The sequence below is a fragment of the Rhizobium sp. IBUN genome (assembly GCF_000510625.1).
Taxonomy (GTDB): Bacteria; Pseudomonadota; Alphaproteobacteria; order Rhizobiales; family Rhizobiaceae; genus Rhizobium; species Rhizobium altiplani.
This window is the reverse complement of record NZ_AZNV01000008.1, coordinates 55,709-167,527: the sequence shown is the minus strand read 5'-3', so window position 1 is coordinate 167,527 and position 111,819 is coordinate 55,709. Positions and strand designations below refer to the sequence as shown.

Genomic DNA, 111,819 nt, shown 5'->3' with positions numbered 1-111,819 from the left:
ACGTGAACATCATGGACTACGCCTCCAATTCGATCGGATGGCTCGAGCAGTATCGAAGCGATGCGACGACTGCGTCCGAGAATACGGCGGCGGCGCTCTCGCGTTCGACGGAAGCTTACTCCAACGAGACCGGCGTCAATCTCGACGAAGAACTGACCCTGCTCCTCGACATCGAGCAGTCCTACAAGGCGGCCACCAAGATCCTAAACGCTGTCGATGAAATGTTGAAGTCATTGCTAGACATAGCGAGTTAAGCCATGAAAAGTTCATTTATTTCTAGTTCGGCCATTCAGAACGCAATGCGATTGACGATCCGCCAGTCGCAGAAGCAATTGGTAACCGCGTCTCTCGAGGCGACGACGGGCGTTTACGCCGACATCGGCGCCTCCCTGGGCTCTGGTGCAGCCAAGAGCGTGAATTTCACAGCTGAGGTCAGCCGCATCAAGGCCCTCAAGGGCAGCAATTCCATCGTATCGGCGCGTCTCGAAGCTTCGCAGCTCGGCCTCAACAGTATGAAGACGGCCGGTGACGCACTGGTCTCCAAGCTGACCGCGCTTCAGGGAAGCCAGGACAAGACCAGCATCGCGGTGGCCATGCAATCTGCCGGCGACGCGCTTTCGCAGCTGATGGACACGGGCAATTCGATGCTCAACGGCGAGTACCTGTTCTCGGGTATCAACACCGATGTGCAGCCGCTCACCAACCAACAGAATGCCGCAACGACCGCCATTCAGACGAACCTCGAAGCCTACGCGAGCGGCCTGGGCAAGCCGGTAAGCTCTTTGACCGGCGCCGAGATGGGCACCTTCATCACGAACTTCGTTGAGCCGATGTTCTCCCAGGACACGTTCAACGGCACCTCCACACCGGTTGCATTCCCGCCGCCCGGCGCACCGACCCCGGTTGCACCCGCGGCCTACGTCACGCCGCCGGCCTGGAGCGATTGGTCGGCTGCTTCGAACCAGAACATGACGAGCCGCATCAGCAACTCTGAAGTCGTCACGTCGTCGACCAATTCCAACTCGGACGGCATGCGCTACTTCGCGCTGGCTTCGATCACAGTGTCGGCGCTGGCCAGCCAAAATCTGGGCGCCGACGCACTGAGCAAGGTCACCTCCACGGCGATCGGCTATGCCGCGCAGGCCACGACCGGCATCGTGACCCAGGCGAGCCAACTCGGCCTTTCGCAGGAGCGCGTCGAGAAGGCCAATGACGCTCTCGATGCACAGTCGAGCATTCTTCAGAACAAGCTCGTCGATCTTCAGGGCGTGGATACGTCGGAAGCGTCGACGCTGGTCAATACCCTCCAGACTCAGCTGGAGACCGCCTACACCATCGTATCGAAAATCCAGCAGTTGAGTCTCGTGAATTACCTTTGATGATCAAAGGTACGAAAGACAAAGAAGGATGCATGAATGTATCAGTTCTCTTACTCCGAGATCATGGAGGACTCGGTGGCCGATGCGAAGGAGCGGGAGCGTCAAGTTCTCGACCGGTCCATAGAGCTGCTGTCGATTGCGCGAGACAAAGAGAAATACAGCCGGGAAGCCATTGATGCATTGTTCTACACCCGGCGCGTTTGGGTAAGTTTTATCGAGGATCTCAAGCATCCGGACAACCAGCTTGAAATCCAATTGCGGGCCAACCTCATCTCCATCGCGATCTGGATCTTGAAGGAGTGCGATCGGATCAGGCGCCGGCAATCGACAAACTACCAAGGCATTATCGACGTTACCACCATCATCAGGGATGGACTAAAATGAAAAGCACACTTCGTATCTCGCTAAAAGCCGGGGAAAAGATCTTCATCAACGGTGCGGTCCTGCGCGTCGATCGCAAGGTCGCGCTGGAATTCCTGAATGATGTAACATTCCTTCTCGAAAACCACGTCCTCCAGCCGGAAGACGCGACGACGCCTCTGCGCCAACTCTATTTCATCGCGCAGATGATCCTCATCAATCCGGAAGGCAAGGATCAGTCGACCGCGATGTTCCGCAAGTCGATCACGATGCTGCTGACCTGCTTCAAGAACGAGGAAGTCCTCGCCGAACTGAAGCGCGTTGACGGTCTCGTTTCGACCGGCCGCGCCTTCGACGCCCTGAAGGCGATCCGCGGTCTCTATCCGATCGAGGATAGCATTCTCAACAACCAAGAAATGCACCCGGCGATGGTCGAGCAGATTCGCAAGGAGATCGCACCATGGCGGTAGACGGCGTCTCAAACGTCAATAGTTCTTCGTCGTCGAGCACCTCGAGCGCGCAACAGAAGGCGACGCTCAACTACGACAACTTCCTGCAGCTCCTCATCGCGCAGATGAAAAACCAGGATCCGACGGATCCGGTGGACGCGAGCGAACAGATGTCGCAGCTGGCGAGCTTCTCGCAGGTCGAGCAGACGATCCAGACGAACAGCAAGCTGGACACGCTGCTGGCGAGCTCCAGCCTGACGCAGGCTGGCAGCTACATCGGCAAGTACATGACCAGCGCTGACGGCAGCGTGAAGGGCACGGTTGCGTCGGTGAAGGTTTATTCCGACGGCATCATTGCGACGACGACGGATGGCGGTAGTATTCTCGTTCAGGCGGGAATCACCCTGGCCGACAAGGCTCCGACGACGACCGACACATCGTCTTCGAGCTAGTTGAAATGACAAGGCGGTTCGACCACACCGGACGGACCGCAAGGCGATATGAGGTTGCCTGCAATGAATGAAGCTGATGCACTTGACCTATTCCAGGCAGCGATCTGGACCGTTCTTGTTTCCGCCGGCCCGGCGGTCGCAGCGGCCATGATCGTCGGTCTGATCATCGCGCTGTTCCAGGCGCTGACGCAGGTTCAAGAAGCGACACTCACCTTCGTTCCGAAGATCGTGGCCGTCCTCGTCACCATCGGCATCTCGGCTCCGTTCGTCGGATCGCAGATTTCGATTTTCACCAATCTGGTGTTTTCTCGCATTCAGTCAGGTTTCTGAGCCACTTTCGCGCAAGCTTCGCCATTTAAGTCTCGTTCCGAATTGGTGGGCATCATGCCCGCACCTCTCATGAAGAGACGGAATCGAAATGGCGCAACCTCCTGCACTCCCCCTCCCGAAAGCCGGACTTAGCGTACGTGATATCGGTTTTGCCATGGGCATCATCGTCATTATCTGCGTGCTCTTCCTGCCGATCCCGCCGTTCTTGATCGATATGGGACTGGCCTTCTCGATCGCCTTCTCGGTGCTGATCCTGATGGTGGCGCTGTGGATCCAGAAGCCGCTCGATTTCTCGTCCTTCCCGACCATTCTTCTGATCGCGACCATGACGCGATTGGCGCTGAACATCGCGACGACGCGCGTCATCCTATCGCATGGCAACGAGGGTCATGATGCCGCCGGCGGTGTCATCGCGGGCTTTGCCAGCCTTGTCATGTCCGGCGACTTCGTGATCGGTCTGATCGTCTTTTTGATCCTGATCACCATCAACTTCATCGTTATCACCAAGGGTGCTACGCGTATCGCGGAAGTCGGCGCGCGCTTCACCCTCGATGCGATCCCCGGCAAGCAGATGTCGATCGACGCCGACCTTTCGGCCGGCATCATCGACGAGAAGGAAGCACAGCGCCGCCGCAAGGAGCTGGAAGAGGAAAGCTCCTTCTTCGGCGCCATGGACGGTGCGTCCAAGTTCGTTCGCGGCGACGCGATTGCCGGGTTGCTGATCACTTGCATCAACGTCTTCGGCGGCATCATCATCGGTTACTTCCGCCATGGAATGCCGATCTCCGAAGCCGCCGACGTCTTCGTCAAGCTCTCGGTTGGTGACGGTCTCGTTTCGCAGATGCCGGCCCTCATCGTTTCTCTCGCAGCCGGCCTTCTCGTGTCGCGCGGCGGCACCGTCGGTTCCACCGAACAGGCAGTCGTCAACCAGCTCAGCGGTTATCCGCGGGCGCTTTCTGTTTCGGCGGTTCTGATGGCGATCCTCGGCCTGATGCCGGGTCTGCCATTTGTGCCCTTCATGTTCCTGTCCGGTCTTCTGGCCTTTGGTGCCTGGTTCATTCCCCGCCAAGTCGAGGCGGAGAACAAGGCTCGTCGCGAGCTGGAAGAAAAGAAGGTCGTCCAGAACAAGGAACTCGAAAAGGATTCCGTCAAGTCGGTGCTGCGCACATCGGAAATCGAGCTCGCGCTCGGCAAGATGGTGTCGACACGCCTGCTCGGCGCTCACCAGGAGCTTGCCTTCCGCGTCGGCAAGATGCGCAAGAAGTTCGCAACGCAGTACGGTTTCGTTGTTCCGGAGATCAAGGTCACGGACGATATCGGCATTGCCGAGAAGTCCTATCAGATCCGAATTCACGGCACGACGGTCGCGTCCAACATGCTGCGCGTTGGCGAAGTTCTTGTTGTCACCGGCTCCGGCCGCAAGCCAAGCATTCCGGGCGACGAGATTCGCGAACCAGCCTTCGGCATGCCGGCGGTTTCCATACTCGAAGCATTCGCCGACGATCTGAAGCGCGAGGGTTTCCAGCCGATCGACAACGTTTCTGTCGTCCTGACGCATATGAGCGAAGTCATCCGCAACAATCTGCCGGCGCTCCTGTCGTACAAGGATGTGAAGGTCCTGATCGACAGGCTCGATCCGGAATACAAGAAGCTGGCGGACGAGATCTGCTCGTCGCACATGTCCTATTCCGGCCTGCAGGCCGTGCTGAAATTGCTCCTCGCCGAGCGTGTGTCGATCCGCAACCTGCACCTCATCCTGGAAGCCGTCGCCGAACTCGCGCCGCATGTCCGCAAGACCGAGCAGATTGTCGAGCATGTGCGTGTTCGCATGGCGCAGCAGCTTTGCGGCGATCTCGCGGACAACGGCGTGCTTCGCGTGCTGCGACTCGGCAGCAAGTGGGATCTCGCCTTCCATCAGGCGCTGAAGCGCGACAACAAGGGCGAGATCATCGAGTTCGACATCGACCCGCGCATGCTCGAAGAGTTCAGCGAGCAGGCGACGAAAGTTATCCGTGAATTCATGGATCGCGGCCTGCCGTTCGCCCTTGTCACCTCGCCGGAAACACGCTCCTATGTGCGCATGATCATCGAACGATTGTTCGCAACGCTCCCGGTCCTGTCGCATGTCGAGCTGGCCAAGGGCATCGAGATAAAGATTCTGGGCTCCATTTCATGATAACAGACCCGCAAGGGACCGTCCTGGCGCTGTTCCTGATCTTCTGCAGGATCGGCGGCTGTGTTCTGGTGATGCCCGGCTTTTCGTCTGCCCGTGTCGCACCGCACTTGCGGGTTTTCATTGCAGCTGCCTTATCCCTTGCAATCCTTCCAGTGCTCTGGGAAACGGTCTATCCGATCGTCCACACCTCGAACGCCACCTATATCGGCTACATTTTCAGCGAGTCGCTGGTTGGCGTCATGTACGGCATGCTTGCTCGGCTTTACACGCTCGGCCTGCAGTTCGCAGCCAGCGTGATTGCGATGATGGTCGGCTACACTCAACCGAGCGCGGGCGATATCTTCGAAGATTCCCCGGAAAGCAGCCTTTCAGGGTTCATCACCTTTGCCGGCATGATGATCCTGTTCATGATGGACTTTCATCACGTCGTCTTCAGGGCATTGGTCGATTCCTACACGTCGATGCCCTTCGGAGGCATCCTGCAGATGCGCAGCACGCTGATCTCGTTCACGGACACGCTGTCATCGACATTCATGATCATGCTGCGGCTCTCAAGTCCCTTCCTGATCTACGGCCTGATGTTCAACATCGCGATCGGCTTCATCAACAAGCTGGCGCCGCAGATTCCGGTGTATTTCATTTCGACGCCCTATCTGCTTCTCGGCGGCCTGTTCCTGTTCTATTTCTCAGTGGCGGCGCTGGTTAGCCAGTTCGGCCAATCCTTCGCCAGCGTGTTCATCGGCAGGTAGCGACATGGTGGACAAGACGCGCTCACAGAAACTGAAACGCCTCGTGGCGGTTCAACGTCATCTGGAGCAGATGGCTGAATTCGACCTTGCCGAAACGAGCCGTCAGCGGTCGGAAGTCAACGAGCAAATGGACAGCGTCATCCTGGCGCTCGGCTCCATGGACCCGGTCCATCATGCCTTCTCGCAAAGCTATGCGGATCGCTTCAACCGATTGGGGATCAAGGACAAGCAGCTGATCGGCATGCAGCAGATTCACGAAATGCGCGTTGTTCAGGAACGCGCCAAGGGCGATCGCCTGGAAGACGGCATGCGTGAGGCGCTCGAGGCCGAGCGCCGCGAAGCCGCCGACAACGCAGTCTATGATCTCATCGATCAAAAATTCGGTACGCCAGCCTCCAGCAAGCTTCAAAAATCATAATCGTCACAATCTTAATCAAGAGGATTGTGACTTGGCTATTTCACCTCCGAGTGATCTGGTCCTGGATGTTGTCAAAGCTGCCGACCCGCTCGAGGTGCAGGCAGCCCAGGAAAAACTGAAGGCAAACCAAGCGGCGTTTGCCGCCAACAGTCTCGCCGAAGCCGGCAACGGCTTTACCTCGGCCGTTGATATTCTCGATCGCGCCGCGGGCAAGACCGGTTTGAGCGACAGCAAAAACCGCAGCACCAAGACAGAAGAGGTGCCGGAAACCTACCGCAAGTTCGAGGCTATGGTCCTGCAGAACTTCATCAAGAACATGCTGCCGAACGACAGCGAAGAAGTGTACGGCAAGGGTGCCACCGGTGATATCTGGAAGGGCATGATGGCCGAACAGCTCGGCAACGAGATTTCGAAGGGCGACGGCATCGGCATTGCCAAGCAGCTCTATCACGATGCGCTGAAAAAGCAGGAAGGCAAGGTCGCCAACGCTTCCACCGATCAGGACGATCGCAACATGGCGATGAGCATGATCGACGACTTCCAGCGCAAGACCTTCGGTACACCAACTGCGGACAACAAGTCCGCCAATGACGCCTGAGAAAATCGAGGACAAAAATGGAAATAATCTCGAACGACTATCGTATCAAATCGGTTCTTGGACGCCTCGAAATGATCATCGACAACGAGAACACGCGTATCGGCAACGATCCGCAGTTCGATCTCAAGGTGTCGAACACGCACAAGAGCCGCTGCCTCTACGAGCTGTCGATGCTCTTCCGCGACACAGACCCGAAGGAACTGGCTGCCACGCATCTTGATCAGCTGCATGGGCTCAAGAAGAAGCTGGTGCTGAACGCACGGCGCGTCGAAGCGCATCTGGAAGCGGTCCGCACCGTTGCCGATCTCCTGAAGAATGCAGTCCAGGATGCGGACGCCGACGGCACCTATTCCCAAGAGCAATTCGTAGCACGTGACGCTTGATGATTAAGCTCGTTCTGACAGGCGTCTGGGTTTGCGCGATCACGCTGGCATCGGTCTATTTCTCGGTGCACATGGCAACGGCACCTGCGCCGGCCCCCGATGATTCCAAGCAAAGCCAGCTCGAGCTTGTAAAGGGCGAGACGATCACCGTGCCGATCATCGCCGACGGTACAATTACCGGCTACTTCCTCGGCAGGATCTCTTTCATGATGAACAAGGACGCGGTGAAGAACGTGTCCTTGCCTCTGACGGAAATGACGACCGACGAGCTCTTTACATTGCTCGTCGGCAACAAGATGATCGACATCTCCAACATGAAATCCTTCGATCCGAACGCCTTTCGGGAGATGATAAAGAAGGACGTCAACCAGCATCTGGGTGGAGAGTATATCGAGCAGGTCATGCTGGAACAGCTCGACTACCTCCCCAAGACGAGTGACTCCGGACAACACAAGAGGACGGGCAAGCCCGTCAACGTCGTCGCTCCGGAACCGGTAGCGGATTAAAGCTGCCAGAGAGTGACTCGGTCCTTGCTTTAAGCGGCGCCCTTGGGGCGCAGCGCCCTTGGGGCGCCGTTTCTGCGTTTTTGTGCCGACTGTAGACGGTTAATAATTCCTTCCACCAAGGGGCGAAATTCAAACGGTTTTCCTAAGAGATAGTTGAAATCGCGCTGTTACAAGACCGGCCCGATGGGCTGACTGTGCACTGACATTCTGTTTCTCGGAATTCTCTCATGCGCTCCCAGGCCAACGCCACCGGTCGATGCTGAATCGTCTGGTGCGGCTATGTGATCTGTTCGGGGATGCATGCGCATGAAACACTATCGTCAGGAAACCGGCATGAACCTGATCGCGAATTTCGCGGTCTTGTCGTCGCGCCGCGCGATTTTCGATCTGCCGGTCTGCGACCTAGGCTGGGATGACGCCCTGGTGCTTTTCAATGAACTCCTGTCGATACCGGTCGGGCAGACATCCGTTTCCTTCGTCACCGCGCGCAACATGCTCATGGCGCTGCGCGACAGCGACTATCGCGCCGTTCTTGCACAAAACCTGCTGCTTCCCAATGGTCCAGGTTTCAACATCGCGTCGAAGGTGGCGCATGGCTCGCCGTTCTCTGCCAGCTTGAGGGCCGCCGATTTCGTGCCGGCGCTGCTGACGTTCATGGAGACACCGCGCCGCATCGGCCTTATCGGCACGAACCCTCAAGAGGCTCGCCTGACTGCAGCGAAATTCCGTCGGCACGCGCCATGGCACGAGTTCACCGTCATTTCCGACACGCTCTCCCACACAGAAGGCAGGTCGCGGATCGTAGATCAGATCGACGGGCAAATGCTCGACATACTCATCGTCGGAGCGCGCACTCCATTTCAGGAAAAATGGATCCAAGAGAACATCCGGGCGGATCACGCTCGCCTAGTGCTTGCTGTCGGCGACCTGTTCGATGTCGTGGCCGGTATGATCCGCCCCGTGCCGAAGATTGTACGGACGGTGGGACTTGAACGCGCCTATCGCTGGACGCAATGGCCGGCGCGCCCTGGCCTTCGTTCCGGCCTGGGCTTTGCTGCCTTCCTGTACTACGCCCTCCGGTACGACGGAACGCCGCATGCGGATACGGAACTGACCGACGCAAGGTCGGCCAGTTAACCTTTTCTTTGCCATGAACTTTTAGTGTTGGTTAACCCGTCCGCTTTCGCGGATGGCTTCGACCGTTCATACGCATGAGATCTGGCGATGTACGACAACAACCCGAGAAGCCAAGCCTTCCGCCGACCTGTGGCGGTCGAGGGCGAGCGTGTGGCGATGCCATCCAAAACTGCGGCCGCGATGCCGGCTGCGGAGGCAGAATTGCTCGGGGTGATCGAGCGTGCGCTCGAGCGGCAGCGGTCCAGACGTGATGCCGAGGCGCCGCCGCCGCTTGTCAGCCGCATCGAAACGATCCTGGGCAAGCGGCTCGAGGCTGCGAACGATGCAGCGGCTGCCGCGATCGATCCGTCGTCTGTTGTGCCTTCGGAAGTTACGTGCGCCACACAAGCGACAGCGACCCCGAACGTCGCCACGCTGCCTACCGAACACAGTGCACCGAAATCGCAGCGTCTGAAGCCACTTGCGATAGTTGCTCTCATCTCCGCATTGGGCGCGGCGAGCGGTGCCCTGATCCCGGCCGAAACGGCGCGCTATAGCGCTGACGCTGTGCTCGCTGTCCAAGGTGACGGCGAAGGCCGTGCGGCCGTCGCTAAAGCGGCCGAGAAGACGCTTCGGTCTTCCCACGTGATCGCGGCAACGGTCGCTGCGTTGAAACTCGATCGCGATCCGGAATTTTTCGGCCTCTCCTCGGATGCGTTTGCGGTGGCTGTCGACCTGCTTTCGACCGATGGCGCTGCCGCCGATCCGCTTTCGCACGCAGAAGCATCGCTCGTTTCCGCGATCCGCACCACGAGCGACCCTCACGCCGGCACCATCGATTTCAAGGTGACGACCGGCAGCGCCGAGAAATCCGCGCGCATTGCGAACTACCTGGCGTCTGTCGTGACAGGCTCAGGAACCACAAAGGCCGCGGCCGAAGACGGGTCGCTGAAGAAGGCGGCCGACGCGGCGCAACTCGATCTTACGGCCTTCACGCAGAAAAGTGGCGAAGGCAACGTGAAGGTTGCCATCGATCTGCAGCGGCAGATCGGGAGCATGGACGCGGAACTGAAGGCAGGGGACGAGCGAATTGCTGCTACCCAGGAAAGGGCCCGTCGTCTGAAGGCGGCGAAGGTTGGCGATGTCATTGCCGGTACGCTGGATGCGGACCTCATGTCGCCGACGCTCGTCGATCGCCGCGACAAGTATGTGACGGCACAACTGTCTCATTCACAGCTGTCGGCCAATCTCGGTCCCCGCCATCCCCGCTTGCAAGCTCAGCAGGCAGAGGTCGACGGCTTGAAAGCAGCGATCGGTGACGACATCGCCCGGCTGCTCCGCGAAACGACCGACGAGATGAAGCAGGCGACCGTCGAGAAGCGGCAGCTAAGCGACAGTCGCAATGCACTGATTGCGCAAAGCAAGGATACGGGTGTCGACCTGGCGAAACTCGCCGAGCTTCGCGACAAGGCGAGTGCGGCACGCCAGCGCCTTGAGGATGCGATCACGACCGGAGCGGTGACGCCTGGTGCCGGCAGCCTGCGACTGCAGAAGGCGGTGCAGGTCGCCGCAGTGCCGGCGGAGGAGGGCTGGCTCCCCACGTTGCTCGGCGCCTTTGCTGGCCTCGCATTTGGTCTTGCGACAGTGTCTTTCAAAGCGCGCGCCAGGTTCACGGCGTCCGCAAGGAAGGAACCGTCGCTGCCCACTCCCGCCCCGAAGCCGGTTGTCGTCGCGCCATCGGCAGCTGAGCCTGCTGCGATGCCGCAGGAAGTGGACATTATACGCGCGGAGCTCGCCGCCATGCGCGACAGGTTGCGTACCCGGCAGGCGGCATCCTGAACCAGCTGCGACACGATTGTTCTTGCATTTGCCATTTTAGGCAGGATAGGGCGTGGACAGGCAAATCGCGCTGGGCGCCACCGGCTACAATGAGCGAAAGCAAGGGCAGGAGATAGTCTTGACGACAGTGATTGATGGCAAACAGGTCGCAGCTTCCGTAATCGAAACGGTGAAGGCGGCGACATCGGCGCTGGACAAGCAGAGCGGTGTCAAGACGGGTCTTGCGGTCGTGATCGTTGGCAATGATCCGGCCAGCCACGCCTACGTCAACTCCAAGAGCAAGATGGCGAAGGAATGCGGCTTCAAATCCGTCCAGCACACTTTGCCTGTCGAGACCACGCAGGATGAGTTGGCGGCACTCGTCGCGTCGCTGAACAACGACCCCTCGATCCACGGCATCCTTGTGCAACTGCCGCTGCCGAAGCATCTGAAATCCGAACCGATCATCCAATCGATCCTGCCTGAAAAGGATGTCGACGGTCTGCACGTCGTCAATGCCGGCAAGCTTGCAACCGGCGATCTTGTAACGGGCCTGGTATCCTGCACGCCAGCCGGCGCGATGGTCTTCGTGCGCCGCACGCACGGCGAAGATCTCTCCGGCCTGAATGCCGTCGTCATCGGCCGCTCGAACCTGTTCGGCAAGCCGATGGCGCAGTTGCTGCTGAACGCCAACGCGACGGTCACCATCGCTCACTCGCGCACCAAGGATCTGCCCGTTGTCTGCCGCAATGCGGATATTCTGGTTGCCGCCGTTGGCCGGCCGGAAATGGTCAAGAGTGATTGGGTGAAGCCCGGCGCCACGGTCATCGACGTCGGCATCAATCGCATTCCGGCTCCCGAGAAAGGTGAAGGCAAGACTCGTCTGGTCGGGGATGTCGCCTTTGAAGAGGCGGCAAGGGTCGCCGATGTCATTACGCCGGTTCCGGGTGGTGTGGGCCCGATGACCATTGCGATGCTGATGGCCAACACCGTCATTGCCGCCCATCGCACCGCCGGTCAGACACCGCCGACATTCTGATCCTGCCGTGGAGCAGGGCCTGTTGAGGCCCTGACGATCAGCTCGGTCTTCCAGAGCTCCTGCTCCGGGAAGGGCCCTTCCTGCTTGATCGTTCCGATGAGCCGTTGGGCGATGCGCACGCCTGCCGCCCGAAGCGAGGATCGTGTCGTCGTCAGCGGCACCGAGAAGTTCTCGGGCTTCAGATGTGGCAGGACGTCGTCATGCGCGATCAGCGAGATTTCCTCCCCGAGCTTCAGGCCGGCCTGGTTTACGGCGCGGATCGCGCCAAGCGCCAACACCGTACTGGAGCAGAGGATAGCCGTCGGCCGCTCCGGTATCTGCAGAAAGCGCTCCATTGCGGTCTGGCCAAGCTCGTCCGTCATTGATGTGTGGCTCATGTGATCGTCCGGAAGCGACAATCCCCGCTCGGAAAGTGCGGCAATCATTCCGTTCTTGCGACGGATCGCAAAGTCGAGATGCTCCGGCCCGTTGAGCAGGGCAAAGCGCGTATGGCCGAGCTGAAGCAGCAGGCGCGCGGCATCGTAGAAAGCGCCTTCATTGTCGATGTCGAGGTAGGGATAGTCCGGCTCGGAGCCGAAGGAGCGGCCATGCACGAGGAAGGGCATCGAAAGCGACTTCAGCATCGGTAGTCGCGGATCATGGCCGCGCATATAGGCGACGAACAGCGCATCGACATTGCCGCTGATCGCAAGCCGCCTCAGCGCGCCCACTTCGTCGTTGGGATCGGCCGGCATGATCACGAAATGAAAGTCGTGGCGCACGGCCTCCTCGCCGAGGCCCGTCAGGAATTCGCCGAAATGGACGTCCGAATAGTGGTCGGGAGCGGTTGGCATTACGAGGCCGATGGAACCGGCCTTGCCGGTCGCAAGCCGCTGGGCCGCCTTGTTCGGACGGTATCCGGTTTCCTTGACGGCCTGCAGCACGCGCTCGCGCGTCGCCTCATTGACTTCGGGGTAGCCGTTCAATGCGCGGCTTACCGTCGTCTGCGACAGTCCAAGCAATTCCGATAGCTGTTTGAGATTCACGTGTTATGCTTCCTCCGCTCGCACTGGCCGCCAGCTCCCAATGGCATCCAAAGCGCTTTCAATTATGTAGCAGCTGTACCGCTTGACTCAAGCAAAATCGCGCCATATTCCCAAGGGTGTGGCGTGGGTACTTCGGGGATAACAGGGCCGCGTCTGCTGCCCTTTTCGCGAAATAGCTTGACTCTTTTCCATCGAAAGTGAAATGAGTGCATTTGTCAAAGCGCTTTGGAACGGCATCCAAATAGTTTCAAAAGTGCGGTTGGGATTGTGATGGGAGGTTGATCACATGAGAAAGACGTTTTTGATGGGCGTTGCCGCGGCGGCGCTTCTTGCTGCGGGTGCCGCGTCGGCTGCCGATCTGAAGTTTGCCCCCGGGCAGGATTCGAAGTTCAACTGGAAGAGCTACGACGACTTCAAGGCTGCTCATGCCGACCTGAAGGGCGAGCAGATGACCATCTTCGGGCCATGGCGCGGTGAAGACGAAGCCTTCTTCCGCAGCATTCTGGCCTATTTCACCGAAGCGACCGGCGTGGACGCCAAGTACTCGTCTTCGGAAAACTATGAACAGCAGATCGTCATCGACACGCAGGCTGGCTCGCCGCCGAACATCGCGATCCTGCCGCAGCCGGGCCTTCTCGCCGACCTCGCCGGCAAGGGCTTCCTGACGCCACTCGGCGATGAGACCTCTGCTTGGGTCAAGGAAAACTATGGCGCCGGCGACAGCTGGGTTGGCTATGGCACCTACAAGGGCAAGGACGGCAAGGAAGCCTTCTACGCCTTCCCATACAAGGCCGACGTGAAGTCGCTTGTCTGGTATGTGCCGGAGAATTTCAAGGAAGCAGGCTACAAGGTCCCGACGACCATGGAAGAGCTCCATGCCCTGACGGACCAGATCGTCAAGGACGGCGGCGTGCCGTGGTGCATCGGCCTCGGCTCCGGTGGGGCGACCGGCTGGCCGGCAACGGACTGGATCGAAGACATCATGCTGCGCCAGCAGAAGCCTGATGTTTACGACAAGTGGACGACCAACGAAGTGAAGTTCACCGATCCGGCCGTCGTTGCCGCGGTCGAGGAATTCGGCTCCTTCGCCAAGAACGAGAAGTATGTCAGCGGTGGCGTTGCAGCGGTAGCTGCGACCGACTTCCGCGACAGCCCGAAGGGTCTCTTCGGCGTGCCGCCGAAGTGCTATCTGCATCACCAGGCTTCATTCATTCCGTCCTTCTTCCCAGAAGGCACGAAGCTCGGTCAGGATGCCGACTTCTTCTATATGCCGACCTATGCGGCGCATGCCGATCTCGGCAAGCCGGTTCTGGGCGCTGGTACGCTCGTAACCGTCACGAAGGACTCCAAGGCCGCCCGGGCGTTCGTTGAATTCCTGAAGACACCGATCGCACACGAAGTCTGGATGGCGCAGTCCAGCTTCCTGACGCCGTACAAGGGCGTCAACACGGCAGCCTATGCAAACGATCAGATGAAGCGGGAAGGCGAGATCCTGACGACTGCGACGACTTTCCGCTTCGATGGTTCCGACCTGATGCCGGGCAAGATCGGCGCGGGCGCATTCTGGACAGGCATGGTCGATTTCGTTGGTGGCAAGTCTGCGGAAGACACCGCCAAGGAAATTCAGGGTGCCTGGGACGCGATCAAGTAACATCGCCTGAGTTCCATGCCGTCGGTTGCGGCGGCATGGTTGAAATACATGGCCGGATACTGGGAGTGTCCGGCCACTGTCGCCTGTCGCGTCGAGCGATGGCGGCGTGACGACATCGGCGCGCATACCCGTCAGGACAGACAGGGTAGCAGGGGAGGGACGAATGCTGTCGCAGATAGTTTCCGCTTTGGGGGTCGTGGTCGTGGCGGTCTTCGCCTGCTCGGCCTATTTCTATTTTTCCAACAAGATCCTGGATTGGTCCCTGCCGGTGAAGGATGGTGACATCCATTCCGCGGCGCGCAACCTGAATCGCCGGGCGATGATCCGCCCGTGGCTGTTCATCGGGCCGGCCCTTCTCCTCCTTGTCGTCTACCTCGTTTATCCCGTGGTCGCGACGCTCATCCTGTCCTTCTATGATCGCTCCGGTGAGCAGTTTGTCGGCTTTGCGAACTATCAGTGGGCTTTCACCGACCGCGAATTCCGCCAGTCGATCTTCAACAACATCCTGTGGCTGGCGGTCGTGCCGGCGGCCTGCACCTTCTTCGGCCTCGTCATCGCCGTGATGACCGACCGCATCTGGTGGGGCAATATTGCCAAGAGCATCGTCTTCATGCCGATGGCGATCTCTTTCGTCGGCGCATCGGTTATCTGGAAGTTCATCTACGAATACCGCGGCGGCAACGATGTGCAGATCGGCCTCCTCAACGCGATCGTCCAGCTGTTCGGCGGGACGCCTCAGGTATGGATCTCGGTTCCCTTCTGGAACAACTTTTTCCTGATGATCATCCTCATCTGGATTCAGACCGGTTTTGCGATGGTAATCCTGTCCGCGGCGCTCCGCGGCATCCCTGAGGAAACCATTGAAGCCGCCGTCATCGATGGCGCAAACGGCTGGCAGATCTTCTGGCGCATCATGGTGCCGCAGGTCTGGGGTACGATCGCCGTTGTGTGGACCACGATTACCATTCTCGTGCTCAAGGTCTTCGACATCGTGCTGACCATGACCAACGGTCAATGGAATACGATGGTGCTCGCCAACCTGATGTTCAACTGGCTGTTCCGAGGCGGTGGTGACTCCGGCCGAAGTGCTGTTATCGCGCTGATCATCATGCTGGCCGTGACGCCGATCATGGTCTGGAACGTCCGTCGCGCCAATCGCGAGCTGGGAGGCCACTGAGATGACGCTTACCCGAGATTTCTTCAAGATCGGCCCCGCCCGTCTCTTTGTCCACTTTGCGGTCCTCGTGATCGTCGTTCTGTGGCTGATCCCGACGCTCGGTATCTTTGTCAGCGCGTTGCGCGACAAGGACCAGCTCGTCGTCTCCGGCTGGTGGACGGCCTTTGCGGGCTCGTCACGCACCGTTGCCGTGCGCCTTGGACAGCCCGACCAGCAGAAGCAGGAAGGCGCCATTTACGTCATTTCGGGCAATGTGCTGGAAGGACAGCAGGGGCGCTCCATCCGCGCTTTCGGCACGCGCGTCCAGCAGCCGTCCGCCTACAAGGCGGGCGAGACGGCTGATCTCGGCGACGGCGTGTCGCTCACCGTCGCAGCCGACGGCAACTATCGCTATATGAAGTATGCCGCCTTCGGACCGGATGACGGCGGCCGCCGTGTCTACATTTCCGTCGCCACGCCGCCGGAATTCACGCTGCAGAACTACAAGAACGTTCTGACCAGCGAGGGTATCGGGCAGTCCTTCATCAACTCGCTGACTGTCACCATCCCGGCGACGATCATCCCGATCCTGATCGCCGCCTTCGCGGCCTACGCGCTGAGCTGGATGGAGTTTCCGGGGCGCGCGTTGCTGATCGCGCTTGTTGTCGGCCTTATCGTCGTGCCGCTGCAGATGTCGCTCATTCCGCTTCTGCGACTTTACAACGGAATCGGCGCACTGCTCGACGCTCCGTCGAAGACCTATCCCGGCATCTGGTTCGCGCACACTGCCTTCGGCATGCCGCTCGCAATCTATCTGCTGCGCGCCTACATCGCCGGTCTCCCGAGGGAAATTATTGAATCCGCCCGCGTCGACGGCGCCAGCGATTTTGAAATCTTTACCCGTATCGTACTACCCTTGTCCTTCCCCGCGCTCGCATCCTTTGCGATCTTCCAGTTCCTGTGGGTGTGGAACGACCTGCTTGTCGCCATGGTCTTCCTCGGCACCGACAGGGACCACCTCGTGCTGACAGGCGCGCTGAACGCGCTGCTCGGGTCACGGGGTGGCAACTGGGAAATCCTGACGGCCTCGGCCTTCGTCACCATTGTCGTACCCCTGCTCGTGTTCTTCGGCTTGCAGCGCTATCTGGTGCGTGGTCTGCTCGCGGGCTCGGTCAAGGGCGGTTAGCAACCCAAGACGATCGAACAGGAAACATGAGCATGGCATCCCAATCCATTTTGACGGCCGACAAGGACTGGTGGCGCGGCGCGGTGATCTATCAGATCTATCCGCGCTCCTACCAGGACTCCAATGGCGACGGCATCGGCGATTTGAAGGGGATCACCGCCCGGCTGCCACATGTCGCCGCCCTCGGCGCCGACGCGATCTGGATCTCGCCTTTCTTCACTTCGCCAATGCGCGATTTCGGCTACGATGTCTCCGACTACGAGAACGTCGATGCCATTTTCGGCACGCTGGTGGATTTCGACACGCTGATTTCAGAGGCCCATCGCCTCGGCATTCGCGTGATGATCGACCTCGTCATCTCGCACAGCTCGGACCAGCATCCCTGGTTCGTCGAGAGCCGATCCAGCAAGACCAACGCGAAGGCCGACTGGTATGTCTGGGCTGATGCCAAGCCTGATGGCACGCCGCCGAACAACTGGCTGTCGATTTTCGGCGGTTCCGCATGGGCGTGGGATCCGACGCGCATGCAGTACTACATGCACAACTTCCTGACCTCGCAGCCGGACATGAACCTGCACAATCCCGAGGTTCAGGACCGGTTGCTTGATGTCGTCCGCTTCTGGCTGAAGCGCGGCGTCGATGGCTTCCGCCTCGATACGATCAACTTCTACTTCCACGACAGGGAGCTGCGCAACAATCCGGCGCTCGCCCCCGAGCGCCGCAACGCCTCAACCGCTCCGGCGGTCAATCCCTATAACTTCCAGGAGCACCTTTACGACAAGAACCGGCCGGAGAACCTGGAGTTCCTGAAGCGGTTCCGCGCCGTGCTCGAGGAGTTTCCGGCGATTGCTGCCGTCGGCGAGGTGGGCGACAGTCAACGCGGTCTTGAGATCGTCGGCGAATACACGTCAGGCAATGACAAGATGCATATGTGCTATGCCTTCGAGTTCCTGGCGCCCGACCCCTTGTCGCCTGAACGCGTCGAGGAGGTGATGGAAGACTTCGCGGCCGCGGCACCCGATGGCTGGGCCTGCTGGGCGTTTTCCAACCACGATGTCATGCGCCATGTCAGCCGCTGGGGCTCGCTGGTCGCCGATCACGATGCATTCGCCAAGCAGTATGCGTCGCTCCTGATGACGATGCGCGGTTCCGTCTGCCTCTACCAGGGCGAGGAACTCGGCCTGACCGAGGCCGATCTCGCCTATCAGGACCTGCAGGATCCCTACGGCATCCAGTTCTGGCCGGAATTCAAGGGCCGTGATGGTTGCCGCACGCCGATGGTTTGGGATAGCCAGGTCGCCCAGGGCGGCTTCTCGACCGTCAAGCCGTGGCTGCCGGTTCCTGTCGAACACATCCTGCGCGCCGTCAGCGTCCAGCAGGGCGACGAGAACTCGGTCCTCGAGCACTATCGCCGCTTCCTCGCCTTCCGCAAGCTGCATCCGGCCTTTGCCAAGGGCGAGATCGAGTTCATGGAACCACAGGAGGACGTGCTGATTTTCGTGCGCGAGTACGGCAACGAAAAGCTGCTTTGCGTCTTCAACATGAGCGCTACCGAAAGTGCCGTCGTTTTGCCTGCCGGTGACTGGCAGGCGTTGACGGGCCACGGCTTCGTCAGCAATAACTACGGTGAGAAGATCGATATTCCGGCATGGGGAGCGTACTTCGCTCGTCTCGCCTGACGACTTGAGGAGGAGGATTTAATGACTGGACTGACGCTCAAGGATATTCGCAAATCCTACGGTTCCGTGGACGTTCTCCACGGCATCGATCTGGAGATCAAGGAGGGCGAGTTCGTTGTGTTCGTCGGCCCTTCGGGCTGCGGAAAATCCACCCTGCTGCGCATGATTGCCGGCCTGGAGAACATTACCGGTGGCGACATGTATATCGATGGCCAGCTGGTCAACGATGTGCCGCCGTCGAAGCGCGGCATCGCCATGGTGTTCCAGTCCTATGCGCTCTATCCGCACATGACTGTCTACGACAACATGGCGTTCGGCATGAAGATCGCCGGCGAAAACAAGCAGGAGATCGATCGCCGTGTTCGTGCGGCGGCCGACAGTCTTCAACTCGGCAAATATCTCGATCGCCTGCCGAAAGCGCTCTCCGGTGGTCAGCGCCAGCGTGTTGCCATCGGCCGCGCCATTTGCCGCAATCCGAAGGTCTTCCTCTTCGACGAGCCGCTGTCGAACCTCGACGCAGCTCTCCGTGTCGCGACCCGCATCGAGATCGCCCGCCTGAGCGAGCAGATGGCCGGCACGACAATGATCTACGTCACGCACGACCAGGTCGAGGCGATGACACTTGCCGACCGCATCGTCGTTCTTTCCGCCGGCAACATCGAGCAGGTGGGCGCACCGCTGGAGCTCTACGAGCGCCCGGCCAATCTCTTCGTCGCCAAGTTCATCGGCTCTCCGGCCATGAACGTCATTCCGTCGACGATTACCGAGGCTGGCAACTCAACGACGGTGACGCTGACCGGCGGCAAGTCCGTAACGCTGGACATTCCGACGGCCGGTTCCGAGAAGGGCAAGACCGCGAGCTTCGGCGTTCGCCCCGAGGATCTACGCATCGCCGGTGCCGGCGACGACTACCTCTTCGAGGGCGAAGTCTCGATCGTCGAAGCGCTCGGCGAAGTGACGCTGCTCTACATCGAGGGTCTCGTTCCGGGCGAGCCGATCATCGTCAAGCTGCCTGGCATTTACGATATCAAGAAGGGGCAGAAGATGCACTTCTCGGCCGACCGCTCCAAGCTGCATCTTTTCGATGCGGAAGGGCGCACATATCGTAAATAAAGTTGCCTCGTTGCGAACGAGAAAAATCAGGCCCGGGGACCGCGATGTGTTGCCCGGGCTTTGTTATGTATTTGATCGAAAACGGGTTTATTCTTGCAGGTTCGCTGCGGCGTTCAGTGTGTATAGCGTGCCGGATCGAAACTAATCTCACCTTCTGTTAAACATCGCCAGCTAGTATTTCCTCATTGAATATCGAAGGGAATACGGCGGTGGCAGCATCGAATCCAATGCCTTCCGGGCAGCACTTTCTAAATAAGGAGGAATCCTTCATGTACGACCGCGAAGTGCGGTTCAAAATGGAGGATACGATGAATGCCGCACGCATCGAATATACTGAGAAGGGCGTCATGCACATGGCGTCCCGGCGTTGCGATATCATTCGCATTTCGAAGAGCACGGCCGTCCTCGCGCTCCTCACCCAGTACGCCCTTCCGAAGCAGTTCTATCTCGATATCCCGGATGCACGCATCACCAAGATCGGCTGCATGCTAACGCGGGTGAATGCCAACAACACGATCGAAGTTCGTTTTCTGCGCATGCTAAATGACAAGGAGCTCAACAAGATCTTCGTCTACAGCACACACCCGGCACACCGCGATCGCGTGCTCGACATCCGCGGCTGATTTCGCCAAGCATCAAAAGCAAAGCCCGCGAGTTTCCTCGCGGTCTTCGTTGTTTCTAGAGCGGGCTATTGCCTCAATGGAAGAGGACGCTGGCCCCGCGATCCGAAGGACCGACGGCGCGGCGGAAGGGCGAAAACAGCTCGCGGCCCATGCCGAATTCGTTCTCGGAAAGATCGGCAACCACGGACTCGCGTTCCGCCAGATCGGCAGCATCGACCAGTACCTCCAGCGTGCCGGCGATCGCGTCGAGGCGAATGATGTCGCCGTCCTTGATGCGAGCGATCGGACCACCATCGACAGCCTCCGGCGTCACGTGGATTGCAGCCGGAACCTTGCCCGAAGCGCCGGACATACGGCCGTCGGTCAGAAGTGCCACGCGGAAGCCGCGATCCTGCAGCACGCCGAGTGGCGGCGTCAGCTTGTGCAGTTCCGGCATGCCATTCGCCTTCGGTCCCTGGAAGCGAACGACGGCGATAAAGTCCTTGTTGAGCTTGCCTTCCTTGAAAGCGTCCTGCAGTTCTTGCTGGCTGTGGAAGACGATGGCCGGCGCTTCGATGACGTGGCGGTCCGGCTTGACTGCAGAGATCTTGATGACGGCCTTGCCGATATTGCCGCGAAGCATTTTCAGGCCGCCATTGGCCTGGAAGGGGGTTTCGATATTGGCAAGCACCTTCGGGTCGACGCTCTTTTCCGGTGCCGGTTCGCGCACGATCGTGCCGTCGTCACCGAGGCGGGGATCGATCGTGTAAGCCTGCAGGCCATGGCCGAAGACCGTACGAACGTCGTCATGCACCATGCCGTGCTTGAGCAGCTCCTTGATAAGGAAGCCCATGCCGCCGGCGGCGTGGAAGTGGTTCACGTCGGCAAGGCCGTTCGGATAAACGCGCGCCAGCAGCGGCACGATCTCGGATAGCTCGGCAATATCCTGCCAGGTCAGCTGGATGCCTGCTGCCCTCGCCATGGCGACGAGGTGTAGCGTGTGGTTCGTCGAGCCGCCGGTCGCGTGCAGGCCGACGACGCCGTTGACGATAGAGCGCTCATCGATCATCTCGCCGGCCGGCGTGTATTCGTTGCCCTGGGCCGTAATCGCCAACGCACGCTTGGCAGCTTCGCGTGTGAAGGCTTCGCGCAGCGGAGTGCCTGGATTGATGAAGGAGGAGCCGGGCATATGGAAGCCCATAATCTCCATCAGCATCTGGTTCGAATTCGCCGTGCCGTAGAAGGTGCAGGTGCCCGGACCGTGGTAGGACTTCGACTCTGCTTCCAGCAGTTCGGCGCGGCCGACCTTGCCTTCGGCATAAAGCTGGCGCACGCGTGACTTCTCGTCGTTCGGCAGGCCCGACGTCATCGGACCGGCCGGCACGAAGATCGCCGGCAGATGCCCGAAGGAGAGGGCGGCGATGACAAGGCCGGGCACGATCTTGTCGCAGACGCCGAGGAAAAGCGCGGCATCGAACATGTTGTGGGAGAGGCCCACGCCGGCAGCCATGGCGATCAGGTCGCGCGAGAACAAGGAAAGCTCCATTCCCGGCTGCCCCTGGGTGACGCCATCGCACATGGCAGGAACACCGCCGGCGACCTGCGCGATGCCCCCGGCTTCCGCTGCCGCCTCGCGGATGATCGCCGGATAATGCTCGAAGGGCTGGTGCGCGGAGAGCATGTCGTTGTAGGAAGTGATGATGCCGAGGTTTGGCACGCGGTCGCCTGCAAGCGCGTCCTTCTCGGCGGGGGAACAGACCGCAAAGCCGTGCGCGAGGTTGGCGCAACCGAGAACCGAGCGGCTTACACCCTTGGAGGTCGCATTGCGCAGGCGCTCCAGATAAAGTCCGCGTGTCGGCTTCGATCGTTCGACGATGCGGGAGGTGATCGCAGAAATGCGTGCATTAGCGGACATGGGAGGTATCCTGCCTTGTTTGCTCTTCAGTTTTTCGTTCGCGGCTATCTGCCCGAAGGCTTATGGAGCCCAGTAGATTTCGACGGGGCTCGCCGCCCGCCGCAAAATGGCGCGGATCGGCATCTCTGCCTCGTCGCCGGCGCTCTGCGCTTTCGTCAGGACGTCCTTCTTGCTCTCGCCTTCGATGTGAAGCACGAGCAGCCTTGCATCCTGAAGGCTGGAGAAGGTGAAGGTGAGCCGCGGCTCGCCCGCGCCCTCCGCCTCCATGGTGATGATACCACGCGGCGTGTTGGGGTCGAGCGCGACCTTCAGATTGCTGCCGCCCGGAAAGAACGAGGCGGTATGGCCGTCGCCGCCCATTCCGAGGATCGCCACATCGAAGGGATTGCCGATCGTGGCCGTCGCGCTCGTCGCAAGCCTCGCAGCCTCCTCGACCGAGCCTGCTGCCTGGTAGAGCGGCAGGAAGTTTGCAGCCTTCGCCTTGTTCCGCAGGAGGTTTTCGGCCACCAGCAGATGGTTCGAGCGCGGATTGTTCGCCGCTACGAAGCGTTCGTCGACGAGTGTGATGGCCACTTTGGTCCAGTCGAGATCGCGGGCCGAAAGCTCCTGGAAAAACAGTTTCGGCGTCGAGCCGCCAGAAACGGCAAAGGTTGCCGCTCCCCGTGCGTCGATTGCCGCGGAAAGCGACGCAGCGACTTTGTCGGCAAGGTTGCGAGCCAGTTCCGCGCCATTGGCAAAAGCATGCATCGTCGCTGCCATCGTTCTTTATCCTACAGGTTGTCGTGCCAGGTGCGGCCGTCACGCTCGATGAGCGCGATCGACTGGCTGGGGCCCCAGGTGCCGGCGGTGTATCCCTGAACCTTCTGGCCGGTCGATTCCCAACCCTTCAAGATCGGGTCGACCCACTGCCATGCGGCCTCGACTTCGTCGCGGCGCATGAACAGCGTCTGGTTTGAACGAATGACGTCCATCAGCAGCCGTTCATAGGCGTCCGGATTGCGGACCTGGAAAGCGTCGGCAAAGCTCATGTCGAGCGAGACGTTGCGGAGGCGCATGCCGCCCGGGCCCGGATCCTTGATCATCAGCGACTGCTTGACGCCTTCATCAGGCTGCAGGCGAATGATGAGCTGGTTCTGGTTGATACGGCCGGCGGACTGGTCGAAGACCGAGTGCGGGATCGACTTGAAGGTGATGACGATTTCCGACATGCGGCCGGCAAGACGCTTGCCGGTACGGATGTAGAAGGGAACGCCAGCCCAGCGCCAGTTGCCGATTTCGGCCTTGATGGCAACGAAGGTTTCGGTGTTCGAAACGCCGCCTTCGAGCTCCTCAAGGTAACCCTTGACCGGACCGCTGCTGGAAGCGCCGGCGCGATACTGGCCGCGAACGGTATTGGTCTCGACGTTCGATGCATTGATCGGCTTCAATGCGCGCAGCACCTTCAGCTTCTCGTCGCGGACGGCCTCGGAGTCCATCGAGGAGGGGACCTCCATCGCAACCAGGCAGACGAGCTGCATGATGTGGTTCTGCACCATGTCGCGCAGCGCGCCAGCGGTGTCATAATATCCGGCGCGGCCTTCGAGGCCGACCGACTCGGCAACCGTGATCTGCACGTGGTCGATATGGTTGGCGTTCCACAGCGGCTCATAGAGCGCATTGGCAAAGCGCAACGCCATCAGGTTCTGCACCGTTTCCTTGCCGAGATAGTGGTCGATGCGGAAGATCTGCTCTTCCTTGAAGACCTTGCCGATCGTGTCGTTCAGCTGCAGGGCGGAAGCAAGGTCGCGGCCGATCGGCTTTTCAACGACAATGCGCGTCGACTTGGTGATCAGCTTGTGGTCATGAATTTTCTGCGAGATGTCGCCGAAGATGCCCGGAGCAACGGCGAGGTAGAAGGCGCGCACGCGATCCTTGCCTTCGTCCAGAAGCTTCTTGAGCTGATCCCAGCCGGCATCCGAACGCGCATCCACCGGCACGTAGTACAGGCGCTGCAGGAACTTCGTAACCTCGGCCTCGTTGTATTCGCCCTTCTTGAGGTGCTCCTTCAGGGCGTCCTGGGCAAACTTGCGATATTCCTCGTTCGTCAGCGGGCTACGCGACGCGCCGATGATACGGGTCGGTTCGGAGAACTGCCCCTCGATCTGACGATGGTAAAGGGCAGGCAGCAACTTGCGTTCCGCAAGGTCGCCGCTGCCACCGAAAACGACATAATCAAAGGGTTCAACGGGGATGGTTTGGCTGCTCATGAGGATGTCTCTCAATCAGACGGGTTATTGGCTCTTTAATCTAATCGATTTAAAAAAGCCAGTGTGCGATGCAATGAATCTCTCGGAAAGAGGTTTTAGATCGAATTGCCGCGCGATGAAATCCGCAATCTGACTAAAACTTGTCGCGCAGTGCAAACCAGGAGAGCGCCAGGAAAAGCAGCGGCGCGCGCATGGCCGCACCCCCGGGAAAGGCCGGAATATCGAGCGACTTGAAAAGATCGAGATCCGCCGATTTTCCCAGAACCGCTTCGGCATAGAGCTTTCCGCAGTAATTGGCGAGCATGACACCATGACCGGAATAGCCGCCGATCGACGTCACGCCAGGCATGACCTCGCGCACAAAAGGCTGACGCGGCATGGTGATGCCGACCGAACCGCCCCAGGCATGCGTGATCTCGATGTCCCGAAGCGCCGGGTAAATCTCGGCGATCTGCCGGCGGATGTGCTGCGTTATGTCGCGCGGATTGTCGGCCGTATAGGCTTCGCGCCCGCCGAAGAGCAATCGTCCGTCCTTGGACTTGCGGAAGTAGCGCACGACAAAGCGCGAGTCGGCCACGGACTCGCCGCCCGGCAGCACCTGCGGATGCGCGTCGAGCGGCACCGTGGCGCCAATGAAGGAGCGGATAGGCATCACGTGACTTGCCGTCACCGGCTCGAGATTGCCGATATAGCCGTTGCAGGCGATCAGCGCCCTTTCGGCAGTGATCGTGCCCCTTGGCGTCTCGATCAACACCTTGCTGCTGCCATGAAGGATCGCCGAGGCCTTGGTCATCTCGAAGATCTGCGCGCCGGCATTGGCGGCAACCCGGGCAAGGCCGATCAGCAGCTTCAGCGGATGGATGTGGCCCGTCCCGATGTCGCGAACGCCGCAGTGGTAGCGCGTCGAGCCGAGCCGTTCCTGCGTTTCGGCCTTGTCCATGAAGCGCACATGCGGATAGTTGTAGCGCATCGCCGCGATCTCGGCGTTTTCGTAGTAGTCGGCCCTGTAGCTCTCCTTGTGGGCAACGTTCATCTGCCCCGGCATGTAGTCCATGTCGATCTGATGGTCGGTCGCGAAATCCATGAGATGGTGCTTGGCCGCCTCGGCGAGATCGTACAGCGCGCGCGAACGCTCGTAGCCGATCTTTTCCTCGAGCTCTTCCGGCCACCAGCGTTGCCCGGTGCCGAGCTGGCCGCCGTTGCGACCCGAGGCGCCGTCGCCGAACCTGAAGGCCTCGATGAGAACCACCGAGGCGCCGGATTTGGCGAGATTGTAGGCGGCTTGAAGGCCGGTGTAGCCGCCGCCGACGATTGCGACGTCGCATGTCTTCGAGCCGTCCATTTCCGGGTAGGTCGGCCGCTCGCCTGATGTTGCCTGATACCAGGAAATGCCGGGCGCGATGGGGCTCTGCCATCTCTCCTGCGATGTCATGATGAAGCCCTCTCTAAACATTCAGCAGAAGGAATTCGCGCTCCCAGGGGCTGATCACCTGCATGAAAGTTTCGAATTCTCCGCGCTTCACACCGGCGTAGATGCCGAGGAACTCCTTGCCGAACACTTCCTCGAAGGCTTCCTCGTCTTCCATCAACGCGACTGCTTCCAGAAGGCCGCGTGGCAGTTCGATCGAGCCCTCGTTTGCCGTATCCTCTGTTGGTGCTGTCGGCTCGATGCCCTTCATGATGCCGAGCAGGCCCGATGCGAGCGAGGCGGCGAGCGCAAGGTAAGGGTTGGCATCCGAACTCGGCAGGCGGTTTTCGACGCGCCGTGCCTGCGGATCGGATACCGGGACGCGGAACGCCGTCGTGCGGTTGTCATAACCCCAGGCATTGTTGACGGGCGCCGACATGTCAGGCGTCAGCCGTCGATAGGAGTTCACATAGGGCGCCAGCATCACCATGGAACTCGGCACGTATTTCTGCAGGCCGCCGATGAAATGGAAGAACTCACGAGAGGCGGAACCATCAGGGTTGGAGAAGATGTTCTTGCCGGTTTCCTGGTTCACGACCGACTGGTGGATGTGCATCGCCGAGCCCGGCTGTCCCTGCATCGGCTTGGCCATGAAGGTGGCATAGATGCCGTGCTTCATCGCCGCTTCGCGGATCGTGCGCTTGAACAGGAACACTTGGTCGGCAAGTTCGATCGGATTGCCGTGGCGCAGGTTGATTTCCAGCTGCGCCGGGCCTTCTTCGTGGATCAGCGTATCGATCTCGAGACCCTGCTTTTCCGAGAAATGGTAGATGTCGTCGATCAGTTCGTCGAATTCGTTGATGCCGGCGATCGAATAGCCCTGACCCCCGAGGATCGAACGGCCGGAGCGGCCCTTCGGCGGATGCAGCGGATAATCCGGGTCATCATTCTTCGCCACGAGGTAGAACTCGATCTCGGGCGCCACGATCGGCTTCCAGCCGCGATCGCCATAGAGTTTCAGCACGCGCTTCAGAACGTTTCGCGGCGTGTAGGGGACCTCTTCCCCATCCACGCTAACGATATCACAGATCACCTGCGCCGTCGGGTCGGTTTCCCAGGGGACGACCGAAAGCGTCGAAAGGTCAGGCACCAGCTTCAGGTCGCTGTCGCGCGGCTCGTAGCGGAAGCTTTCCGTCTCGTCCGGATATTCGCCGGAGATGGTGTGACGGTAGATCGCCGAAGGCAGCGCAAGCGAGGTGTTTGACGTGAACTTGGAACTCGGCATCATCTTGCCGCGCGGCACGCCGGCAAGATCCGGCGTAATGCATTCGATGTCTTCAATGCCGCGCGCCCGCAAGAACTGCGCTGCTTCCTTCCAGTTTTCCACGCCGCGCTGATGTCCGGGGTCCGGGGGTGTCTTCTTCGAGGCAGGTACGTTTCTGGCAGGCTTCAGCGTCGTCTTTTTTGGGGACATGACACACCGGTTTGCGTTGATCGTGACGGCATCATAGCTGGAGTTTGGCAATTGGCGAGGGGGAGGCACGTTGACTTTCGCCTCTTGATGGAAAAAGAAGATGCCTTTCGACAAGGGAAGTGGTTTTGCAGCGAAAAAGCGATGTGATCGTCATCGGCGCGGGCGCAGCCGGCATGATGTGCGCCATTCGCGCCGCTCAGCGCGGCCGCTCGGTCATCGTTCTCGACCATGCGAAATCGCCGGGCGAAAAGATCCGCATCTCCGGGGGCGGGCGCTGCAATTTCACCAACATTCACGCCGGCCCGAAGAGCTTCCTCTCCGCCAATCCGCATTTCTGCAAGTCGGCGCTGGCGCGCTTCACGCCTTCGGATTTTATTGCCATGGTCGATCGTCATCGGATTGCCTGGCGCGAGAAGACGCTTGGGCAGCTGTTTTGCGACGACAGCGCCAAGGACATCATCCGCATGCTCCTCGATGAGATGCAGGCTGCCGGAGCGGCGTTGCATCTGCGCACCGAGATCGCGGACGTGGAAAAGAGCGGCGAAGGCTTCCGCATCTCGACGTCGGAGGGGGCATATGAATGTCGCTCGCTGGTGATCGCGAGCGGCGGCAAGTCTATCCCGAAAATGGGTGCCACGGGCTTTGCCTATCGCATTGCTGAGCAGTTCGGCCTTCCCATGGTGGAGACGCGGCCTGGACTTGTGCCGCTGACCCTGGATCAGGCGACGCTCGAAAGCCTTTCCGACCTGTCGGGCATATCGGCGCCAGCCGAAATCCGTCACGGCAAGACAGCATTCCGCGAAGCCCTGCTGTTCACCCATCGCGGCCTCAGCGGCCCTGCGATCCTGCAAATCTCCTCCTACTGGCGCGAGGGCGAGGACATCACCGTCGACATCGAGCCCGATGTCGATCTGTTCGAACATCTGAAGGCGGCGAAAAGGGTGAATGGCCGGCAGTCCGCTCAGACGGCGCTGGCCGAGATACTCCCGAAGCGGCTGGCGCAATATCTGGCCGACCGAGAAGGCATCGTCGGTCATATGGCCGATCTTTCCGACAAGGTCCTGGCGCGTTTGGCCGAAGCGGTACAAAGCTGGAAAATCAAGCCGTCCGGCTCTGAGGGCTACAGGACTGCCGAAGTGACGCTCGGCGGCATCGATACGACGGGGCTCGACTCCCGTACCATGGCGGCGAAGAGTATTCCGGGCCTCTATTTCATCGGTGAATGTGTCGACGTGACCGGCTGGCTCGGCGGCTATAACTTCCAGTGGGCCTGGGCTTCGGGCTTCGTCGCCGGTGAATCTTTATAGGCGCGAAACTATCTGCTCGATTCAAGAGTTCTTAAGAAGGGTGCGCCATCCTGCCTCATGACGGAATGGAAAAGCACTTCCTAAATAGAGCTTTACCAACAGGTCGTTTTGTTGGATTGTTGTGTCAGAAATGAAGTGAGGTTCTGCAAAATGAACAGGAACGCACGACGCGCCCGCGCCATTGCAATCGCTCAAGCCAAGCCCGACAACAAGCTCGTTGCCGCACGCTACTTCGTCCTCTCTGCCAGTGCATTGGCCGCCGTGGCCGCTCTCCTCCTCGCACGTTGGTTCTGACACTCCCGATCTCGGATCTGTGAGCACCGGCCGCATTCGGGCCGCCGGCCATATCTGGGCCAAGTCGATTTGACCACCGCTAAAATCGATTTGATTGCGGCTATCCGTAATTTCCGCTTATCCGAAAATTAAGACATCCTCTGCAAAACTTGCTCGATGATTTTTTGGGCGCTTCCGCGTTGGCGTGAGGCGAACCGGCAATGACTGCCGACCGGGCCTCGCCGTCCGGGACTCCAATGTTCCAATAAAGCAGCTCGATGCACTCGGTCGGCGCCCCGCCAGGCGGCCGGCGGGAGGAGTGGTGTATGGAAGGCCGGAACCGCTATGTTGATTGACAAGATTCTTTCCCGTTTCAAGATCAAGACCAAGGTCCTGATCTTTGTATTGCCCTTCGTCGTGAGCATTTCTGCCGTCGGCCTGACCGGCCTCTACGCTTCGGGCATGCTGCAGGGACGTATGGAAATCTCCAACAGCGTCCTGCAGTCGCTCAGCGGGTTCAAGGATCTCTATGGCTCCATGGACGACTTCCTGCAGATGACCAGCCAGGAAGCGCGTGACAAGCTTTACGGGGACATCAAGACGCAACAGGGCACGCTGAGCGCCACGCTGAAGCAGATCGGCGACAATGGCGGTCGCGACAACCTTCTTGCCGCCATCGAGGGTACCTCGGGAATTTCCGACACCGTGGGCAAGCTCTGGACCCTGCACGAGCAGGAGCTCGCCCTTCGCAAGTCGATCGATGACGCGCAGAAGGTGATGATCACCAGCCGCTTCAACGTCAACTACGATGCGCAGCAACTCGAGGAAAACATCCGCAAGGATGAGGGCAACGCCACTGCAACGCTGCGCGCCGCCGACCGCCTGCTGAAGGGCGGTGATACCCTTGCGGCCGTCATGGCCGACTTCAACAAGGCCCAGCTGCCGGCTGACAAGCTGAAGGTCGTCACGGACGACATTCCCGCTATCGCAAAGGCGCAGCGCCTGATCGAGATTTCGGTCCCCGCGAACCAGAAGAGCATGACACAGTCGCTGTCGCAGACGATCAGCGACGTGAAGGCGCAGGCAACGGCGGCCGATGCCGGCACCGACGAGGCGATCGCCAATCTCGGGCGACTTGTCTCCCGCTTCCGTCAGATGTCGACCTATACCCAGCTGACGGCAACGCAGATGATGCGCGCAGCGACGACGACCTTCGTCGAGCTCGACAGCCGTATCGCGCAGACGAACTCTGTTCTCGAAGACACGCGCCGTCTGGAGAGCGCGATCTACTCGCTGCAACTCGTGCTCGGTGAGTTCGCTGCCAAGCCTGGCAAGGAAAATCGCGTCCGCCTGCATCAGGAGATCGCGACGCTCGGCACCAACCTAAACACGCTGCTCGCCAGCGCGAAGGGCATGAATTTCGCGGAAGACATCGTCGCGGCAATGTCGCCTGCCCTTGCCTCCATGGATAAGGATGCGCAGAGCCTGGTCGACACGATCAACCAGCGCGTCACCGACTACGCATCCGCTCGCCAGCAGCTTGATGCCGTCTGGGGGCAGCTCACGACGTTTGCCGAATTGCAGAAGAAGAGCGCCGGTGCCGAGCGCACTCAGGCAAATGGCATCTCCGTGCTGACGACCGGCCTCGGCATCCTGGTTTCGATCATCGGCGGCATTGCCCTTGTCCTGACGCTGCAGCGCCCGATCGGCCAGATCACCGCCGCGATGCGCCGTATTGCCGATGGTGCGCTCGACACCAACATCTCGGGCGACCAGCGGTATGACGAAATCGGCGACATGGCGCGCGCGCTTGGCATCTTCAAGGAGAATGCGATCTCCAAGATCCGCATTGAGGAGCAGAGCGAGGAAGAGCGCGTCGCGGCCGAGCATGAACGCCAGCGCAACGACGCCGAGAAGCGCGAAATGGACCGCCAGATCGAGTTTGCTGTCAATGCGCTTGCCTCCGGTCTCGAGCGCATGTCGCAGGGTGATATTTCGACCACGATCGACACGCCGTTCATCGGTCGCCTCGAGCAGCTCCGCCAGGACTTCAACGGTTCGATGATGCGCCTGCAGGCCACCATGAGCCAGATCCGCGACAACGTCGAGATGATCCAGGGCAACGGCAACCAGATGGCTCAGTCCGCTGAAGACCTCTCCAAGCGTACTGAGCAGCAGGCAGCTTCGCTGGAGGAAACCGCCGCGGCCGTTGACCAGATCACTGTCACGGTCCGTTCCTCGGCCGAGCGGGCCAAGGACGCCGATCAGATCGTGCGCCAGGCAAAACGCAGCGCCGACGACTCCGCAGTTGTCGTCAGCAACGCGATCGACGCAATGGGCCGGATCGAAGCGGCGTCCCGGCAGATCGAACAGATCATCGGCGTTATCGACGAGATCGCATTCCAGACCAATCTGCTGGCTCTGAACGCCGGCATCGAAGCAGCACGCGCCGGTGAAGCCGGCAAGGGCTTCGCCGTCGTCGCCATGGAAGTGCGTGAATTGGCGCAGCGCTCCGCTGCTGCGGCGCAGGAGATCAAGGGTCTCATTAACAAGTCGACCACCGAAGTCAGCTCCGGTTCGCAGTTCGTGCAGGAGACCGGCACGGTGCTCGCGAAGATCAGTGCCCAGATCGTCACGATCAGCCAGCATGTCGAAACGATCGCCCGAGCGAGCCACGATCAGTCGAGCGCACTTGGTGAAGTCAACGCGACCGTCAACCAGATGGACCAGATGACGCAGCAGAATGCGGCCATGGTCGAAGAGACGACGGCAGCAAGCCGCGAGCTTGCGGTCGAGGCGGATTCACTGCTGCGGCTCATCCAGCAGTTCAAGATCGGCGGCGACATGCAGGCGAGCGTCTACCGCGCGGCATAAGACGACGACCAAAACAAGCGCTTGGAGGGGCCTGGTATACCGGGGCTCTTCTGTTTTTCCGAATACCGGCCGCGTCTTTTTAAGTTTTCGACGATTATCAATTTTTTGAAGATTTTCTTTAAATATTCGCATTAGCCTCCGGGGCTCACGTCTCAGGGGATACCTATGCTACGCCTGTTCTCGGCTTCCATCGTACGTCAGATCGTCGCCATCACACTCGTTCTACTCGTCTTCAGCACCGCAGCGATCGTCTGCGCCACCTATTACAATCTGAGCGCTTACGTGATGACGAGCGCCGTGTCTGACGCCAAGGATGCAAGCAGGACGATGGCGGTCCTCTACGGCGCGAGCGATGCCGGAGTGAAGGTCGACGTCAGCAACAACGAGCTTGCCGGGGTAACCGAGGAAAAGCTGCCATCGCTCGGCGATCACGTTCTGGTCGATCGCACCGCACAGTCGATTGCTGGCGTTGCCACCGTCTTTGAACGCCAAGGCAGCGACTACGTCCGTGTTTCCACGAACGTCAAGAAAGAGAACGGCGACCGCGCTGTCGGCACGAAGCTCGCGGCGGATCATCCCGCGCAGGCGGTACTGGCCAAGGGGCAGGCCTACTACGGCCCGGCTGACCTTTTCGGACGGAAGTTCATGACAGGCTATTTTCCGGTGAAGAACACGGCCGGTTCAAACGTCGGCATCCTGTTCATCGGCATCCCGATGGAGGTCTATTACAGCAGCCTGCAGCAACTGCTGATGCTGGTGGCCGGTGTCGGTGTAGCGGTATTGCTGCTCGTCGGCGTGGCAGCCTACTTCGCCATCCGGGCGTCCATCAGGCCGCTCGAGGCGCTGACGGCGACCATTCATACGATTTCCGACGGCAATCTCGACAGGCCGATCCCTTGCGTTGAGAAGCAGAACGAATTCGGCGCGATCGGACGCGCGCTCGCGCTGTTCCGCGACAACGCCCGCGCCCGCCAGGACTTGGAGATGCAGGCGGCCGAACAGCGGCAGCTTAGCGATAGTGAACGTGCCCGCAACGACGCCGAGAAGCGCGCGCTTGACGGCCAGATCGACTTCGCCGTCAACCAGCTCGCCGCCGGTTTGGGGCGCTTGGCGCAGGGCGATGTTTCGCAGACGATCCAGACGCCATTCGTCGGTCGCCTTGAGCAGCTTCGCGTCGATTTCAATGCGTCGCTCGTGCGGCTGCAGGAAACCTTGGCGCGCATTCGCGACAACACCGCTTCGATCCAGAACAACTCCGGCGCGATGCTGGCGTCTGCCGATGAGCTTTCGAAGCGTACGGAAGCACAGGCTGCCAACCTGGAGGAGACGGCGGCCGCAGTTGAGCAAATCACCGTGACCGTCAAATCGTCGGCCGTACGTGCCCGCGAAGCGAATGATGCCGTGTCCGCGACCAAGAAAAACGCCGATAGTTCAGGCGCTGTCGTCACCGACGCGGTCGCGGCGATGAACCGTATCGAAGAGGCGTCGAAGCAGATCGAGCAGATCATCGAAGTCATCGATGACATTGCGTTCCAGACGAACCTTCTGGCGTTGAATGCCGGTATCGAAGCCGCCCGGGCTGGCGAGGCGGGCAAGGGCTTTGCCGTGGTTGCGCAGGAGGTGCGCGAACTTGCACAGCGGTCCGCCGATGCGGCGCGCGAAATCAAGGGGCTGATCGAGAAGTCGACGCGCGAGGTTACCGCAGGCTCCGGCCTTGTGCAGAAGACCGGTGCCGTGCTCGCCGCGATCAGCCAGGAGATCATTGCGATCAGCAGCCATGTCGAAATGATTGCGACGGCAAGCCAGGATCAGTCCGCTGCCCTGCAGGAGGTCAACGGCGCGGTCAATGCGATGGACCAGATGACGCAGCAGAACGCCGCCATGGTCGAGGAAACGACCGAGGCGAGCCGCCAGCTCGCCAACGAGGCCGATGCGTTGATGACGTTGGTACAGCAGTTCCGGTTCGAAGCCGCCCAGAATTATGACCGCGTGAGGCATGCGGCGTGACCGACGTTCCCGGATCGGCAAGCGTCCGCTTTTCCGGAGCGGCGCTTCCCGCTCCATAGCCACGGAGACGTGAGGAAAGCCGCGACGCGGACCGCGCGGGAGCTGCCGAGGCTCTCGTAGAATTCGCTTTCGGCCTTTGCCGAGTACTTGTCACGACTGCCATTCAGCAGGTCTGCAATCTGGGCGACGGCGATGAGAGTGATCATGGCGATGTCCTTCGATATGGGCATCGCCTTAGTTATTCCTCGAAATTTGGTTTATAAACGGGAATTTCCTCACTATGTTTTTCATCGATGAAAAACCCACAATGGGATTCCTTTCAGCTATTCGTGCAGGTCGCTCGCTTCGGCGGGCTGACGGGCGCCAGTGCATCGAGCGGGCTCAGTCCCGCCACGATTGGCCGTCGCATGCTCGATCTCGAGCATGAGATCGGCAAGGCGCTTTTCATCCGCAGCCAGAAGGGTTACAGCCTCACCGCGGATGGCCAGGTCCTTTTGGATCATCTGCAGGACATGGAGGCCGCGGCGCGCAAGATTGACGCCTGGCGGCAGGCCGGGAGCGTTGGTGCGACGGTCAAGGTTGCCGCCGGCACTTGGGTCGCGTGGCTTCTGACGGAGAATTTCGCCGCGATCCGCAAACCCGGCGATGCCTTCGCTATCTCTTTGACGGTCGGCGAAGCGCGCGCCAACCTCAATTACAGGGAAAGCGATATCGGCATCCGCGCCTTCGAGCCCGAAGAAAGCAACCTTGCCGCCCGCCTGCTGGGCGAGGTGGCCTACGCTGTCTATACGAGACGCAATGTTGACGCGACCGAGGACAGGTGGGTGGCCGTCTCCGAAGAGGATGCGATCTCGAACTATCTCCGCTGGCCGCACCGCAATGCAGGCGGCTTGATCGTTGCAACGGTCAACCGGCCACGCTCGCTGCTGGAGCTGGTGAGAGGAGGGGCGGGCAAGGCGGTCTTGCCATGCTTCGTCGGCGACCTCGATCCCGAACTGCAGCGTCTTGGCGGCGAACTGCCGGAATTGCGCCACCGGCAGTGGATCGTCATGAACAACGAGGATCGGCACCGGCCGGAAATCCGGACCGTTGCCGATCGCATGACGAAATTGCTGAAGAGCTATATCGATCTGTTTGCGGGCAGGCGCGCCAGCCGAAGTTGAGGGCGCCCGCCGCGATCTCAGTTGCGCCCCGCGACGATGATGGGGATCAAAAGATCTCCCCAGTTACCGTCGCCGCCGTGGTGTCTCGCCGAGCGAACGATCTCGACGGAGACACCGGCATCGACCGCCTTCATGACCGACTGGTTCAGTCGGTGCAGATCGTTGGCGAGCGTGCGGATCGTCGTCTGCTGGTCTGTGGTCATGCAGGTGGACTGTTCTTCAGCGCGTTCCTTGACGCGTGCAAGAGTAGGCATGGCATTCTCCTCCTTGGTGCGATCATTCTGCTGCTGGTTTGAACTGTGCATGTTCGGTGGATTCCCTCATCGCCGTAGTCGACGAACGTCCGCCGGTGATGGCCATCGAAACGGCATCGAAGTAACCGGTGCCGACTTCGCGCTGATGCTTGGTCGCGGTGTAGCCGTTGATCTCCGCCGCGAACTCCGCCTCCTGCAATTCGGAATAGGCAGCCATCTGCCGGTCCTTGTAGCCGCGCGCGAGTTCGTACATGCCGAAGTTCAGCTGGTGGAAGCCGGCAAGCGTGATGAACTGGAACTTGTAGCCCATTGCGCCGAGTTCGCGCTGGAACTTGGCGATCGTCGCGTCATCCAGGTTTTTCTTCCAGTTGAACGACGGCGAGCAGTTGTAGGCGAGCAGCTTGCCGGGATGCACCTTGTGGACCCCCTCGGCAAAACGGCGTGCCTGCTCGAGATCCGGCTTCGACGTCTCGCACCAGATGAGATCGCAGTGCGGTGCATAGGCGACGGCACGGGCGATGCACGGCTCGAGCCCGTTGCGAACCTGATAGAAGCCTTCGACCGTGCGGCCGGCATCGTAGTCGACAAAGGGCTGGTCGCGTTCGTCGATATCTGAGGTCAGTAGCTTGGCGGCTTCCGCATCCGTGCGGGCAATGACGAGCGTCGGAACACCCATGACGTCGGCGGCGAGGCGAGCCGCATCGAGGTTGCGGATGTGTGCTGCGGTCGGGATCAGGACCTTGCCGCCGAGATGGCCGCACTTCTTCTCCGACGCCAGCTGGTCCTCGAAATGGACGCCGGCTGCACCGGCCTCGATATAGGCCTTCATGATCTCGAAGGCGTTCAGCGGGCCACCGAAGCCTGCTTCCGCGTCAGCAACAATCGGCGCAAACCAGGTCTCGACGGAGAGGCCGTTCTGCTCTGATGTTTCGATCTGATCGGCGCGCTGCAGGGTCCGGTTGATCCGCTTGGCCAGTTCCGGACCGGCGTTTGCCGGATAGAGGGATTGATCCGGATACATGGCCGAGGCGGTGTTGCTATCCGCGGCGACCTGCCAGCCGGACAGGTAGATTGCCTTCAATCCGGCGCGAACCATCTGCATCGCCTGATTGCCCGACAGGGCTCCGAGAGCATTGACGAAATCATCCTGATGCAGAAGCTGCCACAACCGCTTGGCGCCCATTTCCGCGAGGGAATAGCGCAGTTCGACGGAGCCGCGCAGCCGCTTGACGTCATCGATCGAGTAGGGACGCTCAACCCCATTGAATCGCCCAGCTGGAAGGTCCCGGTGCAGCTTGTCAAATTCTGTCATCTTATGCTCCTTGCAGATTGAGTGGTCAGTTTGGATGATTGACAGAATTTACAGATCCCGGAAAAAGACCAGAGTTTTCTATGGAGTAGCCATCAGAAACGAGTTAGGATGCAAAGCCTTGACAGGCTGGCTCTGTCAATTTGTAAAGTATTGTAAAGTTATCTGAGCGGACTTTTGTAAAGGATTGTCACATGGCGGAGCGCAAGATTTTTGCGGGGCCAAAGGTCCGGCGCATTCGCAACGGCCTCGGTTTGACTCAGTCAGCGATGGCCGAGGAGCTTGGCATCTCTCCATCCTATCTCAACCTTATCGAGCGCAACCAGCGGCCACTGACGGTGCAACTGCTCCTGAAGCTGTCGTCGGTCTACAAAGTCGATCTGGAGGAGCTGAGGGACGAGAGCGGCGGCAGCCTCAACCAGCTGCGCGAGATTTTTGCGGATCCGCTCCTGGCCGGCGAGCTTCCCGGCGACCAGGAACTCGTGGAGGTCGCGGAGGCCGCGCCCAACGCGGCAAGCGGCATCATCAAGCTGTACCGGGCCTATATCGAACAGGCGAGCCGCCTGTCGGACCTGACGTCGTTGACGGCCGGCGCGGGGCAGGTACCGCTCGCCGGTGCGCGGCTGCCGGCCGACGAGGTCCGCGATATCATGGAGCGGCGCTCCGCCTATTTCTCTCAACTGGAGGCTGCGGCGGAGACCTTCCTGGCCCGCTTTGCCGAGACGCGCGATCTGCCGGCCGCGTTCAGGGAGTGGCTGCGGGCGGAACGCGGGATCAGCGTGCGTGTCCTTCCCGTTCACGTCATGCCCGATCTGCGGCGCCGCTTCGACCGGCACTCGATGCGGCTCTTCGTTTCCGAGCGCCTGTCGCCGGCCGATCAGGCGCATGAGATCGCCATCGAGGTGGCAACGCTCGCCTTGCGTGATGCGATCCTGGCGGAACTCGATGGTCTGGCGCTGTCGACGCCGGAGGCGAAGCGGATAGCGCGCTTCGAACTCTGTCGTTACGGCGCCTTGGCGCTTGCCATGCCCTATGGGCCATTTCTCTCCGCGGCCCAAGGCAGCCGGTACGATCTAGATATCCTCCGTTCCCGCTTCGGAGTTTCCTATGCGCAGGCCGCAGCCCGGCTGGTCATGCTGCAGCGACCGGGCGCTTCGGCGATTCCCCTCTTTATGATTGAGATCGACGCCGCCGGTCACCGACTGCGGCGGGCTGGGGCGCAGGGTTTCCCGCATTCGCGTTTCGGCGGCGGCTGTCCCAAGCTGAACATTCATGCCGCCTTCCTGCAGCCGGGCCAGATCCTTGCCGAAACGGTCGAAATGCCGGATGGCGCCCGCTATCTCACGGTCTCCCGGACGCTTGAAGGGCCGAACGCCGCGTTCGGCGAGCGCATCAGGCGCACCGCATTGCAGATCGGCTGCGACGCTGCGGCCGGCGAAGCGTCGGTCTATGGCCAGGTCGCAACGTCTCAGCAGCCAGTTGCGATAGGACCTGCTTGCCGCCTTTGCGAACGGCGCGGATGCCTCTCACGCGCCGAGCCGCCGGTCACACGACCATTGGGCCTCGACGAGATGGTTGCGGGCCTCAGCAGCTTTGATTTTCAATGATTGTGAAATGATTGAGAGTGCAGGTTTTTGCGCTTGTGGGCTCTCAAAAACATTTCTAGTCTGCTTGCAAAACCAGAGGGTCGGCGTCTACAGGCGCCACAAAGCAAGAAGAAGACAGGAGATATCATGAGGTCAACATTCGCAAGACTTGCAGCGAGCGCCGTTGTGCTTGCATTCGCCGCTGCGCCGTCCTTTGCGCAGGAGCGGGTGGTCAACGTCTACAACTGGTCGGACTATATCGACAGCTCCATCCTTGAAGACTTCACCAAGGAAACCGGCATCAAGGTCGTCTACGATACCTTCGATTCCAACGAGACGGTTGAAACCAAGCTGCTCGCCGGCGGTACCGGCTATGACGTTGTCGTCCCGAGCGGCGACTTCCTGCAGCGCCAGATCCAGGCCGGCGTCTTCCAGAAGCTCGACAAATCCAAGCTGCCCAACCTTTCGAATATGTGGGATATGATCCAGCAGCGCACCGCCATGTACGACCCCGGTAACGAATACGCGGTGGACTACATGTGGGGCACCAACGGGATTGGATACAACAAGAAAAAGCTCGACGAAATCCTCGGGCCGGACGCAAAGGCGCCGGGCCTCGAAGTCATCTTCGATCCGAAGGTTGCGGAAAAATTCAAGGACTGCGGCATCTATGTCCTCGATGCGCCGAAGGACGTCCTGCCGTCTGCATTGACCTACATCGGACTTGACCCCAATTCGAGCAAGCCGGCCGATCTGCAGAAGGCCGGCGAAATGCTGGAAAAGGTACGGCCCTTCGTTCGCAAGTTCCACTCCTCGGAATACATCAACGCCTTGGCGAACGGCGACATCTGCATCGCTTTCGGTTATTCCGGCGACATCTTCCAGGCTGCCAACCGTGCGACCGAAGCCAAGAACGACGTGGAGGTCGGTTACTCCATTCCGTCACAGGGCGCGCAGATGTGGTTCGACATGATGGCGATCCCGGCGGATGCCAAGCATGTTGCCGAGGCGCACGAATTCCTCAACTACATGATGAAGCCTGAAGTCATCGCCAAGGCCAGCAACTACGTATTCTACGCCAACGGCAACAAGGCGTCGCAGCAGTTCATCGACAAGGAAATCCTCGAAGACCCATCGGTCTATCCGAGCGAGGACGTGATGAAGAAGCTCTATAGCGTCACCCCATGGGATCCGAAAACGCAGCGCACGGCGACCCGGATCTGGACGAAAGTCGTCACCGGCCAGTAAAGAATATCAGGCCCGGACGGCAACGCCCGGGCCTTTCCTTATCATGCCGATTGCGGGGACGTCGGTTCTCAAAATGACTTTTCGGGGCACATAATGAAGTCACTTGGCAATATTCGCCGTTCCTTTGCGCCGTGGGCAGACCCGGCATCGAAGCCGTTCATATCGTTCAATAACGTCACGAAGCGGTTCGGTGACTTCACCGCCGTCGATGACCTGTCTCTGAATATTTATCATCGTGAGTTCTTTGCCCTGCTTGGGGCTTCCGGATGTGGGAAATCCACGCTGCTGCGCATGCTTGCAGGCTTCGAGCAGCCGACCTCGGGCGAAATCGTCCTCGACGGCACCGACATGGCTGGAACGCCACCGTACAAGCGACCGGTCAACATGATGTTCCAGTCCTATGCGCTGTTTCCGCATATGACGGTGGAGAAGAATATCGCCTTCGGCCTGCGCCAGGATGGCATGCCCAAAGAGGAGATCACCGAGCGCGTTCTGCAGATGCTGAAGATGGTGAAGCTCGAGAAGTTTGCCACGCGCAAGCCGAACCAGCTGTCCGGTGGCCAGCGCCAGCGTGTGGCCCTGGCGCGTTCCCTTGCCAAGCGACCGAAGGTGCTGTTGCTCGACGAACCGCTTGGCGCGCTCGACAAAAAGCTGCGCGAGGAAACACAGTTCGAGCTCATGGACCTGCAGCAAAACCTCGGTCTGACCTTTGTCGTGGTCACCCACGACCAGGAGGAGGCGATGACCATGGCGGACCGCATTGCGGTCATGAGCCACGGAAAGGTCATCCAGGTCGCGACACCGGCGGAGATCTACGAGGCGCCGAATTCCCGCTTCGTCGCCGACTTCATCGGCGACGTGAACATCTTTGATGGCAAGGTCGCGAGCACGAACGACAGCACCGTCGAGATCGCCGTCGACGAAAATTTCTCGATCAGTGTCGTCACTCCCGAAAAGCCGGCAATGGGCGCGCCAGTCGGCTTTGCCATCCGTCCGGAAAAGCTGAAGGTCTCGCGCAAGCCGCCAGCCAATCCAAGGGTAAATGCGGCGTCCGGGGAGCTGTGGGACATCGCCTATCTCGGCGACATGACGGTCTTCCACGTGAAGCTGAAGAGCGGCAAGGTGGTCAAGGCCTCGCTCCTCAATGCGCAGCGCGCTGTCGACGACCCGTTCACCTACGACCAGGAAGTCTGGATTACCTTCGCCGAGGATGCCGGCGTCCTCCTCAAGGATTGAACCATGGGCAAGCTCGGTTCCGCGTTCTACAATCGCCTGGTCATCATCATTCCCTATGTCTGGCTGCTGCTGTTCTTCATGGCGCCGTTCTTCATCGTCTTCCGCATATCGCTCTCGACGACGGCAATCGCCATGCCTCCCTACGAGCCGGTCTTTGGTCTGGCTGACGGCTGGGCCGAGTTCTGGGCGAAGATGCGCACCTTTTCCTTCGAGAATTACAGCTATCTGCTCGACGACCCGCTCTATTTGAACGCCTACATATCGAGCGTCGTGATCGCTGGCGTATCGACGTTCCTTACGCTGCTGATTGCTTATCCGATCGCCTACGGCATGGCCCAGGCTCCACGCAGCATCCGTCCGACGCTACTGATGCTCGTCATCCTGCCGTTCTGGACGAGCTTCCTGATCCGCGTCTACGCCTGGATCGCAATCCTCAAGCCGGAGGGATTGTTCAACCAGCTGCTATTGTCGGTGCACGCCATCGATACGCCGTTGATCATTCTGAACACGAATGTCGCGGTCTACATCGGCATTGTCTATTCCTATCTGCCGTTCATGGTCCTGCCCCTCTATTCCTCGCTGGAAAAGATGGACGGCACCTTGATCGAGGCCGCGCAGGATCTCGGCTGCACGCCGATTACCGCATTCTGGCGGGTAACCTTCCCGCTGTCGCTGCCAGGTGTTGTTGCCGGATGCATGCTGGTGTTCATCCCCGCGGTTGGCGAGTTCGTTATCCCCGACCTGCTTGGCGGATCGGAGACGCTGATGATCGGCAAGACGCTGTGGAACGAGTTTAACTCAAACCGCGATTGGCCGGTGTCCTCGGCGGTGGCGACGATCCTGCTCTTGATCCTGGTGATCCCGATCGTGTTCTTTCAGAACGCGCAGGCCAAGGCCGACGAGCAGGGGAGATAGACATGCTGAGATGGACCCGTTTCAACATCGCCTCCGTCGCGCTCGGCTTTGCGTTTCTCTATCTGCCGATCGTCCTGCTGGTGGTGTTTTCCTTCAACGAGTCGAAGCTGGTGACTGTCTGGGGCGGCTTCTCGACCAAATGGTACGTCTCGCTCCTGCACAATCAGGCTCTGCTCGATGCCGCCTGGGTGACGATCCGCGTCGGCCTCCTTTCGGCCACGGCGGCAACGGTCCTTGGAACGCTCGCCGCGATCGCCTTGGTGCGCTACACGCGCTTTCGCGGCCGCATGCTGTTTTCCGGCATGGTCTATGCACCGCTTGTCATGCCCGAGGTGATTACCGGCCTGTCGCTTCTACTGCTGTTCGTGGCGATCGGTTTCGACCGCGGCTTCTGGACGATCACGCTGGCGCACACCACGCTCACCATGTGCTTCGTCGCCGTCGTTGTGCAGTCGCGACTGTTGACGTTCGACAGGTCGATTGAGGAAGCGGCGCAGGATCTTGGCGCACCACCGGTGCGGACCTTCTTCGAAGTGACGCTGCCGATCATCGCGCCTGCCGTGCTTTCCGGCTGGATCCTCGCCTTCACGCTGTCGCTGGATGACCTCGTCATCGCGAGCTTCACCTCCGGCCCTGGGGCGACGACGCTGCCGATGAAGATCTACAGCCAGGTCCGTCTCGGGGTAACGCCTGAAATCAACGCGGTCTGCACCATTCTCATTGCAGTCGTGGCGATTGGCGTGATCTGCGCCTCCACCATCACGAAACGCCGTGAACTGCAGCGCGAGCGTGACGAACGTGCGGCTGCAAACGCGCCGTGATTATTTGGTCGATCCCTGCTGCGTGACGGGAGCCGGGGAGATCACCGGCTCCGGCCACGCGCCGCCAACGAAGAACGGCAGAGGCGGGAAACTCGTCGATGCTGTCGGGTCAGTTGCTTCGATCGTCCCCGACAGTGCCAATCCATTCGAGTGGTATGGGATGACGCCGGAAAGGATCAGCGTCTGCTGGGGACCTTCGATACGGCCGCCATGGATGGTCGCCACGCCATCGGCGAGATCGGCGGCGATGTCGAAATTGTCAAAGGCAAAGGCACGGTGGGATACCGCGTTCAGCGTGAAGAAGTCCGCGCGCGTGGCTTCTTCGCGTACCGCCTCCGCATCGAAGCCCGGAAGCGAGCCCGAGCGCGCGCGGAAAGCGATCCTGCCCGTCACGTCGCCGGCTTCGACCTTCCAGAGCGGCTTTGTCGTTTTGATCGACATGTCGAGAGAGCCGGTGGCAAGGGGGAGTGGCCCCTTCAGCTGAAGCCGCTCGATCAGCCCGGCGAAGTCGGCGCCGCGGATCGACAGTTGCAGTTTGCCGCCGCCGTCGAAATCACCGCGCATCGCCTCAAGATGAGCGGACAGGGAGCCGCCTTCAAACTCGCTGTCACCGATGTCGAACTTTGCCTCGTTGCTGGAAACGATGATGCCCGCTCCGACATCGGAGAGGATGAAAGGTTCGATGAGGGCCTGTTTCGCGGAAAGCCGGAGATCAAGATCGAGTTTCTGCAGCGCACCGCCATCAGGCCGTCCGCCAGCCTCGCCGGCGGCCAGACGAAGCACGAATGCATCGAAGAGCGACCTGAAATTCATCTGGTCGAAGGCCAGCGTGCCGCCGAGTTTGGCGCGTTTGCCTGGCGGAAAGGCCACGTCCATCACGCCCTTCGCATTCGACCCATTCATGCTCATATTGACATTGTCGAAGCGGAATCCGTTCGCAACCGAAGCGACATCGGTCTCGATCGAGAAGGTCTTGAGGGTCGCGATACCCGGCAGCGAGCGGTCGGCCCATGTCAACAGTGCCGGCAGATCGGGGATGTTCAGCGCCATGTTGCCGGAGAGGTCAAAGAGATGCGAGATGTTCGCGAGTCCCTGGAACCGTGCCGTGAGCAGGCTCGAAGTCAGCGATCCGCTCATTTCGGCCTTGTTGCCGCCGAAAATGAGAAGCGGGCTGGGGGACGAGAAATCGAGCTTGAGATCCTGCCCACTCATCCGTGCGATCAACACGGCGGTAATCGGACTCGACAGTTTGCGCCAGCTGACGTCGGCGGTCACACCCTCGAAGCGATAAGTCCTACCGCTTGCGACATCGGCGACGTTGATGGTGCCATCCTCAACTGTGATGGCACCGACGGCGGCATCCAGTTTCCGATCTAGAACCTCTCTTCCACCTTCCTCACGCGCGCCTGAGATCGCTCGCGCCAGAAGCCCCTCATTGGTCCAGTCGATCACGCCGCTGCTTTCACGGGTGAGTTGCAGGTTTGGGCGGAAAAGGTGGAACTCGTGGAAGCTCGCGCGCCCTCGGATCGCATCGATCAGGCTGAACTCGGCGGAGAGGCTTTCGATCGTTCCGAGCAGCCTATTGCTGTCGCCTTTCTGGTGAACCGAGATCTTGCTGAGGGTGATGCGAGGCGTCGGCCAGAATTCGATGACCGGCTTGCCCGCGACCTCGGCACGATAGCCGGCCCATTTGGACAGGGCATCCTCGATGCCGGAGCGAACGAGGCCGGTTGAAATCAGGTAGGGGGCGGCGACACGAAGCGCCACGAAGATCGACAGGACGACAAGCAGGGTGACTGTGGCAAGCCGGGCGAAGCCAGGCAGCCAGCGTGACACGGGTCTGAATTTCTTCCGCCATCGCGGTTGTCTTGACGTACCCATGAATTCCGCCGGTATTTTCGGCCGTCGCCGCCGTTAATGCTCTGAAATGCCCGATATATCAAATGCAAGCTGCATGCAAACGCGAGCCTCTGACTTTGCTCGTCACTCCCTTTATAAGCTGATATTGCATGGTATACAGGCGAACAAATAGGAGAAGTCTCGAATGCGCGACGATAAGCCACTCTGGATGCCTTGGCGTACATCGGTCGAAGCGAGCCCGATGTACGCCTTCATGCAGCAGTGCAACCGTGACTTCGATCTCTCCCTGACAAGCTACCATGATTTGCACGCTTTTTCTGTCGCCGACAGGGAACGGTTCTGGACATCGGTCTGGGAGTTCTGCGGCGTCAAGGGCGAGCGCGGAGCACGCGCGCTCCTCGATGGCGATGTCATGCTCGATGCGCGCTTCTTCCCGGATGCGACGTTGAATTTTGCCGAGAACCTGCTTTCCGGAGAAGGCGCTGACGATGCACTGATCTTTCGGGGGGAGGACAAGGTTGCCGATCGTTGGAGCTGGGACCGGCTGCGTGGCCTGGTTTCCAGGTTGCAGCAGGCATTCAAGGCAATGGGGATCGGTCCCGGAGATCGGATTGCGGCGATGATGCCGAACATGCCCGAGACGGTGGCCTGCATGCTGGCGGCCGCGTCGATCGGCGCGATCTGGTCGTCCTGTTCGCCCGACTTCGGGGAGCAGGGTGTTCTTGACCGGTTTGGCCAGATCGGGCCGAAGCTTTTCATCGCCTGCGACGCCTATTGGTATGGCGGCAAGCTGCAGGACGTGAAGGCCAAGGTGGCGACCGTGACGAAGCAACTCGGCGCGCCATGCCTCGTCGTCCACTATGCAGGGGATGCCGCCGCGGTCGCAGACGAAACACCCGGCGCCAAGACGCTGGACGACTTCATCGCGCCCTTCGAGCCACGTTCTGTCGAGTTTACGCGCCTGCCCTTCGCGCACCCGCTCTATATCCTCTTCTCATCGGGAACGACCGGCGTTCCGAAGTGCATCGTCCACTCGGTCGGCGGCACATTGTTGCAGCACCTCAAGGAACACCGGCTGCATTGCGGAATTCAACCCGGCGAGAGGCTTTTCTATTTCACCACATGCGGCTGGATGATGTGGAACTGGCTGGTGAGCGGCTTGGCGGCAGGTGCCACGCTTTGCCTTTTCGACGGCTCGCCTTTCGCGCCTGACGGCAATGTGCTCTTCGACTTTGCGGCAGCCGAGAAGTTTGCTGTTTTCGGGACCTCGGCGAAATATATCGACGCGGTGCGCAAGAGCGGGCTGACGCCGCGCACCACTCACGACCTCTCCAGTCTTCGGCTGATGACATCGACCGGATCGCCGCTCTCGCCGGAGGGCTTCTCCTTTGTTTACGAAGGCATCAAGGAAGACGTGCAACTCGCATCTATTTCCGGTGGCACGGATATTGTCTCCTGCTTCGTCCTCGGCAACCCCTTGCAGCCAGTCTGGCGTGGCGAAATCCAGGGGCCGGGCCTCGGCCTGGCGATGGATGTGTGGGACGACGAGGGCCGGCCGGTTCGCCAGGAAAAGGGTGAACTCGTCTGTACAAAGGCCTTTCCGTCGATGCCCGTGATGTTCTGGAACGATCCTGATGGGGCGAAGTACAGGGCAGCCTACTTCGAGCGTTTCGACAATGTATGGTGCCACGGCGACTTCGCGGAGTGGACCGCGCACGAGGGCATCATCATTCACGGGCGCTCTGACGCCACCCTCAATCCCGGCGGCGTCCGCATCGGAACCGCGGAGATCTACAATCAGGTCGAACAGATGGGCGAAGTCGCGGAGGCTCTCTGCATCGGCCAGGAATGGGATGACGATGTCCGCGTGGTTCTGTTCGTGCGCCTCGCGCCCGGCGTATTCCTGACCGATGACCTGACGAAGGCGATCAAGAGCCGCATTCGCACAGGCGCCTCGCCACGGCATGTGCCGGCAAAGATCATTGCCGTCAGCGATATTCCTCGCACCAAATCGGGGAAAATCGTTGAACTTGCGGTGCGCGAGGTCGTCCACGGTCGGCCGGTCAAGAACAAGGAGGCGCTTGCCAATCCGGAGGCGTTGGATCTCTTCGCGGGGCTTGCCGAACTGCGCGCGTGAGCAACGGGTGCAACCGGCCACTACAAGCTTTCACCGTTAACAGATTGAAGGCGGCGGCAACTTTTCGTTAAGAAACGTTGGTCATGAATGAATTTAACTTGGGGCTGCAGATGAACGAGGCAGCCGGAGCCTTGGGCTCCTGAAACATGATGTTGCTTAACTAAGCCCTTGTTGAACAGCACACCCCAACTCTCAGGCAGCCCCTCCGGCTGCCTTTTTTGGTTCAGCCTGCAAGGACCCGCTGTGACGGGAAGGCGATCTCTACCAGCGTGCCTTCGTTGGGTGCGGAACTGATCGCGAAAATGGCCCGGTTGGCATCGACCATCGCCTTGGTCAGCGGCAGGCCGAGTCCCGTACCTTCGCCACGCGGCCGAGACTGTGCGGACACCTGACGGAACGGCTTCATGGCTTGGTCCAGTTCGCTCCGTGTCATGCCGACGCCGGTATCGCGCACCCGCAAGACGACGCTGCCGTTTGCCTCATAGGAGGTGGAGACGACAATCTGTCCGCCCGCCGGCGTGAACCGTATCGAGTTCGACAGGATGTTGAGTGCAATCTGCTTGACCGAACGGAGGTCGGCGACGACGTCAGGCACGGCCTGGGATAGGGCTGTGCGGATGATGACTCGCTGGCTGTTGGCCTGCGGCTGGAGGAGGGAGACCGCCTCCGAAACCGCCTCGTTCAGGTCGATGGCGCCGAAATCGAGGTCCATTTCGCCGGCCTCGATCTTCGAGATATCCAGCAGGTCGTTGACGATATCGAGGACATGGCGTCCGGAACGACCGATGTCGTTGGCATACTCGACATAGCGCGGATGCCCGATCGGGCCGAAGCGCTCGCTAGCCATCATGTCGGAAAAGCCGATGATCGCATTGAGGGGCGTACGGATCTCATGGCTGACGCGCGCGAGGAAGTCGGTCTTGTGTTCGCTCGCCGTCTCCGCTGCGCTCTTGGCGCTGCGCAGTTCATCCTCGGTACGCTTCCACTGGGTGATATCGCGGATGACCGCGCAATAGCCGCTCGAGGAGGTGAGGCGTCCCATCGTCATGAACAGCGGCACGAAGCCGCCGCCGGCTTCGCGTCCGATGACTTCACGGCCATCGTTAAGCACGCTTGCGACGCCGTGGCCCGAGAGGCCGCCGAGGTAATCGAGCACAGCTCTTTGGCTCTCATGCGCAAACAGCATGACGAAGGGCTTTCCGCGGGTCTCGTCCTCATCGTAGTTGAACAGCGCGCTTGCCGAGCGGTTCATCGAGCGGATGTCGCCTTCAGCGCCGATCACCACGACGCCGTCGGTCGCCGTTTCCAGGATCGAGCGCAGTTCTTCGACTTCCACCTGCAGCTTGGCGACCTTCTCCAGCATCCTTTCGAACGAACGAGGCTCTGCGGGCGGCGCAGGGCGCGCGCGAACTGCCGCGTCGCTTGCCGCCGGCATCAACGCCAGCATCAAGGCGCTGCTTTCCTCCCAGCGAATGGACTGCAGCCGCGCCGTGACCGGAACGAGACTATCATCGACCGTTACCAGCATCATCGAACCGGAGCGGCCGGCACTTCCTTCGAGCTCCGAGCGCTGCAGCAGCGCATCGATGCCACCGACCTCGCCCAGGGCTTCCAGCGACTTGTAGCCGGTCAGTCGCATGAATTCCGGGTTGGCGTGGATCAACTGGTCGCCCGCATGCACGAGGACGGCGACAGGCAGCTGGTCGATGGCAGCCGCGGACAGGCCGGCGCCCATCTTTGCGCGCGGCGGAATGAAGCTCGCCAGCATATCCATCTGGCTGACGGTTTCTTCCAACCCCTCGGTCACACCGTCGTCGGGTGCGGAGGCCGAAGTGACCGTCTCGGGTTCGTTGACAGAAGGCTGTGCCTCGTCACCCTCTTTCTGTTCAGGCGAGGCGTCTACCGAATCGTCCTCGAATGCGGAGGATCGATCATCATGCATACTGGCCTTCGGCGTTTCCGCTGCCGCGATGTCGCGCTTCCCGGTTTCGCTTACCCGAGGCTCGTCGTCGCTGTGCGGCTCGCGAACGCCGAAGGCTTCGAGACGCTTGGCGATCTCGCGGAAATTTGCCTGCTCGGCGGAGGTGAGCTGCGGCCCGGCCCCGTGGAGCTGTACGATCTTGTCGGTCAGGCGGCGGCTCGGACTTTCGACGATCCGCAGGGCCGGCGGCTCTGCTGATGGTTGTGGTTTCGTCGGCTCGGGTGTCGCCTCAATGTCAGCTTCGGTGGTTGCGGCCTCTTCTGCAGCCGGCTCGAAAGCCGGGGCGGCCGTCTCCACCACCGTCGGCTCGCTGGTCGCCACTTCATCGGCGAGCGCCGACAACGCTGCGTCTTCAGAGGTTTCCGCCTGCTGCTCGAGCGCTGCCGCGTCGATGCCGTTCGGGCCAAGTGTCAGGCCTAGCGCCAAAGGATCTTCGGCGGCATCGGACAGGCGCACGACACCGAAGCCGCGAAAACCGTCGAATTCCCGGCTTCGGGTGTAGGTGGGCAGGGCCGCGAGGTCGACCGGGACCGCCAGACTCGTCCCTTCGATCGGCCAGTTGATTGTCTTGCCCGACCATGTGTCGCGCCGCGCCAGAGCTTCGCTGATCTTGCCATCGGGATCGAGATTGAAGAGTGCCGAAATATCGCTGAAGGGCGTGCCGACGACGTCAGCCGCATGTGGTCCGACCGCCTCGGCAAATTCGCTCGACACCTCGCTGAACCGTCCCGCCGCGTCGATTTTCCAAACAAATCGGGTCGCGCGGCTATTTGGATTGAACACAAAGGTACCCGCCTTGGCGGCCCGGGCTGGCTCCGACTGCTCTATCTCAGGGGCGACGGCGGCATCCTGATCGGCGGCGGCTCCGACATGTTCGGTTGCTGGTGCTTCCGCAGGACTGTATGCGACGGCAGCGGCCACAGCGGGTTCATCCGTCACGCGTTCCGGCGTTGTCTCGGTTGCGTTCGGTTCCTCGGCAGCCTCGTCCGTCGGAGCCGGCAGCGGTTCGGCTTCCTGGCCCATCGCTTCAGCGCCGATCGCCTCCTCGGCGATTGCGGCAGCTTCCGTGGTCATGGCTTCGGGTTCGCCCTCATGATTGTTCTCCTCGGGAAGCTCTTCCATGTCCTCGATGCCAGCAATGGCATCGATCGCGTCGACAAAGCTCGCGACCTGCGGTGCCTCCTTATGGTTAACGGCGGCTGTGGAAAAGTCCTCTGCGGGCGCCTGAGAGTCGATCGGGTCGAGATGCCCGATGACGGTTTCAACGGCGAATAGGAGATTGAGGGCCGGCTCGTCACTCAGTCGTCCGACGGCGGCCGGAAGGAGGCCCTTGCCGGTGGCAACGGGCCGTTTCACCAATCGGTCCGCGTGGCCGCCCGCAAGCGTCGTCATGGCCTTGGCGGTTTGCTCCGTGACGCCCAGCGCGGCAAAACCGGGCGACGCGGCGATGATTTCGCCGTCGGCGCCGATCACAGCCATATGCGTATCCGGATCGTCGAGTCCCTTGAGCATCCGTTCGGCGGATGCCTTGATCGACAGGGCGTTGGTCGCAACCGGCAGGGACAGAAGAACCGCGCGCTCCCCGGAGGAAAGGCGGATCAGTTCGACAGTTGCCTGAACGGCAACACGTTGGAAGCCCCGGGCAATGCGGATCATAAAGTTGCGGCTGTCGCCGACATTCACGAGCTGCCGGGCTGTGGCTTCCAGCTGGCGAAAGGTGATGTCAGCCGCATTTATGCCTTGGTCGAGCAGATCGTAGACCGCCGATTGCCCGAAGAGCTCGGCGCCGGCGCCGTTCGCCCAGAGCGCGCGGCCGAGATCCGCCGACAGCAGCACCATCGCTTCGCCACGCGAAAAGCGTTCCCGTACCCGGGCATGCACGGCGATGTCGATGAACGGGTACTGCACTGCGGGCATGATCGAACCTTCGGCTTCGGTCATCGTGAAAATTAATAGTCTATTAATAACGATAGCCCGGAACGGGGTCCAGAACGGCGTCCGGCTTTCGGCTGGAAAGGTTAACGCATTGTGCGTCGCACAAGCATGTTGCAATGCACAAAAATCTGCGCTATATAATGGACATCTAACCTACGAGGCCATCACGCATGCCGAGGCAAAAGGAGCGCAAACCAATGGCTAACATAAAGATGGACGACGTTTTTTCAATGTCGTCGTTTGATCCTTCCAAGTTCACTGAATCTTTCCGCGACTTCGCGGAAAAGGGCGCACAGCAGTCGCGTGAAGCCTATGCCAAGATGAAGAGCGCCGGCGAAGAAGCGAGCAAGACGCTCGAAGTCACGGTTCAGACTGCCCAGGCCGGCGCTGTTGAAATCGGCCACAAGGCGATCGACGCTCTGCGCACGAACGCGGAAAACTCGCTGACCCACATGGAAGCGCTGCTTGCAGTCAAGTCGGTCGCCGAGCTCGTCGAACTCCAGACGACTTTCCTGCGCAAGCAGGTCGAGCTGACGATCGAGCAGGCGAAGACCATGCAGGAAACCTCCAAGCAGGTTGCCGAAAAGCTTGCGAAGCCTTCCAAGGAAGCAGCTGAAAAGGTCATGGCCTCCTTCAAGGCGGCCTGATTCTTTAACAGGACACACGAAGAGGCTGGACCATCTGTCCGGCCTTTTTGTATATTGGGGCGAGATAGGGCTTGAATTAATTTCCAAGTCCTCGTATGTGACCCCCGTCGCGTCGGACGCGACTTGTGCGGTTGTAGCTCAGTTGGTTAGAGCGCAGGTTTGTGGCACCTGAGGTCGGAGGTTCGAGACCCCCCAACCGTACCATTCTTCCACAATGAAATCAGAGTACAACCGACCCTGCCCGCCCGGGAACCATGTTCCGGGAATGCTACTTGGAACTTGTCTCGAACATCTGGCGCGTTGAAGGTCTAGGCGTTCTGCAATTGGCGTGGCAATACCGCCGAAAGCTCGTCGGGTCAGCTTCCGCCGTCCGCGCCCTCCCAAAAAGAGGTGGCATTGCGAATGTTTTTCGAGATCCCCCGTTCCTCCCGCCACGTGCGTCCGGTGTCCTCGACTATCGGCTTGCGGTCCGGAGAGAATATATAGTTATCGTAGCCTGCGACGGCGCGCTCCAAGGCCGAATTCACACCTGAATAGAATTGCTTCTCCGGATCGAAGAGCGGGTCCATAAGAACGGCGCTCATCCTGGCGAAATTGCCCTCAATAACCGAGGGAGATGTCGTGAATTTCGGATAAGTTCTAGGAAGCGGAAGCTTGATGCCTAAGATGGTCGTGTAGCGCCTGCGCCTATGAAGATATCCCCGCCTCGCTATGTCCCAGTTTTGATTGGCAGTGTGGAATGATGCCTGCTTGACCTTCTCAGACTCGAAACAAGCCTCGATGCGAGAGTCGATGTCATCCAACGCCAGCCAGTCGTCTTCCAGGTGCATGACGAAGCCGCTCGTCGTCGACGACCAGAGTCTTTTCACCGCGGAACCAAACCCCGCGTCAAAGGGCGTGAAAATAACAGGTGATGGGAAGTAGCGCCTTACGACTTCGACGCAGGCCCCTAAGTCAGCCTCGTCTCCGAATATGGGATCAATATTTACGAAGACGTTTTGCACATCGTGGTGGGCAAATGCTCGATGGGAGAAGCTGTCCAGTGTCGCGCGCAGGAGTTCCGGTCGACGACCGGCAATGATCGTTACGTCGATTTTCACTTTTGCGTCACCTACAGATTGCCACCAATTGGCTGGCTTTCGCCCAAGCAACCGTGTATGCGAACCCGACATGGATTTGGAGTCCGTAGCGAAAAAAATCATAAGAGAAAGGGCAAACTCAAGAACGCGACTGGGCTTTTCGTGGCATCTGAAAGGAGAAAATTCAGCGCCAATGAGATCGCGTCCCTTGGTGTTTTTCCGTTCGAAGCGTCAACCGCCGATTACCCCGATCTGCTTCAGATCGAAGTCTTTGGCTCTGCGAGCGTATGTGATGTCCCGGACTATTAATGTATATGCGGCTTCCGTAGGTAGCCGGTTCGGTCAGGAGGCGGAGAACTTCGGCGACAACCTAATGGCGGATTTGCTGGAGGGAATGTTTGGCCTCAAAGCCAACTACGTCAAGCATGGCTCCGCGGAACTCCTCGGCGTTGGCAGCATTCTGGACTCCTATTACAGAAGAAAGAAGGGCGCGAGTGTTCCGCTTCTTTCAAGACGTCCCTGGAGAACGCTGCATGTCTGGGGCTCGGGTTTCATGAACGAGAATTCTGCGGCCGTGTGGCCGCAACGATTGAAATTTCATGCCGTCCGCGGGCCGCTCACGGCCGCGAGAGTGAAGCAACGTTTGCCGTTGGGCGACCCGGCTCTCCTTCTCCCCAGGCTCTGGCCTATGCGGGGCATTAAGCAATTCGCTGTTGGAATTATCCCTCATTTTGCAACCCTTCCGCTTTTCAGGGACAGGTACGCGAGCAGCCTTCCGAAAGGATGGCAGATTATCGATCTCCTGCAGAAGCCGAAGGAGATTTGCGAGCTGATTTCGGCGTGTGACGTGATCGTCTCCAGCAGCTTGCACGGGCTCATTGTCGCCGATGCGTACGTTGTACCGTCAAGGTGGGTAGCGCCGGAAAACTCTATTAAAGGCGATGGCTTCAAGTTCAGAGACTATGAGGCACAGCGAGGAGTTGCGTTTTCGCCTCCGGTCGAGTTCCATGAAATATTGAGCAATGGAATCAAGGGCGAAGACCTAACTGTCTCCACGCCAAGCAACCAGTTGCTTGACCAGCTAGTTTCGTCTTTTCCTTTCAAGTGACTTCCAAGATTCTGGGCCATCCTGATCGCTCTCCAAGAATGGTCGGTCTCAAAGGCTTATCACCGGCGAACCCCGAAAGCTTAGCCAGAGCACCGCTTCGCCTGCCGCGCGAGTGGGGACAAGGCGAATGCCCCGTTCCCCCCCAAGCGCATACCAATCAATACTTCGATGGAACGTAGAGTTCTGGCGGCAGCACCTTGCGCTCGTAGTCCGGATTGAAGACGCGGTTGGGCAGGGTGATCTCCTCGTGCGGCACCTCAGTGTAAGGGATCTGACGCAACAGGTGATCGATGCAGTTCAGCCGTGCCCGCTTCTTGTCGTTGCCTTCGACGATATGCCACGGGGCTTCCGGAATGTTGGTGCGCGCGAAGGTCTCTTCCTTCGCCTTGGTATAGCCTTCCCAGCGGACGCGCGATTGCAGGTCCATCGGCGAAAGCTTCCACTGCTTCAGCGGGTCGTGGATGCGCACGAGGAAGCGCATCTGCTGCTCTTCATCGGTGATCGAGAACCAGTATTTGACAAGCCGGATGCCTGAGCGAACGAGCATGCGTTCGAATTCCGGCACGTCGTTGAAGAACTCCTCGACCTGGTCCTCGCTCGCAAAGCCCATCACCCGCTCCACGCCCGAGCGATTGTACCAGGAGCGGTCGAAAAGAACGATTTCGCCCCCGGCAGGCAGATGCGGGACATAGCGCTGGAAGTACCACTGAGTCTTCTCGCGGTCGGAAGGCGCGGGCAGGGCGACGGCGCGGACAACGCGCGGATTGAGGCGTTGCGTGATGCGCTTGATCACGCCGCCCTTTCCGGCGGAGTCGCGACCCTCGAAGATCACGACGACCTTCTGCTTATTATAGACCACCCAATCCTGAAGCTTGATCAACTCCGCCTGAAGCGAAAGCAGCGCGCGAAAATAGTCGAGCCGCGGGATCGATGCCGGATGGGCGTTGCGATAGATTTTGCGGATCGCGTCTGACAGCGCCGGCTCCGAGAGTTCCAGCTCGTAGTCCTCATCGATGGTGTCGGCCAGTTCGGCTTCGAGCCAATCGGACTGGTTGATGTCGGATATGTTGTTCATAGGCGTTCACCCTCGATGCGTTCGTGGCGCGGTTTGAAACGTGGCGGCATGGCGACGATGTCTCTGAACAGTCGTCATCTTCCAGCAGATCCTTAGTCGGATTTATTCCCTTAGAATGAACCTCCTGTGACACTCGGCGTGGGCTTTGCTGCGTTCGAAGAGTGGTTGCTTTTTGCGTGCGCCCGCCGAGTGAATGAGGGCCGGGCAGTAACCTAGGGGCGGTGTCACATGAACCGCGGATGCGCTTTCATCGAGAACTCGTCTCCCGGCCTTTGTCGTCTCATTTGCCCAGTTTCGGCCGCAAATGATTCGCCCGAAACATGCGCCCATGCCTAAGAATAGGTGACAAATCGCCGCGTGCGAGAGGTTTTTTCAACAGGTGGCAACGTCCATGTGGCCGGCGAGGCGGTCAGGAAAATGTGCTTTGCTAACAAGGGGCAATCAGATTTTGCCCACTCGCCCGAGGCTCCGTTGCCGCGCTCTCGTTGATCACGGATTAACCGTACTGCATTGCAAATCGTGATCGGGGGTGTCATTTTCCGGTCGGGGGTTAATTCAGAGTGATTTCAGAAGGAGACGTAAATGTCCATTTCGCTCAGCAATCTGGATGCATCCAAGGCTACCGCCGTTTCGGCCGTGAATGTAGCCGCTGCTGTACGTGCCGCTCGAGAGGCCGTAGGCTATAGCCTCGACGACCTCGCAGTGACTTGTGGCCTGGTTGTTAATGAGATTGAGGAAATCGAGAGTGGTGAGGATGCTGATCCCGCCAAGCTCAAGCGGATCGCCTCTGCATTACAGGTGCCGCTCTCATCGTTTGCTCCGATGTGATAATGACCTCAGGGCCGGGCAGGCAGTCGCCCGCCTGGCCTTGCCTCTCCCAAAAAACGCCTGTAACACCGCCCTTCATCTTTTCTTAACCATCTCCTCCGAACCGCTGAACGCTCTTGCTCGCGAAGGGTTAATTTTACCGCCGCTGATTGTCCGGTGCGTTAGCAACTTCATCGCAAATGTCCGCCCTCGAACGAGCCGGGTGCCTGTGCACTTCGGCGGTTTTGTGTATAGAGGAGAGGGCAATGAGCCGGGCTCGACGCATTGGCGCCACGCGGATTGATTTGAACGAGCTCATCAAGCGTAGCGCGCTTGCCGTCCTTGCCATTCTTGCGGTCTTGCTCCCAGTCCTGAAAGTCAGCTTGGTCAGCGAGTCGGACGATATCGTTCTCGGGGATTTCCGGTTGCTGGGTCGGGCGGCCTATCTGCTGCTGGTGGCCTTTCTGTGCGGCCTTTCGCTTCATCGACATGGCCGGATTGATCATCGCGGTCGCGGCCGTCTCGCGCGCTGCCTATAGTCTCAGCGCGAGCCTTATACGCAATCCGATCGCGGTTGATGCACCTCCCCAGAGACTGGATCAGTTGGCGCAAGTCTCTTTGTCTTATGGCAGCGTTCCGCTGTTGCTCATCCTGTTCGGCGCCTTGTGGCAGTCGCGAAAATCCTGGCGCAGCTAAGCGATCGATTGGGGATGGAACCGCGCTCGCTCCTTGGACGTTCTAGTCGATAGGAGAAATGCGCATGTCGAAGACGCTTCTATATGGCGCGACCAAGGTGGATGAAGGCAACGAAGCCTATTCCGCCATTGCGAGCCTTGAGCAATTCCAGTGGCGGAACCGTGTCCTTGTCATCTTTGCAGACAAGGGAAACGTGCGGGCTGCTCGCCAGGAAAACCAGTTGCTTGCCGATCGCGATGCCTTGCAGGACCGCGATATGGTCATTCTCAAGATCGTCGGCGGCAGTGTCAGGGAGCTTTTCGGCGCTGGCGAAAAGCTGGACGCTGCGGCGATTGCCCGCGATTTGGGTGATCCGACTGCCGGAGAGTTCGCAGCCTTTCTCGTCGGCAAGGATGGAACGGTAAAGCTCAAGGTGAGCGAGCCGGTCACCAGCGCCGAACTGTTTGCGATCATCGACAGCATGCCGGTGCGCGCTGCCGAAGTTGCGGCAGAGAAGTAGCAGACGAGCGAAGAATCTGAGAAGCGCGACTGACCCTGCCGCGCTGACCCGATGTTACAGGAATATGTGGCGCTCGGCGGCCACGAGTTCCTGCAGGAAATCGGAAACGGTACGCACCCGCACGAGTTCGCGTGCGCTTTCATGAAACGTCGTCCAGTACGCTCGCCGGATCGAGATATCGGGCAGGATGCGCACGAGTTCGAGATTCTGCCGGGCAATATAGTCGTGCAGGATGCCGATCCCGGCGCCGGAAAGCACGGCTTCCGTCTGCCCCGTCGCCGAAGAAATCTCGAAGGCGGCGTTCCAGTTCCGCATCACCTCGCCGGTGAAGTTCAGCGATTGGGAAAAGATCAGGTCCTCAACATAGCCGATCCGCCGGTGCTGTTTCAGCGCCTCGACGTTGGCGGGCTGGCCATTAAGTTCGGCATAGCTTCGGGATGCATAAAGGCCGAGCGTGTAGTCGGTGAGCTTGGCCGACACGAGCCGGCCTTGTTCGGGCCGCTCCAGCGTGATGGCGATATCCGCCTCACGCTGTGAAAGCGAGAATGATCGCGGCACCGGCACAAGCTGGATCTTCAGTTCCGGATGACGCTCGATCAGTCGACCCATGCGGGGCGCGAGAAAGGAAACGCCGAAACCGTCGGGCGCTCCCACCCGCACCGTCCCGGCGATTGCCGTATCGGTACGGCCAAGATTTGCCTGCACGGACAGCATTTCGGTTTCCATCCGCTCCGCAGAGGCGAGGAAAACCTCGCCCTCGGCCGTCAGCTCGCAGCCATTTGTGCGGCGGACGAAGAGGCGGCTCTTCAGCGCCTCTTCCAACGAGGTGAGCCGTCGAGAGAGGGTGGCATGGTTGAGCCCCAGACGTTTCGAGGCGGCAAGGATCTGCCCGGTGCGGGCCACGGCCAGGAAAATGCGGACATCGTCCCAGTTCATGGCTTGCCACGCATCATGATCGGGTCGACGTCGATGAGCGTCAGGGACTTCACCATTCCCGCGGTTCTGTTCTTGTATTTGAGGAAATGCGGTGTCTGCAGGTGCGCTTCGTAGGCTGCCTGGTTCGCATAGACCTCGAGGATACGGATCTTTTGCGGACTGTCCTTGAGGGAAACGGCGTTCAGCGACAGAACGCCGGGCTCCAGTACGACAGAAGCCTCGATCTCCTCGGTCAACAGAAGGCGATAGATTTCAAGCTGGTCGGGATCGATTTCGACCTCGGCCATTCTGACAACCAGTTTCCTGCTCATCGAAGCACTATCTCCTCTTCAGTTTGCATCGACCGTGGTAGTCTAGCGGAGTCCTGCGTGGACCTTGAGAGAAGCATCAGCTCGATCAGCTGGGCTTCAATTTACGCACAACGGTTGCTTATCTCAGCGCATTGATTTGTGCAAATTGAAGTGTGATTGTTCGGCATCCAAAAACAGGAGGAGGCACATCCATGCGTGAGATCGGTCATTTCATCGGCGGTAAGCACGTCGCCGGCACCAGCGGCCGCACCAGCAACGTCTTCAACCCGGCAACCGGCGAAGTCCAGGCCACTGTGGCGCTGGCAAATGTCGAGGAACTGCGCGCCGCAGTCGAGAACGCCAAGGCCGCTCAGCCAAAGTGGGCGGCGACGAACCCGCAGCGCCGCGCCCGCGTCTTCTTCAAGTTCGTCGAATTGCTGAACAAGCACATGGATGAACTCGCTGTCCTCCTCTCGACCGAGCACGGCAAGACAGTCGAAGATTCCAAGGGCGACATCGTTCGTGGTCTTGAGGTCTGCGAATTCGTCTGCGGTATTCCGCATCTGCAGAAGGGCGAATTCACGGAAGGCGCCGGCCCGGCAATCGACATGTACTCCATGCGCCAGGCGGTCGGCATCGGTGCGGGCATCACCCCGTTCAACTTCCCGGCCATGATCCCGATGTGGATGTTTGCGCCGGCAATAGCCTGCGGCAACGCCTTCATCCTGAAGCCGTCCGAGCGCGACCCGTCCGTGCCGCTGCGTCTCGCCGAACTCATGATCGAAGCAGGCCTCCCGGCAGGCATCCTCAACGTCGTCAATGGCGACAAGGCTGCCGTCGACGCTATCCTGACGGATCCGGATATTGGCGCGGTCTCCTTCGTCGGCTCCACGCCGATTGCCCGCTACGTCTACGGAACGGCCGCCATGAACGGCAAGCGCGCCCAGTGCTTCGGCGGCGCGAAGAACCACATGATCATCATGCCTGATGCAGACATGGACCAGGCCGTCAACGCACTGATGGGCGCAGGTTACGGCTCTGCCGGCGAACGCTGTATGGCGATCTCGGTCGCCGTCCCGGTCGGCGAGGAAACCGCCAATCGCCTCGTCGAGAAGCTGACGCCGAAGATCGAATCGCTGCGTATCGGCCCCTACACGGACGAGAAGGCCGATATGGGTCCGCTCGTTACCAAGGAAGCCTACGCCCGCGTCAACGGACTGATCGATCGTGGCGTCGAGCAGGGTGCAAAGCTCGTCGTCGATGGCCGCGGCTTCAAGCTGCAGGGTTATGAAGACGGATATTTCGTCGGCGGTACGCTGTTCGATCATGTGACGCCGGACATGGATATCTACAAGACGGAGATCTTCGGGCCCGTTCTGTCCGTCGTCCGTGCCAAGAACTACGAGGAAGCGCTCGACCTGCCGATGAAGCACGAATACGGCAACGGTGTCGCGATCTACACCCGCGACGGCGATGCCGCCCGTGACTTCGCCTCGCGCATCAACATCGGCATGATCGGCATCAACGTCCCGATCCCGGTTCCTCTGGCCTATCATTCCTTCGGCGGCTGGAAGGCCTCGAGCTTCGGTGACCTCAACCAGCATGGTTCGGACTCGATCAAGTTCTGGACCAAGACGAAGACGATTACCGCCCGCTGGCCCTCGGGCATCAAGGACGGCGCCGAATTCGTCATGCCGACGATGAAGTAAGACGAACGAACGATGTTATTGAATTGGGGGCTTCGGCCCCCAATTTGCGTTGAACGTGGTTCTGGCCGTCACCGAAAGTCTCGCGTGACATGATCCCGGGTTCCGGACCAAATAACGTCGCGGCAATCCGTCTCACATAAGATGATTATGATTTTCATATTTTGGAATTGTTCAAAACTAGCAAAGCCACTATATAGACCACGTGTAACTGACGATTCTGGAGATCGGCATGCGTTTGACCAAGCAGACCAACTATGCGGTTCGCATGTTGATGTATTGTGCTGCCAATGAGGGGCAGCTGAGCCGGATTCCGGAGATTGCCAAGGCATACGGTGTTTCCGAACTCTTTCTGTTCAAGATCCTGCAGCCTCTGAACAAGGCAGGGTTGGTCGAGACGGTTCGCGGTCGCAACGGTGGCGTTCGGCTCGGCAAGCCTGCGAAAGACATCAGCCTCTTCGACGTGGTTCGCGTCACGGAAGACAGTTTTGCAATGGCAGAGTGTTTCGAGGATGACGGCATGGTCGAATGCCCGCTTGTCGACAGCTGCGGTTTGAACTCCGCCTTGCGCAAGGCCCTCAACGCTTTCTTCGACGTGCTGGCGCAATATTCGATTGACGACCTCGTCAAGGCGCGGCCGCAGATCAACTTCCTGCTGGGCCTGACCGGCGAGCACGAACGCCGCAAATCCCCCGTCGTGGCACCCGCTGCCTGATCGGCGATGACGAAATTTTGATCCGGCCGCGGCAGCGTCAAATGCCGCGGCCGTTCCGTTCTAAGGGAGTTTTTTGTCGGGAGTTTCGCGTGACGCGTGTGTGAAAAGGTCGCAGCTGGCGCGAAATTATACCAAATGCGACAAGAATCACGTTTATTCAGTCCGTTTATTTCTAAGTGCGGCCCATTTTTGGCGGAAAATTACTAAAGTTGCCCATCTGGAAGAATTTTCCACTTCGGTCGTTGATTTCAGCAAACAAATGTCGTTCCATCTGCCGTCATTCCGGGTTCCCCGGGATCTCAAATAAAAGAACAAACCTGGGAAACGATATCATGAAAAAGATGTCTGTCTTGCTGGCCGCGACGGTCCTGGCTTCGGCCATGGCATCCGCAGCCTGGTCTAAAACGCTCGTTTACTGCTCTGAAGGGTCGCCGGAAGGCTTCGATCCGGGCATTTATACCGCAGGCACCACCTTCGATGCCTCCTCGCGTACGGTTTACAGCCGTCTCGTCGAGTTCCAACATGGCAAGACCGAAATTGAGCCGGGCCTGGCCGAAAGCTGGACGGTTTCCGACGACGGTACGGTCTACACCTTCAAGCTGCGTCCGGGCGTCAAGTTCCAGACGACCGAATTCTTCACGCCGAGCCGCGATCTGAACGCTGACGACGTCGTCTTCTCGTTCGAGCGCCAGCTGAAGGCTGACGGCCCCTGGGCCAAGTACGTTGCCGGCGTTTCATACGAATATGCCGCGGGCATGGGCTTCCCGGAACTCATCAAGTCCGTCGAGAAGGTCGACGACCTGACCGTCAAGTTCACCCTGAACCATCCGGAAGCACCGTTCCTCGCCGACCTGGCAATGGACTTCGCGTCCGTCCTGTCGAAGGAATATGCTGACAAGCTGCAGGCTGACGGCAAGATGGAACAGATGAACCAGATGCCGCTCGGCACCGGTCCGTACACCTTCGTTGCCTACCAGCCGGATGCTGTCATCCGCTACAAGGCCAACGAAACCTACTTCAAGGGCAAGGAAAAGATCGACGATCTCGTGTTCGCGATCACCCCGGACGCTTCCGTCCGCGCTCAGAAGCTGAAGGCCGGCGAATGCCACATCATGCCGTATCCGAACGCGGCTGACATCAAGGACCTGCAGACGGACTCGAACCTGAAGGTTCTGGAACAGCCAGGCCTGAACGTTTCCTATCTCGCGTACAACACGCTCCAGGCTCCGTTCGACAAGGCCGAAGTGCGCAAGGCGCTGAACATGGCGATCAACAAGCAGGCGATTGTGCAGGCCGTCTTCCAGGGTGCTGGCCAGGTTGCCAAGAACCCGATCCCGCCGACCATGTGGTCGTATAACGACGACATCAAGGATGACGTATACAACCCGGACGAAGCAAAGAAGATGCTCGAAAAGGCTGGCGTCAAGGATCTCAGCATGAAGATCTGGGCTATGCCGGTTTCGCGTCCGTACATGCTGAACGCACGTCGCGCCGCTGAACTGATGCAGGCTGACCTTGCCAAGGTCGGCGTCAAGGTCGACATCGTCACCCACGAATGGGCTGAATACCTCAAGCTCTCCAAGGACAAGGCCCGTGACGGCGCTGCGATCCTCGGCTGGACCGGCGATAACGGCGACCCGGACAACTTCCTTGACACCCTGCTCGGCTGCGAAGCCGTCGGCGGCAACAACCGTGCACAGTGGTGCAACAAGGAATTCGACGATCTCGTGAAGAAGGCCAAGAAGACCGCTGACGTCGCAGAGCGCACCAAGCTCTACGAACAGGCGCAGGTCGTCTTCAAGAAGGAAGCTCCGTGGGCGACGATCGATCACTCCACGGAATTCGTACCGATGAGCGCCAAGGTTTCCGGCTACGTGCAGGATCCGGTTGGTGTTCACCGTTTCGACGGCGTTGATATCGCCGAGTAATCAAAATTATGCAAAGATGCCCGGCAATCCCGGGCTTGGCCGGCGGTCAGGTTTGATACCTGACCGCCGGAACACTATGGACACTTGCCAATGTTGCGATTTCTCATCGGACGCCTCGCGATCCTGATCCCAACCTTCATCGGCGTTTCACTCATCGCCTTCTCGTTCATCCGCCTGCTGCCCGGTGACCCGGTCATGCTGATGTCGGGCGAGCGCGTGATGGCGCCGGAACGCCATGCCCAGGTCATGCATGATCTCGGCCTCGATCGACCTGTCTATGTTCAATACCTGGACTACCTCGGTAACGTGGTGCAGGGTGATCTGGGCTCGTCGATCGTTACCAAGCGCCCGGTTCTGCAGGAGTTCGGCTCGCTCTTTCCGGCGACGCTTGAGCTTTCGCTTTGTGCGATCATTTTTGCCATCGTGCTTGGCATTCCCGCCGGCGTCTTCGCCGCGGTCAAGCGAGGAACCTGGTTCGACCAGAGCGTGATGGGCGTTGCCCTCGTCGGCTACTCGATGCCGATCTTCTGGTGGGGCCTGCTGCTCATCGTTCTCTTCTCGAACACGCTGCATTGGACACCCGTGTCCGGCCGCATTTCGCTGATGTATTTCTTCAAGCCGGTCACCGGCTTCATGCTGATCGACAGCCTGCTCTCCGGCCAGGCCGGTGCATTCAAGTCGGCGTTCGTCTCGCTCATTCTGCCGACGATCGTTCTCGGCACCATTCCGCTTGCGGTCATCGCGCGACAGACGCGCTCGGCCATGCTGGAAGTGCTCGGCGAAGATTATGTTCGCACCGCGCGCTCCAAGGGTCTCGCCCCCATCCGCGTCGTTGGCCTGCACGCGCTTCGCAACGCGATGATCCCGGTCGTGACGTCGATTGGTCTGCAGGTCGGCGTGTTGCTCGGCGGCGCGATCCTGACAGAAACGATCTTCTCCTGGCCTGGTATCGGCAAGTGGATGGTCGATGCGGTCTTCAAGCGCGACTACACCGTCGTTCAAGGTGGCCTGCTGCTCATCGCCGGCATCATCATGATCGTCAATCTGATCGTCGACCTCATGTACGGTCTGATCAACCCACGTATTCGTCACTAGGAGCGGCTTATGAGTGCGATAACCACCAAGTCGACCCAGCCGTCAGCGCTCTCTGAGTTCTGGTACTATTTCTCTCGCAACAAGGGTGCCGTCATCGGCTTCGGCATCTTCCTGCTCGTGCTTTTGACAGCGATCTTCGCGCCGTTGATTGCCCCGCATGATCCGAACGTTCCTTTCGACGGCATGCAGCGCGTCCCGCCGGTTTGGTCGGACAAGGGCAATCCGATGTTCCTGCTCGGAACGGATGCCGTCGGTCGCGATATGCTGTCGCGCCTCATCTATGGCACGCGCTTCTCGCTGTTCATCGGCCTCGTCGTCGCCTCGCTGTCGGCTGTCGCCGGCGTGCTGCTCGGCCTCGTTGCAGGCTATTTCCGCGGCCGCGTCGACACCTTCATCATGCGCGTCATGGATATCATCCTGGCATTCCCATCGCTGCTGCTGGCCCTCGTGCTGGTCGCCGTTCTGGGACCGGGCCTGCTCAATGCCATGATCGCCATCTCGATCGTCAACCAGCCGCATTTCGTACGACTGACGCGCGCCGCCGTCATCAGCGAACGCGAAAAGGAATATGTCGTAGCGTCGCGTGTCGCGGGCGCCGGCACCTTCCGTCTGATGTTCAAGACGATCCTGCCGAACTGCCTGGCTCCGCTGATCGTTCAGGCAACGCTCGCATTCTCCGCCGCGATCCTTGATGCCGCAGCCCTCGGCTTCCTCGGCATGGGCGCCCAGCCTCCGACATCGGAGTGGGGCACGATGCTTGCCGATGCGCGCGAATTCTTCCAGAGCTCGCCGTGGCTCGTCACTTTCCCGGGTCTTTGCATCCTGATCACCGTTCTTGCCATCAATCTGATGGGCGACGGCCTGCGCGATGCGCTCGACCCCAAGCTGAAGAGGTCCTGATATGGCACTTCTTGAAATCGAAAATCTCGCCGTTGAGTTTCAGACGTCCACGGGCCCGTTTCGCGCAGTTGATGGCGTGTCGCTCAAGGTGGATGCGGGTGAAGTCCTGGCAATCGTCGGAGAATCCGGATCCGGCAAGTCGGTCTCCATGCTCGCGGCGATGGGCCTTCTGCCCTGGACGGCAAAAGTAACGGCCGACAAGATGGTCTTCGACGGCCGCAACCTGCTTGGCATGTCGGCGAGCGAGCGGCGCAAGATCATTGGCAAGGATATGTCGATGATCTTCCAGGAGCCGATCGCCAGCCTCAATCCCTGTTTTACCGTCGGCTTCCAGATCGAAGAAGTTCTGCGAATCCATCTGGGGCTGGACAAGGCTGCACGGCGCAAGCGCGCCATCGAGCTGTTCGAGGCCGTTGGTATTCCCAATCCTGCCGAGCGCCTCGGCCATTTCCCGCACCAGATGTCGGGTGGTCAGTGCCAGCGCGTCATGATCGCCATCGCAATCGCCTGCAATCCGAAGCTCTTGATTGCCGATGAGCCGACCACTGCGCTCGACGTCACCATTCAGAAGCAGATCCTCGATCTCCTGATGCGGCTGCAGACGGAGCACCGCATGGGCCTGATCATGATCACGCACAACATGGGCGTTGTCGCCGAGACAGCCGATCGCGTGATCGTGCAGTATAAGGGCCGCAAGATGGAAGAGGCCGACGTCCTGTCGCTCTTCGAGTCGCCCAAGAGCGATTACACGAGAGCGCTGCTTGCCGCCCTGCCGGAAAATGCCACCGGTGATCGACTGCCGACCATCGGCGAAATTTTCAAGGGAGCGGCCCAATGACGCCAGTCCTCGAAGCAAAGAACATTGTCCGCAACTATTATCTGCCGGGCGGTCTCTTCAAGAAGGAGAGAACCGTACACGCCGTCAAGGGTGTGAGCTTCAAGGTAGAGCAGGGCAAGACGCTGGCGATCGTCGGCGAAAGCGGTTGCGGCAAGTCGACGCTTGCCCGCATCGTCACGATGATCGATCCGGCGAGCGGTGGCGATCTCTTCATCGACGGCAAGAAGGTCGATATCGCTGCAGGCGATCTGACACCGGAAATTCGCCGCAAGGTGCAGATTGTCTTCCAGAACCCCTACGGCTCGCTGAACCCGCGCAAGAAGATCGGCGACATTCTGATGGAGCCCCTGATCATCAACACCGATACGGCCGCCGCTGAGCGGCGCGAATTGGCGATGGCGATGCTCAAGAAGGTCGGCCTGCAGGAGATCCATTTCAATCGCTATCCGCACATGTTCTCCGGCGGCCAGCGCCAGCGTATCGCGATCGCCCGCGCTTTGATGCTGAAGCCGCGGCTTCTGGTTCTCGATGAGCCAGTGTCTGCACTCGACCTTTCGGTCCAGGCTCAGGTTCTCAATCTGCTCGCGGATTTGCAGGACGAGCTGAACCTCACATATGTCTTCATCAGCCACGATCTCTCGGTCGTCCGCTATATGGCCGACGACGTCATGGTGATGTATTTCGGTGAAGCTGTGGAGTATGGCGCGCGGGATCAGGTTTTCAACGATCCGCAGCACAGCTATACGCAGACCTTGTTTGCGGCCACGCCGCGCGCGGATGTTGACACCATCAAGGCTCGCCTTGCGCGCAAGAGTGCGACACTCGCTGCTTCATAAGGTCGTCGTTCTCCCGTCCCCGGGAGTGCCGGAACGCTGAGAGAGACAAGCAATGCCAGAGACCAACGGAACCCCTTACGCCATCATCGTCATGGGGGTCAGTGGTTGCGGCAAGTCCTCGATCGGCCTGAAGATTTCGGACGCCCTCGGCATGCAATTTGTCGAGGGCGACCAGCTGCATCCTGCATCGAATGTCGAGAAGATGTCGAAGGGCATTCCCTTGACGGATGACGACCGGATGCCTTGGCTCGACCTCATCGGTCAGACAATGAAAGCGTCGCTTGATCGTGGGCAGGGCGTCATCGTTTCCTGCTCGGCGTTGAAGCGCATCTATCGCGACCGGCTGCGCAAGGCGGTGAATGGAAAACTCTGTTTTGTCTATCTGTCAGGCTCGAAGGAGCTGCTCACGAAGCGGATGGGTGAGCGCAAGGGTCACTTCATGCCTGCATCCTTGCTGGAAAGCCAACTCGCGACACTCGAAGTGCCGACCGGCGAGCTCGGCGTCGTGACCGTCGATATCGACAATACAATCGAAGGGATCGCGGAAACGGCTCTCCGCGATCTCAAGTCTTTGGGCGTTGTTTAGCCGTCGGTCCGCAGCAGGACCTTCATCTCGAAGAAGAAATAGGGCCGCAGGCGAACGCCGATGACATTGCCGGCAAATGCGGCCACGGCCCAGAGATAGCCATGCAGGCTGCCCGACGAGATGCCGGAGAAATAGGCGCCGATGTTACAACCGTAGGCGATGCGTGCGCCGTATCCGAGCAGCAGGCCGCCGATCACAGCAGCTAGAACCGAACGCAGCGGAATATCCCAGCTCGGTGCAAATCGACCGGCGAGCGACGAGGCGAGCATTGCACCTGCAATGATGCCGAAATCCATGACGGAGGTGATATCCGCAAAGACGCTGTCGGCCAGCGCCTTGGCATTGGCGGGCGTCTGCCAATAAGCCCAGGCGGTCGGGTCAATGCCGATGATCTGTGCGCCCTTGGCGCCCCAAAGTGCAAAAGCCGAGGTGATGCCCCAGGGGCGACCGGCGATCGACAGGGTCACGAAGTTCAGCAAGGCAAGGGCAACAGCGCCGAGGACAAGCGGCCACGGTCCGCGCAGGAAACGCGAAAAGCCGCGGCGCGGGGAGGGCGCTTCCTTTTCGAGCGAGCCGTGCCAGCGCTTCTCGACGACAACAGTCAGTACTGCGATCGCTGCAAAGATGATCAGCGAGACCGCGATGCCGCCGATGGCGCCAAAGCTCTGTACCAGCGAGGTCGGTGGAAGTGACGGCAGGCTCACCCACCAGTCGAAATTCACGGTGCCGAGCACCGAGCCGACGATAAAGAAGAACAGGGTGATGAGCATCCGCGCATTTCCGCCGCCGGCGGTAAACAGCGTACCGGAAGCGCAGCCGCCGCCGAGCTGCATGCCGATCCCGAACATGAAGGCGCCGACGAGCACGCCGATGCCTGCGGGCGACACCGAACCCTTGACCTCATGGCCGACCAGCGTGCCGCTCGCCAGGAACGGAAAGAACAGCACGACGGCGATCGCCAGCAGGATCATCTGCACGCGCAGGCCGCGTCCGCGACCATCCATGATGAAGACGCGCCATGCGGAGGTGAAGCCGAAGGCGGCGTGATAGAGGGCAATGCCGAGGGCGCCGCCGACAAGGAACAGTGCGCCCTGAGCCGGGCCGTGATAGTAGCCGAGCAGTAGTGTGCCGAGGACAAGAACGACGAGCGCGCCGAGACCCGGCGTGCCGAGCGGGGGCTGCCGTGTCTCGAGGGCGGGGGAGGAGGCAATAGACATGTTGGATTTCCTGAGAGTTTCCCTCGTCTTATAGGGAACTCGGCGTAAACGTTGGAGGAATCAGGTCCTCCTTTCCGCCGGTCTGGCGGATTGTTGTCCTTCTATGAGCCTGTTTGGTATGCGTGCGTTGCTTATGGGTTGAAGCGCTGCGGCGAATAGGCCGAAATATCGATGAACGGTGCCTCGCCAGTGATCGCTTCCGCCAGGGCGCGGCCGGTGACAGGCCCGAGCGTCAACCCGTGATGAGCGTGGCCGAATGCGAACCACAGTCCGTCGTGCCGGGGCGCCTTACCGATGATAGGCATCATGTCGGGCGTGCACGGTCGGGCGCCCATCCACGGCTCCGGATCGAGCCGCTCGCCGAGCGGAAAGACTGTGCGTGCCACCTTCTCGGCGCGATCGAGCTGCACCGGTGTCTTCGGCGCATCGAGTGCCGCGAATTCCGCACCTGTTGTCAGCCGGATGCCCCGGCTCATAGGTGCGAGGAAATAACCGCGCTCGGCATCGAGCGTCCAGTTGTTGAGGGTCGCATCGCCTGCCGCGGCATAATGCATGTGATAGCCTCGCTTGACGCCGAGCGGGAAGGCATAGCCGAGCCGGCGTGTTGCAACAGCAGCCCAGGGGCCGAGCGCCAAAACCGCATCTTCCGCGTCCAGAGCCCCCTCGCTGGTGACCACCCGCCAGCTCGAGCCGGAGCGACCGAGCGAATTGGCGTCGCCAGTGACACACCTTCCGCCCAGACTCTCGAAGTAGGTGCGGTAGGCCATCGTCAAACCGTGCGGATCGAGTACGGACCAAGGATCGCGCCACCGCAGGCCGCCGACGAAATCTCCCTTGATATGAGGCTCCAGCCGCGCGACGGCTGCGGCGTCCAACTGCTCGTGCATGACGCCGAACTCGGCTCTAAGGCGCTCTGCCTCGGCAAATTCCGCGTCGCGCCGGCCAGCCGTGCGGAAAATCTCCATCCAGCCGTTCTTGCGAATCAGGTGCTGTGCATTGGACGCTTCGATCAGATCATTGTGCTCCGAGATCGAGTGCTCGATCAGCGGGGCATAGGCGCGGGAGATCATCTCATGGCGTTTCGCGCCGGAATTCCACCAGTAGCGCGCAAGGAAGGCGAGCTGTCCGGGCAGCGCCTTGAGGTGGTAGTGAGCGTCGATCCGGTTGTTGAAAGCGTAGCGGATCAGAAGCCCGAGTTGCTGCGGAAAACCGTACGGCACGACGCCTTCGCGTTGGATGAGCCCGGCATTCCCGAACGAGGTCTCCTTGCCTGGGGCCTTGCGGTCGATCAGCGTCACCTGCCGACCCCTGCGCTGTAGGTGAATGGCCGTCGATACGCCGACGATACCGGCGCCCAGTACAATTGCATTCTTTGTCATTGCCGTGCATTCCAACTATTCCAAGCAATGAAAATGCAACTACGGCAGGCTGCACGCAAACGAAAAATGTCGTTTTATTTCAAAAACATTGTCGTTCTGAGCGCCTCGTTTTCGGCTTTGATGCGGACGTAAAGTACGGCCGCGTTCAGCATGGAAAATATCGCCGCGTAGAGCGGCATCCCGAAGGCCAGCGGAAGGACGGCGATTTCGCCAGCCACGACGGCATAGTTCGGATGAGCCATGAATCGGTAGGGTCCGCTGCTGACGAGCGGAGCGCCCGGCAGAACGATGATGCGCGTCGTCCACCGACCCTTGAGCGTGCCGATGACCCAGAGCCTACCAGCTTGCAAAACCATGAAAACGGCAAACCACATTGCGTCGACCGGACGACCGATCGCCAGCAGCCACAATCCGGCGATCCAGCAGCCGTGCAGCGCCACCATGAAAGGATAGTGCTGCGGCGCGACCTCCTTCGCGCCGCTGTTTACAAGCACCCGCGTATTGTGGCGGGCAAGGGCGAGTTCCGCGAGGCGCTGTGCCGTCACGAAGGCGAGCAGTGCAAAGGAGGGCCACATATCATGCCGCTCGCTTCAAGGTCACGCAGCTTGCGGAGAAACCCGGTCCTAGGGCGACCATCGCGCTGCGTTCCGGCAATCCCTCCTTCAGGGCGCGCTCCAGCACGAAGAGGATCGTGGGGGAGGACATGTTTCCGTATTCCGCAAGCACCGCGCGCTCGTGATCCAGGGTTCCCGATTCAAGCGACAGCGCGCTCTCCAGGGCCATAAGCACCCTCGCGCCGCCGGGATGGCAGATGAAGCGACCTATATCCCGGCGAGATAGACCGTTTCGCGCCAATATCCCGTCGACGGCCGGGCCGAGTTCCGTCTCGGCAAAGGGCGGTAGCGATTGAGCGAGAACCACGCCGAAGCCGGTGTCGTCGATCTTCCAGCCCATGATACCGAGCGTATCGGGGAAAAGATGCTCCCCCGTCGACTCGACTTCGGCCTTACCCTCTCGCCCCGCCCGGAGAATGCAGGCGGCCGCGCCATCGCCGAAAAGTGCCGTGGCGATGATGTTTGCGCGCGTCAGCTCGTCCAGCCGGAAAGCCAGAGTGCAAAGTTCTATTGCCACGAAAAGCACCGTTGCGCCCGGCCGATCGCGGGCAAATCGCGAGGCGATGGCGAACCCGGAAACACCTGCTGCGCAGCCGAGTCCGAAAACGGGAACGCGTTCGATGTCCGAGCGGAATCCCATTTTCTCTGCGAGCTGTGCATCGAGGCTCGGTGTAGCAATGCCCGTGGACGAGATGGTGACGATGCAGTCGACGTCGCATCCCTTTAGACCGGCCTGCTTGAGTGCATGGGTGGCCGTCTCGAAAAACAGGCTGCGCGCGACTTCGCCATAAGCCTCCATTCTGTCTTGCCAACCGTGCGGCTCGATGAACCATTCCAGCGGACGGGCGGCATAACGTCTCTTGATGCCGGCATTCTCGAAGACGCTTGCCAAATGCGAAAAATCCTTGAAGCGGGACGAAAACAGGCGCGCAGAGGTTTCCGCCGCCTCCTTTTGCGTGATGACGTGCTCCGGCGTCGCGACGGCAAGACTCAACAGTTTTACGGTATCACTCACGGGATGCTCCTTTTGCCCGGCGCGTGAGCGGCTAACACGTCAGACCCGCATTTATTCGCCCGCACCGAGATCGCAGGGTCGGAAAAAAGAAGAACACGCAATCGAATAAAGTGCCAGTCAACGGTGTTCATTCGCGGCCAACGTCATTTTCGTAGGAGATATCCCATGACGATCGCGACTGTTCGTATTGCTTCCATCCTGGTCGGCGGCTGCATTGCCGCGTTTGCACTCTCCACGCCCGCATTTTCGATTGGCGGCGGCAGCAGCAGCGGCGGCAGCAGTAGCGGATCCAGCGGGTCCAGCGGCTCCGGAGGCAGGAGCAGCGAAAGCACCATGCCGACCTGCAAGAAGGGCCAGATGTACGACAAGAGGACGAAGAGGTGCGTCAAACAGAGCAGCGCCAACGTGACGGAAGAAAACCGCACGGACTACGCCTATTCGCTGGCAAAGGCCGGACGCTATGAAGAAGCGCTCGCCATACTCGATACGCTGAAGGATCCGAATACCGCCGAGGCTCTGAACTATCGCGGCTATGCCACCCGCAAGCTCGGCCGCACGGATGAAGGCATTTCCTACTACCTGAAGTCCGTTGAGCTTGATCCCAAATACGCGCAGGTTCGTGAATATCTCGGCGAAGCCTACGTCATCAAGGGTCGGCTCGATCTTGCCAAGGAGCAGCTGGAAACAATCAAAACGATCTGCGGCACCGATTGCGAGGCGTATCACGATCTGAACGAAGCGATCCTCAAGCCTTGACCATTGAAGAACAGCGGGAATGCGCAACTACGGTTGAATAGGAACCTTCCAATGCCGGTCGCGTACACCACATTTCCTGCCTATAGTCGCGCAGTACCAGAGCCGTCGGTGCAACCGGCGGCTTTGGAAGGAAAAATCGTGGCGGAGGCTCTCATCGCAAGCGAAGCCGATATCAAAAGTGGCCTGGCGGACAATCTGCTGCGGCTGTGGCGCTATGGCCTTGTGCTCTCGCATCGCCGCGACGTTGCCGACGATCTCGTGCAACAGACCTGTGTTCGCGCTCTGGAGCGCGTCGAGCAGTTCGAGACGGGAACGCGGCTGGACCGCTGGCTGTTCTCCATCCTTCATTCCATTTGGTTGAACGAGATCCGGTCGCAACGCGTGCGCCTCGGTCAGGGCTTCGTCGATGCAGACGAGGCCCTTGTTGTCGATGGCGCCCGCGATGCAGAAACCCATCTCATGGCAAACCAGGTTCTGCGGCTGGTCAATGCGCTGCCGGATGCGCAACGTGCAGCGGTCTTTCTCGCCTATGTGGAAGGTCTTTCCTACAAGGAGGTCGCAAGCGTATTGGATATCCCGATCGGCACCGTGATGAGCCGCCTTGCCGCCGCGCGCGCCAAGATAGCCGCCAGTGTCTCGGGAGAGGGGGTTACATGAACGACAAGAACCAAATCCTCTCCGATGAGGAGTTGACGGCCTATATCGACGGTGAGCTGTCGGATACGGAGGTCTCGCGCATCGAGGCGCTTCTCGACTCGAACGCGCGTGCGGCCGCTAGGCTGGAGTTGCTGTCGCGGAGCAGTCTCCCCTTCAAGCAAGCCTTCGAGCCGCTGCTTGCCGAAGCTCCGAAGGCAAGGCTCGACACCTTGCTCGGTACGCCGGCCGACGCGAAGCCGGCTCCCGAACGCTTCGGTCGCCGCGGTTTCCTTGGTTCGCTTGCAGCCTGCCTCGTCGCCGGAATTGTGGCTGACCGGGCCTTCATCAGCATCCGCAATCGCGTTGATGCTCCTGATGAAAGCAGCGAATGGCGCGCCGTCGTTGCCGAATACCTCGCCCTCTATACTGTCGATACCCTGGCCGGCCCGTCGCCGTCAGGCGAAGCGCAGGCAGCCCAGCTCGCCAGGCTCATCGACAAACTTGGCATCTCCCTGTCACCCGAAGCGGTGTCGCTGCCCGGCATCGAGTTCAAGCGCGCCCAATTGCTGCAATACGACGAAAAGCCGCTCGCACAGATTGCCTATCTGGACCCGGAGACGGGGCCGCTGGCACTCTGCATCGTTCGCTCGGACGTCGGAAAGCAGGATCCCGACGTCGAAGGCCGACGCGGAATGAACGTCGTCTACTGGTCGAACGAAACGCACGCCTTCATGCTGATCGGACGCATTCCGATCGACCGGATGCAGGAACTGGCGGAGGATGTCCGCAAAAGGGCATGAGGTCTGAGGCGGAGTGGCGGCGAGAGCGGCTATGAAAAAAAGGACTGCCCAATCCCGCGATTTTTTGAGATAGTTGCGTGGGGAGGATAACCTCTACGGCTCGCGTGGCCGGTTCGAATTGGTATCCCTTGAACGTCCTTGGACCCGCCCCATCCGCAGCGTGAGTCGGCTGTCGGCAAGCATTTAGCGAGCATTTTTCACTGTTCAGCACACGCTAGCCAGGAGCAATTCACATGGAAACGTGGAAACCTGATCCGAGCTTTTATCCGTCGCCGCGCATGGCCATGAAGGCGGCGCCCGAGACGTTTGCCTATGTCGTCGCCTTCGATCCAACGCGAGCGGTTCCCGATGAACTTGCCGTCGTCGATGTCGATCCGACATCGGCCAGTTACGGGCAGATCATAAACAAGCTCGCGATGCCTAATGTCGGTGACGAACTGCATCATTTCGGCTGGAATGCCTGTTCGTCCTGTCTGTGCCCGAACGCGCCGCACCCGCACGCTGAACGCCGCTATCTGGTCGTGCCGGGACTGAAATCTTCCCGAATCCATATCATCGACACCAAGCCGGACGGCAAAAATCCTCAGATCGTCAAGGTGATTGAGCCCGCGGACGTGGCCGAACGAGCCGGCTATTCCCGGCCGCACACCATCCATTGCGGCCCCGAGGGCATCTATGTGGCCGCGTTGGGCAATGCCGAAGGCAAGGCCCCAGGCGGGATTTTTCTGATTGATCACAGGACTTTCGAGGTCCGCGGACAGTGGGAGATAGATCGGGGAGAGCAACAGCTCGCCTATGACGTATGGTGGCACCTTGGCCACGACACGCTCGTTACCAGCGAGTGGGGCACGCCCGATACCTTCGAAAACGGGCTCGTCCCCGACATCCTGCTCGGCGCGAAATACGGACGCCGTCTGCATTTCTGGGATCTGCACGCGCGCAAGCACCTGCAGACGATCGATTTCGGCGACAAGTACCAGCTCGTATTCGAGCTCAGGCCCGCGCACGACCCGACGAAAGCCTATGGCTTTGTCAACTGCGTGCTCAGCCTAGAGGATCTCTCCTCCTCGATTTGGGTCTGGCACCGTGACGGTGAAAAATGGGGGGTGACAAAGGTGATCGACATTCCGGCGGAGCCCGCCGATGCCGACCAACTCCCGCCAATGCTCAAAGGTTTCAAGGCCGTGCCGCCGCTTGTCACCGACATCGATCTCTCGATGGATGACAGATTTCTCTACGTGTCCTGCTGGGGAACCGGCGATCTCCTTCAGTACGATGTATCAGATCCGTTCAAACCGAAGCTGACCGGCAAGGTCCGCATTGGCGGTATCGTTTCGCGTGCGTCGCACCCAGGGGCCAAGAATGGCGCGCTGAACGGGGGCCCGCAGATGGTCGAGATCAGCCGCGATGGTCGTCGCATCTACTTCACCAACTCGCTTTACGGGGCGATCGATGAGCAGTTCTATCCCGATGGCATAACGGGCTGGATGGTGAAGCTCGATGCGAAGCCGGAAGGTGGCATTGCCTTCGACGAGAAATTCTTCGTCGAATGGCCCAAGTCACACCGTCCGCATCAGGTCCGCCTGCAAGGTGGAGACTGCTCGTCGGATTCCTATTGTTATCCCTAGGGAAACGACATCAGGCAAACGAGGCGCCGATGAACGAGCTCTGGCCCTGGATGCTGCTGGCGGGACTGGGCGCCTTTCACGGTCTCAATCCCGCGATGGGGTGGCTGTTTGCCGTTGCGCTCGGCGTTCACCGGCAGAGTTTTACGGCGGTGGTTCAGGCCGTACCCGCCATTGCCCTCGGGCATGCTGTCTCCATCGCGTTGGTGGCCGGAGCTGTAGTCGCCGCCGGCCTTTTCGTGAACCAGGATGCTGTGCGCATGGCCACCGGCGTGACGCTCGTTGCCTGGGCGATCTGCCATCAAGTCTTCGGGCACAGTCGCCGCGTTCGCGTCGGCTTGCGGACGGGACTCGCCGGCCTTGTGCTCTGGTCGTTCCTGATGGCCACGGCCCATGGCGCCGGCCTCATGATCCTGCCCGCCCTGATGCCCCTCTGTCTGACCCAGCCGCCATTGCCGAATGTTGGCGGCGCCGGTTCCGCCGCCATGGCGATTGCCGCAGTCGGCGTCCACACGCTCGCAATGTTGGCGGTCACAAGCCTCATTGCGCTGACGGTTTATCGCTGGGTCGGGCTCGAAATATTGCGCAGTGCCTGGATCAACGTCGACTTGCTGTGGACGGGGGTTCTGTTCGCCACCGGTGTCGGGCTGCTGATCATCAGGTGAAGGCGAGTAGAGCTGGCACACGCGCACCAGTAAGGACCAAACGCGCAGCCGTCCAGCTTGTATCAAGCAGAGGCAGCAGCCAAGACCTCGACCCGGCAGCCGCCTGAGGACCGGATCACCGAAATTGGTGCACTCGAACGACTTAGCGCGTGGCCGCGAGCTGAACGGCGGACTTGGCGTCTTCCGTTTTCATCCGACCTTCAACGACCGCTCGGCAGGCCTTCCAGGCTCGTTGCCACTTGGCCGCACTCTGGTTCGGTTCATGGACGAGCCAGGTCAATGCCTCCTCCGGGGAGCCGACGACAATACGAATGCGGTTGTCTCCCAGCACGAGAGGTGTTTCCCATCGGTGTACCAGCATGGCCACACTCCAATCATGTGAGGGTCCGTTATCGGCGCCATCGAGTACTCGTTCCGCCTTCAGATAGATGGGTATTCGCAGCAGGCAATCAAAGGGAAGAAATGGATGGCAGGTCGCCAAGTGCCTCAAACAGGAACGGTGATCGGTGTTTCTTGGGCGACGATAAGGCGACCGATACAGATGCCGATCGCCCTTCCGAACCTCAATTCTTCTTTGGGGCGCCTTGGCTGGCCTTCGGCTGAGAACTTAAAATGGGCGGGCCGCCTTTGTCGGCGGCCGCCTTTTCCTTCTTGGGCTTCCAAGAAGACGGAGCGGCTGAAGCTCCTCCGTCTGGAACGTGAGGCTTGCGCGCCCCACCGACGGCGAAACCAAAGCGCGGGCGGCACGCTTCTTGGTCTAAACAACAACGTGATGGAGATCAGTGATCTCGGGATCTTCATGGCGAAGACACGACCATCCTCACAGTAAGGAGTTAGGCCATCCGGAACACTGCCTCTGCGTCAAGAGCCGCTGCGAGAAATGCGGACTGCGCGTCTCCCTGAGTGACTGTTTCCGTCATCGTACCAGCGTAGGCCTGCATTGCCGAGAAGAAGGCGCGGTCGTTCGTCACCAGGCCAATTCGCAAAAAAGCATATCAAGGTCTTCTTCTGGAGATGCAACAGGATGCAGCACGCGGTTGCGTTCACAACGACTAAGACTAGCCAGCTCGGTACCGACACAGGGTCTCCGATTCCACATTCGAGAATAGTGGATCACACAGTTAGCCAGCGTAAGACATGAGGGAGAAACATTCCTCACCCGTGCGATCCACTCCCTCAATCCCCGCCTTGACGCGTTGTTCCATGGGCCTGCTACATCGGGAAGGCGGAGAGTCCTACAGCTCCAGGAAATTTCTACCGGGGAGGCCGTCCCTGAATGGAGGCGCGTGTCCGCTCGAAGCTTGGTGGAGATATTGCCGAAGTCACCCGGCCAAAATGCCTTTCCAGTTCCCTGGATAGGTCGTCGGGGGAGGTCATCCCATGTTGGAAACGTTCGAAAAGTAGCTTGGCTGCGATGTTGTATCGCTCAGGATGAGCAACACTACTGGCAGCACTGTATCCAGCCGCATCCAAGATGCCTTGCAGCATAGTAAGGTCCCTGGAATGTAAGACATAGCCGAATTCGGAAGACACTTCGGTCCTCCTTCAATTTGGGGCGAGGGCTCTGAGCCCCTGATGCAGCAGCGCCCGTGACATTGGCTGCTGAAGAAGCGAGCATGCCTGAGCGTGGCTCCGGATGCAACGCAATTCGTGCAATTTTTGTTTTTATCAGACTTCGAGAATAAAACCAAAAATTGCGCTTGCGTTTCGTGCAGCGAGTGCCTATATGCCTTTCATCGGCATTGCTGATGAGCGCTGGAATATGTCTGCCGCTCGCAATTTGCCGCAATCGCTTTCTACTTTTGACCACGGATGTACTGGCACTGGTATGAGTAGCGATGTGAGGAAGGTCGGTGCGGTTTCGCCCCGGCCTTTTTTGTTGGCTGCTCCGCTGGTCGACGTCTTGAGGCTCACTGCGAAAGACGAACCCTGCGCGCAGGTCCTACGACAGGTCATGACCGACCTTGGCGGAGTAGGAAAGCTTGCTGAGCGCGTCGTCAAGGAACGGTGCAACTGCGGCGGCACCGATCGCCGGGGCAACAGCGATATCGAGAATTCGGCGCCGGCCAAGCGTGGTCGGGCTTTCATACGTAATGATCGCTGATGGCGGATAGAAGGAAAGGCAGAGACGGGTCGAAACGAACGGGCGCCGACCGGCTGCAGACCGGTGCATCAGCATTCGGATGCCATCCTGGAAGCCGCGAGTGTTCGCCTCATGGAGCAGCTCTAGATAGTTCGATCTGATCGCAAAGGTATGAGATGCAGATACCCCGTTGTCGAGCCGCGAGCAGCTTGTCAGCTCAGCCATTCTCCAGATGGAGCTCCAGCACTTCGATGTCGGCGGGACGGCCGTTGCGTCTTGCGGCGATCGAGACGTCTTCAAGATGCAAGCGCATCACGTCGCGTTCATGTTCGCAAAGCTTTTGGAGCTGCGCCTTGGACATCGGTTCCTTCGAGTTCATCTTCAGCTCGGCCATGAGCGTGTTGAGCTTCCGACCGACTGCTTGAGCCTTTTTATGGTCCGAACAATGAAAGCCGGCTGCCCGGCTAGCATCGCGTGAAAGAACTGGGAACACGCGCCCGCCGGTAAAAGATGTTGCCGCGGCGAATAAGGTTCTGGACGTCGTGGCGGACCGCCATGGGATAGTTGCCCTTGCCTGCCACTGCGACGCCCCCGCGCTCATTAGGCAGGCATCACCTGTGTGCTACAGTTCTGGGCATCAGGTCGCGCATGATGCCAAAACGATATCCGGCAGGACCGGAAAATCAAGGAATTAAGGTGATTTAGGGAAAATTGGCTGGGGAACCTGGATTCGAACCAAGATCGACGGAGTCAGAGTCCGCTGTTCTACCATTGAACTATTCCCCAGCAGGTGCGGCGCTCGAAGCGGCTCCGCTGGTGTGCGGCGCTTATAAACAAAAGCTGGCGGATTGCAAATACCTGTTTCGAAAAAAATGAACAGGGGTTTTACGCTGGCTTTTGAGCTCGAAGAGAGGACCTATTTCGCTAACGCCAAAAAGAATTTGGTGATTTCGCCATGCGCTGGTATCTTCGCGCCAACGCAAAATCGAATGAGCGCCTGCTGCATACCTTTTGGACTTGCGCGGCGCGATGGAAAAAGAACGTGGAAGACCCCGAACGCGGCCAAAGGCCGCAAGGTAACGGGGCGTCGGCGGCAGGGCGCAGGGATGGCAAGAAATCCAGGCGCCGCAAGGGCAAGCGTGGCGGGCAATCCCGCAATGCGAACCAGTCCGCTCAGCATGTCCTGTCCGGCGATGCCGGAGAGGCGGCGCGCCCAATTGAAGCCGACAATGTCGCGCGCAAGCGCAAGCGTCGCCGTCGCGGCGCAGGCGCTCCAGGCGAAGCGGTTCAACAGCATCAGGCAAGCAACGAAAACGCCCTAAGCGCGACGCACGCTGTTCGGGGTGACGGCGAATCGGTGCCGAGTCGCCGCAATCGCCGCAAGCATCGCGGCAAGCGCGGCCTCCAGGGACGCCCACTGGTCCATGAAAAGCCGACCGGACGTCCGGCCCAGCCGCAGCAGCCAGCGCCCGCCGGGCGGGCGGGGGCAGCCGAATTGCGAACCGGCCAGAACGATAATCGTGGGGCGCGCCCGTCCGAAGGAGGGCAGCGCAGCCACGAATATCCGTGGCCGGATGAGCTTTACGCCGCTCTCGATCTCGGCACCAACAATTGCCGTCTTCTGATCGCGCAACCGACGCGGCCGGGTCAGTTTCGCGTTGTCGACGCCTTCTCCCGGATCGTACGCTTGGGCGAGGGACTGGCGGCAAGCGGCCGCCTCTCCGACGATGCGATGGATCGCGCCGTCGATGCGCTCCGCGTCTGCGCCTCCAAGTTGAAGAGCCGCGAAATCCGCCGTATGCGGCTGATCGCGACCGAGGCCTGCCGGCAGGCGAGCAACGGGGCCGTGTTCCTCGAACGCGTCATTGCCGAGACCGGCCTCGAACTCGAGATTATCGATCGGGAGACCGAAGCGCGGCTTGCCGTCTCGGGCTGCTCGTCGCTCGTCGGACGCGAGACCCGCTCCGTTGTCCTCTTCGATATCGGCGGCGGCTCCTCCGAAATCGCGGTCATTCGTATCGGCGACAACCGCTTCAATCGCCTCGCAAACCACATCACCCACTGGACCTCGCTTCCCGTCGGCGTCGTCACGCTATCGGAGCGTCATGGCGGGCGCGATGTCACCCCGGATGTTTTCGAGGGCATGGTGGTGGAGGTGGCGGGCATGCTCGACAACTTCGATTGCCCTGCGATCGACATCGGTCACGCGGATGATTTCCATCTCATCGGCACCTCGGGAACGGTGACGACGCTTGCAGGCGTCCACCTCGACCTGCCGCGCTACGACCGCCGCAAGGTCGACGGCATCTGGCTTTCGGACGACGAGGTCTCGGCGATGCAGGCAAAGCTGCTGTCGTGGGATTTCGCAAGCCGGGCCGCCAATCCCTGTATCGGACCGGATCGCGCCGATCTGGTGCTCGCCGGCTGCGCGATTCTGGAGGCGATCCGCCGCCGCTGGCCGAGCCCGCGCATGCGGGTTGCCGATCGCGGCTTGAGGGAAGGCCTGCTCACGGACATGATGGCGGACGACGGCGTCTGGCGGCGCCACCGCAACCGCCGCGGCCAGCGCGGCAAATAGGGGACAAGCATGGCGAAGCCAACGATTGCGGGTAGCCGCACCGGCCGCAAACTCGGCCAGCGCGTCAAGAACAAGAAGATGAAGGCGTCGTCGCGGCAATGGCTGCAGCGCCACATCAACGATCCCTATGTGCAGCGCGCCCAGCTCGAGGGCTATCGCGCTCGTGCCGCCTTCAAGCTGCTCGAGATCGACGAGAAGCACGGCATCCTGAAGGGCGCCCGCCGCATCATCGATCTGGGTGCCGCACCGGGAAGCTGGTCGCAGATCGCTGCCAAGGTCACGGGCTCGACGGATGAGGATATCCGTGTGGCGGCGATCGACTTCCTGGAGATGGATCAGCTGCCGGGCGTGAAGATCCTGCAGCTGGACTTCCTCGATCCGTCAGCGCCGGCACAGTTGATCGAGGCCGTCGGCGGCACGCCTGATCTGGTGATCTCGGACATGGCAGCCCCCACGACCGGCCACCACCGTACCGACCATTTGCGCACCATGCATCTCTGCGAAGTGGCGGCACACTTTGCCATCGAAGTGCTGGGGGAGGGTGGCCACTTCCTGGCAAAGACCTTCCAGGGAGGCACCGAACGCGATCTTCTCAACATGCTGAAGCGGCATTTCAAGCAGGTTGTCCACGTCAAGCCGCCGTCGTCGCGGGCCGAATCTGTGGAGATGTTCCTGCTGGCGAAAGGCTTCAAGGGCCGCCAGATGGAGCCCGATGTCACCGAAGCTTGATCTTTGGGCTGGTCTCGGGTGATGATCCGATCTCCCAAGACTTGGAATGCCCGGGTACCATGCTCCTATACGTCACCCTCGGAACCAACGACATTGATGAAGCGCGGCGGTTTTACGATATCGTGCTGCCGCTGCTCGGCTATCGCCGCCAGCGCTACTCCGAAGAGGAAATCGGCTACGCCGCAGATGGCGACACCCGATGCCGGCTCTGGATCGTAACCCCGTTCAACCGCAGGCGGGCATCAACTGGCAACGGCTCGATGGTCGCGCTTCATGCCGAGCGCCGTGCGGACGTCGATGCGTTTCATGCCGCAGCCCTTGCCGCGGGCGGCGTTGACGAAGGCGCCCCCGGATTGCGGCCGTTCCATGCCAATTTCTATGCCGCCTATGTGCGCGATCCGGATGGCAACAAGCTGAGCGCCGTCTGCGAGACTCCGGAATAGGCCTTACTTCACGGCCTGTTGTTCCGCCTCGATCGTCGCCGGGGTGATGCGCTTCGCACGGTGGCCGGAAACAAGCGCGCCGGCGCTCCTGTCCATTCGGATGAACGGGATGGTCGCCACGACAGTCAGGATCGCGATCACGTAGAAGGCGACGTGGAAGTCGGCCACCTGCAGCGCCTCGCCGCGGAAATAGATCGATGTTTCAAGGATTGCTGCGGCAACCGCGACGCCAAGCGCCAGGCTGATCTGCTGCATCACCGAGCTCATCGACGTTGCCTGGCTCGCCTGTGCATCGTCGATGTCGGCAAAGGCCAGCGCATTGACGCCGGTAAAGAAGAACGAGCGCGAGAAGCCGCCGACCAAAAGAATGGCGATGATGACGAGATGTGGCGTCTGTGGCGTGAAGAAGCCGGTCGCGACCGTAACCACGGTCGTCACCCCTGCTGCCGAAAGCAGTGTGGTGCGGAAGCCGGCAGCCGCGAAAACGCGACGCGCCATGAACTTGGTCGTGATCGCCCCGATCGCGCCGGCAAAAGTGATGAGACCCGATTGGAACGGCGTCAGGCCGAAGCCGAGTTGCAGCATCAGCGGCGTCAGGAAGGGCATGGCGCCGATACAGATGCGAAACAGCGTGCCGCCGGTTGTCGATGCGCGGAACGTCGGATTGCGGAAGAGGTTCAGATTGAGGATCGGCGCTGGATGCCGTTTGGCATGGCGCACATAGAGAAAACCGCAGACGAGGCCGATTGCCGTCGCCATGATGCCGATAACGGGCGGCAAGGCCGGGAGGCTGACGACGGAAAGGCCGAAGACGACGCCGGCGGCCGAAAACGATGTCAGCAAAAAGCCGGTGAAATCCAGCTTCGGCGGCGCCGTCGCCTCAACCTCCGGCAGGAAGATCGTTGCCAGCCAGACGCCGACAATGCCGACCGGCACGTTGATCAGGAAGATCCAGTGCCAGGTGAAATAGGTGGTGATGAAGCCGCCTAACGGCGGTCCGGCCAACGGTCCGACGAGCGCCGGGATGGTCAGCAAGGCCATCGCCGAGACAAGCTCGCTTCGCTTCGTCGTTCGCAGAAGCACAAGGCGGCCAACCGGCGTCATCATCGCCCCGCCCATGCCCTGCAGGAAGCGCGCAATGACGAACTCGATCAGGCCGGACGAGATTGCGCAGAAGATCGACCCGACGACGAAGACGCAGATAGCCAGGCGGAAAATGCGCTTGGCGCCAAACCGGTCCGCCATCCAGCCGCTGATCGGAATGAAGACCGCAAGCGACACCATGTAGGAGGTCAGTGCCAGCTTCAGCGTGATCGGCCCGACGTGGAGATCGTTGGCGATGGCGGGCAGGGCGGTCGATATGACGGTGGAGTCCATCTGCTCCATGAAGAGAGCAACGGCGAGGATCAGCGGAACGATGCGGTTCATACGCGAAATGCCTTGAAGGTCTTGCGAAGGCGGTGGAGGCCCGTGCTCTGTAGTCCTCGCGACAGGCTCTGCCAACCCTTCATTCCGCTTCCGAAGCACGTTTGCATCACGTCTGCGTGAGACCGCTTGCTCAGCAAATTCAACGGCCAAGATTGACATATGCTTGTTTTGGTCGGGTGCAACAAACGCGGCGGCTGCTGGTCATTTGGGGGTATGCGGCAGTGATGCTGCACGCTATTGGGAGGCGGGATATGGCACTACCGGGGATGAAACGGCGCACTTTGCTTGCTGCGGGCATCAGCCTGCTGGCGACGCCGATGATTTTGAAAGAGACGGCCGCTATGGCCGTAAGTGGAGACAAGACCAAGATGGATGCGACGCCGCAGCCCCAGTTCAATCAGTTTAAACTCGGCTCCTACAAATTTACCGTCTTCAAGGACGGCGCCACGATTGCCGAAAAGCCCTATGAAACCTTCGGAACCAACCAGACGCCGGAAACGGTTCAGGAGCTGCTTGCGAGGAATTTCCTGCCGACCGACAAGTTCGTCAATACTTACGCACCGACGCTGATCGACACAGGATCGGATGTCATCCTTGTCGATACGGGTTTTGGCGAAGGCGGTCGCGCCCGCGGCAGCGGGCTGCTTCGCGATGGGCTCAAGGCTGCCGGCTATTCGCCCGACGACATCACGCTGGTCGCGCTGACCCATCTGCATGGCGATCATATTGGCGGCCTGATGGAAGGGGGCGCACCGGCCTTCAAGAACGCGCGTTACGTCATCGGCCAGATCGAATACGATTTCTGGACGGACAAAGCGCGTGAAGGCACAGCCGCCGAAGGCGGTCACAAGACAGTTCTCGCCAACGTCGTGCCGCTTGCCGAGAAAGCGACGTTCATCGGCGATGGCGGCACTGTTGCAAGCGGCATCACCGCAATGCTGGCGCCGGGCCACACGCAGGGCCACATGGTTTTCCACATCGAATCCGAGGGTAAGCGCCTCGTGGCAACGGGCGACACCGCCAATCACTATATTCTGTCGCTGCAGAAGCCGGATTGGGAGGTTCGTTTCGATATGGACAAGGCGCAGGCAGCAGCAACGCGCCGCAAGGTCTTCGGCATGATCGCGGCCGACAAGATTGCCTTCCTAGGCTACCACATGCCGTTCCCCGCCGTCGGCTTTGTCGAGGCACACGACGACGGATATCGCTTCGTTCCGAAGACCTATCAGTTCGACCTGTGAGACCGCTGCATGGCAGCCATACCAAGCCCGGCGAACACGTCGGGCTTTTTGCTATTCACTTCCTGTCATAGACGTGTTACCAGCCCTCGCCAACTTCCAAAGCAACCCTTGCACACTGCCGGTGCGGACGATTCGTTCCGGGAGGCGTTGCATTTTTCTTAATTGAAGGAAATTGGCCATGGCTCGCATCATAGAAACGCCAACCGGTTTGGATGCACTCACCTTCGATGACGTGCTCCTGCAGCCCGGTCATTCCGAGGTCCTGCCCGGTCAGACGAGCGTTGCAACGCGCATCGCCACTGACTTCGAGCTGAATATCCCGATCATCTCTTCGGCCATGGACACCGTCACGGAAAGCCGCCTTGCCATCGCCATGGCTCAGGCCGGTGGCCTTGGCGTGATCCACAAGAACCTGACGCCGGCCGAGCAGGCCGAACAGGTCCGCCAGGTCAAGAAGTTCGAAAGCGGCATGGTCGTCAACCCGGTTACGATCGGTCCCGACGCGACGCTCGCCGATGCGCTCGGGCTGATGAAGACTTACAGCATCTCGGGCATCCCGGTCGTTGAAAAGTCCGGCCGTCTCGTCGGTATTCTAACCAACCGCGATGTTCGCTTCGCCTCCGATCCGAAGCAGAAGATCTACGAGTTGATGACGCGCGAGAATCTCGTCACGGTCAAGGAAAGCGTCGACCAGCAGGAAGCCAAGCGTCTGCTTCATGCGCATCGCATTGAGAAGCTGCTGGTGGTCGACGGAGAAGGCCGCTGCGTCGGTCTCATTACCGTCAAGGACATTGAAAAGTCGCAGCTCAACCCGAACGCATCCAAGGATGCGCAGGGCCGCCTTCGCGCCGCTGCCGCTGTCGGCGTCGGTGACGATGGTTTCGAGCGCGCCGAACGCCTGATCGAGGCAGGCGTCGATCTTCTCGTCGTCGATACCGCGCATGGTCATTCGCAGGGCGTTCTCAATGCCGTCGGACGAGTAAAGAAGCTGTCCAACTCCGTCCGCGTCATGGCCGGCAACGTCGCGACATCTGACGGCACCAAGGCGCTGATCGATGCAGGTGCCGATGCCGTCAAGGTCGGTATTGGCCCGGGCTCGATCTGCACGACGCGCATCGTCGCCGGTGTCGGCGTTCCGCAGCTCGCAGCCATCATGTCGGCGGTTGAGGCAGCACGGGCGCAGGATATCCCTGTCATCGCCGACGGTGGCATCAAGTTCTCGGGTGACGTCGCCAAGGCGATCGCATCCGGCGCTTCCGCTGTCATGATCGGTTCGCTGCTCGCCGGCACCGATGAGAGCCCGGGTGAAGTCTATCTCTACCAGGGCCGTTCCTTCAAAGCCTATCGCGGCATGGGTTCCGTCGGCGCCATGGCGCGCGGCTCGGCAGACCGCTACTTCCAGGCGGAAGTGCGCGATACGCTGAAGCTCGTGCCCGAGGGCATCGAAGGCCAAGTTCCCTACAAGGGCCCGGTTTCGGGCGTCCTGCATCAGCTTGCAGGCGGCCTCAAGGCAGCCATGGGTTATGTCGGCGGCAAGGACATCAAGGACTTCCAGGAGCGCGCGACCTTCGTGCGCATCTCCGGCGCCGGCCTTCGCGAAAGCCACCCTCACGATGTGACGATCACCCGCGAGAGCCCCAACTATCCGGGCTCCGGCGGCTGAAAATGAACGCGGGCAGCCGTATTCCGCTTTGGATTATTGCGCTGCTCGCGGCTATCTGCCTTGGTGTGCTTGCGTGGACGACGTTCGGCTTTGTTGTCCCCTTCAAGCACGAAACCGGGCAAGCCGTTCTCGATATCTATTTCGCCGGTTATGACGAATTCACCGTCGGCCGGATGCAGCGGCTCCTCGGCGAGAACGAGATTGCCAACAATCTGTTGCGGGCCATGTACGCTGGTCCCGAGCTGATCTTTCCGGCACTTCTGACGGCACTCCTCTTGCTGGTCTTGATCAAGCTGAGACCCGGCGGCTCATACTTCAACCGCCCGATTCGGCCGTTCTTCGCCAAGCTGATCTATGCGCTCCCCTTCATCTATGGCCTCGCCGACTACGGCGAGAATGTCTCCAGCTTGATCGCCTTCGGGGGCAGTGCCTGGGCGGATCAGGCCGCGCAGTTGTTGCCGTGGATGACACGGCTGAAATTCTCAAGCCTCGCCATCTGCCTCGTCGTCATCATCCGCTTCGCTGTCGTTCGTGCGATGCGCGGCCAAGAGGGCGAGCAGTAGCTTACCGCGGCCACCGCCATGGCGGATTGGAAAGGCGAGCCGCCATGAACTCCGATAATACTTCGACCTTTGCCGGTCGTGCGCGTGCGGACGGCGTGACAAAATAAAGTGCCCCGCTGGGCAGGCTCCAATCGGTCAAGATCGCCTTCAAGCGCCCGTCAGCTAGATATTCGCTGGCCATGAACTCCGGCAGCTCGCAGATGCCGAGGCCGCGCAACGCCATTGGGATCAATGCTTCCGAATTGGTCGCCCGAAGTGGGCCGGTTGGGGTGACGAATTCCTCCTCGCCTGCCTTATTCGTCAGCCGCCATATGTCCTTGCGTGGCCGATAGGCATAGCCGAGGCAGTGATGCGCGGCCAGCTCTCGAGGATGCTCAGGACATCCGTATTTCTCGAGATAGGCAGGCGACGCCAGAATGAACGGCTTAACCGGCGCGAGCCGACGGGCAATTAGGGACGAGTCCGGCAAAACCGCGATACGAAGCGCAGCATCGAAACCTTCCCCCACGAGATCGACGCTCGCGTCGCTCATGTGAAGATCGATGCTGATGTCGGGGTAGAGTTCAAAGAACTCGGGCAGGATCGGTGCAATCCAATGCACGCCGAACGTCATTGGCGCTGCCAGCCGGATCAGACCGCGGGGACGACTCGACAGCTCGAGCGCCGCATTCTCGATCTCCTCCGCATCGGAGTAGATCCGCGACGCGCGCTCGGCGAGACGGAGGCCGAATTCCGTCAGCGACAGTTGGCGCGATGTCCGATTGAACAGCCGGGCGCCCAGTCTCTGTTCCAGGCGTGCGACGCCGCGCGAAACGGTTGCTACGGAAATACCCAGCGTCTTTGCCGCGCGGGCGAACGATCGCTCCTCCGCCACTTTGGCAAACATCGCGAGGCCTTCGAAGTCTGGCAGCTTCATCATTTCGTATTTGCAACAATGGTTTTCATTCCTTTCTATTTCGAAACGATCGGCTCGTCCATATCTTCTGCTCAGTCGAACAGAAGGAGACGACGACAATGACTCAGAAATTGAATGGCAAGATTGCAGTGATAACCGGCGCCACGTCGGGCATCGGTCTCGCCACGGCGAAGCGTTTCGTCGCCGAAGGCGCTCGCCTCTTCATCACCGGCCGCCGCGCAGATGTGCTCGCCGCGGCCGTCGACGAGATCGGCGGCAACGTCATCGGCATCCAGGCCGACTCCGCCAAGCAGGCCGATCTCGATCGTCTGTTCAATCGCGTGAAGGAAGAGGCCGGCCGCATCGACGTGCTCTTCGTCAACGCAGGTGGGGGCTCGTTCGCGCCGCTCGGTCAGATCACCGAAGAACAGTTTGACGACACGTTCAACCGCAACGTCAAGGGCGTGCTCTTTACCGTGCAAACGGCACTGCCGGTGCTCGGTAACGGCTCGTCGGTTATTCTGACGGGCTCGACGGCCGGTGCGACGGGCACGCCCGCTTTCAGCGTCTACGCTGCCTCGAAGGCGGCGATCCGCAACTTCGCGCGCAACTGGATCCTCGATCTCAAGGACCGCGGCATCCGCGTCAACACGCTGAGCCCCGGCCCGACGGAAACGACCGGCCTGGTCGAACTCGCAGGCAAGGACAAGGCTGACCAGCAGGGCCTTCTCGACTATCTCAGTTCGCAGGTTCCGATGGGCCGCGTCGGTCGCGCCGAAGAAATCGCCTCCGCAGCTCTGTTCCTGGCTTCGGATGAATCGAGCTTCGTCTCTGGCGCAGAACTCTTCGCCGATGGCGGCATCGCCCAGGTCTGATGCAGCAGCCATGCCCGTCGCACAATCGCGACGGGCATTTGCGGCGTCGGTTGTTTTCCTCTACAGCGTGGAAATCAAACGAAAAAACCGCAAGGAAGAGACAGCATGACCGGCTACGAGATGTTCTGGCCCATTATTGCCCACGTAGCCCTAGTCTATTTCCTCTACATGCTTCTCTCGTACCGCCGGCAAAAGCTGGTTCGGGGGGGCAAGATCCGGCGATCGAACTACCGGGAAAATCGCGACGAGCCAGCGGAAGGCCTTGTCGTCAAGCATTGCCTCGCCAACCAGTTCGAGTTGCCGGTGCTTTTCTACGCCTGTTGCGTCCTTCTTTACATGACGGAAGCCGATAACCTCGTCGCCGTTGTTCTTGCCTGGATCTTTGTCGCATCGCGCTATCTGCACGCCTTCATCCACGTGACCAGCAACAATCTGCGTTATCGCAGCCCGCTCTTTGCCTGCGGCTATGTGGTGCTCGGCGCCATGTGGATGTGGGTTGCCGCCTGGATGGCATTCGCGAACGGTTGAGCGACTTGAAGTAACGCAGTTTTGTTCCTGCGTTACTGGCCGCTGACCTATCTTCCCCGACAGGCGAAAGCCGACATGTAGGGAACGGGAGGCCTCAAATGAACAAGCCGGAAATCACGCAGGCGATGATCAACGCCTACGACGAATACACGCATCTGACACTCGATCGCCGCAACTTCATGGACAAGCTGACGAAACTGGCCGGTTCCGCCGGTGCCGCCGCTGTCATCGCACCGATGCTTGCGGCCAACAAGGCAAGCGCCGAAATGATCGCCGCCGACGACACGCGGGTGGTGGCCAAGGACGTCACCTATCCCGGTGGAGCTGGTGAGATGAAAGGTTACCTCGTCGAACCCAAGGATGCATCGGGAAAACTCGGCGCCGTGATTGTTATCCACGAGAACCGCGGTCTGAACCCGCACATCCGCGATGTCGCGCGCCGCATGGCGCTGGAGGGCTTCATCGCGCTGGCGCCAGACTTCCTCTCGCCCCAAGGCGGCACGCCGGAGAATGAGGACAAAGCCCGCGAGATGTTCAGCACGCTCGACCGACCCGCCACGGTGGCGAACGCGGAGGCGACGCTTACATATCTGAGCAAACTCGACAATTCCAATGGCAAGGTCGGCGTGATCGGTTTCTGCTGGGGTGGCGGGCTTGTTAACGATTTCGCTGTTGCCTCGCCGGACCTGAAGGCGGGTGTTGCCTATTACGGCGCCCAGCCGAAGGCGGCCGATGTGCCTGGTATCAAGGCTGCGCTGATGCTGCATTACGCCGGCCTCGACGACCGTATCAATGCCGGCATCGACGCCTACAAGAAGGCGCTGCAGGACAATGGCAAGAACTTCCAGATCTTCGTCTATGACGGCGTCAACCACGCCTTCAACAATGACACGTCGGCGGCTCGCTACGACAAGAAGGCGGCCGACCTCGCTTGGAGCAGGACTGTCGAATTCCTGAAGAAGAACCTGGCCTGATCAGGCCGCCAGCTCGCGCGGCGCAGGGGCGACAGCGATGATCGCCTCTGCCAGCGCCTCCATCTCCTTGCCACGATGGTTGCTGCGACGCCAGGCAAGGCAGATCTCGCGCGACGGCTGTGGATCGGTAAAGGGCACGATGCGGATCGAATTGCGGCTGGTCTCCGTCGGAATGGCGATCTCGGGAATGAGCGTCATGCCCATATCATGCGACACCATCTGCAGCAGCGTCGCCATTGAGGTCGCACCAAAGTTGACGAGGCTGCGCTTGCCGGCGCTGCAGACGGCAAGGGCCTGATCGCGCAGGCAATGTCCTTCCTCGAGCAGTAGTAGGCGATCGACATTTACTTCATGCTCGGTGAGCGGCGACATCAGCACCGCCTCGCCGTTGTCCGCTACGGCCATGAAGAAGCGGTCGGTGAAGAGCGGTCGCGTCTGGATGCCTTCGATATCGAGCGGCAAGGCCGCGATCACGGCATCGAGCTTTCCCGTCAGGAGGTCCGCCATCAACCGATCGGTGACCGCCTCCCGAAGTTCCACCTCAACGCTGGGGTAAGTCTTGCGCAAATGCGGAACGAACTGAGGGACGAGGTAGGGCGCGACTGTCGGAATAATTCCGATGCGGATCAGACCTTCGAGCGTGCCTTCGCCCTTTCGGGCCGTCTGCTCGAGCAGGTCGACCTGATGCAGGATGGCGCGGACATAGTGCAGAACCTCTTCGCCTTTCGGCGTCAGGATCGTGCTCTGCCGCGTTCGCTCGACTAGCTTGGCGCCGAGATATTCTTCCATTTCCATGATCTGGGTCGACAGCGCCGGCTGGCTGATGTGGACCATTTCGGCGGCCCTGCCGAAATGGCGCGTCGTTGCCAGCGCATCGAAATAACGCATCTGTCGTAAGGTCAGCATGATAATCTCTTCCAATCGATAATCTCATTAAATACGACTTGAGATTATCGAAGGTCAATGGAATTACGAGCAAGGCCGCTCTTCAGGCGGCATCTGAGTGGCCGCCGATTTGAGGGCACTTGAGGCACATGTAGCGTGCGCGAATCGGTGCGTGCAGCGACCGAGAAGCCACGGCCACAACGATTAACGTCCAACCCGTCGCAAGTGAGCAAAACAACACGCGGAGTTGACCAAATACGGGTGTATCACCCCGATTTTCTTATACTTTTCCCCATCCGTACAATCCGATGCATCTCGTTTACGAGTCGTGAAGACCTGCATGTCATATCGGCGAGATGGCGCCGGTATGAACCACCTCCGTCGCTCCACATAGAACAAATGGGAACGACATGAAGGTCGGAAGTTTGGATCGTATTGGCCTCCGCCGGAAGCCAAAGCAGGAACGCAGTATTCAGCGGCTCGACCACATCTTGTCGGCCGCAGCCGCACTCATCGCTGAAAAGGGTGTAAGCGCCATGCGGATGACGGAACTGGCCGTCGCCGCCAAGGTTCCGATTGGTTCCGTTTATCAGTATTTTCCCGAGAAGGCGGCGATCGTCAAAGCGCTCTTCGACCGCCATGCGCTGGCGCTCCAGACGCGCATCGCCGAGGCCTTTGCGTCCGTGCACTCCGTCGACCATGCGCTCGAGGTACTCGTCGCGACGATCGACTGGCACTACGCCGACTATCGCAACGATGCCGCCTATCTCGGCATCTGGATGGGTACCGAAACCGACCACGACCTGCTGCTGCTCAACATCGAGCATAGCAAGCGGATTGCCGACATCTTTCAGGATACCGTCCGCCGCGTCGCACCTGAGCTCTCCGCAGCCGACATGCAGGCCCGCAGCTATCTGTTCAGCCATCTGCTCGGGGCATCGATCCGCCTTGCGGTCGTCAGCGAGGATTCCCTTGCAAGACGCATCCTGGATGAGTGGAAGCGCGTGATCCGAACAGCCTTCCTCTCACCGGTTGCCGCCTGAGCCTACCAACTCGGGACGATGCCAGCGACCTTGAGGCGGGGCTGAGCCCGCCCATAGGCGTTCTTGACGTCAGCGTCGAGATTGTCGTCGACGACAGCGGGCGTGATGTTGTCGAGGCAGGCGGTGATATGCGCCGTGATCGCGTTCATCAGCGAGATGGAAACACCCGGCCGCTTCATGATGCCGATCTGGACCGGGGGCAGGGCAGGGAAGCCGTCCGCCTGGCTTAGCACCTTCATCCCCGTGCGCAGAGCCGATTCCGGCATGACGGAAACGGCCATGCCGGCGAGGACCGCGGCCGCGACGACGGTGCACGACCAGCTGGTGAACAGGATCTGGTGTTCGCGACCGACCGCGTCCAGCGCCGAGCAGGCGAGCTGCCGCCACTGGCAGTCGCGACGGCCGACGGCGAGCGGCACAGGGGCATCGTCGCGGATCGGATGGTTGGCAGAGCCGACCCAGCAGAGCGGTTCCGTTCGCACGACATCCGACATGCGTTCGCGCGGATTGTGGGTCACCAGCGCAATGTCGAGCTCGCCGCGATTCATGCGCTCGGCGAGGCCCACCGAGGGTTCGCAGACAATGTAAAGCTCCACGTTCGGATGCGTCTTGGCAAAGCGGCCGATGATCTCGGGCATGTAGCGGTCGGCGTAGTCATCGGGCGTGCCGATGCGCAGCGTGCCCTCGAGACGGTTGTCATCAAAGGCTGCGATCGCTTCGTTGTTGAGGCGAATGATTCGTCGCGCATAGTTCAAGAGCTTCTCGCCTTCGACGGTGAGGCGGTTGCCGCGCCCGTCCTTGATGAAAAGCTGCTTGCCGATGCGCTCTTCCAGTCGCCGCATCTGCATGGAGACAGCGGACTGCGTCTTGTAGACTCTGTCGGCAGCCTTGGTGAAGCTGCCGGAATCCACAATCGCAATGAAGGTCTGCAACTGATCAATATCGAGAGGCGCTGACATGAGTTCACCTATAAAGATCTCTGATGTTAATCATTAGAAACATTCGTTGGACTGATCAATAGGTGTTTGGCATCTTCGGGATGCAAATCAAGCAAAGTGAAGGACAGATACCCTGCCTGTCCGCTCCGATTTCAACCCGATGCCTTGCCGCTCGACCTCGCGGGAGGGGTGGGTTGTTGCGCGCCAATGAAAGGATCGTCCCATGCGCACGACAGACCGGATACTCGAACTCGACTGCAGCCAGACCTCGCTGACGTTCTTCCAGCGTCTCGTAAATGGCTTTGCAACGCTGTCATCCGTACTGCGCGTGATCCGCAACCGTATGGAGATCAACAAGCTGAACGAGCTCGATGACAATCAATTGAAGGATATCGGCCTTAGCAGGACCGATCTCACTTCCGCGTTCCTGGCGTCCACCTTCTTTGAAGATCCGTCGGAACACCTGACTAAATCCGCGCGCAACCGCGGACCGACGTCGCTCTTCCGGTCCCGAAAGGATTGAGACCGGCCCAGTTTTTCCCCGCAGGGTGATAGCCAATAGCCCTGCCTCTTACCCGGTGACCGGCCTCCCAGCCGTCTCCGGGTTTTTTTATGCCTTCGGGGGAGTGGAGGGCGCCTTCGGCATATAGGTCTCGAAGATCGCTTCCATGCTCTTCTGGTAGCTCTTCTGAACCTCGAGCCCGCTGTCGAACATGTTGTTCAGCATGTCGACGTAGCGTTCCGCCTCTGCCTTTGCCTGCTCTTTCGGGGCTTCGGCTCGTTTCGGCTCAACCGGCTTTCCGAGCGAGCCCATCATTTCCTGAAAGGCCTTTGCGAATGGATTGTCGAAAAACGGATTGGTGACCGTCTTCTCTGCCTCCGGCTTCTGCATGCCGAACATCTGCTGCATGGCCTGAGTGAAAGGATTGTCGAAGATGGTGGGCTCCGGAGCGGCCTTCTGCTTCGGCGCAAAGCCGGTGCTTTCCAGCCATTTCTGGATGGTTTCGCCCATGGCGGTGTTGATGAATGGATTGACGGGCGCGTTCATCTGCCCCATCGACTGCTTGAACAGGCCGCCCATCAAAGTATCGGCCATCACGGGCAGCATCTGCTTGTAGATCTCCTGGCCGATCCCGGTCATCTGGGCAGCCTGCGCCGCAACCGCCCGCGAGACCTCCTTGGAGCCGAACAGCTGACCGAGGATGGTGTTGCCATCATCGATTCCTTGCGGGGTGAAGGCCTTGCCCATGTCCTCGAAATATTTGGCGTAGTTGCCGGAGGCGACCGCCTGCATCAGCCCCATGAAGTCGTAGGGGTTGCTGCTGCTCCGTTTCAGGCTGGCGGAAAATGCCGGCATCAGCGCGGCCATCGCCTTTGTGGCCTGCTCCTGGGCAAGATTGAACTGCTTGGAGACCGCATCCATCGCCGCGCCGTTCTGGGCCTGCATCATCATGTCGAAGAGTGGCAGCATGGTAATCCCTTTCCCGGTTTCGCAACGCGTAATTGCGTTACTATAGCCGGAAAAAGGAATGCGCAAACCGCTTTTTGCAGAAGGGCTTAGGGTAGACCCTAGTATTGATACTCTTCGAAGACAGGCTCCACGGAACCGTTCCAGCGGCCGTGATACAGCGCCAGCAGATCCTCGGCCAAAGTCGCCTTCTTGGCCATGACTTCGTCGAGCGGCGCAAGGAAGATGGTTTCGTCCTGGCCTTCCTTGTTGAGCTTGTTGCGCGCTCGGAGACCGGACTTCGAAACGGCGATCACTTCGCGCGCCGTCTCATAAAGCTCATGGCCGCGGAACTTTGCCCTTAAACCCTGAGACGGGACGGCATCGCGCAACGCGTTGACCTCGTCGAATGTCCAGTCCTTGGTCAGCATATCCGCGTCTTCGAGTGCAGCATCGTTGTAGAGAAGCCCGACCCAGAAGGCCGGCAACCCGCAAATGCGCCGCCACGGGCCGCCATCGGCACCGCGCATCTCTAGGAAGCGCTTCAGGCGAACGTCGGGGAAGAGGGTCGAAAGGTGGTTCGTCCAGTCGCCCATCGTCGGCTCCCAGGCGGCAACCGCGCCCTTCAGCGCGCCGTTCATGAACTGGCGGAACGTGATGTGGGTACAGTCGTGATAGTGCCCGTCGCGCACGATGAAATACATCGGCACGTCGAGGGCCCATTCGGCATAATCATGAAAACCGAAATCGTCGCGGAAGGTGAAGTCCAGCAGACCGGAGCGATTGTTGTCGGTGTCGCGCCAAATGTCGCCTCGCCACGAGAGCAGGCCGTTGGGCTTGCCTTCGGTAAAGGGCGACGAGGCAAAGAGCGCAGTTGCCAGAGACTGAAGCTTCATCGAAACGCGCATCTTCTTGCGCATGTCGGCTTCGGAGGAAAAGTCGAGGTTCACCTGGATGGTGCAGGTGCGATACATCATGTCGAGACCCTTGGCGCCGACCTTCGGCATGTAGCGGGTCATGATCTCGTAGCGGGATTTCGGCATGACAGGCGTTTCGGCCAGTGTCCATTTGGGGCTGCCGCCAATGCCGAGGAAGCGGATGCCCATCGGCTCGGCGATCTCGCGCAACGTCGCCAGATGGGTATTCGATTCCTTGCAGGTCTCGTGGATCGTTTCCAGCGGCGCGCCGGACAGTTCGAACTGGCCGCCAGGCTCGATCGATATCGCGCCCATTCCGTTCGGCTCGCCCAGGCCGATGATGTTGTCGCCGTCCATGATCGGGTCCCAGCCGGATTTCTGCTGAAGGCCTTTCAACAGCGCCGAAATGCTGGCCTCGCCGAAATACGGCACAGGGCCGTTGTCCGCCCGGAAGAAGGCAAACTTCTCATGCTCGGTACCGATGCGGAATTTTTCCGCCGGCTTGTTCCCCGCGGCAAGATAATCGGTCAGCTCCTGAACCGAAGAGAGTGGCGTCTGGTCGGTGGTATCGCGAGCCATTCAAGTCTACCTGCAATGGGAGAGCGCCTGGAAAAACCCGGGCAATTGGAAGGGTGATTAGGACCGCTCCCACGTATGTTGCAAGTGAAATTGTTTCAACGGTCCATCAAAAAAATAGCAGGATATTTCGGCTGCGACCGATCCTAAGGTTAATTCCAGTCGCCGATCGACGCTTGAATGACTGCCATGGCAGCAACCGCAGCCGTATCGGCTCTGAGGATCCGCGGCCCAAGCGGGATTGCGGTCACGAAATCGAGGCCGCGCAGCCGCGCGCGCTCTTCCTCGGAGAAACCGCCCTCTGGGCCGACAAGGAGCGCCAGCTGTCGCTCGCTGATCTTGGACAGCAGTGGTAGCGGGTTCTGCCCCGCATCGCCCTCGTCGCAATAGATGATGCGGCGGTCGCTCGGCCAAGTGTCCAGCAGGTCGAACAGCTTCACGGGCTCGGCAACGTCGGGGATATCGAGTATGCCGCATTGCTCCGCTGCCTCGATGACGTTTGCCTTCAGCTTGTCGAGATTGGTGATCTTGCCCTGCACATGCTGGGTCATCACTGGACGCAGAAGGCCTGCGCCCATCTCGACGGCCTTCTGCACCAGGTAGTCGAGTCGCCCGACCTTCAGTGGTGCAAAGAGATAGTGCAGATCGGAGGCTGCCGGCTGCGGGCGGGTCTGCTCCTCGGCGACCACTACAATCCGTTTCCGCGTTGGAAAGGTGAGGCGCGCCTTCCACTCGCCATCGCGGCCATTGAAGACGAGCAGTTCGGCGCCATCAGTCATGCGCAGTACGTTGGCGAGATAGTTGAAGTGGTCGCCCGTCGTCTCGACCGTTGCTCCGGTGGCGAGAGGAGCGTCCACAAACAGCCGTTGCATCCGAAAATTGGCGCGCATCGAAAAGTCCTGCTCATACAAAGAGCGCGAACATAACCCAATAGATCATCGCTGCAAGCGCTGCCGAGGCCGGCACCGTGATGATCCAGGCGGCGATGATCGTCATGAAGTGCGAACGGCGAACGAGATAGCGGCGACGAACCTCATGCGTGTTCGGATCTTCCGGTTCATCAATCGCCCAGCTTTCCGCCTTGCGCCGCACGTACCGGATGCGTCGCTTCGAGTTCCGGGTGTACCACTCGCGGAAGAAGCCGACGCCAAACACGGAACCGACCGCGATATGCGTCGTACTGACGGGCATGCCGAGCCACGAGGCCACGATAACCGTGAAGGCCGTCGACAGCGCAACGCAATAGGCGCGCATGGGGTTGAGCTTGGTGATCTGTTCACCGACCAGCCGGATCAGGCGCGGCCCGAACAACAATAGGCCGACCGAGATACCGAAGGCGCCGATGAGCAGCACCCAGATCGGGGGCTGGCCATTCGGGCCGGCTGCGGATCCCGCGACCGCGCGCACGATTGCCGAAAGTGGGCCGACTGCGTTGGATACGTCGTTGGCACCATGTGCGAAGGAGAGCAGAGCTGCCGAGCCAATCAGGGGAATCTGGAAGAGGACGCGCAGCGAGCTGTTGCGGTTTTCCAGCCCTACGGCCTGCCTGTGAACGAATGAACGCGCGGCAAACCATCCGAGGCCGCCGGCCGCGACGCCGAAAAGGAGGATTGTGAACGAGGAAAACGCGCCAGCGGGCGTAAGCTGCAGCACCATGTAGGAAGCAAAGCCACCGAGCATCATCGCGATCAGAACGGGAACCCAACGCCGCGCCGCGGCAATCTTGTCGTCGCGGTAGATGATCAGGCTCTTCACTAGGAAAAGCAGGCCGGCCGCAATCACGCCGCCAAGCAGCGGCGAAGTCACCCAGGCCGATGTGATCTCGACCATCACCCGCCATTTCACCGGGTCCGGACCGACCGCGCCGATACCCGCTCCAATCACCGCGCCGACGATCGCGTGCGTGGTCGAGACCGGTGCGTTCATCCAGGTCGCGAGGTTGATCCACAATGCGGCGGCCATCAGTGCCGCTATCATGATCCAGCTGAGTGTGCCTGGTGGGACTTGCACGGCATCCACGATGCTGGAGGAGATCGTCTTGACGACCTCGCCGCCGGCAACTGTCGCCCCGAGAATTTCGAAGATGGCTGCGATGACAAGAGCTTGCCCCATCGTCATCGCTCGGGCGCCCACGGCGGCGCCGACGTTATTGGTAACGTCGTTTGCACCGATGTTCATGGCCATGTAGGCGGCGAGCGCCGCTGCCGCGATCACCAGCACGGCGCTTGGCCGGTCAAAGACATAGACGCCCGCGAAAAGCATGGCTAGCCCAAGGAAGATCAGCCCGAGGCCCGGCGCCACCAGTTTGCGCGAGACGAACTTCGTCGCATCCTCGACATGCGTAAGCTTGTCGAGGTCTTTGTCGAGGGTTCGTTTCGTGAGGACGGCTGATCGGTTGGGCATGCTATTCCTTCGTTGAATCCTGCTTTAGCGCCGCCAAGTTTAGCAGCGCAAGATGGCAGTATTCATTCCGCCGGAATTTGCTTTGGCATGCTTGCCGCAAGCTGTTCCGTCATGCGGCGCTTGAACAGCAGGATGAGATTGCGAAGTTCAGGCTCATGAACGCGCTTCACAGCCTCGTCGCAGGAGACCCACTCCACCTTGCGCTCGCCTTTTTCCTTGAAGTTCTTGGCGATCTCCAGAACCTCGAGAGCATAGACCTGCACTTTACAGGTGACCTTTAGGCCGTTCTTCAACACCTTAGGGTAGGAGTAGGAACCAAGGATCTCGTTCTCGACGGTTCCGCGCGCACCGGCTTCCTCGAATGCCTCGCGTGCGGCGACCTCATACGAGCACCTTCCGTCCATCGGCCATCCCTTGGGGATCACCCAGCGGCCGGTGTCGCGGCTGGTCAGTAAAAGTACTTCAACGTCGTTGGTTTTCTTTTTGACCCGATAGCAGAGCGCAGCATATTGTTGACGCGGAGGGCGCCGAAACATGAGCTGGACGTCTGCAGCGAGGCGGGCGAGAAGAGTCAACGGTCGGGTCACCTTGGCGTTCTGTTCGAGTGAGTCGTCTATATTAGTATCCGCTGGAAAGCTTGCGCGATCCATACGCATTTCATGCTTTTGGCTCGGATTTGATAACTATCAATAGGAACTTTTTGTTTCGCCGGGTAACAAAAAATCCGTCAGATACTATCCTGATTCCGCCAATGCACAGGCGTTCAATATGAGCGCGCCTTGCATTTCAATCAACGGCGGCGTCATCTCATACACTGTTATGTCAATACTATGGTAATCATGCGTCTTCCTCCCTTAAAAGCCATTCGCGCCTTTGAAGCCGTATACCGTCACGGCAGCATTCTTGGCGCCGCCGCCGAGCTTGGTGTTGTACGCGGCGCGGTGCGCCAGCAGATCTCGATCCTGGAGAACTATTTCGGTGAGAAACTGTTCGAACGCGATGGCAGAAAATTGGCTGCGACCGCGAAAGCTGCACTGTTCGCGGAGGCCTCCACCGCTGCCTTCGCGACGCTGGAACGCGCCGCTGCAGATTTTGTCGGTGGCGAGGATCGCCGCATTCGCCTCGGCGTACCTTCGGCCTTTGCTATATGGTGGCTGATGCCGCGGCTTGCAAACATGCAGGCTGAGCTTGGCGTCGTCGACGTCGATATCGTGCCGATGTCGGTCGTCGAGCCGCTGGCGCTGCACCCGGAACTCGACGCCGTCATCATGGGCGCCGAATACCGGCCAACGGCAGGGGTGACAGCGGTCAAGTTCATGGAGGACGAATTCGGACCCGTCGCGACACCGGATCTGGCAGAAAGGATCGCCGGCGATCCCGCGCGGATGGTGGAGATCACCGCTCTTGTCAGCCGCAGCGCGCCAACCCTTTGGCAGGAGTGGTTTGCCGAGAGCGGCACTCAGGCCGTGATGTTCCGGCGCAAGCAGGAATTCGAGGATCTGCTGCTGGTGCTCGGGGCGGTGCGATCGGGGATTGGTGTTGTGCTCGCGCCGCGCGCTGCCATCGAAGATGACTTGCAGCGCAATCTGCTTGCTGCACCCTATGGCTTCATTCGCCGACTGGCCGGCTATAGCCTGTGCTGTCGCAACGTCGACTCGCCGAAACCCGCGTTCGTCGCCCTTCGCGACTGGTTGCTCCGCTCTGGCGCGGCGACGCAATAGGGCAGATTTTCTGCCCTATTGCGCAGAATTATCTCCATGGTCGAAAGGCGCTGCCGAGCCTAACACTGCGTTGCGAGCAAAAGGACATGGATATGCAAAGAGTAGCAAGCCGCATCGAATGGATCGGCAACAGCTGCAGGTTGCTCAAGGCAACGGCGGCAGAATTCGAGAAGACCCAACCGTTCAACGGCTTGACCATCGGCACGGGGATTCATCTGGAGCCGAAGACCGTGGCGCTGCTGATGACCCTGAAAGCCGGCGGCGCACGGCTTGTCTGCACCGGAAATCTGAACAGCACGCAGCCTTCGACTGTCGAGTTTCTCCGTTCGCAGGGGATCACTGTGTTCGCGACCCAGACAACGGACCCAGTCGCGCATCATGAGAGCCTGCAGGCGGTCGTCGCGGAAAAGCCGGATCTTCTGCTCGACAACGGCGGCGACCTCTTGGCGATTGCGGCCGGGGCTCCTTACGCCAGCCTTCTCGGAGGCACCGAGGAGACTACGTCAGGCCGCACACGCCTGCTGCCGATACGGGCAAAATTGAACATGCCGATCCTGGTCATCAACGACAGCCCGATCAAGCAGTTCGCCGAAAACAGACATGCCGTCGGCCAGAGCCTTTTCGAAAGCTACATGCGCTTCACCAACCGCTCGACCAACGGCAAGCGTGTGACGGTTTTCGGCTACGGGGCCTGCGGCAAGGGAACCGCCGCCTGTTTCCGCAACGCGTTTTCAGCCGTCAGCGTCGTTGATATCGATCCGGTGACGGCGCTGGGGGCGCATCTTGACGGATTTTCCACGCCGCTGCGCAACGAGGCGATTGCCTCGGCCGACGTGCTCGTCACCGTTACGGGCTTTCCCGCGATCATCACCGCAGCCGACCTTCCGCTGATCAAGGATGGTGCAATCCTGATGAATGGCGGACATTTCCCGCATGAGATCGACGTTGCCGTATTCCGGCAGCACCCCGATGTCGTGCGGATCGATCGCTACGAGGCGGATCACATCGAGACCCTGCACCTGAAGGACGGTCGCTCTTTCCATGTTCTCGGCGGTGGCCACATGGCGAACCTCGCCGGTCCCAGGCCGCTCGGCAATTCCGTTGAATCGATGGATCTTGGTTTCACGCTGCAGGCGCGCTGCCTCGAGCGTGTCGCCAGACGCGAAGTCGGCGCCGAGAGCTGTCTCGTCCCGGTACCCGCGGATATCGATGCCATGGTGGCGAGCGCCTATCTCGATCTGGCGCGATAGGTGACGGGCGCGGCGAGATTCCGCCGCGCGCGTCTAGATTTCAGGCGATCTCCACCACCAGCTTGCCGTTTGCCTGACGGTTTTCGATCAACGCGTGCGCTTCGGCGGCGTCGGAAAGTCCGAAGCGGCGCGCGTCCAGCCTCGGCATCAGCTTGCCGGCCTCGACGAGCTTGCCCACCTCGCGCAGGATCTCGCCGTGGTGGCTTCGCCCTTCGCCGGTCAGAAGCGGCAGCAGCGTAAAGACGCCCGAATAGGTCGCCGCCTTGAACGACAGCGGGGCAAGCGCATGCGTCCCCCATCCGAGCGCGCTGACGACGTGGCCAAACCGGCCGACCGCCTGGAAGGCTGTATCGAGGCCCGGGCCGCCGACGGTATCGCAGACGATGTCGAAGCCCTTGCCGGCCGTGTGATTGCCGACATAGTCCGCCACGGTCTCTACCCTGTAGTCGATCGGCGTTGCTCCAAGGCTTCTGAGATAGCCAGCCTTGGAGCCACCGTCGACGGCAAACACATCAGCACCCGCGGCTTTTGCGATCTGTACGGCAATGTGCCCCACGCCACCGCCGGCGCCGAGGACAAGAACCTGCCGGCCTTCGCGGACATTGGCTCGATCGACCAATCCTTCCCAGGCGGTAATCGCGATCAGCGACAGGGCTGCTGCCTCCCGCATCGAGAGATTGTTGGGCTTCGGCGCGATCAGCCGGGCGTCGACCGCTGCGAATTCAGCCAACGAGCCCTGGATGCCGCCGACGCCACCGGTCATGCCATAGACTTCGTCGCCGCGATGGAACTCGGTGACGCCGGGACCGACCTGCTCGACGACGCCGGCAATGTCCATACCTAGAACGGCCGGGAACGGATGGCGCGCATGGGTGGCATTGCCGGCGCGGATCTTGGTGTCCAGCGGATTGACGCCGCTTCCCTTGATACGGACTAAAACCTCGCCTTCGCGCGGCGCCGGCCGGGCGATCTCGGCCAGGCGGAAATCCGCGTTCGGCGCGTCGATCAGGAGCGCCTTCATCGTTGTGATCTGTGACATGCAACTCTCCTTCGTCTGTTGTTGCCTGGAGAATGCGCCGTTGATATGAGAATGGAAATGAAAGACATTGCACGAAGTTCATACATTTTTGTATGGGAGTCGGCTTGTGGAATGGAGCGATCTCAAACTGTTTCTGGCGATCGCGCGCCAGGGAACTCTCGGCGCCGGCGCCCGCAGCCTCGGCCTGACGCAGCCGACGATGGGGCGTCGCCTTCGCGCCCTTGAAATCTCGCTCGGCCAGACCCTGTTTCAGCGGACAGCCGACGGGTTTGTGATGACCGACGAGGGCGCAGCCGTCTTTGCCCACGCCGAGCGGATGGAAGAGGAAGCACTCGGGCTCGAACGCGAACTTGCCGGACAGAGCCGGCAATTGAGCGGCTTCCTGCGCTTGTCCTCTTCGGAGTGGTTCGGTGCACATGTGCTGGCGCCGGTCCTTGCGGAATTCTCGCTGCGCTATCCGAAGATCGTCGTGGAATTGCTGACCGATAGCCGCCTGCTCAGTCTCTCCCGCCGGGAGGCGGATGTCGTCGTTCGGATCGCGCCCTTTACCGAGCCGGACGTGATATCGAGGAAGCTGCTGCATATCGACTACCGGCTTTACATCCGCCGAGGGGCGGAGCACCCGAAGGCAGGAGATGGCGCGGGCGCGCGCCTGGTAACGATGGACGAGGCGTTTGGCGGCATGCCTGATGTGACATGGCTGGCGCGTCTTCTGCCAAAGGCCGAGATTGCCATGCGCAGCAACAACCGCGATGTCCAGGCGACGCTGTGCAGGAATGGGGCCGGGCTCGCCGTCCTGCCGCGCCCCCTTGGCGATTCAATCGCTGATATCGAGCCGGTCGACCTCGGTGAAGCGCCGCCGGGGCGCGACACCTGGATTGGCTATCACCGGGATATGAAACGGCAGGCGCGCTTGCGGGCGCTGCTTAATCTCGTCATCGAGAGACTGGCGAATTGAGCGCTAGAAACCTCTAGCGTTCCCAGTAGGGAACCGGGCCGCAGATCTCGGCGAGATAATCGATGAACAGCCCTACCTTGGCCGGCAAGAACTGGCGGCGGGGAAAGACTGCGGAAAGCCCCCGCCTCGTGAGCAGGGCCTCAAGACTAAGCGGGCCAGTGGGTTTTGGGTGCCAAGTCCGCCGCGCCGGTCCTTAGGATCCGATCTCCCGGTTCGATCAACCCTGAAATTTTGCCTGTCGCGGTGACTGGAAAAGGCGACAAGGTATTGCGCATTAATCGCACTAGATCTCTATTAGGGGTAGTGAAGATTGTAAGCCACAGCTCGCTGTTTCATCCTGAGGTGCTCTGATCCCGGCAAGCGCTTATAGTGCACCCCCGCATTTCCTGGAGTTATAAAGATGGGTTGGTCTCTGAATCTCGGCACGATCGCTGGCACGACCATTCGCGTTCACTTCACCTTTCTGCTTTTGCTCGTCTGGATCTGGCTGATGCACTACCAGATCGGCGGCACGGCGGCCGCGTGGGAGGGCGTTATCTTTATCCTTGCCGTCTTTGTCTGCGTGGTCCTGCACGAATTCGGCCACATCACAGCCGCCCGGTATTTTGGCATTCGCACGCCCGACATCACGCTTCTGCCGATCGGCGGCGTGGCCAGGCTCGAACGCATGCCGGAAGAGCCGGGACAGGAGTTCGCAATCGCGATCGCGGGGCCGCTCGTGAACGTCGCGATCGCCGTGCTGATCTTCATCGCGTTGGGAGGGCCGGCGGCCGTCGAGCAGATGGCGGAGATCGAGGATCCACGCACGAATTTTCTCGTCAGGCTGGCGGGCGTCAATGTATTCTTGGTTCTCTTCAACATGATCCCGGCCTTTCCGATGGACGGCGGACGCGTCCTGCGCGCCGCCTTGGCCTCGCGCCTCTCCTGGTCACGCGCGACCCAGATCGCCGCCACGATCGGACAGGGGCTGGCCTTCGTCTTCGGTTTCGTCGGGCTCTTCTACAATCCGCTGCTGATCTTCATCGGCATCTTCGTCTATCTCGCCGCGGCGGCGGAAGCACAGAACGCGCAGATCCGGCAGGTGGCGACCAGCGTGCAGGTCGGGGATGTGATGGTCACGGAGTTCGCCCGGCTGGAACGGTCCGCAACGCTCGACGAGGCGGTCGAGATGCTGCTCGCCACCACGCAGCACGAGTTCCCGGTGGTCGACTCCGCCGGCCATCTCGAAGGATTGGTGACCCGCGACGACATGATCCGGGCGTTGAAGGAAAAGGGGCCAGCCGCTCCCGTCACCAGCGCAATGCGGAGCGACATTCCCAAGATACATTATCGGAAATCTCTGGAGGAAAGCCTGCGTCTTATGCAGGAGGCAAACGCTCCGGCCGTCGCCGCGACCGACAATACGGGACGGCTTGTCGGCCTCCTGACACACGAAACCATCGGTGAGATGCTGATGGTCCGTTCGGCCGTCCCGGATGCATTCCGCTTTGGCCGCCTGCGCGGGAACGGGCCAAGAACCGCTCGACCCAGCGGCTAACTATTCTTGAAGTGACGCGGTAAACCCTGCCGCCTGGGCTTTGGAACAACGGTCGTCGACGACGTTGCGCGCCATCTCCTCTCGACAAAGCGGCATCAAAACCGGCGTTCTCATGGATGTTCAGTCGGAGCGATCCTGCAAGGCTGAGTGTGTAACTCCAGTCTCCTTAATCCGCTCCGAATGGACAACCTCCTGAAAACCCACAGCTAGCGTTCCCAGTAGGGAACCGGTCCGTAGATCTCGGCGAGATAGTCGATGAACAGCCGTACCTTGGCCGGCAGGAACTGGCGGCTGGGATAGACCGCGGAAAGCGTCACGTTGCGCGATCCTTCGTAGGCAATAAGGATGTGCACCAACCGTCCGTCTTGGAGCTCCCTGCCGATGTCCCAGGTGGAGCGCAGCGCGATGCCGAGCCCCGATATGACGGCCTCCCTGATGACCTCGCTTGAATTGGTGACGAGCATTCCTTCCGGCCGCAGGGAAAGCGGACCCTCCGGCCCCTCCAGCCGCCAGGCATCGTTGTTGTGGGCGGGCAGGCAGCGGTGGTGCTTGAGATCTTCGATGGTCTGGGGCGTGCCGTTAGCGGCAAGATAGTCCGGCGATGCGCAGAGCAGGCGACGCACGGGGGCAAGGCGCCGCGCGACGAGGCTTGAGTCCGTCAGTTCCGCAATACGGATGGCAAGGTCGAAGCCTTCGCCGATGATATCGGTGAATTCGTCGCTGAGCACGAGATTGATCGCCAAACCGGCATGCATATCCATGAAGGATTTCAGGTGCGGGGCGACATGCATGCGTCCGAACGAGGTGGGCGCCGTCACCTTCAGCGTGCCCTGCATCTGCGCCGAGCGTCCGGAAATGTAGTATTCGGCCTCCTCGATGCCGGCGAGAATGCCAAGCACGCGATCGTAGAAGCCCTGGCCTGCCTCCGTCAGGGAGATCTGCCGCGTCGTGCGCTGCAGGAGCCGCGTGCCGAGCCGATCTTCAAGCCGTTTTATCCGCTTCGACACGACCGCCGGCGAAAAGCCGAGAGCCCGGCCGGCAAGCGACATGCTCCCCGTCGAAACGACCTTTGCGAAAATTTCGAGATCACCGAGATTGGTCATTCGTCAGATTGTTTATCCTTTTGGAATAAGTGCTTAGCATTTGCGCCGTAATCGGGAAAGTGCTAAGCCCGACTGAGCCGGCAGCGCAGAGGATGTCTCCGGTTTTCGCTGTCGGAGCGAAGGGAGAGAGTCATGTCCGATACTATTTCGTTTCTCGCCCCGCGTGCCGACGTGCTTGCCCGCCGCAGGCAGATCGTCGCAGATCTCATCGACCTGCTGCCGCCGGAATGCCTGGTGCACGAGGCGCGCGAGTTGATGCCGTTCGAGACCGATGCCTTCGTTTCCTATCGCCGGATGCCGCTTGCTGTTGCCCTGCCGCGGACGACCGCGGAAGTGGCTGCGGTCATGAAATACTGTCATCGCTATGGCGTGCCGGTGGTGCCGCGCGGCGCCGGAACGTCACTCTCGGGCGGAGCAATCCCACAGGAGGATGCGGTCGTCATTTGCGTTTCCAAGATGAACCGCATTCTCGAAATCGATCTGGCCAACCGCGTGGCGGTCGTCGAAGCCGGCGTGACCAACCTGAATATTTCAGAATCCGTCTCGGCGGACGGCTTCTTCTATGCGCCCGATCCGAGCTCACAGCTGGCCTGCACGATCGGCGGCAATATCGGCATGAATTCCGGTGGCGCGCATTGCCTGAAATATGGGGTGACGACCAACAACCTGCTCGGCGTCAAGATGGTGCTGACCGATGGCACCGTCATCGATTTCGGCGGCAAGGCATTGGACGCCGGAGGCTACGACTTGCTTGGCCTTGTCTGCGGACATGAGGGCCAGCTTGGGATAGTCACCGAAGCGACTGTCCGCCTGATCGCCAAACCGGAGGGCGCGCGGCCGGTCCTCTTCGGCTTTGATACGTCCGAGGAGGCGGGATCCTGTGTCGCCGACATCATCGCATCAGGGATCATTCCCGTCGCGATCGAATTCATGGACAAGCCAGCGATCGAAATCTGCGAGGCCTTCGCCAAGGCCGGCTATCCGCTGGATGTGGGGGCGCTATTGATCGTCGAGGTCGAAGGATCGGAGGCGGAAATGGACGACATGCTGAAGAGCATCGTCGAAATCGCGCGCAAGCATGGCGTGAAAACCGTCCGCGAATGCCAGTCGGCAACCGAGGCGGCGCTGATCTGGAAGGGCAGGAAATCCGCCTTCGGCGCGACTGGCCGGATAGCAGACTATATCTGCATGGACGGAACCGTCCCGCTCAGCCAGCTTTCTTATGTGCTGACGAAAACCTCTGAAATCATCGACAGCTATGGGCTTCGCGTCGCCAACGTCTTCCATGCCGGCGATGGCAATATGCATCCGCTGATCCTGTTCAATGCGAATGATCCGGAAGATGCCGCCCGTGCGGAAGCTGCGGGGATGGAGATCCTGAAGCTCTGTGTCGATGCGGGCGGCTGCCTCACGGGCGAGCATGGTGTCGGCATCGAAAAACGCGACCTGATGCGTCATCAGTATTCCGAGGCGGACCTGGAGCAGCAGATGGCGGCGCGCGCCGCCTTCGATCCGGCCTGGCTCCTGAACCCCTCCAAGGTTTTCCCGCTCGAGGGACGTCCGGCCGCATGATCGATCTATCGCCCACAACGGTCGAAGAGGCCGCGGCAATCGTCCGCAGCCACACCGAGGCCGGCGAGCCGCTGGCGATCTGCGGCGGCAACACTCGCTCGGGTTTCGGGAACGCCGTGGCGGCGGAAAGCCGCCTGCGGTCGTCCAATCTGCGGGGCATCACGGCCTATAATCCCGGCGAGATGGTTTTGACCGCTCGCTCGGGAACGCCGTTGTCCGAGATCGAAGCCGCACTCGCCGAGAACGGTCAAATGATGGCCTTTGAGCCCATGGACCATCGGCCGATCATGGGAACGACAGGTGAGCCGACAATCGGCGGCGTCTTTGCCGCCAATGTCTCGGGGCCGCGCCGTTTCGTCGCCGGCGCTGCGCGCGACAGCCTGCTTGGCGTGAGCTTCATCAACGGCAAGGGCGAGATCATCAAGGCAGGCGGCCGCGTGATGAAGAACGTCACCGGATTGGATCTCGTCAAGCTGATGGCTGGCTCGCACGGCACGCTGGGCTTCCTGACGGAAGTAACTTTCCGCGTGCCACCGCGGCCGAGAACCGAAGCAACGATCGTCATCTCGGGGCTGAACGATGCGGAGGCCGCCAACGCCATGGCGGCGGCGATGGCGCTGCCGGTCGAAGTCTCCGGCGCCGCACATCTGCCGATGACCGTCGCCTGGAAATTTCTCGACAGAACGCTCTCCGAAGGCGAGGGAACCTGTCTCAGGATCGAAGGCCTGCCCGGCTCAGTCGATGCCAGGGCAACCAAGCTCGCCGCAGCCATGGCTGCATTCGGATCCGTCACGCGCTTCGAGCAGGCAGACAGTGTCCGTCTCTGGAGAGATATCCGCAATGTCGCGCCCTATGCCGAAGGTACGGCTCGACCGGTGTGGCGCGTCTCCGTCGCCCCAGGGACCGGCCATCAGCTGGTCGCGGCACTTCGCCTCGAAGCCGGTGTTGACGCATACTATGACTGGCAGGGCGGCCTGATCTGGATGCGGATGGAGGCCGACGCGGATGCGGACCTTTTGCGCCGGTTCATCAAGGCGCTGGGCGGTGGCCATGCGACACTGATCCGCGCACCTGAAAAGATGCGATCTGGGATTGCGGCCTTTCAGCCCCAGCAGGAGGCTGTGGCCTTGCTATCGCAGCGACTGAAACTGAAATTCGATCCCGCCGGCATCTTCAATCCCGGGAAGATGGCAGGAGCTTGAGGCATGCAGACCAATTTCACCCCGGCCCAACTTGCCGACCCGCACGTTGCCGAATCCGAGAAGATCCTGCGCAAATGCGTGCATTGCGGCTTCTGCACCGCGACCTGTCCGACCTATGTCACGCTCGGCAATGAGCTCGATAGCCCCCGTGGGCGCATCTATCTGATCAAGGACATGCTGGAAAACGGGCGCCCGGCCGACGCCGAGGTCGTTACCCATATCGACCGCTGCCTCTCCTGTCTCGCCTGCGTAACGACCTGTCCCTCCGGTGTCGATTATATGCACCTTGTCGACCATGCGCGGGCGCACATCGAAAAGACCTACAAGCGTCCTTTCATGAACCGGCTCGTGCGCGCCATCCTTGCTGCTGTTCTGCCTTATCCCGATCGGTTTCGCCTCGCGATCAAGCTGTCGTCAGCGGGGCGGCCGTTCGCAGGTCTTTTAGCGCGCGCGCCCGCATTGAAACCATTTGCCGCGATGCTGGCGCTGGCGCCGCGTCGCATTCCTCCCGCCTCCGCCTATGCCGCGGCGGCAAGCCACCCGCCGGTCGGCGAGAAACGCGGTCGCGTCGCGATCTTGACTGGCTGCGCGCAGCCGGTTCTCGATCCCGGGATCAACGAGGCAACAATCAGGCTCCTGACACGGCTTGGTGTTGAAGTCGTCGTTCCCAAAGGAGAGGTTTGTTGCGGCTCGCTCGTCCACCACATGGGACGGGAAGAGCAGGCATTGGCGAGCGCACGTGCCAACGTCGATGTGTGGACGCGTGAACTCGAAGAAGGCGGGCTCGACGCAATCATCATCACCGCTTCCGGCTGCGGCACGACGATCAAGGACTATGGCCATATGCTGCGGCTGGATGCGGCCTATGCCGAAAGGGCGGCACGCGTTTCGTCCTTGGCGAAGGACATCACGGAATATCTCGCATCGCTCGAGCTCCCCGCGCAGATGCCGAAGGGCATCATCGTCGCCTATCACTCTGCCTGCTCGATGCAACACGGTCAGAAAATCACGATGGCGCCGAAGCAGCTGTTGAAGGCGGCCGGATTCAATGTCCGCGATCCTGCCGAAGGTCACCTCTGCTGTGGGTCGGCGGGTACCTACAACATCATGCAATCCGACATTTCCGATGCGCTCAAGACCCGCAAGGTCAAGAACCTCGAAGCAACGAAGCCGCGTGTGATCGCAACCGGAAATATCGGCTGCATGATGCAGATCGGGACAGGGACGGCGATTCCGATCGTTCACACGGTGCAATTGTTGGATTGGGCCTACGGCGGAGATATGCCGGAGAAACTAAAGGATCTGCCGCTGGCTTAGAGGTGCCGGATCGTCCGGTGGTCTCGAAAGCCCATGCATCGCATAGCCCTTGCGCTTGCGACCCCGCATCCGCGGTTTGAGATCGGCGACCGGTTGCCCGGCCGCCTAATTGCTTGGCTTAGCCGCCGAAAATCGTCCGCAGCACGTCGATGCCGCGATCTTCGAAGCTGATTTCGCCCTGCTTGTTGCCAGGGCCGACGACGATGACCTTCGTGCCGACGGGCGCACGATCGTAAAGATCGATCACATCCTTGTTCATCATGCGGATGCAGCCGGACGACATGTTGAGCCCAATCGACCACGGCTGGTTGGTGCCGTGGATGCGGAAGCTCGTATCGTTGCCGCCCTTGTAGAGATACATGGCGCGGGCGCCAAGCGGATTGTCCTCGCCGCCTTCCTGGAAGGTCGGGAGGATGTGGCCCTTCGCCGCCTCGCGAACACGCATCTCAGCCGGGGGCGTCCAGCCCGGCCATTCTGCCTTGCGGCCGATCTTCACCACGCCCGACCAGCCGAAGCCCTCGCGCCCGACGCCGATGCCATAGCGCGTCGCGCGGTCCTTGGTTTCGACGAGATACAGGAACTTGTGGTTGGTATCGATGATGATCGTGCCGGGTGCCTCGTTGGTGATGAGGTGCACGCGCTGGCGCTTGAACTGCGGCTTGACCGACTTCGGCGGTGCGGCGACCCGAACGACAGGCGCGCGATCGTGAGCGGGTGTAATCGGCTGCGCCGAGACCGATGCGGACATGGAAGTGACCAGAAGGCCGGTGGCCGCAAGAGTCGTCGCGAATTTCAGCATGGTTGATTCCCTCAAAGCAAAACCGGACCGAAGCTACCCTAACTTCGATCCAGTTCAAGATGTCGGCGCGGAATGAAACAGCTGCGATGTCTAATTGCAACTATTCTTGGCCGCGCGCCCGATATTCGGGAGCCTTTACATGACGATGACGCGGGTTCCAACCTTTACCCGCTCGTAAAGGTCAACGACATCCTCGTTGCGTAGCCGGATGCAGCCAGAGGAAACGGCGTTGCCGATCGTCCAGGGGGCGTTGGTACCGTGGATGCGGTAGAGCGTCGAACCGAGATACATGGCGCGCGCGCCAAGCGGGTTCTCGGGACCGCCGTCCATGCGCGCCGGGAGATAGTGGCCCTTGGCGGCTTCGCGGCCAACCATTTCGGCTGGCGGCGTCCAGTCCGGCCATTCGGACTTGCGGGTAATCTTGTGCACGCCGGCCCATTCGAAGCCTGGCTTGCCGACGCCCACTCCGTAACGCCGCGCCTTGCCGCCCTCCATTACCAGGTAAAGGAAGCGGCTGTTGGTATCGATGACGATCGCGCCGGGCCGTTCCTTGGTGTCGTAGGTGACGATCTGCGGCAGAAATTGCGGCTCAAGCTGGCGGCGGACGACTGGGACGCCGGGATTGATGGCGGACAGCGGTTGCGCCACGGCGGCCGGAGCGCGGCCGAAGACGCCGGATGTGAACAGACCGCGTTTCGGAAAGGCCGGTTGTCGGTAGACGACGGGACGAACCTTGCCGCCGAGCTGCATGACCCATGGGGCTGCAAGGTCCGGGCTTAGCACGACCGGCGGGCGCGTTGCATAACGGTCGTCGCCGAGCGCAGCGGTGGAAAAGACGCCGAGCATCGCTGCGGCGAGCAGAAGGGATTTCATCATCGGACGGACTCTCTACAAATGGCCGAAAATGCACGGACGGCAGCGGCCGCCTGCCGCCACGCTGCCACCGTTCCCGCCAGCGAATCGTAAATTTGAATTCATTCAAGTCCGAAGCGAGAGATAAACTTTTCGTCAGGGTTATCGTTCGGTTTGGAAAGAGAGTTTGCAAATGGTAAAGCCGGATTCGCAGCACGAAAGCGAAGCGGGATCATGAGCGATACGGGCATCATCATCGGCGAAGACGGCAAGAGCCGTTGTCACTGGCACGCCAACCTCCCGGATTACCTCAAGTATCACGACGAGGAATGGGGGCGGCCGGTAACGGATGACATCCGCCTCTTCGAGAAGATCTGCCTGGAGGGGTTCCAGTCCGGTCTCTCCTGGCTCACCATCCTGCGCAAGCGCGAGAATTTCCGCGCTGCCTTTGCCGGCTTCGACTTCGAGAAGGTTGCGCTCTTCGACGACAGCGATATCCAACGCTGCCTCGCCGATCCCGGCATCGTGCGCCATCGAGGCAAGATCGTCTCGACGATCAACAACGCCCGCCGTGCGATCGAACTGAGGCAGGAGTTCGGGTCGCTCGCCCGGTATTTCTGGAGCTTCGAGCCCGGTCATAACGATAGGCCAAAGGTGGTCGATCGTGCCACTGTCATGGCCAACCCGACAACGCCGACATCGGTTCTCATTTCCAAGAATCTGAAGAAGCGCGGCTGGACGTTTGTCGGCCCAACCACAGTTTATGCCTTTATGCAGGCAATGGGTCTCGTCAACGATCACATCGAAGGTTGCTTCTGCCGCGTCGAGGTAGAGGCGATGCGCAATGCGCTGGTGCGCCCATGAAGGCGCTCGCGGCAACCGTCGCATTCTGCCTGGTGGCATCCGTAGCGTTCGGCCAGTCACCGGAGCTGCAGCCCGGCGAGCGACTGGAGAAGCTGCAGTTTCCGGCTGCAACCATGGAGCTCAAGGGCTGGACGAAGCTCGGCAACGGGCGGGTTTACACACTTCCCGTCAAGGCTGGCCAGCAGGTGAAGATAAGCTTTGCGACCAAGAGCAAGTTTGCCTTCCTTTCGATCTTCGATCTGGCAACGCCCGACGAGGAGGCGATCTTTGGTACCGATGAGGATGGCACCAGCTACACCGTCACAGTGAAGGACAACACCACCTGGCTGCTGCGGCCCTATTATTCCAAGGCGTCGCCGCGCCGCGGCCTGGGCGCGCCCTACAGCATTCTCGTCGAGCCGCAGGCAACAGCGCCGCAGCCCACGGCTCCGGCTGAACAGCAATCGCCGTCGCCACTTTTCCCTTCAAGGCAGTAATGAGGGGCTAGCCCAGGCCTTCGATCAACCTGCGCAGTTCTCCGAGATGTTCGATCTTGCGAAAGCGCGGTGCGTCCTTCGGTTCCTCGACATGCTCGACGACCCAGGTGAGTTCGTGCGGCACGAAGACGCCGTAGCTGCCGGCGGCAATCGCGGGGACAATGTCTGATTTCAGCGAGTTGCCGACCATCATCGCCCGTTCCGGGCCACCGCCGACCTTGGAGAAGATCCGCCGGTAGGTCACGGCGGTCTTGTCGGAGACGATCTCGACGGCGTGGAAGAAGTCGCCAAGCCCGGATTGCGCGAGCTTACGCTCCTGATCGAAAAGATCACCCTTG

Annotated in this window: 107 protein-coding genes, 2 tRNA genes and 1 pseudogene (2 of these 110 only partly in view); 71 read left to right on the top strand and 39 right to left on the bottom strand. The window is 60.3% G+C overall.

Features of this window, described 5'->3' with window-relative positions; translation table 11 throughout:
- The 15 genes from flgK to folD all read left to right on the top strand — a co-directional run.
- Positions 1-254, top strand: partial view of a flagellar hook-associated protein FlgK gene (flgK, locus tag RHIBUN_RS0110470; protein WP_018856804.1) — the end only. 1,213 nt of this gene lie to the left of the window's left edge; only the last 254 of its 1,467 coding nucleotides appear in the window; the start codon falls outside the window, past its left edge; it ends in the stop codon at positions 252-254.
- Positions 255-257: 3 nt separating this feature from the next.
- Complete coding sequence (locus RHIBUN_RS0110465) at positions 258-1,379, top strand: flagellar hook-associated family protein (RefSeq protein ID WP_025659523.1); 1,122 nt, start codon at positions 258-260, stop codon at positions 1,377-1,379.
- Positions 1,380-1,415: 36 nt separating this feature from the next.
- Positions 1,416-1,763: a flagellar biosynthesis regulator FlaF gene (gene flaF, locus RHIBUN_RS0110460; RefSeq protein ID WP_007530128.1), complete on the top strand. Its 348-nt coding sequence runs from the start codon at positions 1,416-1,418 to the stop codon at positions 1,761-1,763.
- Positions 1,760-2,209: a flagellar biosynthesis repressor FlbT gene (gene flbT, locus RHIBUN_RS0110455; protein WP_025659522.1), complete on the top strand. Its 450-nt coding sequence runs from the start codon at positions 1,760-1,762 to the stop codon at positions 2,207-2,209. Before flaF ends, flbT begins: the two co-directional genes overlap by 4 nt.
- Positions 2,200-2,640, top strand: coding sequence for a flagellar hook assembly protein FlgD (gene flgD / locus RHIBUN_RS0110450; RefSeq protein WP_018856807.1), 441 nt, complete (start codon positions 2,200-2,202; stop codon positions 2,638-2,640). The genes flbT and flgD overlap by 10 nt, the downstream gene beginning before the upstream one ends.
- Before the next feature lie 63 nt (positions 2,641-2,703).
- Positions 2,704-2,970 (top strand): flagellar biosynthesis protein FliQ, encoded by a 267-nt coding sequence (gene fliQ, locus RHIBUN_RS0110445; protein WP_018856808.1) that lies wholly within the window; start codon positions 2,704-2,706, stop codon positions 2,968-2,970.
- 88 nt (positions 2,971-3,058) lie between these two features.
- Positions 3,059-5,146 carry a flagellar biosynthesis protein FlhA gene (flhA, locus tag RHIBUN_RS0110440; RefSeq protein WP_025659521.1) on the top strand — a complete coding sequence of 696 codons (2,088 nt, stop codon included), beginning with the start codon at positions 3,059-3,061 and terminating at the stop codon, positions 5,144-5,146.
- Complete coding sequence (fliR, locus tag RHIBUN_RS0110435; RefSeq protein ID WP_018856810.1) at positions 5,143-5,895, top strand: flagellar biosynthetic protein FliR; 753 nt, start codon at positions 5,143-5,145, stop codon at positions 5,893-5,895. The genes flhA and fliR overlap by 4 nt, the downstream gene beginning before the upstream one ends.
- A 4-nt stretch (positions 5,896-5,899) precedes the next feature.
- Positions 5,900-6,313, top strand: a complete 414-nt coding sequence (locus tag RHIBUN_RS0110430) for a hypothetical protein (protein ID WP_018856811.1) — start codon at positions 5,900-5,902, stop codon at positions 6,311-6,313.
- Positions 6,314-6,344: 31 nt separating this feature from the next.
- Positions 6,345-6,911 (top strand): rod-binding protein, encoded by a 567-nt coding sequence (locus tag RHIBUN_RS0110425; protein ID WP_025659520.1) that lies wholly within the window; start codon positions 6,345-6,347, stop codon positions 6,909-6,911.
- 17 nt (positions 6,912-6,928) lie between these two features.
- Positions 6,929-7,294, top strand: a complete 366-nt coding sequence (locus RHIBUN_RS0110420) for a hypothetical protein (RefSeq protein WP_018856813.1) — start codon at positions 6,929-6,931, stop codon at positions 7,292-7,294.
- The gene (locus RHIBUN_RS0110415; RefSeq protein ID WP_025659519.1) at positions 7,294-7,800 is read left to right on the top strand and encodes a membrane protein; all 507 of its coding nucleotides are present in this window, start codon (positions 7,294-7,296) and stop codon (positions 7,798-7,800) included. Before RHIBUN_RS0110420 ends, RHIBUN_RS0110415 begins: the two co-directional genes overlap by 1 nt.
- A gap of 333 nt (positions 7,801-8,133) precedes the next feature.
- Positions 8,134-8,937: a WecB/TagA/CpsF family glycosyltransferase gene (locus tag RHIBUN_RS0110410; RefSeq protein ID WP_025659518.1), complete on the top strand. Its 804-nt coding sequence runs from the start codon at positions 8,134-8,136 to the stop codon at positions 8,935-8,937.
- A gap of 87 nt (positions 8,938-9,024) precedes the next feature.
- Complete coding sequence (locus tag RHIBUN_RS0110405; RefSeq protein ID WP_025659517.1) at positions 9,025-10,755, top strand: succinoglycan biosynthesis protein; 1,731 nt, start codon at positions 9,025-9,027, stop codon at positions 10,753-10,755.
- Positions 10,756-10,873: 118 nt separating this feature from the next.
- Positions 10,874-11,773, top strand: coding sequence for a bifunctional methylenetetrahydrofolate dehydrogenase/methenyltetrahydrofolate cyclohydrolase FolD (gene folD, locus RHIBUN_RS0110400; protein WP_025659516.1), 900 nt, complete (start codon positions 10,874-10,876; stop codon positions 11,771-11,773).
- On the opposite strand, the gene RHIBUN_RS0110395 is transcribed toward folD, so the two are convergent.
- A complete protein-coding gene (locus RHIBUN_RS0110395; RefSeq protein WP_025659515.1) occupies positions 11,752-12,798 on the bottom strand; it encodes a substrate-binding domain-containing protein in 1,047 nt (348 codons plus the stop codon). The genes folD and RHIBUN_RS0110395 overlap by 22 nt on opposite strands.
- 286 nt (positions 12,799-13,084) lie before the next feature.
- Between RHIBUN_RS0110395 and RHIBUN_RS0110390 the strand changes: the two genes are divergently transcribed.
- The 6 genes from RHIBUN_RS0110390 (at position 13,085) to RHIBUN_RS0110365 (ending at position 20,206) form a co-directional block, all read left to right on the top strand.
- Positions 13,085-14,449, top strand: a complete 1,365-nt coding sequence (locus RHIBUN_RS0110390; RefSeq protein WP_025659514.1) for an ABC transporter substrate-binding protein — start codon at positions 13,085-13,087, stop codon at positions 14,447-14,449.
- A gap of 163 nt (positions 14,450-14,612) precedes the next feature.
- On the top strand, positions 14,613-15,626 hold the full coding sequence (locus RHIBUN_RS0110385; protein ID WP_018856820.1) for a sugar ABC transporter permease: 1,014 nt from the start codon (positions 14,613-14,615) through the stop codon (positions 15,624-15,626).
- Between the two features lies 1 nt (position 15,627).
- The gene (locus tag RHIBUN_RS0110380) at positions 15,628-16,791 is read left to right on the top strand and encodes a carbohydrate ABC transporter permease (RefSeq protein ID WP_018856821.1); all 1,164 of its coding nucleotides are present in this window, start codon (positions 15,628-15,630) and stop codon (positions 16,789-16,791) included.
- A 26-nt stretch (positions 16,792-16,817) separates the two neighbouring features.
- Positions 16,818-18,470, top strand: a complete 1,653-nt coding sequence (locus RHIBUN_RS0110375) for an alpha-glucosidase family protein (protein WP_025659513.1) — start codon at positions 16,818-16,820, stop codon at positions 18,468-18,470.
- Between the two features lie 21 nt (positions 18,471-18,491).
- A complete protein-coding gene (gene ugpC, locus RHIBUN_RS0110370) occupies positions 18,492-19,583 on the top strand; it encodes a sn-glycerol-3-phosphate ABC transporter ATP-binding protein UgpC (RefSeq protein ID WP_018856823.1) in 1,092 nt (363 codons plus the stop codon).
- 269 nt (positions 19,584-19,852) lie between these two features.
- The gene (locus RHIBUN_RS0110365) at positions 19,853-20,206 is read left to right on the top strand and encodes a hypothetical protein (protein ID WP_018856824.1); all 354 of its coding nucleotides are present in this window, start codon (positions 19,853-19,855) and stop codon (positions 20,204-20,206) included.
- Between the two features lie 73 nt (positions 20,207-20,279).
- On the opposite strand, the gene edd is transcribed toward RHIBUN_RS0110365, so the two are convergent.
- The 5 genes from edd to RHIBUN_RS0110340 form a co-directional block, all read right to left on the bottom strand.
- Positions 20,280-22,100, bottom strand: a complete 1,821-nt coding sequence (edd, locus tag RHIBUN_RS0110360; protein ID WP_018856825.1) for a phosphogluconate dehydratase — start codon at positions 22,098-22,100, stop codon at positions 20,280-20,282.
- Positions 22,101-22,160: 60 nt separating this feature from the next.
- Positions 22,161-22,859: a 6-phosphogluconolactonase gene (pgl, locus tag RHIBUN_RS0110355; protein WP_025659511.1), complete on the bottom strand. Its 699-nt coding sequence runs from the start codon at positions 22,857-22,859 to the stop codon at positions 22,161-22,163.
- Between the two features lie 11 nt (positions 22,860-22,870).
- Positions 22,871-24,346: a glucose-6-phosphate dehydrogenase gene (gene zwf / locus RHIBUN_RS0110350; protein WP_025659510.1), complete on the bottom strand. Its 1,476-nt coding sequence runs from the start codon at positions 24,344-24,346 to the stop codon at positions 22,871-22,873.
- A gap of 133 nt (positions 24,347-24,479) precedes the next feature.
- Positions 24,480-25,778, bottom strand: coding sequence for an FAD-binding oxidoreductase (locus tag RHIBUN_RS0110345; RefSeq protein WP_025659509.1), 1,299 nt, complete (start codon positions 25,776-25,778; stop codon positions 24,480-24,482).
- Between the two features lie 13 nt (positions 25,779-25,791).
- Positions 25,792-27,228, bottom strand: coding sequence for a glutamine synthetase family protein (locus tag RHIBUN_RS0110340; RefSeq protein WP_025659508.1), 1,437 nt, complete (start codon positions 27,226-27,228; stop codon positions 25,792-25,794).
- 125 nt (positions 27,229-27,353) lie between these two features.
- Here RHIBUN_RS0110340 and RHIBUN_RS0110335 point away from each other — a divergent pair, with 125 nt between their 5' ends.
- The 4 genes from RHIBUN_RS0110335 to RHIBUN_RS0110320 all read left to right on the top strand — a co-directional run bounded on the left by RHIBUN_RS0110335 (position 27,354) and on the right by RHIBUN_RS0110320 (position 33,689).
- On the top strand, positions 27,354-28,535 hold the full coding sequence (locus RHIBUN_RS0110335; protein ID WP_025659507.1) for an NAD(P)/FAD-dependent oxidoreductase: 1,182 nt from the start codon (positions 27,354-27,356) through the stop codon (positions 28,533-28,535).
- A gap of 150 nt (positions 28,536-28,685) precedes the next feature.
- On the top strand, positions 28,686-28,829 hold the full coding sequence (locus RHIBUN_RS36795) for a hypothetical protein (RefSeq protein ID WP_018856831.1): 144 nt from the start codon (positions 28,686-28,688) through the stop codon (positions 28,827-28,829).
- A gap of 324 nt (positions 28,830-29,153) precedes the next feature.
- The gene (locus RHIBUN_RS0110325; protein WP_025659506.1) at positions 29,154-31,682 is read left to right on the top strand and encodes a HAMP domain-containing methyl-accepting chemotaxis protein; all 2,529 of its coding nucleotides are present in this window, start codon (positions 29,154-29,156) and stop codon (positions 31,680-31,682) included.
- A gap of 165 nt (positions 31,683-31,847) precedes the next feature.
- A complete protein-coding gene (locus tag RHIBUN_RS0110320) occupies positions 31,848-33,689 on the top strand; it encodes a methyl-accepting chemotaxis protein (protein ID WP_025659505.1) in 1,842 nt (613 codons plus the stop codon).
- Here RHIBUN_RS0110320 and RHIBUN_RS0110315 read toward each other — a convergent pair.
- Positions 33,662-33,895, bottom strand: coding sequence for a hypothetical protein (locus tag RHIBUN_RS0110315; RefSeq protein WP_025659504.1), 234 nt, complete (start codon positions 33,893-33,895; stop codon positions 33,662-33,664). The genes RHIBUN_RS0110320 and RHIBUN_RS0110315 overlap by 28 nt on opposite strands.
- 87 nt (positions 33,896-33,982) lie before the next feature.
- On the opposite strand from RHIBUN_RS0110315, the gene RHIBUN_RS0110310 reads away from it, so the two are divergent.
- Positions 33,983-34,852 (top strand): LysR family transcriptional regulator, encoded by an 870-nt coding sequence (locus RHIBUN_RS0110310; protein WP_025659503.1) that lies wholly within the window; start codon positions 33,983-33,985, stop codon positions 34,850-34,852.
- A 17-nt stretch (positions 34,853-34,869) separates the two neighbouring features.
- On the opposite strand, the gene RHIBUN_RS0110305 is transcribed toward RHIBUN_RS0110310, so the two are convergent.
- Both RHIBUN_RS0110305 and aceA read right to left on the bottom strand, forming a co-directional pair.
- Positions 34,870-35,106, bottom strand: a complete 237-nt coding sequence (locus RHIBUN_RS0110305; protein ID WP_025659502.1) for a hypothetical protein — start codon at positions 35,104-35,106, stop codon at positions 34,870-34,872.
- A 22-nt stretch (positions 35,107-35,128) separates the two neighbouring features.
- Complete coding sequence (gene aceA / locus RHIBUN_RS0110300; RefSeq protein ID WP_018856837.1) at positions 35,129-36,418, bottom strand: isocitrate lyase; 1,290 nt, start codon at positions 36,416-36,418, stop codon at positions 35,129-35,131.
- Positions 36,419-36,609: 191 nt separating this feature from the next.
- On the opposite strand from aceA, the gene RHIBUN_RS0110295 reads away from it, so the two are divergent.
- From RHIBUN_RS0110295 to RHIBUN_RS0110275, 5 genes are all read left to right on the top strand, one after another.
- Positions 36,610-38,022 carry a short-chain fatty acyl-CoA regulator family protein gene (locus RHIBUN_RS0110295; RefSeq protein ID WP_025659501.1) on the top strand — a complete coding sequence of 471 codons (1,413 nt, stop codon included), beginning with the start codon at positions 36,610-36,612 and terminating at the stop codon, positions 38,020-38,022.
- 126 nt (positions 38,023-38,148) lie between these two features.
- The gene (locus RHIBUN_RS33260; protein ID WP_037215550.1) at positions 38,149-39,249 is read left to right on the top strand and encodes a polyamine ABC transporter substrate-binding protein; all 1,101 of its coding nucleotides are present in this window, start codon (positions 38,149-38,151) and stop codon (positions 39,247-39,249) included.
- A 93-nt stretch (positions 39,250-39,342) separates the two neighbouring features.
- Positions 39,343-40,485, top strand: coding sequence for an ABC transporter ATP-binding protein (locus RHIBUN_RS0110285; protein WP_018856840.1), 1,143 nt, complete (start codon positions 39,343-39,345; stop codon positions 40,483-40,485).
- A 3-nt stretch (positions 40,486-40,488) separates the two neighbouring features.
- Positions 40,489-41,400 (top strand): ABC transporter permease subunit, encoded by a 912-nt coding sequence (locus RHIBUN_RS0110280; protein WP_025659500.1) that lies wholly within the window; start codon positions 40,489-40,491, stop codon positions 41,398-41,400.
- 2 nt (positions 41,401-41,402) lie between these two features.
- Positions 41,403-42,221 carry an ABC transporter permease subunit gene (locus tag RHIBUN_RS0110275; RefSeq protein WP_025659499.1) on the top strand — a complete coding sequence of 273 codons (819 nt, stop codon included), beginning with the start codon at positions 41,403-41,405 and terminating at the stop codon, positions 42,219-42,221.
- On the opposite strand, the gene RHIBUN_RS0110270 is transcribed toward RHIBUN_RS0110275, so the two are convergent.
- Positions 42,222-44,102: an AsmA-like C-terminal region-containing protein gene (locus RHIBUN_RS0110270; RefSeq protein ID WP_025659498.1), complete on the bottom strand. Its 1,881-nt coding sequence runs from the start codon at positions 44,100-44,102 to the stop codon at positions 42,222-42,224.
- Between the two features lie 163 nt (positions 44,103-44,265).
- Here RHIBUN_RS0110270 and RHIBUN_RS0110265 point away from each other — a divergent pair, with 163 nt between their 5' ends.
- Positions 44,266-46,218 (top strand): acetoacetate--CoA ligase, encoded by a 1,953-nt coding sequence (locus RHIBUN_RS0110265; protein WP_025659497.1) that lies wholly within the window; start codon positions 44,266-44,268, stop codon positions 46,216-46,218.
- Between the two features lie 223 nt (positions 46,219-46,441).
- On the opposite strand, the gene RHIBUN_RS0110260 is transcribed toward RHIBUN_RS0110265, so the two are convergent.
- A complete protein-coding gene (locus tag RHIBUN_RS0110260; RefSeq protein ID WP_025659496.1) occupies positions 46,442-50,116 on the bottom strand; it encodes a PAS domain S-box protein in 3,675 nt (1,224 codons plus the stop codon).
- A gap of 215 nt (positions 50,117-50,331) precedes the next feature.
- Here RHIBUN_RS0110260 and RHIBUN_RS0110255 point away from each other — a divergent pair, with 215 nt between their 5' ends.
- A complete protein-coding gene (locus RHIBUN_RS0110255) occupies positions 50,332-50,781 on the top strand; it encodes a phasin (protein ID WP_018856846.1) in 450 nt (149 codons plus the stop codon).
- 127 nt (positions 50,782-50,908) lie between these two features.
- Positions 50,909-50,985: transfer RNA gene (locus RHIBUN_RS0110250), tRNA-His, on the top strand.
- A 152-nt stretch (positions 50,986-51,137) separates the two neighbouring features.
- Here RHIBUN_RS0110250 and RHIBUN_RS0110245 read toward each other — a convergent pair.
- Entirely contained in the window at positions 51,138-51,881 is a 744-nt protein-coding gene (locus RHIBUN_RS0110245) for a hypothetical protein (RefSeq protein WP_037215587.1), read from the bottom strand.
- 271 nt (positions 51,882-52,152) lie between these two features.
- Between RHIBUN_RS0110245 and RHIBUN_RS34725 the strand changes: the two genes are divergently transcribed.
- Complete coding sequence (locus RHIBUN_RS34725) at positions 52,153-52,968, top strand: polysaccharide pyruvyl transferase family protein (RefSeq protein ID WP_113162872.1); 816 nt, start codon at positions 52,153-52,155, stop codon at positions 52,966-52,968.
- A gap of 157 nt (positions 52,969-53,125) precedes the next feature.
- On the opposite strand, the gene ppk2 is transcribed toward RHIBUN_RS34725, so the two are convergent.
- The gene (gene ppk2, locus RHIBUN_RS0110235; protein ID WP_025659493.1) at positions 53,126-54,043 is read right to left on the bottom strand and encodes a polyphosphate kinase 2; all 918 of its coding nucleotides are present in this window, start codon (positions 54,041-54,043) and stop codon (positions 53,126-53,128) included.
- Positions 54,044-54,625: 582 nt separating this feature from the next.
- Between ppk2 and RHIBUN_RS0110230 the strand changes: the two genes are divergently transcribed.
- From RHIBUN_RS0110230 to RHIBUN_RS0110220, 3 genes are all read left to right on the top strand, one after another.
- Positions 54,626-54,871: a helix-turn-helix transcriptional regulator gene (locus RHIBUN_RS0110230; RefSeq protein ID WP_018856850.1), complete on the top strand. Its 246-nt coding sequence runs from the start codon at positions 54,626-54,628 to the stop codon at positions 54,869-54,871.
- A gap of 245 nt (positions 54,872-55,116) precedes the next feature.
- A complete protein-coding gene (locus RHIBUN_RS37265; RefSeq protein WP_245271654.1) occupies positions 55,117-55,389 on the top strand; it encodes a hypothetical protein in 273 nt (90 codons plus the stop codon).
- Positions 55,390-55,610: 221 nt separating this feature from the next.
- On the top strand, positions 55,611-56,045 hold the full coding sequence (locus RHIBUN_RS0110220) for a DUF4174 domain-containing protein (RefSeq protein ID WP_025659492.1): 435 nt from the start codon (positions 55,611-55,613) through the stop codon (positions 56,043-56,045).
- A 54-nt stretch (positions 56,046-56,099) separates the two neighbouring features.
- Here RHIBUN_RS0110220 and RHIBUN_RS0110215 read toward each other — a convergent pair whose 3' ends face one another.
- Together RHIBUN_RS0110215 and RHIBUN_RS0110210 are read right to left on the bottom strand one after the other, a co-directional pair.
- Positions 56,100-56,981 (bottom strand): LysR family transcriptional regulator, encoded by an 882-nt coding sequence (locus RHIBUN_RS0110215; protein WP_025659491.1) that lies wholly within the window; start codon positions 56,979-56,981, stop codon positions 56,100-56,102.
- Positions 56,978-57,292: a putative quinol monooxygenase gene (locus RHIBUN_RS0110210; protein ID WP_025659490.1), complete on the bottom strand. Its 315-nt coding sequence runs from the start codon at positions 57,290-57,292 to the stop codon at positions 56,978-56,980. Before RHIBUN_RS0110210 ends, RHIBUN_RS0110215 begins: the two co-directional genes overlap by 4 nt.
- Before the next feature lie 191 nt (positions 57,293-57,483).
- On the opposite strand from RHIBUN_RS0110210, the gene RHIBUN_RS0110205 reads away from it, so the two are divergent.
- The 8 genes from RHIBUN_RS0110205 (at position 57,484) to RHIBUN_RS0110170 (ending at position 65,875) form a co-directional block, all read left to right on the top strand.
- The gene (locus RHIBUN_RS0110205) at positions 57,484-58,980 is read left to right on the top strand and encodes a CoA-acylating methylmalonate-semialdehyde dehydrogenase (protein ID WP_018856855.1); all 1,497 of its coding nucleotides are present in this window, start codon (positions 57,484-57,486) and stop codon (positions 58,978-58,980) included.
- Positions 58,981-59,209: 229 nt separating this feature from the next.
- On the top strand, positions 59,210-59,692 hold the full coding sequence (gene rirA, locus RHIBUN_RS0110200) for an iron-responsive transcriptional regulator RirA (protein ID WP_018856856.1): 483 nt from the start codon (positions 59,210-59,212) through the stop codon (positions 59,690-59,692).
- A gap of 332 nt (positions 59,693-60,024) precedes the next feature.
- Positions 60,025-61,620, top strand: coding sequence for an ABC transporter substrate-binding protein (locus RHIBUN_RS0110195; protein WP_018856857.1), 1,596 nt, complete (start codon positions 60,025-60,027; stop codon positions 61,618-61,620).
- Between the two features lie 90 nt (positions 61,621-61,710).
- On the top strand, positions 61,711-62,715 hold the full coding sequence (locus tag RHIBUN_RS0110190; RefSeq protein ID WP_016552833.1) for an ABC transporter permease subunit: 1,005 nt from the start codon (positions 61,711-61,713) through the stop codon (positions 62,713-62,715).
- Between the two features lie 9 nt (positions 62,716-62,724).
- Positions 62,725-63,615 (top strand): ABC transporter permease subunit, encoded by an 891-nt coding sequence (locus RHIBUN_RS0110185; protein WP_018856858.1) that lies wholly within the window; start codon positions 62,725-62,727, stop codon positions 63,613-63,615.
- Position 63,616: 1 nt separating this feature from the next.
- A complete protein-coding gene (locus RHIBUN_RS0110180; RefSeq protein WP_018856859.1) occupies positions 63,617-64,453 on the top strand; it encodes an ABC transporter ATP-binding protein in 837 nt (278 codons plus the stop codon).
- Entirely contained in the window at positions 64,450-65,289 is an 840-nt protein-coding gene (locus tag RHIBUN_RS0110175; RefSeq protein ID WP_025659489.1) for a dipeptide ABC transporter ATP-binding protein, read from the top strand. The genes RHIBUN_RS0110180 and RHIBUN_RS0110175 overlap by 4 nt, the downstream gene beginning before the upstream one ends.
- A 52-nt stretch (positions 65,290-65,341) precedes the next feature.
- The gene (locus tag RHIBUN_RS0110170) at positions 65,342-65,875 is read left to right on the top strand and encodes a gluconokinase (protein ID WP_025659488.1); all 534 of its coding nucleotides are present in this window, start codon (positions 65,342-65,344) and stop codon (positions 65,873-65,875) included.
- Here RHIBUN_RS0110170 and RHIBUN_RS0110165 read toward each other — a convergent pair.
- From RHIBUN_RS0110165 to RHIBUN_RS0110150, 4 genes are all read right to left on the bottom strand, one after another.
- The gene (locus RHIBUN_RS0110165) at positions 65,872-67,092 is read right to left on the bottom strand and encodes a YeeE/YedE family protein (protein ID WP_025659487.1); all 1,221 of its coding nucleotides are present in this window, start codon (positions 67,090-67,092) and stop codon (positions 65,872-65,874) included. The genes RHIBUN_RS0110170 and RHIBUN_RS0110165 overlap by 4 nt on opposite strands.
- A gap of 131 nt (positions 67,093-67,223) precedes the next feature.
- Positions 67,224-68,471 (bottom strand): FAD-binding oxidoreductase, encoded by a 1,248-nt coding sequence (locus tag RHIBUN_RS0110160; protein ID WP_025659486.1) that lies wholly within the window; start codon positions 68,469-68,471, stop codon positions 67,224-67,226.
- 74 nt (positions 68,472-68,545) lie between these two features.
- On the bottom strand, positions 68,546-69,046 hold the full coding sequence (locus tag RHIBUN_RS0110155) for an isoprenylcysteine carboxylmethyltransferase family protein (protein ID WP_025659485.1): 501 nt from the start codon (positions 69,044-69,046) through the stop codon (positions 68,546-68,548).
- Between the two features lies 1 nt (position 69,047).
- Positions 69,048-70,100, bottom strand: a complete 1,053-nt coding sequence (locus RHIBUN_RS0110150) for a type III polyketide synthase (RefSeq protein WP_018856865.1) — start codon at positions 70,098-70,100, stop codon at positions 69,048-69,050.
- A gap of 165 nt (positions 70,101-70,265) precedes the next feature.
- Here RHIBUN_RS0110150 and RHIBUN_RS0110145 point away from each other — a divergent pair, with 165 nt between their 5' ends.
- The 5 genes from RHIBUN_RS0110145 (at position 70,266) to RHIBUN_RS0110125 (ending at position 74,582) form a co-directional block, all read left to right on the top strand.
- Positions 70,266-70,856, top strand: a complete 591-nt coding sequence (locus RHIBUN_RS0110145) for a tetratricopeptide repeat protein (protein WP_025659484.1) — start codon at positions 70,266-70,268, stop codon at positions 70,854-70,856.
- 51 nt (positions 70,857-70,907) lie between these two features.
- Entirely contained in the window at positions 70,908-71,513 is a 606-nt protein-coding gene (locus RHIBUN_RS0110140) for an RNA polymerase sigma factor (protein ID WP_025659483.1), read from the top strand.
- Positions 71,510-72,292: an anti-sigma factor gene (locus RHIBUN_RS0110135; protein WP_025659482.1), complete on the top strand. Its 783-nt coding sequence runs from the start codon at positions 71,510-71,512 to the stop codon at positions 72,290-72,292. Before RHIBUN_RS0110140 ends, RHIBUN_RS0110135 begins: the two co-directional genes overlap by 4 nt.
- Positions 72,293-72,525: 233 nt before the next feature.
- Positions 72,526-73,920 carry a selenium-binding family protein gene (locus RHIBUN_RS0110130; RefSeq protein ID WP_025659481.1) on the top strand — a complete coding sequence of 465 codons (1,395 nt, stop codon included), beginning with the start codon at positions 72,526-72,528 and terminating at the stop codon, positions 73,918-73,920.
- A 29-nt stretch (positions 73,921-73,949) separates the two neighbouring features.
- On the top strand, positions 73,950-74,582 hold the full coding sequence (locus RHIBUN_RS0110125; RefSeq protein ID WP_025659480.1) for a hypothetical protein: 633 nt from the start codon (positions 73,950-73,952) through the stop codon (positions 74,580-74,582).
- Between the two features lie 142 nt (positions 74,583-74,724).
- On the opposite strand, the gene RHIBUN_RS0110120 is transcribed toward RHIBUN_RS0110125, so the two are convergent.
- The 5 genes from RHIBUN_RS0110120 to RHIBUN_RS0110100 form a co-directional block, all read right to left on the bottom strand.
- Complete coding sequence (locus tag RHIBUN_RS0110120) at positions 74,725-74,943, bottom strand: DUF982 domain-containing protein (RefSeq protein ID WP_025659479.1); 219 nt, start codon at positions 74,941-74,943, stop codon at positions 74,725-74,727.
- Positions 74,944-75,415: 472 nt separating this feature from the next.
- Positions 75,416-75,553 (bottom strand): hypothetical protein, encoded by a 138-nt coding sequence (locus RHIBUN_RS36355; RefSeq protein ID WP_156932686.1) that lies wholly within the window; start codon positions 75,551-75,553, stop codon positions 75,416-75,418.
- A gap of 971 nt (positions 75,554-76,524) precedes the next feature.
- On the bottom strand, positions 76,525-76,890 hold the full coding sequence (locus tag RHIBUN_RS37260; protein ID WP_025659478.1) for a hypothetical protein: 366 nt from the start codon (positions 76,888-76,890) through the stop codon (positions 76,525-76,527).
- Complete coding sequence (locus RHIBUN_RS37255) at positions 76,883-77,059, bottom strand: hypothetical protein (RefSeq protein WP_245271653.1); 177 nt, start codon at positions 77,057-77,059, stop codon at positions 76,883-76,885. The genes RHIBUN_RS37260 and RHIBUN_RS37255 overlap by 8 nt, the downstream gene beginning before the upstream one ends.
- A 318-nt stretch (positions 77,060-77,377) precedes the next feature.
- A tRNA-Gln gene (locus RHIBUN_RS0110100) sits at positions 77,378-77,451 on the bottom strand.
- 256 nt (positions 77,452-77,707) lie between these two features.
- Between RHIBUN_RS0110100 and RHIBUN_RS0110095 the strand changes: the two genes are divergently transcribed.
- The 3 genes from RHIBUN_RS0110095 to RHIBUN_RS0110085 are packed head-to-tail and all read left to right on the top strand — an operon-like array spanning position 77,708 to position 80,415.
- Complete coding sequence (locus tag RHIBUN_RS0110095; protein WP_025659477.1) at positions 77,708-79,243, top strand: Ppx/GppA phosphatase family protein; 1,536 nt, start codon at positions 77,708-77,710, stop codon at positions 79,241-79,243.
- 9 nt (positions 79,244-79,252) lie between these two features.
- On the top strand, positions 79,253-79,972 hold the full coding sequence (locus RHIBUN_RS0110090) for an RlmE family RNA methyltransferase (RefSeq protein ID WP_018856877.1): 720 nt from the start codon (positions 79,253-79,255) through the stop codon (positions 79,970-79,972).
- 59 nt (positions 79,973-80,031) lie between these two features.
- Positions 80,032-80,415, top strand: coding sequence for a VOC family protein (locus RHIBUN_RS0110085; RefSeq protein WP_018856878.1), 384 nt, complete (start codon positions 80,032-80,034; stop codon positions 80,413-80,415).
- Positions 80,416-80,418: 3 nt separating this feature from the next.
- Here the strand turns inward: RHIBUN_RS0110085 and RHIBUN_RS0110080 are convergent, their stop codons facing one another.
- Entirely contained in the window at positions 80,419-81,843 is a 1,425-nt protein-coding gene (locus RHIBUN_RS0110080; protein ID WP_025659476.1) for a DHA2 family efflux MFS transporter permease subunit, read from the bottom strand.
- A gap of 251 nt (positions 81,844-82,094) precedes the next feature.
- On the opposite strand from RHIBUN_RS0110080, the gene RHIBUN_RS0110075 reads away from it, so the two are divergent.
- The 3 genes from RHIBUN_RS0110075 (at position 82,095) to RHIBUN_RS0110065 (ending at position 85,310) form a co-directional block, all read left to right on the top strand.
- The gene (locus RHIBUN_RS0110075; RefSeq protein WP_025659475.1) at positions 82,095-83,084 is read left to right on the top strand and encodes an MBL fold metallo-hydrolase; all 990 of its coding nucleotides are present in this window, start codon (positions 82,095-82,097) and stop codon (positions 83,082-83,084) included.
- A gap of 178 nt (positions 83,085-83,262) precedes the next feature.
- Positions 83,263-84,747, top strand: a complete 1,485-nt coding sequence (gene guaB / locus RHIBUN_RS0110070; protein WP_018856881.1) for an IMP dehydrogenase — start codon at positions 83,263-83,265, stop codon at positions 84,745-84,747.
- A 2-nt stretch (positions 84,748-84,749) separates the two neighbouring features.
- Positions 84,750-85,310: a hypothetical protein gene (locus RHIBUN_RS0110065; protein ID WP_025659474.1), complete on the top strand. Its 561-nt coding sequence runs from the start codon at positions 84,750-84,752 to the stop codon at positions 85,308-85,310.
- 1 nt (position 85,311) lies between these two features.
- On the opposite strand, the gene RHIBUN_RS0110060 is transcribed toward RHIBUN_RS0110065, so the two are convergent.
- Positions 85,312-86,229, bottom strand: a complete 918-nt coding sequence (locus RHIBUN_RS0110060; protein WP_025659473.1) for a LysR family transcriptional regulator — start codon at positions 86,227-86,229, stop codon at positions 85,312-85,314.
- A gap of 95 nt (positions 86,230-86,324) precedes the next feature.
- Between RHIBUN_RS0110060 and RHIBUN_RS0110055 the strand changes: the two genes are divergently transcribed.
- The 3 genes from RHIBUN_RS0110055 to RHIBUN_RS0110045 all read left to right on the top strand — a co-directional run bounded on the left by RHIBUN_RS0110055 (position 86,325) and on the right by RHIBUN_RS0110045 (position 88,582).
- Complete coding sequence (locus RHIBUN_RS0110055; RefSeq protein WP_025659472.1) at positions 86,325-87,080, top strand: SDR family oxidoreductase; 756 nt, start codon at positions 86,325-86,327, stop codon at positions 87,078-87,080.
- A gap of 105 nt (positions 87,081-87,185) precedes the next feature.
- Entirely contained in the window at positions 87,186-87,608 is a 423-nt protein-coding gene (locus RHIBUN_RS0110050; RefSeq protein WP_018116127.1) for an MAPEG family protein, read from the top strand.
- 98 nt (positions 87,609-87,706) lie between these two features.
- On the top strand, positions 87,707-88,582 hold the full coding sequence (locus RHIBUN_RS0110045) for a dienelactone hydrolase family protein (RefSeq protein WP_025659471.1): 876 nt from the start codon (positions 87,707-87,709) through the stop codon (positions 88,580-88,582).
- Here RHIBUN_RS0110045 and RHIBUN_RS0110040 read toward each other — a convergent pair whose 3' ends face one another.
- Positions 88,583-89,488 carry a hydrogen peroxide-inducible genes activator gene (locus tag RHIBUN_RS0110040; protein ID WP_025659470.1) on the bottom strand — a complete coding sequence of 302 codons (906 nt, stop codon included), beginning with the start codon at positions 89,486-89,488 and terminating at the stop codon, positions 88,583-88,585.
- 389 nt (positions 89,489-89,877) lie between these two features.
- Between RHIBUN_RS0110040 and RHIBUN_RS0110035 the strand changes: the two genes are divergently transcribed.
- Complete coding sequence (locus RHIBUN_RS0110035) at positions 89,878-90,510, top strand: TetR family transcriptional regulator (RefSeq protein WP_018856887.1); 633 nt, start codon at positions 89,878-89,880, stop codon at positions 90,508-90,510.
- A 2-nt stretch (positions 90,511-90,512) separates the two neighbouring features.
- Here RHIBUN_RS0110035 and RHIBUN_RS0110030 read toward each other — a convergent pair whose 3' ends face one another.
- Positions 90,513-91,469, bottom strand: coding sequence for a LysR substrate-binding domain-containing protein (locus RHIBUN_RS0110030; RefSeq protein ID WP_018856888.1), 957 nt, complete (start codon positions 91,467-91,469; stop codon positions 90,513-90,515).
- Positions 91,470-91,671: 202 nt separating this feature from the next.
- Between RHIBUN_RS0110030 and RHIBUN_RS0110025 the strand changes: the two genes are divergently transcribed.
- Positions 91,672-91,971: a DUF1127 domain-containing protein gene (locus RHIBUN_RS0110025; protein WP_025659469.1), complete on the top strand. Its 300-nt coding sequence runs from the start codon at positions 91,672-91,674 to the stop codon at positions 91,969-91,971.
- 87 nt (positions 91,972-92,058) lie between these two features.
- Here RHIBUN_RS0110025 and RHIBUN_RS0110020 read toward each other — a convergent pair whose 3' ends face one another.
- From RHIBUN_RS0110020 to RHIBUN_RS0110000, 5 genes are all read right to left on the bottom strand, one after another.
- Positions 92,059-92,919 (bottom strand): DUF937 domain-containing protein, encoded by an 861-nt coding sequence (locus RHIBUN_RS0110020; protein ID WP_018856890.1) that lies wholly within the window; start codon positions 92,917-92,919, stop codon positions 92,059-92,061.
- A 98-nt stretch (positions 92,920-93,017) separates the two neighbouring features.
- Positions 93,018-94,391: a glutamate--cysteine ligase gene (locus RHIBUN_RS0110015; RefSeq protein ID WP_018856891.1), complete on the bottom strand. Its 1,374-nt coding sequence runs from the start codon at positions 94,389-94,391 to the stop codon at positions 93,018-93,020.
- A gap of 149 nt (positions 94,392-94,540) precedes the next feature.
- Complete coding sequence (locus RHIBUN_RS0110010) at positions 94,541-95,278, bottom strand: 16S rRNA (uracil(1498)-N(3))-methyltransferase (RefSeq protein WP_025659468.1); 738 nt, start codon at positions 95,276-95,278, stop codon at positions 94,541-94,543.
- A 13-nt stretch (positions 95,279-95,291) separates the two neighbouring features.
- Positions 95,292-96,791 (bottom strand): inorganic phosphate transporter, encoded by a 1,500-nt coding sequence (locus RHIBUN_RS0110005; protein ID WP_018116693.1) that lies wholly within the window; start codon positions 96,789-96,791, stop codon positions 95,292-95,294.
- A 62-nt stretch (positions 96,792-96,853) separates the two neighbouring features.
- Complete coding sequence (locus tag RHIBUN_RS0110000) at positions 96,854-97,366, bottom strand: NUDIX hydrolase (protein WP_025659467.1); 513 nt, start codon at positions 97,364-97,366, stop codon at positions 96,854-96,856.
- A 255-nt stretch (positions 97,367-97,621) separates the two neighbouring features.
- Here RHIBUN_RS0110000 and RHIBUN_RS0109995 point away from each other — a divergent pair, with 255 nt between their 5' ends.
- Complete coding sequence (locus tag RHIBUN_RS0109995; RefSeq protein WP_018856895.1) at positions 97,622-98,512, top strand: LysR substrate-binding domain-containing protein; 891 nt, start codon at positions 97,622-97,624, stop codon at positions 98,510-98,512.
- 92 nt (positions 98,513-98,604) lie between these two features.
- Positions 98,605-99,762 (top strand): adenosylhomocysteinase, encoded by a 1,158-nt coding sequence (locus RHIBUN_RS0109990; protein ID WP_025659465.1) that lies wholly within the window; start codon positions 98,605-98,607, stop codon positions 99,760-99,762.
- 40 nt (positions 99,763-99,802) lie between these two features.
- Here the strand turns inward: RHIBUN_RS0109990 and RHIBUN_RS0109985 are convergent, their stop codons facing one another.
- Positions 99,803-100,801 (bottom strand): zinc-dependent alcohol dehydrogenase family protein, encoded by a 999-nt coding sequence (locus tag RHIBUN_RS0109985; protein ID WP_018116689.1) that lies wholly within the window; start codon positions 100,799-100,801, stop codon positions 99,803-99,805.
- Positions 100,802-100,907: 106 nt separating this feature from the next.
- Between RHIBUN_RS0109985 and RHIBUN_RS0109980 the strand changes: the two genes are divergently transcribed.
- A complete protein-coding gene (locus tag RHIBUN_RS0109980) occupies positions 100,908-101,759 on the top strand; it encodes a LysR family transcriptional regulator (RefSeq protein ID WP_025659464.1) in 852 nt (283 codons plus the stop codon).
- 13 nt (positions 101,760-101,772) lie between these two features.
- Here the strand turns inward: RHIBUN_RS0109980 and RHIBUN_RS36350 are convergent.
- A pseudogene (locus RHIBUN_RS36350) lies at positions 101,773-101,877 on the bottom strand (LysR family transcriptional regulator); the annotation flags it as partial.
- Between the two features lie 282 nt (positions 101,878-102,159).
- Between RHIBUN_RS36350 and RHIBUN_RS0109975 the strand changes: the two are divergent.
- Positions 102,160-103,296: a site-2 protease family protein gene (locus RHIBUN_RS0109975; RefSeq protein WP_025659463.1), complete on the top strand. Its 1,137-nt coding sequence runs from the start codon at positions 102,160-102,162 to the stop codon at positions 103,294-103,296.
- Between the two features lie 206 nt (positions 103,297-103,502).
- On the opposite strand, the gene RHIBUN_RS0109970 is transcribed toward RHIBUN_RS0109975, so the two are convergent.
- Positions 103,503-104,399 carry a LysR family transcriptional regulator gene (locus RHIBUN_RS0109970; RefSeq protein ID WP_018856900.1) on the bottom strand — a complete coding sequence of 299 codons (897 nt, stop codon included), beginning with the start codon at positions 104,397-104,399 and terminating at the stop codon, positions 103,503-103,505.
- Between the two features lie 132 nt (positions 104,400-104,531).
- Between RHIBUN_RS0109970 and RHIBUN_RS0109965 the strand changes: the two genes are divergently transcribed.
- Genes RHIBUN_RS0109965 through glcF form a run of 3 tightly spaced genes read left to right on the top strand, consistent with a single transcriptional unit; the run spans position 104,532 to position 108,490 of the window.
- On the top strand, positions 104,532-105,971 hold the full coding sequence (locus RHIBUN_RS0109965; protein ID WP_018856901.1) for an FAD-linked oxidase C-terminal domain-containing protein: 1,440 nt from the start codon (positions 104,532-104,534) through the stop codon (positions 105,969-105,971).
- A complete protein-coding gene (gene glcE / locus RHIBUN_RS0109960; protein WP_025659462.1) occupies positions 105,968-107,173 on the top strand; it encodes a glycolate oxidase subunit GlcE in 1,206 nt (401 codons plus the stop codon). Before RHIBUN_RS0109965 ends, glcE begins: the two co-directional genes overlap by 4 nt.
- Before the next feature lie 3 nt (positions 107,174-107,176).
- On the top strand, positions 107,177-108,490 hold the full coding sequence (gene glcF, locus RHIBUN_RS0109955; protein ID WP_018116683.1) for a glycolate oxidase subunit GlcF: 1,314 nt from the start codon (positions 107,177-107,179) through the stop codon (positions 108,488-108,490).
- Positions 108,491-108,608: 118 nt separating this feature from the next.
- On the opposite strand, the gene RHIBUN_RS0109950 is transcribed toward glcF, so the two are convergent.
- Both RHIBUN_RS0109950 and RHIBUN_RS0109945 read right to left on the bottom strand, forming a co-directional pair.
- Positions 108,609-109,289, bottom strand: coding sequence for a L,D-transpeptidase (locus RHIBUN_RS0109950; RefSeq protein ID WP_025659461.1), 681 nt, complete (start codon positions 109,287-109,289; stop codon positions 108,609-108,611).
- Positions 109,290-109,424: 135 nt separating this feature from the next.
- Complete coding sequence (locus tag RHIBUN_RS0109945) at positions 109,425-110,165, bottom strand: L,D-transpeptidase (RefSeq protein ID WP_018116681.1); 741 nt, start codon at positions 110,163-110,165, stop codon at positions 109,425-109,427.
- Between the two features lie 210 nt (positions 110,166-110,375).
- On the opposite strand from RHIBUN_RS0109945, the gene RHIBUN_RS0109940 reads away from it, so the two are divergent.
- Together RHIBUN_RS0109940 and RHIBUN_RS0109935 are read left to right on the top strand one after the other, a co-directional pair.
- Entirely contained in the window at positions 110,376-111,005 is a 630-nt protein-coding gene (locus RHIBUN_RS0109940; RefSeq protein WP_018116680.1) for a DNA-3-methyladenine glycosylase I, read from the top strand.
- Positions 111,002-111,481, top strand: a complete 480-nt coding sequence (locus RHIBUN_RS0109935; protein ID WP_025659460.1) for a hypothetical protein — start codon at positions 111,002-111,004, stop codon at positions 111,479-111,481. Before RHIBUN_RS0109940 ends, RHIBUN_RS0109935 begins: the two co-directional genes overlap by 4 nt.
- A 7-nt stretch (positions 111,482-111,488) precedes the next feature.
- Here RHIBUN_RS0109935 and RHIBUN_RS0109930 read toward each other — a convergent pair whose 3' ends face one another.
- Positions 111,489-111,819, bottom strand: the final stretch of a protein-coding gene (locus RHIBUN_RS0109930; protein WP_018116678.1) for an HAD family hydrolase. 374 nt of this gene lie beyond the right edge of the window; 331 of the gene's 705 nt are visible here — the last part of the coding sequence; its start codon lies beyond the right edge, outside the window; the stop codon is at positions 111,489-111,491.

Bases quoted from the DNA above. Each gene is read 5' to 3' on its own strand.
- RHIBUN_RS0110020 (WP_018856890.1), bottom strand. From the start codon at position 92,919: ATGCTGCCACTCTTCGACATGATGATGCAGGCCCAGAACGGCGCGGCG.
- aceA (WP_018856837.1), bottom strand. From the start codon at position 36,418: ATGACAGAATTTGACAAGCTGCACCGGGACCTTCCAGCTGGGCGATTC.
- RHIBUN_RS0109995 (WP_018856895.1), top strand. From the start codon at position 97,622: ATGGTAATCATGCGTCTTCCTCCCTTAAAAGCCATTCGCGCCTTTGAA.
- RHIBUN_RS37260 (WP_025659478.1), bottom strand. From the start codon at position 76,890: ATGGCTGAGCTGACAAGCTGCTCGCGGCTCGACAACGGGGTATCTGCA.
- RHIBUN_RS0110005 (WP_018116693.1), bottom strand. From the start codon at position 96,791: ATGCCCAACCGATCAGCCGTCCTCACGAAACGAACCCTCGACAAAGAC.
- RHIBUN_RS0110315 (WP_025659504.1), bottom strand. From the start codon at position 33,895: ATGATCACTCTCATCGCCGTCGCCCAGATTGCAGACCTGCTGAATGGC.
- RHIBUN_RS0110380 (WP_018856821.1), top strand. From the start codon at position 15,628: ATGACGCTTACCCGAGATTTCTTCAAGATCGGCCCCGCCCGTCTCTTT.
- RHIBUN_RS37265 (WP_245271654.1), top strand. From the start codon at position 55,117: ATGAGCCGGGCTCGACGCATTGGCGCCACGCGGATTGATTTGAACGAG.
- RHIBUN_RS0110270 (WP_025659498.1), bottom strand. From the start codon at position 44,102: ATGGGTACGTCAAGACAACCGCGATGGCGGAAGAAATTCAGACCCGTG.
- RHIBUN_RS0110040 (WP_025659470.1), bottom strand. From the start codon at position 89,488: ATGCTGACCTTACGACAGATGCGTTATTTCGATGCGCTGGCAACGACG.
- RHIBUN_RS0110140 (WP_025659483.1), top strand. From the start codon at position 70,908: ATGCCGGTCGCGTACACCACATTTCCTGCCTATAGTCGCGCAGTACCA.
- RHIBUN_RS0110045 (WP_025659471.1), top strand. From the start codon at position 87,707: ATGAACAAGCCGGAAATCACGCAGGCGATGATCAACGCCTACGACGAA.
- rirA (WP_018856856.1), top strand. From the start codon at position 59,210: ATGCGTTTGACCAAGCAGACCAACTATGCGGTTCGCATGTTGATGTAT.
- flaF (WP_007530128.1), top strand. From the start codon at position 1,416: ATGTATCAGTTCTCTTACTCCGAGATCATGGAGGACTCGGTGGCCGAT.
- RHIBUN_RS0110305 (WP_025659502.1), bottom strand. From the start codon at position 35,106: ATGCCTACTCTTGCACGCGTCAAGGAACGCGCTGAAGAACAGTCCACC.
- RHIBUN_RS0110255 (WP_018856846.1), top strand. From the start codon at position 50,332: ATGGCTAACATAAAGATGGACGACGTTTTTTCAATGTCGTCGTTTGAT.
- RHIBUN_RS0110135 (WP_025659482.1), top strand. From the start codon at position 71,510: ATGAACGACAAGAACCAAATCCTCTCCGATGAGGAGTTGACGGCCTAT.
- RHIBUN_RS0110265 (WP_025659497.1), top strand. From the start codon at position 44,266: ATGCGCGACGATAAGCCACTCTGGATGCCTTGGCGTACATCGGTCGAA.
- RHIBUN_RS0110430 (WP_018856811.1), top strand. From the start codon at position 5,900: ATGGTGGACAAGACGCGCTCACAGAAACTGAAACGCCTCGTGGCGGTT.
- RHIBUN_RS0110310 (WP_025659503.1), top strand. From the start codon at position 33,983: ATGAAAAACCCACAATGGGATTCCTTTCAGCTATTCGTGCAGGTCGCT.
- RHIBUN_RS0110365 (WP_018856824.1), top strand. From the start codon at position 19,853: ATGTACGACCGCGAAGTGCGGTTCAAAATGGAGGATACGATGAATGCC.
- flbT (WP_025659522.1), top strand. From the start codon at position 1,760: ATGAAAAGCACACTTCGTATCTCGCTAAAAGCCGGGGAAAAGATCTTC.
- RHIBUN_RS0110075 (WP_025659475.1), top strand. From the start codon at position 82,095: ATGGCACTACCGGGGATGAAACGGCGCACTTTGCTTGCTGCGGGCATC.
- RHIBUN_RS33260 (WP_037215550.1), top strand. From the start codon at position 38,149: ATGAGGTCAACATTCGCAAGACTTGCAGCGAGCGCCGTTGTGCTTGCA.
- RHIBUN_RS0109970 (WP_018856900.1), bottom strand. From the start codon at position 104,399: ATGACCAATCTCGGTGATCTCGAAATTTTCGCAAAGGTCGTTTCGACG.
- RHIBUN_RS0110010 (WP_025659468.1), bottom strand. From the start codon at position 95,278: ATGCGCGCCAATTTTCGGATGCAACGGCTGTTTGTGGACGCTCCTCTC.
- RHIBUN_RS0110015 (WP_018856891.1), bottom strand. From the start codon at position 94,391: ATGGCTCGCGATACCACCGACCAGACGCCACTCTCTTCGGTTCAGGAG.
- RHIBUN_RS0110025 (WP_025659469.1), top strand. From the start codon at position 91,672: ATGCGCACGACAGACCGGATACTCGAACTCGACTGCAGCCAGACCTCG.
- RHIBUN_RS0110205 (WP_018856855.1), top strand. From the start codon at position 57,484: ATGCGTGAGATCGGTCATTTCATCGGCGGTAAGCACGTCGCCGGCACC.
- RHIBUN_RS0109975 (WP_025659463.1), top strand. From the start codon at position 102,160: ATGGGTTGGTCTCTGAATCTCGGCACGATCGCTGGCACGACCATTCGC.
- RHIBUN_RS0110050 (WP_018116127.1), top strand. From the start codon at position 87,186: ATGACCGGCTACGAGATGTTCTGGCCCATTATTGCCCACGTAGCCCTA.
- RHIBUN_RS0110190 (WP_016552833.1), top strand. From the start codon at position 61,711: ATGTTGCGATTTCTCATCGGACGCCTCGCGATCCTGATCCCAACCTTC.
- RHIBUN_RS0110415 (WP_025659519.1), top strand. From the start codon at position 7,294: ATGATTAAGCTCGTTCTGACAGGCGTCTGGGTTTGCGCGATCACGCTG.
- RHIBUN_RS0110195 (WP_018856857.1), top strand. From the start codon at position 60,025: ATGAAAAAGATGTCTGTCTTGCTGGCCGCGACGGTCCTGGCTTCGGCC.
- glcF (WP_018116683.1), top strand. From the start codon at position 107,177: ATGCAGACCAATTTCACCCCGGCCCAACTTGCCGACCCGCACGTTGCC.
- RHIBUN_RS0110230 (WP_018856850.1), top strand. From the start codon at position 54,626: ATGTCCATTTCGCTCAGCAATCTGGATGCATCCAAGGCTACCGCCGTT.
- RHIBUN_RS0110405 (WP_025659517.1), top strand. From the start codon at position 9,025: ATGTACGACAACAACCCGAGAAGCCAAGCCTTCCGCCGACCTGTGGCG.
- RHIBUN_RS0110325 (WP_025659506.1), top strand. From the start codon at position 29,154: ATGTTGATTGACAAGATTCTTTCCCGTTTCAAGATCAAGACCAAGGTC.
- zwf (WP_025659510.1), bottom strand. From the start codon at position 24,346: ATGAGCAGCCAAACCATCCCCGTTGAACCCTTTGATTATGTCGTTTTC.
- RHIBUN_RS0110210 (WP_025659490.1), bottom strand. From the start codon at position 57,292: ATGAGCAGGAAACTGGTTGTCAGAATGGCCGAGGTCGAAATCGATCCC.
- RHIBUN_RS0109940 (WP_018116680.1), top strand. From the start codon at position 110,376: ATGAGCGATACGGGCATCATCATCGGCGAAGACGGCAAGAGCCGTTGT.
- RHIBUN_RS0110220 (WP_025659492.1), top strand. From the start codon at position 55,611: ATGTCGAAGACGCTTCTATATGGCGCGACCAAGGTGGATGAAGGCAAC.
- RHIBUN_RS0110130 (WP_025659481.1), top strand. From the start codon at position 72,526: ATGGAAACGTGGAAACCTGATCCGAGCTTTTATCCGTCGCCGCGCATG.
- RHIBUN_RS0110065 (WP_025659474.1), top strand. From the start codon at position 84,750: ATGAACGCGGGCAGCCGTATTCCGCTTTGGATTATTGCGCTGCTCGCG.
- ppk2 (WP_025659493.1), bottom strand. From the start codon at position 54,043: ATGAACAACATATCCGACATCAACCAGTCCGATTGGCTCGAAGCCGAA.
- RHIBUN_RS0110120 (WP_025659479.1), bottom strand. From the start codon at position 74,943: ATGCTGGTACACCGATGGGAAACACCTCTCGTGCTGGGAGACAACCGC.
- fliR (WP_018856810.1), top strand. From the start codon at position 5,143: ATGATAACAGACCCGCAAGGGACCGTCCTGGCGCTGTTCCTGATCTTC.
- RHIBUN_RS0110215 (WP_025659491.1), bottom strand. From the start codon at position 56,981: ATGAACTGGGACGATGTCCGCATTTTCCTGGCCGTGGCCCGCACCGGG.
- guaB (WP_018856881.1), top strand. From the start codon at position 83,263: ATGGCTCGCATCATAGAAACGCCAACCGGTTTGGATGCACTCACCTTC.
- glcE (WP_025659462.1), top strand. From the start codon at position 105,968: ATGATCGATCTATCGCCCACAACGGTCGAAGAGGCCGCGGCAATCGTC.
- RHIBUN_RS0110165 (WP_025659487.1), bottom strand. From the start codon at position 67,092: ATGTCTATTGCCTCCTCCCCCGCCCTCGAGACACGGCAGCCCCCGCTC.
- RHIBUN_RS36795 (WP_018856831.1), top strand. From the start codon at position 28,686: ATGAACAGGAACGCACGACGCGCCCGCGCCATTGCAATCGCTCAAGCC.
- RHIBUN_RS0110160 (WP_025659486.1), bottom strand. From the start codon at position 68,471: ATGACAAAGAATGCAATTGTACTGGGCGCCGGTATCGTCGGCGTATCG.
- RHIBUN_RS0110320 (WP_025659505.1), top strand. From the start codon at position 31,848: ATGCTACGCCTGTTCTCGGCTTCCATCGTACGTCAGATCGTCGCCATC.
- RHIBUN_RS0110295 (WP_025659501.1), top strand. From the start codon at position 36,610: ATGGCGGAGCGCAAGATTTTTGCGGGGCCAAAGGTCCGGCGCATTCGC.
- RHIBUN_RS0110280 (WP_025659500.1), top strand. From the start codon at position 40,489: ATGGGCAAGCTCGGTTCCGCGTTCTACAATCGCCTGGTCATCATCATT.
- RHIBUN_RS0110420 (WP_018856813.1), top strand. From the start codon at position 6,929: ATGGAAATAATCTCGAACGACTATCGTATCAAATCGGTTCTTGGACGC.
- edd (WP_018856825.1), bottom strand. From the start codon at position 22,100: ATGTCCGCTAATGCACGCATTTCTGCGATCACCTCCCGCATCGTCGAA.
- RHIBUN_RS0110090 (WP_018856877.1), top strand. From the start codon at position 79,253: ATGGCGAAGCCAACGATTGCGGGTAGCCGCACCGGCCGCAAACTCGGC.
- RHIBUN_RS0110180 (WP_018856859.1), top strand. From the start codon at position 63,617: ATGGCACTTCTTGAAATCGAAAATCTCGCCGTTGAGTTTCAGACGTCC.
- RHIBUN_RS0109945 (WP_018116681.1), bottom strand. From the start codon at position 110,165: ATGATGAAATCCCTTCTGCTCGCCGCAGCGATGCTCGGCGTCTTTTCC.
- RHIBUN_RS0110260 (WP_025659496.1), bottom strand. From the start codon at position 50,116: ATGCCCGCAGTGCAGTACCCGTTCATCGACATCGCCGTGCATGCCCGG.
- RHIBUN_RS0110125 (WP_025659480.1), top strand. From the start codon at position 73,950: ATGAACGAGCTCTGGCCCTGGATGCTGCTGGCGGGACTGGGCGCCTTT.
- fliQ (WP_018856808.1), top strand. From the start codon at position 2,704: ATGAATGAAGCTGATGCACTTGACCTATTCCAGGCAGCGATCTGGACC.
- RHIBUN_RS0110340 (WP_025659508.1), bottom strand. From the start codon at position 27,228: ATGTCCCCAAAAAAGACGACGCTGAAGCCTGCCAGAAACGTACCTGCC.
- RHIBUN_RS0109965 (WP_018856901.1), top strand. From the start codon at position 104,532: ATGTCCGATACTATTTCGTTTCTCGCCCCGCGTGCCGACGTGCTTGCC.
- RHIBUN_RS0110175 (WP_025659489.1), top strand. From the start codon at position 64,450: ATGACGCCAGTCCTCGAAGCAAAGAACATTGTCCGCAACTATTATCTG.
- RHIBUN_RS0110155 (WP_025659485.1), bottom strand. From the start codon at position 69,046: ATGTGGCCCTCCTTTGCACTGCTCGCCTTCGTGACGGCACAGCGCCTC.
- RHIBUN_RS34725 (WP_113162872.1), top strand. From the start codon at position 52,153: ATGTCCCGGACTATTAATGTATATGCGGCTTCCGTAGGTAGCCGGTTC.
- RHIBUN_RS0110345 (WP_025659509.1), bottom strand. From the start codon at position 25,778: ATGACATCGCAGGAGAGATGGCAGAGCCCCATCGCGCCCGGCATTTCC.
- RHIBUN_RS0110275 (WP_025659499.1), top strand. From the start codon at position 41,403: ATGCTGAGATGGACCCGTTTCAACATCGCCTCCGTCGCGCTCGGCTTT.
- RHIBUN_RS0110285 (WP_018856840.1), top strand. From the start codon at position 39,343: ATGAAGTCACTTGGCAATATTCGCCGTTCCTTTGCGCCGTGGGCAGAC.
- RHIBUN_RS0109950 (WP_025659461.1), bottom strand. From the start codon at position 109,289: ATGCTGAAATTCGCGACGACTCTTGCGGCCACCGGCCTTCTGGTCACT.
- pgl (WP_025659511.1), bottom strand. From the start codon at position 22,859: ATGGCAGCGACGATGCATGCTTTTGCCAATGGCGCGGAACTGGCTCGC.
- RHIBUN_RS0110410 (WP_025659518.1), top strand. From the start codon at position 8,134: ATGAACCTGATCGCGAATTTCGCGGTCTTGTCGTCGCGCCGCGCGATT.
- RHIBUN_RS0110185 (WP_018856858.1), top strand. From the start codon at position 62,725: ATGAGTGCGATAACCACCAAGTCGACCCAGCCGTCAGCGCTCTCTGAG.
- RHIBUN_RS0110465 (WP_025659523.1), top strand. From the start codon at position 258: ATGAAAAGTTCATTTATTTCTAGTTCGGCCATTCAGAACGCAATGCGA.
- RHIBUN_RS0110030 (WP_018856888.1), bottom strand. From the start codon at position 91,469: ATGTCAGCGCCTCTCGATATTGATCAGTTGCAGACCTTCATTGCGATT.
- flgD (WP_018856807.1), top strand. From the start codon at position 2,200: ATGGCGGTAGACGGCGTCTCAAACGTCAATAGTTCTTCGTCGTCGAGC.
- RHIBUN_RS0109935 (WP_025659460.1), top strand. From the start codon at position 111,002: ATGAAGGCGCTCGCGGCAACCGTCGCATTCTGCCTGGTGGCATCCGTA.
- RHIBUN_RS37255 (WP_245271653.1), bottom strand. From the start codon at position 77,059: ATGGCCGAGCTGAAGATGAACTCGAAGGAACCGATGTCCAAGGCGCAG.
- RHIBUN_RS0110390 (WP_025659514.1), top strand. From the start codon at position 13,085: ATGAGAAAGACGTTTTTGATGGGCGTTGCCGCGGCGGCGCTTCTTGCT.
- RHIBUN_RS0110060 (WP_025659473.1), bottom strand. From the start codon at position 86,229: ATGATGAAGCTGCCAGACTTCGAAGGCCTCGCGATGTTTGCCAAAGTG.
- RHIBUN_RS0109985 (WP_018116689.1), bottom strand. From the start codon at position 100,801: ATGTCACAGATCACAACGATGAAGGCGCTCCTGATCGACGCGCCGAAC.
- RHIBUN_RS0109990 (WP_025659465.1), top strand. From the start codon at position 98,605: ATGCAAAGAGTAGCAAGCCGCATCGAATGGATCGGCAACAGCTGCAGG.
- RHIBUN_RS0110170 (WP_025659488.1), top strand. From the start codon at position 65,342: ATGCCAGAGACCAACGGAACCCCTTACGCCATCATCGTCATGGGGGTC.
- RHIBUN_RS0110055 (WP_025659472.1), top strand. From the start codon at position 86,325: ATGACTCAGAAATTGAATGGCAAGATTGCAGTGATAACCGGCGCCACG.
- RHIBUN_RS0110385 (WP_018856820.1), top strand. From the start codon at position 14,613: ATGCTGTCGCAGATAGTTTCCGCTTTGGGGGTCGTGGTCGTGGCGGTC.
- RHIBUN_RS0110085 (WP_018856878.1), top strand. From the start codon at position 80,032: ATGCTCCTATACGTCACCCTCGGAACCAACGACATTGATGAAGCGCGG.
- ugpC (WP_018856823.1), top strand. From the start codon at position 18,492: ATGACTGGACTGACGCTCAAGGATATTCGCAAATCCTACGGTTCCGTG.
- RHIBUN_RS0110035 (WP_018856887.1), top strand. From the start codon at position 89,878: ATGAAGGTCGGAAGTTTGGATCGTATTGGCCTCCGCCGGAAGCCAAAG.
- RHIBUN_RS0110375 (WP_025659513.1), top strand. From the start codon at position 16,818: ATGAGCATGGCATCCCAATCCATTTTGACGGCCGACAAGGACTGGTGG.
- RHIBUN_RS0110080 (WP_025659476.1), bottom strand. From the start codon at position 81,843: ATGAACCGCATCGTTCCGCTGATCCTCGCCGTTGCTCTCTTCATGGAG.
- RHIBUN_RS0110145 (WP_025659484.1), top strand. From the start codon at position 70,266: ATGACGATCGCGACTGTTCGTATTGCTTCCATCCTGGTCGGCGGCTGC.
- flhA (WP_025659521.1), top strand. From the start codon at position 3,059: ATGGCGCAACCTCCTGCACTCCCCCTCCCGAAAGCCGGACTTAGCGTA.